The sequence below is a fragment of the Sphingomonas sp. Leaf62 genome, from assembly GCF_001421915.1.
Lineage (GTDB): Bacteria > Pseudomonadota > Alphaproteobacteria > Sphingomonadales > Sphingomonadaceae > Sphingomonas.
This window is the reverse complement of the sequence record NZ_LMLN01000013.1, coordinates 154401-255039: the sequence shown is the minus strand read 5'-3', so window position 1 is coordinate 255039 and position 100639 is coordinate 154401. Positions and strand designations below refer to the sequence as shown.

At 67.1% G+C, this 100639-nt stretch carries 94 protein-coding genes, 1 tRNA gene and 1 pseudogene (1 of these 96 running past the window's edge); 41 read left to right on the top strand and 55 right to left on the bottom strand.

Annotated elements, in window-relative coordinates:
• Window positions 1-70: 70 nt before the first annotated feature.
• Window positions 71-178 (top strand): annotated as a pseudogene (locus tag ASE91_RS20580) (IS110 family transposase); the annotation flags it as partial.
• A gap of 76 nt (window positions 179-254) precedes the next feature.
• On the opposite strand, the gene ASE91_RS19300 reads toward ASE91_RS20580, so the two are convergent.
• From ASE91_RS19300 to rpiB, 7 genes are all read right to left on the bottom strand, one after another.
• Complete coding sequence (locus ASE91_RS19300) at window positions 255-548, bottom strand: hypothetical protein (protein ID WP_156357747.1); 294 nt, start codon at window positions 546-548, stop codon at window positions 255-257.
• Window positions 549-640: 92 nt separating this feature from the next.
• A complete protein-coding gene (locus ASE91_RS09045; protein ID WP_056625180.1) occupies window positions 641-1666 on the bottom strand; it encodes a glycoside hydrolase family 5 protein in 1026 nt (341 codons plus the stop codon).
• 65 nt (window positions 1667-1731) lie between these two features.
• A complete protein-coding gene (locus ASE91_RS09040; protein ID WP_082449835.1) occupies window positions 1732-2775 on the bottom strand; it encodes a TrmH family RNA methyltransferase in 1044 nt (347 codons plus the stop codon).
• Window positions 2776-2950: 175 nt separating this feature from the next.
• Window positions 2951-3412: a transcriptional regulator NrdR gene (nrdR, locus tag ASE91_RS09035; RefSeq protein ID WP_056398484.1), complete on the bottom strand. Its 462-nt coding sequence runs from the start codon at window positions 3410-3412 to the stop codon at window positions 2951-2953.
• Window positions 3413-3466: 54 nt separating this feature from the next.
• Window positions 3467-3622: a hypothetical protein gene (locus ASE91_RS20085; RefSeq protein WP_200909452.1), complete on the bottom strand. Its 156-nt coding sequence runs from the start codon at window positions 3620-3622 to the stop codon at window positions 3467-3469.
• Window positions 3623-3631: 9 nt separating this feature from the next.
• Window positions 3632-4927 (bottom strand): serine hydroxymethyltransferase, encoded by a 1296-nt coding sequence (gene glyA, locus ASE91_RS09030; RefSeq protein ID WP_056625178.1) that lies wholly within the window; start codon window positions 4925-4927, stop codon window positions 3632-3634.
• A gap of 271 nt (window positions 4928-5198) precedes the next feature.
• Window positions 5199-5639, bottom strand: coding sequence for a ribose 5-phosphate isomerase B (gene rpiB / locus ASE91_RS09025; protein ID WP_056625176.1), 441 nt, complete (start codon window positions 5637-5639; stop codon window positions 5199-5201).
• 73 nt (window positions 5640-5712) lie between these two features.
• Here rpiB and ASE91_RS09020 point away from each other — a divergent pair, with 73 nt between their 5' ends.
• Complete coding sequence (locus ASE91_RS09020; RefSeq protein WP_056625173.1) at window positions 5713-6186, top strand: hypothetical protein; 474 nt, start codon at window positions 5713-5715, stop codon at window positions 6184-6186.
• The gene (locus ASE91_RS09015) at window positions 6179-6652 is read left to right on the top strand and encodes a DUF3429 domain-containing protein (protein ID WP_056625170.1); all 474 of its coding nucleotides are present in this window, start codon (window positions 6179-6181) and stop codon (window positions 6650-6652) included. The genes ASE91_RS09020 and ASE91_RS09015 overlap by 8 nt, the downstream gene beginning before the upstream one ends.
• A gap of 69 nt (window positions 6653-6721) precedes the next feature.
• Here the strand turns inward: ASE91_RS09015 and hemA are convergent, their stop codons facing one another.
• Both hemA and murI read right to left on the bottom strand, forming a co-directional pair.
• On the bottom strand, window positions 6722-7966 hold the full coding sequence (gene hemA / locus ASE91_RS09010) for a 5-aminolevulinate synthase (RefSeq protein ID WP_056625167.1): 1245 nt from the start codon (window positions 7964-7966) through the stop codon (window positions 6722-6724).
• Between the two features lie 110 nt (window positions 7967-8076).
• Window positions 8077-8877: a glutamate racemase gene (murI, locus tag ASE91_RS09005; protein ID WP_056625164.1), complete on the bottom strand. Its 801-nt coding sequence runs from the start codon at window positions 8875-8877 to the stop codon at window positions 8077-8079.
• 136 nt (window positions 8878-9013) lie between these two features.
• On the opposite strand from murI, the gene plsY reads away from it, so the two are divergent.
• From plsY to topA, 3 genes are all read left to right on the top strand, one after another.
• Window positions 9014-9580 (top strand): glycerol-3-phosphate 1-O-acyltransferase PlsY, encoded by a 567-nt coding sequence (gene plsY, locus ASE91_RS09000; RefSeq protein WP_327196771.1) that lies wholly within the window; start codon window positions 9014-9016, stop codon window positions 9578-9580.
• Window positions 9573-10664 carry a DNA-processing protein DprA gene (dprA, locus tag ASE91_RS08995; protein WP_056625158.1) on the top strand — a complete coding sequence of 364 codons (1092 nt, stop codon included), beginning with the start codon at window positions 9573-9575 and terminating at the stop codon, window positions 10662-10664. The genes plsY and dprA overlap by 8 nt, the downstream gene beginning before the upstream one ends.
• A gap of 113 nt (window positions 10665-10777) precedes the next feature.
• Window positions 10778-13375 (top strand): type I DNA topoisomerase, encoded by a 2598-nt coding sequence (topA, locus tag ASE91_RS08990; protein ID WP_056625156.1) that lies wholly within the window; start codon window positions 10778-10780, stop codon window positions 13373-13375.
• 115 nt (window positions 13376-13490) lie between these two features.
• Here the strand turns inward: topA and ASE91_RS08985 are convergent, their stop codons facing one another.
• From ASE91_RS08985 to ASE91_RS08960, 6 genes are all read right to left on the bottom strand, one after another.
• Window positions 13491-13784 carry an SEL1-like repeat protein gene (locus tag ASE91_RS08985; protein ID WP_056002208.1) on the bottom strand — a complete coding sequence of 98 codons (294 nt, stop codon included), beginning with the start codon at window positions 13782-13784 and terminating at the stop codon, window positions 13491-13493.
• A gap of 104 nt (window positions 13785-13888) precedes the next feature.
• Window positions 13889-14317 carry a TIGR01244 family sulfur transferase gene (locus ASE91_RS08980; RefSeq protein WP_056002205.1) on the bottom strand — a complete coding sequence of 143 codons (429 nt, stop codon included), beginning with the start codon at window positions 14315-14317 and terminating at the stop codon, window positions 13889-13891.
• 59 nt (window positions 14318-14376) lie between these two features.
• A complete protein-coding gene (gene recQ, locus ASE91_RS08975; protein WP_056625153.1) occupies window positions 14377-16143 on the bottom strand; it encodes a DNA helicase RecQ in 1767 nt (588 codons plus the stop codon).
• Window positions 16144-16182: 39 nt separating this feature from the next.
• A complete protein-coding gene (locus ASE91_RS08970) occupies window positions 16183-16962 on the bottom strand; it encodes a class I SAM-dependent methyltransferase (RefSeq protein ID WP_056625150.1) in 780 nt (259 codons plus the stop codon).
• Window positions 16959-17891 carry an alpha/beta fold hydrolase gene (locus ASE91_RS08965; protein WP_056625146.1) on the bottom strand — a complete coding sequence of 311 codons (933 nt, stop codon included), beginning with the start codon at window positions 17889-17891 and terminating at the stop codon, window positions 16959-16961. Before ASE91_RS08965 ends, ASE91_RS08970 begins: the two co-directional genes overlap by 4 nt.
• Window positions 17892-17966: 75 nt before the next feature.
• Window positions 17967-19784 carry an ABCB family ABC transporter ATP-binding protein/permease gene (locus ASE91_RS08960; RefSeq protein ID WP_056625253.1) on the bottom strand — a complete coding sequence of 606 codons (1818 nt, stop codon included), beginning with the start codon at window positions 19782-19784 and terminating at the stop codon, window positions 17967-17969.
• Between the two features lie 95 nt (window positions 19785-19879).
• On the opposite strand from ASE91_RS08960, the gene ASE91_RS08955 reads away from it, so the two are divergent.
• Both ASE91_RS08955 and ASE91_RS08950 read left to right on the top strand, forming a co-directional pair.
• Window positions 19880-20116 (top strand): hypothetical protein, encoded by a 237-nt coding sequence (locus tag ASE91_RS08955; RefSeq protein ID WP_056625143.1) that lies wholly within the window; start codon window positions 19880-19882, stop codon window positions 20114-20116.
• Window positions 20117-20255: 139 nt separating this feature from the next.
• Window positions 20256-21005 carry a Coq4 family protein gene (locus ASE91_RS08950; RefSeq protein ID WP_056625141.1) on the top strand — a complete coding sequence of 250 codons (750 nt, stop codon included), beginning with the start codon at window positions 20256-20258 and terminating at the stop codon, window positions 21003-21005.
• A 135-nt stretch (window positions 21006-21140) separates the two neighbouring features.
• Here ASE91_RS08950 and ASE91_RS08945 read toward each other — a convergent pair whose 3' ends face one another.
• Window positions 21141-21482, bottom strand: a complete 342-nt coding sequence (locus ASE91_RS08945; protein WP_056625138.1) for a hypothetical protein — start codon at window positions 21480-21482, stop codon at window positions 21141-21143.
• 125 nt (window positions 21483-21607) lie between these two features.
• Here ASE91_RS08945 and recF point away from each other — a divergent pair, with 125 nt between their 5' ends.
• Window positions 21608-22681, top strand: coding sequence for a DNA replication/repair protein RecF (gene recF / locus ASE91_RS08940; protein ID WP_056625136.1), 1074 nt, complete (start codon window positions 21608-21610; stop codon window positions 22679-22681).
• On the opposite strand, the gene ASE91_RS08935 is transcribed toward recF, so the two are convergent.
• The gene (locus ASE91_RS08935; RefSeq protein ID WP_056625132.1) at window positions 22663-23079 is read right to left on the bottom strand and encodes a response regulator; all 417 of its coding nucleotides are present in this window, start codon (window positions 23077-23079) and stop codon (window positions 22663-22665) included. The two genes, recF and ASE91_RS08935, sit on opposite strands and share 19 nt — an antisense overlap.
• Entirely contained in the window at window positions 23069-24190 is a 1122-nt protein-coding gene (locus tag ASE91_RS08930; protein ID WP_056625129.1) for a GAF domain-containing protein, read from the bottom strand. Before ASE91_RS08930 ends, ASE91_RS08935 begins: the two co-directional genes overlap by 11 nt.
• A gap of 259 nt (window positions 24191-24449) precedes the next feature.
• Here ASE91_RS08930 and ASE91_RS08925 point away from each other — a divergent pair, with 259 nt between their 5' ends.
• On the top strand, window positions 24450-25889 hold the full coding sequence (locus ASE91_RS08925; RefSeq protein WP_056002172.1) for a DEAD/DEAH box helicase: 1440 nt from the start codon (window positions 24450-24452) through the stop codon (window positions 25887-25889).
• 74 nt (window positions 25890-25963) lie between these two features.
• Here the strand turns inward: ASE91_RS08925 and ASE91_RS08920 are convergent, their stop codons facing one another.
• Together ASE91_RS08920 and ASE91_RS08915 are read right to left on the bottom strand one after the other, a co-directional pair.
• Window positions 25964-28456 carry an ABC transporter permease gene (locus ASE91_RS08920; protein ID WP_056625126.1) on the bottom strand — a complete coding sequence of 831 codons (2493 nt, stop codon included), beginning with the start codon at window positions 28454-28456 and terminating at the stop codon, window positions 25964-25966.
• A 163-nt stretch (window positions 28457-28619) separates the two neighbouring features.
• Window positions 28620-29294: an ABC transporter ATP-binding protein gene (locus tag ASE91_RS08915; protein ID WP_156357754.1), complete on the bottom strand. Its 675-nt coding sequence runs from the start codon at window positions 29292-29294 to the stop codon at window positions 28620-28622.
• A 37-nt stretch (window positions 29295-29331) separates the two neighbouring features.
• Between ASE91_RS08915 and ASE91_RS08910 the strand changes: the two genes are divergently transcribed.
• The 9 genes from ASE91_RS08910 to ASE91_RS08870 all read left to right on the top strand — a co-directional run bounded on the left by ASE91_RS08910 (window position 29332) and on the right by ASE91_RS08870 (window position 44548).
• A complete protein-coding gene (locus tag ASE91_RS08910) occupies window positions 29332-30084 on the top strand; it encodes an arylesterase (protein ID WP_235530391.1) in 753 nt (250 codons plus the stop codon).
• Between the two features lie 602 nt (window positions 30085-30686).
• Window positions 30687-31592, top strand: coding sequence for a dihydrodipicolinate synthase family protein (locus tag ASE91_RS08905; protein ID WP_235530390.1), 906 nt, complete (start codon window positions 30687-30689; stop codon window positions 31590-31592).
• Entirely contained in the window at window positions 31592-32587 is a 996-nt protein-coding gene (locus ASE91_RS08900; RefSeq protein ID WP_056002398.1) for a 4-hydroxyproline epimerase, read from the top strand. The genes ASE91_RS08905 and ASE91_RS08900 overlap by 1 nt, the downstream gene beginning before the upstream one ends.
• A gap of 34 nt (window positions 32588-32621) precedes the next feature.
• Window positions 32622-34037, top strand: a complete 1416-nt coding sequence (locus tag ASE91_RS08895) for an amino acid permease (RefSeq protein ID WP_056625119.1) — start codon at window positions 32622-32624, stop codon at window positions 34035-34037.
• On the top strand, window positions 34034-35269 hold the full coding sequence (locus tag ASE91_RS08890) for an NAD(P)/FAD-dependent oxidoreductase (RefSeq protein ID WP_056625116.1): 1236 nt from the start codon (window positions 34034-34036) through the stop codon (window positions 35267-35269). Before ASE91_RS08895 ends, ASE91_RS08890 begins: the two co-directional genes overlap by 4 nt.
• Before the next feature lie 76 nt (window positions 35270-35345).
• A complete protein-coding gene (locus ASE91_RS08885; protein ID WP_056625114.1) occupies window positions 35346-36008 on the top strand; it encodes a GntR family transcriptional regulator in 663 nt (220 codons plus the stop codon).
• Between the two features lie 203 nt (window positions 36009-36211).
• Window positions 36212-39151 carry a TonB-dependent receptor domain-containing protein gene (locus ASE91_RS08880; RefSeq protein WP_235530389.1) on the top strand — a complete coding sequence of 980 codons (2940 nt, stop codon included), beginning with the start codon at window positions 36212-36214 and terminating at the stop codon, window positions 39149-39151.
• 61 nt (window positions 39152-39212) lie between these two features.
• On the top strand, window positions 39213-42305 hold the full coding sequence (locus ASE91_RS08875; RefSeq protein WP_056625111.1) for a glycoside hydrolase family 2 TIM barrel-domain containing protein: 3093 nt from the start codon (window positions 39213-39215) through the stop codon (window positions 42303-42305).
• Window positions 42302-44548 carry a S9 family peptidase gene (locus ASE91_RS08870; protein ID WP_056625108.1) on the top strand — a complete coding sequence of 749 codons (2247 nt, stop codon included), beginning with the start codon at window positions 42302-42304 and terminating at the stop codon, window positions 44546-44548. The genes ASE91_RS08875 and ASE91_RS08870 overlap by 4 nt, the downstream gene beginning before the upstream one ends.
• A gap of 115 nt (window positions 44549-44663) precedes the next feature.
• Here ASE91_RS08870 and ASE91_RS08865 read toward each other — a convergent pair whose 3' ends face one another.
• Window positions 44664-47348: a DUF5695 domain-containing protein gene (locus tag ASE91_RS08865; protein WP_056625104.1), complete on the bottom strand. Its 2685-nt coding sequence runs from the start codon at window positions 47346-47348 to the stop codon at window positions 44664-44666.
• A gap of 80 nt (window positions 47349-47428) precedes the next feature.
• Between ASE91_RS08865 and ASE91_RS08860 the strand changes: the two genes are divergently transcribed.
• The 3 genes from ASE91_RS08860 to ASE91_RS08850 are packed head-to-tail and all read left to right on the top strand — an operon-like array spanning window position 47429 to window position 52577.
• Window positions 47429-49795, top strand: a complete 2367-nt coding sequence (locus ASE91_RS08860) for a glycoside hydrolase family 127 protein (RefSeq protein ID WP_056625247.1) — start codon at window positions 47429-47431, stop codon at window positions 49793-49795.
• Window positions 49796-49812: 17 nt separating this feature from the next.
• Window positions 49813-50817: an Ldh family oxidoreductase gene (locus ASE91_RS08855; RefSeq protein ID WP_082453924.1), complete on the top strand. Its 1005-nt coding sequence runs from the start codon at window positions 49813-49815 to the stop codon at window positions 50815-50817.
• Window positions 50814-52577: a DUF885 domain-containing protein gene (locus ASE91_RS08850; RefSeq protein ID WP_056625099.1), complete on the top strand. Its 1764-nt coding sequence runs from the start codon at window positions 50814-50816 to the stop codon at window positions 52575-52577. The genes ASE91_RS08855 and ASE91_RS08850 overlap by 4 nt, the downstream gene beginning before the upstream one ends.
• 21 nt (window positions 52578-52598) lie before the next feature.
• On the opposite strand, the gene ASE91_RS08845 is transcribed toward ASE91_RS08850, so the two are convergent.
• From ASE91_RS08845 to ASE91_RS08800, 11 genes are all read right to left on the bottom strand, one after another.
• Window positions 52599-53486: a glycoside hydrolase gene (locus ASE91_RS08845; RefSeq protein WP_235530388.1), complete on the bottom strand. Its 888-nt coding sequence runs from the start codon at window positions 53484-53486 to the stop codon at window positions 52599-52601.
• Window positions 53483-54661 (bottom strand): M24 family metallopeptidase, encoded by a 1179-nt coding sequence (locus tag ASE91_RS08840; protein ID WP_056625242.1) that lies wholly within the window; start codon window positions 54659-54661, stop codon window positions 53483-53485. Before ASE91_RS08840 ends, ASE91_RS08845 begins: the two co-directional genes overlap by 4 nt.
• 333 nt (window positions 54662-54994) lie before the next feature.
• A tRNA-Phe gene (locus ASE91_RS08835) sits at window positions 54995-55070 on the bottom strand.
• Window positions 55071-55099: 29 nt separating this feature from the next.
• Window positions 55100-55300, bottom strand: coding sequence for a DNA gyrase inhibitor YacG (locus ASE91_RS18750; protein ID WP_082449830.1), 201 nt, complete (start codon window positions 55298-55300; stop codon window positions 55100-55102).
• Complete coding sequence (locus ASE91_RS08830) at window positions 55278-56252, bottom strand: hypothetical protein (RefSeq protein ID WP_056625094.1); 975 nt, start codon at window positions 56250-56252, stop codon at window positions 55278-55280. The genes ASE91_RS18750 and ASE91_RS08830 overlap by 23 nt, the downstream gene beginning before the upstream one ends.
• Window positions 56245-56814: a Maf family protein gene (locus ASE91_RS08825; protein WP_056625091.1), complete on the bottom strand. Its 570-nt coding sequence runs from the start codon at window positions 56812-56814 to the stop codon at window positions 56245-56247. Before ASE91_RS08825 ends, ASE91_RS08830 begins: the two co-directional genes overlap by 8 nt.
• Before the next feature lie 29 nt (window positions 56815-56843).
• A complete protein-coding gene (gene infA, locus ASE91_RS08820; RefSeq protein ID WP_003049127.1) occupies window positions 56844-57062 on the bottom strand; it encodes a translation initiation factor IF-1 in 219 nt (72 codons plus the stop codon).
• A 226-nt stretch (window positions 57063-57288) separates the two neighbouring features.
• Window positions 57289-59244, bottom strand: coding sequence for an alpha/beta hydrolase family protein (locus tag ASE91_RS08815; protein WP_056625088.1), 1956 nt, complete (start codon window positions 59242-59244; stop codon window positions 57289-57291).
• 123 nt (window positions 59245-59367) lie between these two features.
• Complete coding sequence (locus ASE91_RS08810; RefSeq protein WP_056625239.1) at window positions 59368-61542, bottom strand: sodium-translocating pyrophosphatase; 2175 nt, start codon at window positions 61540-61542, stop codon at window positions 59368-59370.
• 123 nt (window positions 61543-61665) lie between these two features.
• The gene (gene thiL / locus ASE91_RS08805) at window positions 61666-62541 is read right to left on the bottom strand and encodes a thiamine-phosphate kinase (RefSeq protein ID WP_056625236.1); all 876 of its coding nucleotides are present in this window, start codon (window positions 62539-62541) and stop codon (window positions 61666-61668) included.
• Window positions 62538-63569 (bottom strand): DUF2332 domain-containing protein, encoded by a 1032-nt coding sequence (locus ASE91_RS08800; protein ID WP_056625087.1) that lies wholly within the window; start codon window positions 63567-63569, stop codon window positions 62538-62540. Before ASE91_RS08800 ends, thiL begins: the two co-directional genes overlap by 4 nt.
• A gap of 50 nt (window positions 63570-63619) precedes the next feature.
• On the opposite strand from ASE91_RS08800, the gene hisG reads away from it, so the two are divergent.
• The 3 genes from hisG (at window position 63620) to nusB (ending at window position 66291) form a co-directional block, all read left to right on the top strand.
• Window positions 63620-64270, top strand: coding sequence for an ATP phosphoribosyltransferase (hisG, locus tag ASE91_RS08795; protein ID WP_056625084.1), 651 nt, complete (start codon window positions 63620-63622; stop codon window positions 64268-64270).
• Complete coding sequence (gene hisD, locus ASE91_RS08790) at window positions 64267-65550, top strand: histidinol dehydrogenase (protein WP_056625082.1); 1284 nt, start codon at window positions 64267-64269, stop codon at window positions 65548-65550. Before hisG ends, hisD begins: the two co-directional genes overlap by 4 nt.
• Window positions 65551-65823: 273 nt before the next feature.
• The gene (gene nusB / locus ASE91_RS08785; protein ID WP_056002116.1) at window positions 65824-66291 is read left to right on the top strand and encodes a transcription antitermination factor NusB; all 468 of its coding nucleotides are present in this window, start codon (window positions 65824-65826) and stop codon (window positions 66289-66291) included.
• 378 nt (window positions 66292-66669) lie between these two features.
• Here the strand turns inward: nusB and ASE91_RS08780 are convergent, their stop codons facing one another.
• From ASE91_RS08780 to ASE91_RS08765, 4 genes are read right to left on the bottom strand one after another with little or no spacing between them, the layout of a single operon-like run.
• The gene (locus ASE91_RS08780; protein ID WP_056625233.1) at window positions 66670-67539 is read right to left on the bottom strand and encodes an alpha/beta fold hydrolase; all 870 of its coding nucleotides are present in this window, start codon (window positions 67537-67539) and stop codon (window positions 66670-66672) included.
• A gap of 5 nt (window positions 67540-67544) precedes the next feature.
• Entirely contained in the window at window positions 67545-68447 is a 903-nt protein-coding gene (locus ASE91_RS08775) for a pirin family protein (protein WP_056625080.1), read from the bottom strand.
• On the bottom strand, window positions 68447-69151 hold the full coding sequence (locus ASE91_RS08770; RefSeq protein WP_056625077.1) for a glutathione S-transferase: 705 nt from the start codon (window positions 69149-69151) through the stop codon (window positions 68447-68449). Before ASE91_RS08770 ends, ASE91_RS08775 begins: the two co-directional genes overlap by 1 nt.
• Window positions 69148-69438 carry a BolA family protein gene (locus ASE91_RS08765; RefSeq protein WP_056625074.1) on the bottom strand — a complete coding sequence of 97 codons (291 nt, stop codon included), beginning with the start codon at window positions 69436-69438 and terminating at the stop codon, window positions 69148-69150. The genes ASE91_RS08770 and ASE91_RS08765 overlap by 4 nt, the downstream gene beginning before the upstream one ends.
• 36 nt (window positions 69439-69474) lie before the next feature.
• Here ASE91_RS08765 and ASE91_RS08760 point away from each other — a divergent pair, with 36 nt between their 5' ends.
• Window positions 69475-70089 carry a J domain-containing protein gene (locus ASE91_RS08760; RefSeq protein ID WP_056625071.1) on the top strand — a complete coding sequence of 205 codons (615 nt, stop codon included), beginning with the start codon at window positions 69475-69477 and terminating at the stop codon, window positions 70087-70089.
• 173 nt (window positions 70090-70262) lie between these two features.
• Here ASE91_RS08760 and ASE91_RS08755 read toward each other — a convergent pair whose 3' ends face one another.
• From ASE91_RS08755 to ASE91_RS08725, 6 genes are read right to left on the bottom strand one after another with little or no spacing between them, the layout of a single operon-like run.
• Window positions 70263-70718: an SRPBCC domain-containing protein gene (locus ASE91_RS08755; protein ID WP_056625068.1), complete on the bottom strand. Its 456-nt coding sequence runs from the start codon at window positions 70716-70718 to the stop codon at window positions 70263-70265.
• On the bottom strand, window positions 70715-71200 hold the full coding sequence (locus tag ASE91_RS08750) for a VOC family protein (protein ID WP_056625065.1): 486 nt from the start codon (window positions 71198-71200) through the stop codon (window positions 70715-70717). The genes ASE91_RS08755 and ASE91_RS08750 overlap by 4 nt, the downstream gene beginning before the upstream one ends.
• Window positions 71197-71964 carry a VOC family protein gene (locus ASE91_RS08745; protein WP_056625063.1) on the bottom strand — a complete coding sequence of 256 codons (768 nt, stop codon included), beginning with the start codon at window positions 71962-71964 and terminating at the stop codon, window positions 71197-71199. The genes ASE91_RS08750 and ASE91_RS08745 overlap by 4 nt, the downstream gene beginning before the upstream one ends.
• The gene (locus ASE91_RS20950) at window positions 71961-72686 is read right to left on the bottom strand and encodes a DUF1428 domain-containing protein (protein WP_082453916.1); all 726 of its coding nucleotides are present in this window, start codon (window positions 72684-72686) and stop codon (window positions 71961-71963) included. The genes ASE91_RS08745 and ASE91_RS20950 overlap by 4 nt, the downstream gene beginning before the upstream one ends.
• Window positions 72683-73372 (bottom strand): glutathione S-transferase family protein, encoded by a 690-nt coding sequence (locus ASE91_RS08730; RefSeq protein WP_056625060.1) that lies wholly within the window; start codon window positions 73370-73372, stop codon window positions 72683-72685. The genes ASE91_RS20950 and ASE91_RS08730 overlap by 4 nt, the downstream gene beginning before the upstream one ends.
• A complete protein-coding gene (locus ASE91_RS08725; RefSeq protein WP_056625057.1) occupies window positions 73369-73794 on the bottom strand; it encodes a VOC family protein in 426 nt (141 codons plus the stop codon). Before ASE91_RS08725 ends, ASE91_RS08730 begins: the two co-directional genes overlap by 4 nt.
• 69 nt (window positions 73795-73863) lie before the next feature.
• On the opposite strand from ASE91_RS08725, the gene ASE91_RS08720 reads away from it, so the two are divergent.
• The 4 genes from ASE91_RS08720 to ASE91_RS08705 all read left to right on the top strand — a co-directional run bounded on the left by ASE91_RS08720 (window position 73864) and on the right by ASE91_RS08705 (window position 76597).
• Window positions 73864-74538, top strand: a complete 675-nt coding sequence (locus tag ASE91_RS08720) for a winged helix-turn-helix transcriptional regulator (protein WP_056625054.1) — start codon at window positions 73864-73866, stop codon at window positions 74536-74538.
• A 67-nt stretch (window positions 74539-74605) separates the two neighbouring features.
• Window positions 74606-75604, top strand: coding sequence for a cobaltochelatase subunit CobS (gene cobS / locus ASE91_RS08715; RefSeq protein ID WP_056002080.1), 999 nt, complete (start codon window positions 74606-74608; stop codon window positions 75602-75604).
• Window positions 75605-75795: 191 nt separating this feature from the next.
• On the top strand, window positions 75796-76179 hold the full coding sequence (locus ASE91_RS08710; RefSeq protein WP_056398615.1) for an acyl-CoA thioesterase: 384 nt from the start codon (window positions 75796-75798) through the stop codon (window positions 76177-76179).
• Window positions 76180-76303: 124 nt separating this feature from the next.
• Window positions 76304-76597: a hypothetical protein gene (locus ASE91_RS08705; protein ID WP_056625053.1), complete on the top strand. Its 294-nt coding sequence runs from the start codon at window positions 76304-76306 to the stop codon at window positions 76595-76597.
• Window positions 76598-76846: 249 nt separating this feature from the next.
• Here ASE91_RS08705 and ASE91_RS08700 read toward each other — a convergent pair whose 3' ends face one another.
• Window positions 76847-78682 (bottom strand): hypothetical protein, encoded by a 1836-nt coding sequence (locus tag ASE91_RS08700; protein ID WP_056625050.1) that lies wholly within the window; start codon window positions 78680-78682, stop codon window positions 76847-76849.
• 94 nt (window positions 78683-78776) lie between these two features.
• Here ASE91_RS08700 and ASE91_RS08695 point away from each other — a divergent pair, with 94 nt between their 5' ends.
• On the top strand, window positions 78777-79208 hold the full coding sequence (locus ASE91_RS08695) for a GtrA family protein (protein WP_235530387.1): 432 nt from the start codon (window positions 78777-78779) through the stop codon (window positions 79206-79208).
• 1 nt (window position 79209) lies between these two features.
• Complete coding sequence (locus ASE91_RS08690; RefSeq protein ID WP_056625048.1) at window positions 79210-79932, top strand: class I SAM-dependent methyltransferase; 723 nt, start codon at window positions 79210-79212, stop codon at window positions 79930-79932.
• A gap of 239 nt (window positions 79933-80171) precedes the next feature.
• On the opposite strand, the gene ASE91_RS08685 is transcribed toward ASE91_RS08690, so the two are convergent.
• Both ASE91_RS08685 and ASE91_RS08680 read right to left on the bottom strand, forming a co-directional pair.
• Window positions 80172-81389, bottom strand: coding sequence for an ABC transporter permease (locus tag ASE91_RS08685; protein WP_056625046.1), 1218 nt, complete (start codon window positions 81387-81389; stop codon window positions 80172-80174).
• The gene (locus ASE91_RS08680) at window positions 81386-82306 is read right to left on the bottom strand and encodes an ABC transporter ATP-binding protein (protein WP_056002059.1); all 921 of its coding nucleotides are present in this window, start codon (window positions 82304-82306) and stop codon (window positions 81386-81388) included. The genes ASE91_RS08685 and ASE91_RS08680 overlap by 4 nt, the downstream gene beginning before the upstream one ends.
• A gap of 59 nt (window positions 82307-82365) precedes the next feature.
• Between ASE91_RS08680 and queG the strand changes: the two genes are divergently transcribed.
• Complete coding sequence (queG, locus tag ASE91_RS08675) at window positions 82366-83424, top strand: tRNA epoxyqueuosine(34) reductase QueG (protein ID WP_056625043.1); 1059 nt, start codon at window positions 82366-82368, stop codon at window positions 83422-83424.
• A gap of 69 nt (window positions 83425-83493) precedes the next feature.
• Here the strand turns inward: queG and ASE91_RS08670 are convergent, their stop codons facing one another.
• The 3 genes from ASE91_RS08670 to ASE91_RS08660 form a co-directional block, all read right to left on the bottom strand.
• The gene (locus tag ASE91_RS08670) at window positions 83494-84894 is read right to left on the bottom strand and encodes a GGDEF domain-containing protein (protein WP_056625041.1); all 1401 of its coding nucleotides are present in this window, start codon (window positions 84892-84894) and stop codon (window positions 83494-83496) included.
• 70 nt (window positions 84895-84964) lie between these two features.
• Complete coding sequence (locus tag ASE91_RS08665; protein WP_056625038.1) at window positions 84965-85627, bottom strand: peptidoglycan-binding protein; 663 nt, start codon at window positions 85625-85627, stop codon at window positions 84965-84967.
• Window positions 85628-85689: 62 nt separating this feature from the next.
• Window positions 85690-86040: a hypothetical protein gene (locus ASE91_RS08660; protein WP_056625036.1), complete on the bottom strand. Its 351-nt coding sequence runs from the start codon at window positions 86038-86040 to the stop codon at window positions 85690-85692.
• A gap of 95 nt (window positions 86041-86135) precedes the next feature.
• Between ASE91_RS08660 and ASE91_RS08655 the strand changes: the two genes are divergently transcribed.
• Window positions 86136-87152: a glycosyltransferase family 2 protein gene (locus ASE91_RS08655; protein WP_056002043.1), complete on the top strand. Its 1017-nt coding sequence runs from the start codon at window positions 86136-86138 to the stop codon at window positions 87150-87152.
• A 217-nt stretch (window positions 87153-87369) separates the two neighbouring features.
• Here the strand turns inward: ASE91_RS08655 and ASE91_RS08650 are convergent, their stop codons facing one another.
• The 4 genes from ASE91_RS08650 to ASE91_RS08635 form a co-directional block, all read right to left on the bottom strand.
• Window positions 87370-87621 (bottom strand): ribbon-helix-helix domain-containing protein, encoded by a 252-nt coding sequence (locus ASE91_RS08650; protein ID WP_056397994.1) that lies wholly within the window; start codon window positions 87619-87621, stop codon window positions 87370-87372.
• On the bottom strand, window positions 87618-89447 hold the full coding sequence (gene cobT, locus ASE91_RS08645) for a cobaltochelatase subunit CobT (RefSeq protein ID WP_056625034.1): 1830 nt from the start codon (window positions 89445-89447) through the stop codon (window positions 87618-87620). The genes ASE91_RS08650 and cobT overlap by 4 nt, the downstream gene beginning before the upstream one ends.
• A 196-nt stretch (window positions 89448-89643) precedes the next feature.
• Window positions 89644-91734: a RelA/SpoT family protein gene (locus tag ASE91_RS08640; protein WP_056625031.1), complete on the bottom strand. Its 2091-nt coding sequence runs from the start codon at window positions 91732-91734 to the stop codon at window positions 89644-89646.
• A gap of 51 nt (window positions 91735-91785) precedes the next feature.
• Complete coding sequence (locus ASE91_RS08635) at window positions 91786-92085, bottom strand: CC_3452 family protein (RefSeq protein WP_443024530.1); 300 nt, start codon at window positions 92083-92085, stop codon at window positions 91786-91788.
• A gap of 146 nt (window positions 92086-92231) precedes the next feature.
• Here ASE91_RS08635 and ASE91_RS08630 point away from each other — a divergent pair, with 146 nt between their 5' ends.
• Entirely contained in the window at window positions 92232-92699 is a 468-nt protein-coding gene (locus ASE91_RS08630) for a winged helix-turn-helix transcriptional regulator (protein WP_443024529.1), read from the top strand.
• Window positions 92700-92715: 16 nt separating this feature from the next.
• Here the strand turns inward: ASE91_RS08630 and ASE91_RS08625 are convergent, their stop codons facing one another.
• From ASE91_RS08625 to ASE91_RS08615, 3 genes are all read right to left on the bottom strand, one after another.
• Window positions 92716-92979, bottom strand: a complete 264-nt coding sequence (locus ASE91_RS08625) for a DUF2061 domain-containing protein (protein WP_056002024.1) — start codon at window positions 92977-92979, stop codon at window positions 92716-92718.
• A 105-nt stretch (window positions 92980-93084) separates the two neighbouring features.
• Complete coding sequence (locus tag ASE91_RS08620) at window positions 93085-93483, bottom strand: MAPEG family protein (RefSeq protein WP_056625021.1); 399 nt, start codon at window positions 93481-93483, stop codon at window positions 93085-93087.
• A 168-nt stretch (window positions 93484-93651) separates the two neighbouring features.
• Window positions 93652-94863, bottom strand: coding sequence for an LL-diaminopimelate aminotransferase (locus ASE91_RS08615; protein WP_056002019.1), 1212 nt, complete (start codon window positions 94861-94863; stop codon window positions 93652-93654).
• Between the two features lie 77 nt (window positions 94864-94940).
• On the opposite strand from ASE91_RS08615, the gene ASE91_RS08610 reads away from it, so the two are divergent.
• The 6 genes from ASE91_RS08610 to ASE91_RS08585 all read left to right on the top strand — a co-directional run.
• Window positions 94941-96686 carry a PHA/PHB synthase family protein gene (locus ASE91_RS08610; protein ID WP_056625018.1) on the top strand — a complete coding sequence of 582 codons (1746 nt, stop codon included), beginning with the start codon at window positions 94941-94943 and terminating at the stop codon, window positions 96684-96686.
• A 118-nt stretch (window positions 96687-96804) separates the two neighbouring features.
• On the top strand, window positions 96805-97602 hold the full coding sequence (locus ASE91_RS08605) for a phasin family protein (protein WP_056625225.1): 798 nt from the start codon (window positions 96805-96807) through the stop codon (window positions 97600-97602).
• A 135-nt stretch (window positions 97603-97737) separates the two neighbouring features.
• Entirely contained in the window at window positions 97738-98088 is a 351-nt protein-coding gene (gene clpS, locus ASE91_RS08600) for an ATP-dependent Clp protease adapter ClpS (protein ID WP_056002365.1), read from the top strand.
• 22 nt (window positions 98089-98110) lie between these two features.
• Window positions 98111-98395, top strand: coding sequence for a GNAT family N-acetyltransferase (locus ASE91_RS08595; RefSeq protein ID WP_056625015.1), 285 nt, complete (start codon window positions 98111-98113; stop codon window positions 98393-98395).
• 215 nt (window positions 98396-98610) lie between these two features.
• Window positions 98611-99894, top strand: coding sequence for a UDP-N-acetylglucosamine 1-carboxyvinyltransferase (murA, locus tag ASE91_RS08590; RefSeq protein WP_056625012.1), 1284 nt, complete (start codon window positions 98611-98613; stop codon window positions 99892-99894).
• Window positions 99895-100001: 107 nt separating this feature from the next.
• Window positions 100002-100639 carry the 5' portion of an aldose epimerase family protein gene (locus ASE91_RS08585; protein WP_056625009.1) on the top strand. 502 nt of this gene lie beyond the right edge of the window, so the window shows 638 of its 1140 coding nt (coding positions 1-638); it begins with the start codon at window positions 100002-100004; its stop codon lies beyond the right edge, outside the window.

Sequence of the window (100639 nt, the reverse complement as noted above, 5' to 3'; positions counted from 1 at the left end):
ATGGACTTCGAGCGGCAAGCGCAGGTAGCTTAACCTCGTGTCTACCAGACCGGCAGCAGCTCACGGCCATGTGCTCGGTCGCAAGCCGCGAATGGTGGCTGCGGTCGCCTTGGCCAACAAGATGGCGCGCATGATCTGGGCGATGATGACGCGAGAAGAGAATTATCGGATGGCGTAAGCCGGTCGTCTTCCTCTGAAGCGAACCGGTAAGCGCCTGGGGGCTTCGCGGCCCTCGCAAGGCGATCGACTGACGATTATGCGGCAAGGACTTCAATGTTCAGGACGTGGAAACCAGTCCCGGGGCGCGAGCATCGTAGCTCTCTGAACCGATGTGGACCGCGTTCTTCGAACTGCATACCGGCCAGTGGCAAACGATGAGCCACGCGAACAGGCCTGACACACAAACGATATAAGCGCCGAGCCGCCAGAACGTCGGAAAATCGCCTTGCAAAACCGGGGGCATCCATACACGACCCTCCCGGCGCTGTCGCGTAGATCTGGAAGCTGCGCTTCGCAAGGTCGATGGCGAGGATGTGGACGTCGGTCATCTGCTCCTCCTTCGCTTGGCACCTCCCGGTGCCGGTCCGGCATCATACGACGCCGCTCGAAGGGGGCATCCATCCCATCAGTTCAGTCCGATTTATTTACCGGTCGGCACCAGCGCCTGCTGGATTGGTTCGACCCAGCGATTCTTGTCGATGTCGTACAAGATGAAGTCGCTGTCGAATTGCCAATAGGCCCAGGGGAAGCCATGGGCCTCCGCCTCGCGGCGGACCGCTGAGGTATAACGGACGCGGGCTTCCATCGGGATGCCGCTTTTGTCGTACGCGCCGAATTCGCCGAGCAGGATCGGGCGGTTATTCGCCTTCGACCACGCCGCAACCTTGTCGTAATCGGCCTTGATCCGGGCTTCGTCGGCGACGGTGAAGGGGATGCCGCTGACCTTCGCCATATCGTCGGCCCACGGCGCGCCCTGATGGGTGAAGCGGAAGGGTTCGTAGTAATGGAACGTCACGATGATGTTCCGGTCGTCCCGCGGCAGGTTCAGCGTCGGCAATTCTTCGAGATTGTTCCAGCGGGTCGGACCGATCACCAGCGTGCGATTGGGGTTGGTCGCGCGCACCACCGGGATCAATTTGGCCAGCATCGCATTCCATCGCGCGGCGTCGAGGGGGGCATGCGGTTCGTTGAGCAGTTCGAAGATCACGCTGTCGGGCACGCCGCGATAACGTTCGCCGATCTGCTGCCAGAACGCGACCAGCTTCGGTTCGCAGGCGTCGGGTGCTGCCGAACAGGGGTTGAAGTCGTGTTCGTCGAGGATGACGGTCAGGCCGGCGGCGGTTGCTTCGTTGACGACCCGGTCGAGCGTCGCCAGCCACTGCGGATCGAGCCGGTTCTGCGCGTCCATGTGCTCGAACGCCTGCAACACCACGCGGACGAAATCGAAGCCGCCCCGTTTGATGATCGCGAAATGCTTCGTTTGGAACCGCGCCTTGGCGGGATCGCGCCATAGCGGGTCATAGCCGATGATGTTGACGCCGCGCTTCAGCTTTGTCGCTGCCTGCCATGCAGGTTCGGCGGTCTTCGCCGTCTGTGGCGCGGTGGCGGCCGACAACGGTGTCACGATCAGCGCGGCAGCGAGGAGTGCGAGGGTTTTGAAGCGCATGGCTGGTCTTTCGGATCGGGCGGACGCGCGAGGCTATCGCGGTCCGCGCTGCCGTTCAACCGGCGTCAGCGTCGCCGCTTCGCCCCGTCGAGCGCCGAGAGCACGCCGCGCATCGTGCGCACCTCCTGCGACGTCCAGCCGGGCTTGGTCAGCAGCGTGCGCAGCGTCCGGCGCGAGGTGACAGCGCGTTCGGGCGGGAAGAAGAAGCGGGCGGCTTCCAGCATGTCGTCCAGCTGGCCGATCATGCCCTCCAGTTCTTCGTGCGGGGCGGGTTCGCCGAGGTCGACGATCGACGGGCTGGCGAGATCCTGCCCCTTCGACCATTCATAGGCGACGAGGATCACCGCCTGCGCGAGATTGAGCGAACCGAATTCGGGATTGATCGGCACGGTCAGGATCGTGCGGGCGAGCGCCACGTCATCGGTTTCGAGACCGGAGCGTTCAGGGCCGAACAGGATCGCCGAGCGACCGGCATCGGCCCGAATCGCCTGTGCGGCGACCTCGGGGGTGACGACCGGTTTGGTGATGCCGCGCTTGCGGACGGTCGTGGCGTAGACATGCGCGCAGTCGGCGACGGCATCGGCGACGCTGTCGTAGACCACGGCATCGCGCAGGACCTGATCGGCCCCGCTGGCGGCCGGGCCGGCTTCGGGATTGGGCCAGCCATCGCGCGGGGCGACGAGCCGCAGGTCGGTGAGGCCGAAGTTCAGCATGGCGCGGGCGGCCTTGCCGATATTCTGGCCGAGTTGCGGGCGGACGAGGACGATGACGGGTTGGGTGGTCGCGCTACCCTCCCGTTCGGTTCGGGCAGCATCGAGCCTGTCGAGATTCGGCTGTCGAGCACTCGCTGCGGTCGAGATCGTCGACCAATCGCCGCGGAACAGGCCTTCCTTTTTCTTCTTCGACCAGTCCTTGACCTGAGCCTCCCGGTCCAGCGCGTCGGTTCGGGTCTGAAACGTCTCGCTCCACATCAGTTCGACCGGGCGACGATCGGCAGTGTAGCCGGGGATCGTGCCGGACTGATGCTCGCCGACGCGGCGGTCGAGGTCGTCGGTGTGGCCGGTGTAATAGGTGCCGTCCGAGCATTTCAGGATGTAGACGTGGAACATGGCGGGCCTTGGGTTCTCGACGGGCGTGTCTCTACCGGCTCGATACTGCTCGAACTTGACCGGGGGAAGGGCGTTACCGGTAACGCGTTCTCGACGGACGCTTCTCGACAAGCTCGAAGCTGCTCGGACCGAACGGTGTGGGTTGGGCAAGGGGCGAGTAGGCGCGGTGAAGGTCTTACCCCTTCGCCGCATCCCCGACCGTGCCGGCAAATTCCTCGAAATCCTTCGCCTCGCGGAAGTCCTTGTAGACGCTGGCGAAGCGGATGTACGCGACCGGGTCGAGGCCTTGCAGTCCCTCCATCACCAACTCGCCGATCCGGCCCGAGGCGACTTCGCTGTCCCCGGTGGTTTCCAGCTGGCGCTGGATACCCGACACGAGGCGCTCGACTTGTGCCGGCGTGATCGGCCGTTTGCGACAGGCGGTGGCGACCGAGCGGAGCAGCTTGTCGCGGTCGAAAGGCTGGCGGCGGTCGCCCGACTTGACCACGGTCAGGTCGCGCAACTGGATGCGTTCGAACGTCGTGAACCGCGCGCCGCAGCCGGAGCATTGCCGCCGTCGCCGGATCGCCGCGCCGTCGTCGCTGGGACGGCTGTCCTTCACCTGGCTGTCGTCATGGGCGCAGAACGGGCAGCGCATCGGTCTTCCTGTCAAACCGCCCGCGCCGCCACATGGCGGCACGGGCGGGGCGCGTCAGTAACGCGTCTGCTTCTTCGCCTTGTAATAGGCATAGCCCGCACCGGCAGCCGCGCCGATCAGCGGGCCGACAAACGGCACCGGAATGGCGATGACCGCGCCCAGCGCGCCCCATTTCGCCATGCTCTTGCCGACCGATTTGTCCTTGACCATGTGACCTCCTTACAGACCCGGATAGATCGGGAACCGTTCGCACAGCGCCCGAACCCGTGCCTTAACGTCCGCTTCGACTTGCGGGTCCCCGGCCTCGCCCTTGGCACGCAGGCCGTCGAGCACGTCGGCGACCATATGGCCGATCTCGGTGAACTCGGCCTTGCCGAAACCGCGGGTGGTGCCGGCGGGCGATCCGACGCGGATGCCACTGGTCTTGACCGGGGGGAGGGGGTCGAACGGGATGCCGTTCTTGTTGCAGGTGATCGCCGCGCGCTCCAGCGCCTCGTCGGCATCGCGGCCGGTGACGCCCAGCGGGGTCAGGTCGATCAGCGCCAGATGCGTGTCGGTGCCGCCGGCGACGACGTTGGCACCCCGATCCTTGAGCGTGGCGGCCAGCGTCTGTGCGTTCTCGACGACGGCGCGGATATAGTCCTTGAACTCGGGACGCAGCGCTTCGCCGAATGCGACCGCCTTGGCCGCGATCACGTGCATCAACGGACCGCCCTGCAGCCCCGGGAACACCGCCGAATTGATCTTCTTGGCGATGGCTTCGTCGTTGGTCAGCACCATGCCGCCGCGCGGGCCCCGCAGCGTCTTGTGGGTGGTGGTGGTGACGACATGCGCTTGGCCGAACGGGGTCGGGTGCAGGCCGGCGGCGACGATGCCGGCGAAATGGGCCATGTCGACCATGAACTTCGCGCCGACTTCATCGGCGATCGCGCGGAACTTGGCGAAATCGATGTGGCGCGGATAGGCCGAGCCGCCGGCGATGATGAGCGTCGGCTTGTGCTCGCGCGCCAGTGCCGCGACCTCGTCATAGTCGATCAGATGGGTTTCGCGATCGACACCATATTGGACCGCGTTGAACCACTTGCCGGACATCGCCGCCTTCGCGCCGTGGGTCAGGTGACCGCCCGCGTCGAGGCTCATGCCCATGATCGTGTCGCCGGGCTTGGTCAGCGCCAGCATCACCGCGCCGTTCGCCTGTGCGCCCGAATGCGGCTGGACGTTGACGAAGCCGCAGCCGAACAGCTGCTTGGCGCGATCGATCGCCAGCAGCTCGACCTCGTCGGAGGGGTGGCACCCCTGATAGTAACGCTTGCCGGGATAACCCTCGGCATATTTGTTGGTGAAGACCGAACCCTGTGCTTCCAGCACCGCCTTCGAAACGATGTTTTCCGATGCGATCAACTCGATCTGATAGCGCTCGCGCTCCAGTTCGTGGGTAACGCCCGCGAACACGGCGGGGTCGGCATCGGCTAGGGTGGTTTCGAAGAAACCGTCGGGGCGGAACTGGTCGGTCATGGGGCGCGGCTCCCGCTGAAAAAGAGGTCGCGCGCGCTTTAGTCCGGGTGTCATCGAAATGCCACCCGGGGAATTGGGTTTCAGGCCGGCGGTAGAAGAAGGTGGTTCACGCAAAGGCGCGGAGACGCGAAAGCGTCGTGCACGCGGACACCTATCACGCAGCGATCCTTTGCAGCCCGGTTGCGAGGTGAACAGAAGGCTCGCCGGCGCGAGCGGGGGCAGCGCACGCCCTCCGCGTCTCCGCGCCTTCGCGTGAACCCAATTCTTCTGCTTACGCCGGAGGAGTACCCAGCTTGTCGACGCGGCGCTGATGGCGGGCGCCGCCGAACGGGGTGGAGAGGAAGGCGGCCAGACACGCCTTCGCCATTTCGCTGCCGACCAGCCGTGCGCCCATTGCGATGACGTTGGCGTCGTTATGTTCGCGCGCCAGTGCCGCCGACAGGGGTTCGGACACCAGCGCACAGCGGCATGCGGCGACGCGATTGACCGCGATCGAAATGCCGATGCCTGATCCGCACAAGGCGACGCCGAAATCGGCATCCTTGCCGCTAACTACTTGTGCCAGCTTGTATCCATAGTCGGGATAGTCGACGCTGGCCGGTTCGTTAGGCCCCAGATCGGCGACTTCGTGCCCCTGGTCGTGCAACCAAGTGACGAGTTCTGCCTTGAGCCCTAGGGCGGCGTGGTCGGATGCGATTGCGATACGGGCCATGGGCCGCTTCTAGCCGTCGGGATGGCCGGGCGCTAGGCTGAGGTCATTGGGAAAGGCGAAAGGGATGGCAAGGATGCGTGGAACGATCATCGTCGCGGCACTTGCATTGGGTGCGTGCGGCGCGTCGGAACGGCGCAGCGAAGGTGCTGCGACACAGGCGGCGATCGAAAACAGCGCCGCCACGCCGCTGCCCGCGCCGAAGGCACCGACTCCGGCACCATCCCCGACTCCCACGCCAACCCCGACCGCCAGCGATACCGCGACACTGGGAGCGACCCGCTATCTCGGCCGCTGGGTCGGCGTCGAAGGCACCTATCTGGTCGTCAGCGATCCGGCGCAGGGCGATGTGAAGCTCGAAATGCAATATGACCTCGACAACAAGGGCGATTTCGTCGGCACGGTTACACCGGAAGGCATCCGGTTCGAACGCGGGGGCGAAACGCTGCTGCTGCGACCGACCGACGGCGATGCGACCGGGCTGAAATGGCTGGCGGGCAAGAAGGACTGTCTGACTGTCAAGCCGGGCGAGGGATATTGCCGTGGCTGACGGGGTCGATGCTGCTCCGGTGGTCCGTCCGCCGATCGCCGCGTTGCTGCTGGGCTATGCCGGGCTCTTGCCGCCGATCGTCGCGGTCGCGGTACGGCTGATCGATCCGGCCAAGGGCGGCATGATGCTGGCGCTGGCTTTATTCTATTCGGCGCTGATCCTGAGCTTTCTGGGCGGGATGTGGTGGGGCGCGGTGTCGGCGCGGGTGGCCGGCGCGGCGCTGACGCTGTGGCTGGGCATCGCGGTGGTGCCGACGCTGGTCGCGCTGGTCGCTGGCGCGGTCCTGTTCGCGTCGGTCCTGTCGGCATCGGCGATCGTGGCGGCAGGGCTGCTCGGATCGCTGCTGGTCGACATGGCGCTGGTGCGTGCAGGGCATGTACCGGCGTGGTGGATGAAGCTGCGCGTGCCGCTGTCGGTCGGACTGGCGGTGCTGACGCTGCTCACCGGACTGTTGGCGCAGCCATAGGTTCGGGGCGAAGTAACACCGGCGCAATGGAACAGCGCCGGCTTGCCGCCGATCCGCCGGGACCGGCGTTCAGGCTGCCTTGCGCAGTTCCAGCCGGCCCCAGATCTCGACCAGTGCGGCGGTCAGTTCCCGCATCATCGCGGTGTCGTGCGCTGGCCCTGGCGTGAAGCGCAGCCGTTCGGTGCCGCGCGGGACGGTCGGATAATTGATCGGCTGAACATAGACGCCGTATTCGCGCAGCAGGATGTCGCTGATCCGCTTGGCCTTTACCGGGTCGCCGACCATCAGCGGCACGATATGCGTGGTCGTGTCCATCACCGGCAGCCCGGCATCGGCGAACAGCGTCTTGAGCGTCGCGGCCGCCGCCTGCTGCCCCTCACGCTCGGCAGTCGAGCCTTTGAGGTGGCGGACGCTGGCCAATGCCCCGGCGACCAGCACCGGCGACAGGCTGGTCGTGAAGATGAAGCCCGGCGCATAGGAGCGGATCACGTCGATCACGGTGCGATCGGCGGCGATATAGCCGCCCATCACCCCGAACGCCTTGCCCAGCGTCCCCTCGACGATCGTCAGTCGCGATGCCGCGTCGTCGCGTTCGGAAATGCCGCCGCCGCGCGCGCCATACATACCGACCGCATGGACTTCGTCGAGATAGGTCAGCGCGTTATATTTGTCGGCAAGGTCGCAGATCGCGTGGATCGGCGCGACGTCGCCATCCATTGAATACACGCTTTCGAACGCGATCAGCTTGGGCACCGACGGGTCTTCGGCGGCCAGCAACTGCTCGAGATGGGCGAGGTCGTTGTGCCGGAACACCCGCTTTTCACAGCCCGAATGCCGGATGCCCGCGATCATCGACGCGTGGTTCAGCTCGTCCGAAAAAATGATGCAGCCCGGCAGGATGCGGGCGATGGTCGACAGCGTCGCCTCGTTCGAGACATAGCCGCTGGTGAACAGCAGCGCCGCTTCCTTGTCGTGCAGGTCGGCGAGCTCGGTTTCGAGGTCGATGTGATAATGGGTGTTGCCGCCGATGTTGCGGGTGCCGCCCGAGCCGGCACCGACGTCATGCAGCGCTTCTTCCATCGCCGCGATGACCGCGGGATGCTGGCCCATCGCCAGATAGTCGTTCGAACACCAGACGGTAATCGGCTTCGGCCCGTTATGCCCGGCGAAGCACCGCGCATTGGGGAACTGCCCCTTGTTGCGCAGGATGTCGATGAAGACGCGGTAGCGCCCTTCCTCGTGCAGGCGGTCGATCGCCTGTGCGAAGACACGGTTGTAATCGACCGAGCGGGCCGGAACTGCGTCGATGCTCATGGGGCGCGGGTGTACCTGTTGCGCGGTCGCGTTTCCAGCGGATAAAAGCGGTTACCCTGATCGACCCCCTTGGACATTTTGTCTCAGCATCGGCGCCCATGACCGAAAGCTCAAAGCGCTTCGACCGACGCGAACCCGCGTGGGGCCAGCGTCGCGGCGATCGCCCGTTCGCGCTCGCCCAGCCGGGTGAAGACAAGTCGTCCGGGGACCGGCGCTTCGGGAAAGGGCTGTCCCGCCGTCAGCGTCGCGATGCGGCGGGCGATGCCGGGGCCGCCGTCGACGAAGCGGACGCCATCGGGCGCGACCGCGATCATGTCGGCCTCAAGTAAGGGGAAATGGGTGCAGGCGTTGACGATGACGTCGATCCGGTCGCCCCGTTCCTGCATAAACAGCCCCGCAAGTTCGGTCGCGATCCGGTCGAGTGACGGTGCGTCGCCGGCCAGCGCCCCCTCGGCCAGTTCGACCAGTGCCGCCGATCCATGGCGCAGCACGGTGCAGTCGCCGGCAAAGCGCGCGGCAAGGTCGTCGACATAGGGCTGGCGGACGGTCGCCTGCGTCCCGAGCACGCCGATGACGCGACTGCGCGACAGTTCCGCCGCGACCTTGATCGCGGGCACCGTGCCGACCACCGGCACGTCGAGCGCGGCACGCACCACCGGCAGCGCGATGGTCGATGCGGTGTTGCACGCGATCACGACGAGGCGCGGGCGATACCGCTCGACCAGCCGCCCGAGCAGCGCCGGCACCCGCGCCGCGATCTCCGCCTCGGTCCGGGTGCCATAGGGAAAACCGGCCGAGTCGGCGGCGTAGACGATCGGCGCGGTCGGCAGCAGCGCCAGCGTCGGCGCGACCACCGACAGGCCGCCGACGCCCGAATCGAAGAACAGGATCGGTTGCGTCGTCTGGCCCATCACCGGGCATACTCCCCTTGGCGTATCCGGCCGCGTTGCATGCCGTCGCCGAACCCCTTACCCTCCATGCGACAGACGGCAAGTTCAGGGGGCTATCCTGCCGAGCGAAATACTCTGGATCCCGCCGGCGGCGGCGTTGCTGATCGGCTATGTGCTGGGATCGATTCCATGGGGCATCCTGCTGACCCGCAGCGCCGGTGCCGGCGACCTGCGCACGATCGGGTCGGGCAATATCGGCGCGACCAACGTGCTGCGTACCGGACGCAAGGGGCTGGCGGCGGCGACGCTGCTGCTCGACCTGTTGAAGGGGGCAGCGGCGGTGTGGATCGTCGCGGCGCTGTTTCCGGGCGAGGAACCGATCGCCGGTGCGGCGGCGTTCATCGGGCATTGCCATCCGCTGTGGCTGCGTTTTCGCGGCGGCAAAGGGGTGGCGACGATGATGGGTGTCGTCGTCGCGCTCTGCCCGATCGCCGGACTGGCCTATGCGATCATGTGGCTGGGGTTGCTGGCGACGGTACGCATTTCGTCGGTCGCGGGCATGGCGGCGGCGGTCGCCGCGCCGATCGCGGCGGCATGGGCCGGGCGGTTCGATCTCGTGATCCTGTTCCTCGGCCTCGCGCTGATCGTGCTGTGGAAGCATCGTGAGAATATCGAACGACTGGTCGCCGGGACCGAGCCGAGGATCGGCCGCAAGCGTGAATGAGCCGCAAGCGGCCCGCTTCGCGGCGCTGCGGCTGATCCGGTCGGCGAATATCGGACCGGTCACGTTCCGGGCGTTGATCGATCGCTATGGCGATGCGGCGGCGGCGATCGATGCGTTGCCGATGCTGGCGGCGCGCGGGGGCGGCAGGGCGCCGGTGCTGGCCGACGAAGGCGCGGTGCGGCGGGAGATCGCGACGGTGCGTGCGCTCGGCGGGCGGTTTCTGCTGCTCGGCGATCCCGACTATCCCGCGTTGCTGGCCGAACTGGACAGTGCGCCGCCCGCGCTGATCGTGCGCGGCGACCTGTCGCTGCTGGCGCGGCCGTGCTTCGCGATGGTGGGTGCCCGCAACGCATCGGCGGCGGCCTGCCGGTTCGCGCGGGGCTTGGCGGAGGAACTGGGCGCGGCGGGATATTGCGTGGTGTCGGGACTGGCACGCGGCATCGACACGGCGGTGCATCAGGGCGCGATCGGCCATGCGACGATCGGAGTCATCGCCAGCGGCATCGACGTGGTGTTCCCGCCCGAAAATGCCGGCTTGCAGGAGGAGGTGGCGACTCGCGGGTTGCTCATCGCCGAACAGCCACCGGGCACGCAGCCGCTCGCCCGCCATTTCCCGTCGCGCAACCGGATCATCGCCGGGCTGGCGCTGGGCACGGTGGTGGTCGAGGCGGCACCACGATCAGGGTCGCTCATCACCGCCCGGCTGGCGGGGGAGGCGGGGCGTGAGGTGATGGCGGTGCCGGGATCGCCGCTCGATCCTCGGGCGCAGGGATGCAATTTGCTGATTCGGGAGGGCGCAACGCTCGTGCAGAACGCGGCCGACGTGGCCGAAATGCTCCGCCCGATCGATGCGCGCGCGGTGCGGGCACCGGGCGGGCGCTATGTCGGCGAACCGGCGGCGACCGACGCCAGCGACGGCGACCGGACGCGGATCACCGGACTGCTCGGCCCGGTGCCGGTGGCGGTCGACGAACTGGTGCGGCAATCGGGATGCCCGACGACGGTGGTGCAGACGGTGCTGCTCGAACTCGAACTGGCCGGGCGGCTCGACCGCCATGCCGGCGGGCGGGTCAACCTGGGGTAACGACCTGCCATCAAAGCGTAACCGCGATCCGTCACCTGCATCCGCCGACTTGACGCCACCCCCCGGCGCTCTCCACTCTCGCGTACGTACGCACAAGGACCGACCGTCACATCATGCAGCTTGTCATCGTCGAATCGCCCGCCAAGGCGAAGACCATCGAAAAATATCTGGGGTCCGACTACCGCGTCCTCGCCTCCTACGGCCATGTCCGCGACCTGCCGCCCAAGGACGGGTCGGTGAACCCGGACGACGGCTTCGCGATGGATTGGGAGACGTATGCCGACAAGACGAAGCAGCTGAAGGCGATCACCGATCTGGCCAAGACCGCCGATCGCCTGATCCTCGCCACCGATCCCGATCGCGAGGGCGAGGCGATCAGCTGGCATGTGCAGGAGGTGCTGAAAAAGCGCCGCGCGCTGCCCAAGGAGGTCGAGCGGGTTACGTTCAACGCGATCACGAAGCCGGCGATCCTCGCCGCGATGAAGGCCCCGCGTCAGCTGGATACCGACCTGATCGATGCGTATCGGGCGCGCCGTGCGCTCGACTATCTGGTCGGGTTCACCCTGTCGCCGGTGCTGTGGCGCAAGCTGCCTGGCGCGAAATCGGCGGGACGCGTCCAGTCGGTCGCGCTGCGCCTGCTGGTCCAGCGCGAGCGCGAGATCGAGACGTTCGTCGCGCAGGAATATTGGTCGGTCGTCGCGAAGATGGAGGCCGACGGCACGCCGTTCGACGCGCGCCTCGTCAAATTGCAGGGCAAGAAGCTCGACAAGCTGTCGCTGGGCGATGCCGGATCGGCCGAGGTCGCGAAGGCGGCGGTGGTCGATGGCCGCTTCACCGTCACCAATGTCGAAACGAAGCCCGCGACGCGCAATCCGCCGCCCCCGTTCACCACCTCGACGCTGCAACAGGAAGCGGCGCGCAAGCTGGGCTTCTCGGCCAGCCATACGATGCGGGTGGCGCAGTCGCTCTATGAGGACGGCGCGATCACGTACATGCGGACCGACGGTGTGCAGATGGACGGATCGGCGATCGATGCCGCGCGCGGTGCCATCGCCAACCGCTATGACGGCAGCTACGTCCCCGACAAGCCGCGTCAGTATCAGACCAAGGCCAAGAATGCGCAGGAAGCGCACGAGGCGATTCGCCCGACCGATTTTTCGAAGGATCGTGCCGGGTCGGGCGATCATGGCCGCCTGTACGACCTGATCTGGAAGCGGGCGCTGGCCAGCCAGATGGCGTCGGCGCGGATGGAGCGGACCGCCGTCGAGCTGGAGGACCAGACCGGTCAGACCGGGCTGCGCGCGACCGGACAGGTCGTGCTCTTCCCGGGATACCTCGCGCTGTACGAGGAAGGGCGCGACGACGCGGCCGACGAGGATTCGCGCCGTTTGCCGCTTCTCCGCTCGGGCGACAGCCCGGCCAAGAAGGACGTCGTCGCCGAACAGCATTTCACCCAGCCGCCGCCGCGTTTCTCCGAAGCGTCGCTGGTCAAGCGGCTGGAGGAACTGGGGATCGGTCGTCCGTCGACCTATGCCTCGATCATTCAGGTGCTGAAGGATCGCGGCTATGTCCGTGTCGAGAAGAACCGGTTCTTCGCCGAGGAGACCGGGCGGTTGCTGACCGCGTTCCTCGAACGCTTCTTCGAGAAATATGTCGGCTACGACTTCACCGCCGAGCTGGAGGAGGAACTGGACGACGTGTCGGGCGGGCGTGCCGAATGGCAGGCGGTGCTCGAAGCGTTCTGGCGCGACTTCAAGCCGCGCACGTCGGAGGTGATGGAGCAGCAGCCGAGCGCGATCACCGCCGAGCTGGACATATTCCTCGGCAGCTATCTGTTCCCCGACAAGGCCGATGGTACCGATCCGCGCCTGTGCCCGAATTGCGGGGAGGGGCGGCTGGCGCTGCGCGGCGGCAAGTTCGGCGCGTTCATCGCCTGCTCCAACTATCCCGAATGCAAATATACCCGCCGCTTCGCGCAACCGGGCGGTGAGGAAGGCGGCGACGCCGGTCCCGAAGGACTGGGCAAGGACCCGGAAACCGGACTGGAAGTCGAACGGAAATCGGGTCGGTTCGGCCCCTATATCCAGCTTGGCGAGGGCAAGGATGCCAAGCGCGCGTCGATCCCGAAGGATATCGGCGAACTGAACCTCGAATGGGCGCTCAAGCTGCTCAGCCTGCCGCGCACCATCGGCAACCATCCGGAAACGGGTGAGCCGATCGAGTCGGCGATCGGGCGCTATGGCCCGTATCTCAAGCATGCCGGCAAATATGCGCGGTTGCAGACGACGGCGGACGTGTTCGAAACCGGCATGAACGCGGCGGTGGTCAAGCTGGCCGAGGCGGCGGCGGGTGGCGGACGTCCGGCGCGCGGCGCGGCGAAGGAGCCGCTGAAGGTGCTGGGCGCGCATCCGCGTACCGAGGCCGAGATCAAGCTGATGGAAGGGCGCTATGGCCCGTATGTCACCGACGGCACGACCAACGCGACGATCCCGAAGTCGATCGAACCGGGTGCGCTGACGCTCGAAGAAGCGGCGCAACTGATCGACGAGCGTGCGGCGGCGGCGCCGGCCAAGGGCAAGAAGAAGCCGGTGGCGAAGAAGGCGGCACCGAAGAAAGCGGCGGCAAAGGACGATGCCAAGCCGGCGGCGAAAAAACCTGCTGCCAAAAAGGCCGCACCGAAAAAAGCCGCACCGAAAAAGGTGGCGGACTGACCCTGATCCGGTCGCGACGAACATCGTCCCGGCACGCCGGGATGGCGTTCGGATCGGACGCGGTGAATAGGGTTCCGATCCGCTTGGCGGCCGGTGCATCCGGCCGCCAAGCGGGTCAGTTCGGGCGGGTTTCGGTCCGCAGGAAGGCGCGGGCGGCTTTCTGCGCATCGGCGATCTGACGCGGCGTCATGTCGCATGCGATTTCCGCGCGCCAATGCTGTGCGTCCTCCAGCCCCGACATCGCGGCAAGGTTGAACCATTTGTGCGCTTCGACCAGATCGATCACCGCGCCGCCGGTTCCGCTCGAATAGCAGATGCCAAGTTCGAACCACGCCGCGCCGGTGCTGCGCTGTGCTTCTTCTGCCCGGCTTTCCTGGAGAAAGCGGGCGCCGTCCAGACCAATGCCCATATCGATAACCCCTGTTGGTACGGACAGAGGGATGGGGCATTGGCCGTTGCGATTTGGTTAAGCACCTGAACCGATGTGGTTACGTACGTTAAGGTACCCGCGACTTAACCTTTGGAAAGCGCGTCCAGCATGGGTCGGATGCCCGACAGGTCATAGCCCGCCGTACCGCCCGCTGCGATCAGTTCGGCCGAGTCGCGGCCGCCCTTGGCACTGGCAAGCGCCCACAGATTGCAGGATCGCGTGCCCGAGCGGCAATAGGCGAGGATCGGACCGTCGGCCTGTTCCAGCACGTCCGCCATGGCGTCGAGTTGCGGGTGGCTGAACCCGGCATGGGTGATCGGGATCGCGTGATAGGCGAGGCCGGCCGCCGCCGCCGCCTTGGCGATGGTATCGCCGCCCGGCTGGTCCGCTTCCTCGGCATCGGGGCGATTGTTGACGATGGTGGTGAAGCCCTGCGCCTTCAGCGTGGCGACGTCGTCGGCGGTGATCTGCGGGCTGACCGAGATGCGGTCGTCGATACGGCGGATTTGCATAGGGAGGGACGATAGCGTCGCCACCGGAACGACGCAAATCCTCCCCGGCACGGAGAGGATCAGTGTTGCTTGACTACCGAGAGAAACGCGTCGCCATACGCCTGCAGCTTCTTCTCACCGATGCCGGTGATGCGCCGCATCCCGCCGATCGTCTGCGGCCGGTCGGTCGCCATGTCGCGCAGGACCGAGTCGTGAAAGATGACATAGGGCGGCACGCCGGCTTGCTGCGCCAGTTCGCGGCGTTTGGCGCGCAACGCCTCGAACAGCGGATCGCCGGTCGGGTTGGGAGTAGCCGTGCCGCTGCCGCGCCGCCGCCGCTCGCGCTTGGGCGGCACGATCAGCGACAGCGTATCGCCGCCCTTCAACAGTCCGCGCGCGGCGGGGCCGAATTCCAGCCCGCCATGGTCGTTGGCGCGCAGCGCATCGCGCAGTTGCAGCGCGCGTCCGACCGGCTTCAGCAGTGCGGTCTCGTCGCCGTCGACGATGTTCCACACCGACAGGTTTTCGTGGCCGTTGGTCATGCTGCGTTCGGTCGACTGGCCGGTCAGCACCTGTTCGATATAGGTCGCGCCGAACATCATGCCGGTGCGAAATACTGCCGACAGATATTTCTGCGCGACCTGCGTCGCGTCGATCGCGTTGGGCGGCGTGAGGCAGTTGTCGCAATTGCCGCAATATTCGGGCGGCGACTCGCCGAAATGGCGCAGCAGGATCGCACGGCGACACCCCGCGGTTTCGACCAATGCGCCCAGCGCGTTCAGCCGCTGCCGCTCGCCGGGTTGGCGCGCCGGTTCGACCTCGCCGATCCGCTGGCGCGCGCGGGCGAAGTCGTCGGCCCCCCAGAACAGATGCGCGACCGCCGGATCGCCGTCGCGCCCGGCTCGGCCGGTCTCCTGATAATAGGCCTCGATCGATTTCGGCAGTCCGGCATGCGCGACGAAGCGTACGTCGGGCTTGTCTATCCCCATCCCGAAGGCGATGGTAGCGACCATCACCATGTCCTCGGATGCGACGAAATCGTGCTGGTTACGCTGACGCACCGCGGAATCGAGCCCGGCATGATAGACGCGGACCGGACGCCCGGTCTTGGCCAGCGCCTCCGCCAACCGTTCGGTCCCGGCGCGCGACTGGACATAGACGATGCCGGGGCCGGGGGTGGCGGCAATGATGTCGGCGATCTGGCGCGTGCCCTGATCGCGCAGGGTGATGTGATAGCGGATGTTGGGCCGGTCGAAGCCGGCGACGATCAACCCGTCGTGCGGTATGCCGAGCTGTTCAAGGATGTCGGCACGAGTATGCGCATCGGCGGTGGCGGTGAGCGCCAGTCGGGGCACGTCGGGAAACTGGTCGAACAGCGGCCGCAGCAGCCGGTAATCGGGGCGGAAGTCGTGGCCCCATTCGCTGACGCAGTGCGCTTCGTCGATCGCGAACAGGGCGAGGTTGCCGCGCGACAGCAGGTCGCGGAAATCGCTGCCCGATGCGCGCTCGGGCGCGACATAGAGCAGGTCGAGCTCGCCATCCAGAAACCGCCCGCGCGTCTCGGCGCGATTGTCGTCGGCGCTGGTCAGCGTTGCGGCGCGGATGCCGACCGCGGTCGCCGCGCGCAACTGGTCGTGCATCAGTGCGATCAGCGGCGAGACGACGACGCAGGTCCCGTTCAGCATCGTGGCGGGCAGCTGATAGGTCAGCGACTTGCCGGCACCGGTCGGCATCACCGCCAGCGTGCGCTGTCCGGCGAGTACGCGGTCGACCACCTGCCGCTGGACACCGCGGAATTCGGGAAAGCCGAAGGTCGATTGCAATACGGGGATCGGGTCGAGCGCCATTGCCCTCCACCTAGGGATGCAGGGCGTGGGCGTCGAGAGTTAAGGCAGACGGACTGCGCGCCAGCCGTCGCCGTTGATCGTCGCTTCGCCGATCGTGCCGGTGTAGCTGCGTCCGGCCGCGGCGAAGCGGATCGCGGTGCCACGCAGGGTGCCAGTGATCTCGGCATTGCCGAGCGTGCCGGTGACGTCCTGAAACCGCTGGTCGAGGTGCAGCGGCACCTCGCGCCCATCGGGCAGGGTCGTCAGCCAATCGCCACCCGCAACGGCAGGGACGATCCACAGGAACACCCGGCGATCGGCGACCAGCCGTTCTTCGTCGGCGCGCCATTCGCCCATGTCGAACGCATGGGTTACGATGCGCGTACCCGGCCGTAATTCGGTCAACAGGCGCGGGCGGAGTGCGAGGTTGATCTTCGGCAACAGGTACATCGTCACGACATTGGCGTCGCGCAGTGGCACGTCGAACAGATTGGCGCGGATGAAACGGGCGCGGTCGGTGAGCGTGTAGAGCGCGGCGTTGCGTCGGGCGCGTTCGACCAGGGCCGCATCGATCTCGATCCCGCTGGCGCGGGCACCCAGCCGGGCGGCGGCAAGGGGAATGCGGCCATCGCCCGACCCGAGGTCGATGACGATGTCGTTCGGCCCGACCTGTGCCATCGCCAGCATCGCGTCGACTACCGGCTCGGGCGTCGGGACATAGGGGACGTCGTACTCGGGCTCGCTCGCGGCGATGCCTTGCCCGCGCAGAATGTCACCCATCCCGTCGCCATAGGGGGTGGTGCAGCCGCCGAGCAGCATCGCCAGCAGCAGCACCTTCACGCAATCGTTGCCGTTCGCAGCCAGTCGGCGGTTTCCCGCGGGTGGGTCACCGGGATCATGTGTCCGCCCGCGATGTTGGTCAGCGTCGCGCCGGGGATCATCGCGGCGGTGCGGGCGCCCTGTTGCTGCGGGTCGAGCAGTTGGTCGTCCCTGCCATACAGGATCGCGACCGGCAGGCCGATCGATGCGTAGCGCGTCGCCATGGCCGACACCGCGCGATTGGCGTCGTCGATTTCGAACGCGCCCGCCTGAAAGCTCGACGGTCGGAGCGCGACGAGGCCGCCGCCACGCGTACCAAAGTCCATCGGCACCGCATCGGGCGCAAAGACATGCCTCGCGACGGCGGGTCCGGTCAGCGTCGTCAACGGCACCCCGACCGTCCATGCGGCCAGCCCGCGCAGCGCGGCGGGTGGTGCCTTGCCCCGGAAGATCGGCGGGATATGGTCCATCGGCTGGGTCAGCGGCGCGATCAGCGCAACGCCACGGATCTTGCCGGAATGGTTCAGCGCAAAGGCAAGCGCGACCGCGCCACCCATCGAGTGACCGACCAGCAACGGTCGATCGAGGCCCAGCGCGTCGATCAGATCGGCGACCATGCGCGCCTGTTCCTCGATCGGCGGCTGGCTGCCATCGACGCTGCTATGGCCCCAGCCGGGCCGGTCGACGAGGATCAGCCGGTGATCGGCCAGTTCGGCGGTCAGTGCATAGGAAAAGTTGCGCAGCTGTCCGTACAGGCCATGCAGCATCACCATCACCGGACCGTCGCCGCCGGTATCGACATAATGGAGCCGCCCGCCGGGCACGTCGACGAAATCCCCGTCCGCCGGCACCAGTGCTTCCGACGCGCTGGCGGCGAGGGCGGTCCATAGCGCAAGGCCGCCCCCGACCAGTGCCGTGGTCGTAACCGCCTTTTTCAGCTTGTCGTTCATCTGTCGCTCTCCCGCTTGGCCCCGGGCGATACGCTTGGGCGCGGGGGAGTGTCCATCGGATACGCCGTGAACCTTTCAGGCCTCGGCCAGCGCCGCCTCCCGTTCGGCCGCTTGCCGTGTCCACATTTCGGCGTAGGTGCCGCCGGCGCGGAGCAACTCGCCATGCGCACCGCTTTCGACCACGCGGCCGCCCTCCAGCACCACGATGCGGTCGGCATGGACCACGGTCGACAGGCGGTGGGCGATGACGATGGTCGTGCGACCGCGTTCGATCGCTTCCAGCGTGGCGAGGATGTCGGCCTCGGTCCGGCTGTCGAGCGCGCTGGTGGCTTCGTCGAGGATCAGCACCGGCGGATTTTTCAGCAGCGTCCGGGCGATCGCGACACGCTGTTTCTCGCCGCCCGACAGTTTCAGGCCGCGCTCGCCGACGCGGGTGTCGAACCCTTGTGGCAGGCTGGCGATGAAGCCCGCGATCGATGCACCCTGTGCCGCCCGCGCGACATCGTCGGCGGTCGCATCGGCACGACCATAAGCGACGTTGTAACCGATCGTGTCGTTGAACAGCACCGTGTCCTGCGGCACGATGCCGATCGCGCTGCGCAGCGACGCCTGCGATACGGCGGCGATATCCTGTCCGTCGATGGTGATGCGCCCGGCGGTCGGATCGTAGAACCGGAACAGCAACCGCGCGAGCGTCGACTTGCCCGCGCCCGATGGCCCGACCACCGCCAGCGTCGTGCCCGGCGGAATGTCGAGGTCGATCCCGTTCAGGATCGTACGGCCGTCGCCATAGCCGAAGCCGACCCCTTCGAACCGGACATGGCCCTTGCTGACGGTCAGCGCCGGTGCGCCGGGAGCATCGACGACTTCGGCCGGCGTATCGATCAGGTCGAACATCGCACCCATGTCGACCACGCCCTGACGGACGGTACGATAGACCATGCCGAGCAAGTCGAGCGGGCGGAACAACTGCGTCAACAGCGTCGATACCAGCACGACGTCGCCCGCCGAAAACTGTCCACGCGCCCAGCCGAAGACGATCAGCGCCATGCCGCCGCCCAGCATCAGCGCGGTAATCAGCGCCTGTCCGATGTTGAGCAGCGCCAGCGAGTTTTCCGACTTCACGGCGGCCTCGGCATAGCCGGCGACGGCGCGATCATAGCGTGCCGCCTCGCGTTCCTCTGCGCCGAAATACTTTACCGTCTCGAAATTCAGCAGCGAATCGACCGCGTGCGCGACCGCGCCGGTGTCGAGATCGTTCATTCGCTCGCGTAATGACGACCGCCAGTCGGTGACCCAACGGGTGAAGGCGATGTAGAACACGACCATCGCCACCGTGCCGATGACCAGCCAGCTGCCGAACCGCGTGCCGAAGATCCACAGGACCAGCCCGAGTTCGAGGATGGTCGGCGCAATGTTGAACAGCAGGAAGTACAGCATCGTGTCGATGCTCTTGGTGCCGCGCTCGACGACCTTGGTTACCGCGCCGGTACGTCGTTCGAGATGGAAGCGCAGCGACAGCGCATGGAGGTGGCGGAACACCGACGCCGCCAGCCGCCGCGTCGCGTCCTGTCCGACGCGTTCGAACACCACGTTGCGCAGATTGTCGAACAGGGTGCCGGCAAAGCGCGCGGCGGCGTAGCCCGCGACCAGCGCTACGACCAGCCACAGCGCGTCGCGTGATCCGGCTCCCATCGTATCGATCGCGCCCTGCAACGCGAACGGCGCGCCGCGAACCTGCACGACCTTCGACGCGACGACCAGCGCCAGCGCCGCGACAATGCGCACCTTCAGGCCCGTGGCCCCGGCAGGCCACAGATAGGGGAGGAATCGGCGGAGCGTCGCCAGCATCGGCCGGGTCGGGCCGGAGGCGGTTGAGGTGTCGGGGGGCATTGCAAGCGCCATTTGGGGAATCGGACGCGCCGGCGCAACGCTTCGTCGGAACAAGCGGCGCGTCGAGGAATTAAATCACATCAGGGAGACGAGCGATGGCACCTCTGGTCTACATCATGGCAATCCTCGGCTGCGGCGACGATGGCGCGACGTGCAACCGCGAACGGATCGCCCCGATAAGTTATCAGTCGGTGGCGGAATGTCAGGCAGCGGTACCGACGATGCTGGCGCGCAACACCGACCTTTCCTATCCGGTCATCAGCGCGTCGTGCGAACGCGGCACCCCGCAGATTGCCGACAGCCGCCAGCGCATGAAGCCGGCCGCGAGTTGATGCCTTGCGCCGCGACGGCGGCGTTGGATGCGTTGCGGAAGCGGTGAAGCCATTCGGTGCGACGTTCCGCGGTCCGTGAGAGGCTTGACCGCGTCGCGGCCTGCAAATACTTACATAGCTGTAAGTAACGGAGGCGGGCATGGCCACGCGGGAAATGGAAACGGTGCAACCGGTGCGCCGCGACTGGGGTACGGCGTGGGCGGCGCTCAGGCGGTTGCTGGCCGATGGTAATGACACGGTGCAGGTGTTTCGTATCATGCGGGCGCTGAATGCGGATACCAGCCACCGCAACTACGTGCGATTGCTGGCCGAACCGGGTGGCGGACGGATCGCGTTCGATCATGTCGAACTGACCAAGCGCTTCTCCGACCGGACATGGATCGATGGCCTGCCCGACGGTAGCGTTGGTGCGCACTATCGCGCATTCCTCGACCGTACCGGCTTCTCCGCGCAGGGATTGGCCGAGATCAGCTATGCCGATGGCGAAGGCTGGCAGGACGCACAGCATCCGGTCGCGTGGTTCGGTCGGCGCGAGCGTGATGTCCATGATATCTGGCACATCCTGACCGGCTACACCGCCGAAGAGCATCTGGGCGAAGCGTGCCTCGTCGCCTTTTCCTATGCGCAGACTGGCGGACTGGGCTGGGCGGCGATCGGGTTGGGCGCAGCGTTGAAGTCGCTCCGCGTCACCGGCGAGCGGGCCTTCGCGAAGGCGGTGTGGGAAGGGTATCGCAACGGCCGCCGCGCACGCTGGCTGCATGCCGAGGCCTATGAGGCGTTACTGGCCGAGCCGCTCGACACCGCCCGGCGCCGACTGAATATCCCGGAACCCATCGCATATCACGCCGCGCAGAAGCGGCTGAAAGAGCAGGGTTTGCAGGGGATTTAGCGTCGGGGGATAGCGACTTTTACGGCGCAAGGGTCCTAACTGAAATTGGCAACGACCGGGTATCGACATAAAATGTCGCGCCCCCTTTACGGGAGCACGATCACGAAGACTGGCGAACTTGCGCCGACGCCATCCTCACTTGGCGAGCGCGGCGCTTGCCCTTGCTTCGCCGGCATCGCGCACGGCCTTCGCACGAGCTTCAGCCTGTTCCTCGACCAGCTTCGCCTCGTCCTTCATCGCGTCGGCGCGGACCTTCAGCCGCTCAGCGTCATAGCCGCCGGCCTGCTGCGCCTGATCGCGAAGGCCTTCGGCCTCTACCTTCATCTGCGCCGTCTGGTTCTCGGCAGCGGCCTCGATCGCGTCGGCTTCGGCATCGGCCTGATCGCGCAGCTGTTCGGCCTGCTGCTGCTCCGGCGTCTGCGATGCGCAGGCGGTGAGAGCGAAGGCGGCGGCTGCCGCGAGAACGAAGCGGGTCATGGCGTATCCCTGTTGTAATTTGACAATCCCAATTCCCGGCGGCGCGGAAAGTTGCGTTCGTATAACCTGGCCGGAACCATGGCGGGTTCCGTTGGGCGAGGCGCGCGGGTAACGGTCGGTCGCAGATGCTGACCCGCCTGACCCTGACCGACTTTCGCAATCATGCGGCGGCAACACTCGAACCGGGACCGGGCTTCGTCGTGTTGAGCGGGCCCAATGGCGCGGGCAAGACCAATGTGCTGGAAGCGGTATCGTTGCTGGCACCCGGACGTGGCCTGCGCCGCGCCGCGCTGTCGGACATGGCGCGGGAGGGCGGGGCGGGCGGTTTCGGCGTCGCCGCCGAACTGGCCGGCGATGTGCGACTGGGCACGGGGACGCAGGCCAATGCCCCCGAACGGCGGATCGTGCGCGTGAACGGGGCGGGTGCATCGGCGACGGTGCTGGCCGAATGGTTGTCGGTACTGTGGATGACCCCGGCGATGGACCGGCTGTTCGTCGAACCGGCGGGCGAGCGACGGCGGTTCCTCGACCGGATGACGCTGGCCCTGTTACCCGGCCACGCCACGCAGGCGACGCGCTACGATGCGGCGATGCGCCAACGTAACCGCCTGCTGGCGGAGGAAGCCATGCCCGATCCAGACTGGTTGTCGGCGTTGGAAGCACGAATGGTCGAACATGGCGTGGCGCTGGGTGCGGCGCGGGCCGAATCTGTGGCGATGCTCGACGCGCGGATCGCACAGACGCCCGCCTCCGATTTCCCGCGTGCCGCACTGGCGGTGGAGGGATGGCACGGCGACGCCGCACTGTTCGCGCGCGAACTGGCGACAGGGCGCGCGCGCGATGCGGCGGCGGGACGGGCGCTGAGCGGGCCACACCGGGCCGACCTGATCGTCACCGATCGTGACCGCGGACAGGCGGCGGCGCGCTGTTCGACCGGCGAGCAGAAGGCGCTGTTGCTGGGACTGGTCCTCGCCCATGCCGAACTGGTCGCCGAACGTGCCGGACGTCCGCCGGTGCTGTTGCTTGACGAGGTGGCGGCGCATCTCGATCCGGAACGCCGCGCGGCGCTGTTCGCGCGCGCGGCGGGGGTGGGACAGGTGTGGCTGACCGGAACCGAGGCCGGGTTGTTCGACGGTATCGCCCGCGACGCGACGCGGTTCCACGTCGCCGATGGGCAGGTTCAGTCGACGGTCGCGTAGAAGCGCAGCTCGTTCGGGATCTTTTCCGGCGCTTGACCCTGCACGCGGGCCATCGCCGCCGCGATCGCATAGCCGAGGCCGGCGGTGTAGAATGGCTTGGCGACGCAGCCGAGGATCAGCGGGTGGTCGGCCACGTCCGGGCAATTGCCGCTGAGGAACAGGCAGGGAATGCCGCGCGCTGCCAAAGCGACCGCGACGGTCCGGCCCGAATCGCCCTGCGCCAGCCGCACGTCGCACAGCGCCAGATCGGGACGGTCGGCGTCGGCCAGCGCCAGCGCGCTCGCCTGCGTATCGGCGATGCCGGTAACGATATGACCGTGCAGCGTCAGTGCATCCTCCACCAGCATCGCGACGATCGCTTCGTCCTCGACCAGCATGATCCGCAGCTTATTCGCCATGGGCGCGTCCCGGGATGGAGAGGGTGAGGCGGTCGGTCCCGTTGCGTGCGACGGTCGCCCGCAACTGCCGCGACAGGCCACGCACCAGACGGCTATCGTCGAGCGTGGGATGGGCGACGCCCATGACCGGACCGTTCAGGGCGATGTGCATGGCATCCTCACCGACCTCGATCATGACCGCCGTCAGCGCTTCGGGATCGGGGTCCAGCATCGTATGGACCAGCAGCGCGACGGCGACGGCCTGTTCGATCGGCAGGCACGCTATACCGTGCGTCGTCACCTCGATCGGTTCGCCATCGCCACGTTCGGTGATCGCATCCAGCAGCGCGGCGATATCGATCTGGGTCGGCGTGTCGGCGGCGTAGAGGGGGCGATGGGCGGCGGCGAGCACTTCCAGCCGGCCGGCGGCGGCCGCCAGCGCGGCCTTTGCCGTGTCGTCGCTGGTATCCGCTGCGCCCAGGCGGACGACGGCGACCGCCGTTTGCAGCGCGTTCCGTACGCGGTGGTTGAGTTCGCCGAGCAGGCGTTCGCGGATCGCGATCCCCTCCCGCAATTCGGCCTCGATCCTCAGCCGGTATTTGGCGAGAGCGACATAGTGGCAGACGGTATGGAGAAACGCGAGTTCGTCGGCATCGAACCGGTCGGTCCAGCGCCGCCCGAAGCCGAGCGTACCGAGCAGCGTCGATCCGTGTACCAGCGGGGTACAGGCATAGGCGTCGATACCGAGATCGCGGACGAAGCCGGTCAGCGGGTCGTCCGAGGCCTGCACGGCAAATGCCTCGATCGGGCGGCGTTCCTGCGCCGCATAACCGCACACGGCCTGTCCCACCTCCAGCCGTTTGCCGGCCGCGGCCTCGGCTTCGGTCAAGCCGGCATGGGCGACCAGCATGAGGCCATCGGCGTCCAGTCGATAATTGAAGAACACGTCGAGCCGCAATTCGTCGGCGATCAGCGCGAACAGGTCCTCGACCATAGCAGCCGGGTCATTGGCGGCCAGCATCTTGTCGGCTGCTTCCCCCAGCAACCGCAACTGGCGGCGCGGCAGGTTATCGACCGGGTCGGCGGCAACAGGACCGCCGGTAGGCGCGCCGAACGGGGAAAGATCGTTCATATCCGGGCTGTACGGCCTTCATCCGTGGGTTGCCATAGCGAAAACGGGCAAAACGGACGGTGGCTTGACCAATGCGGCCATCTCGCGTATCTACCGCAGTGCAGCGACGCTTTTTCAGGCAGCGTGATCGGACCATATGGTCTCGGCTCCGCGTCGCAGCTCCAACCGGCTTCCCTAGTCACGCGGGTCGCAATTTTTTGCCCGCTGCCCGTGCGCCTTCGCTGCGTTTCGGGTGCCGGATCCTATTTCAGGAACTATCATGACCTTCCAGTCACTCGGCTTGTCGAAGTCGATTCTCGACGCGCTCGCCGCCAAGAACTACGAAACCCCCACCCCGATTCAGCGCGACGCGATCCCGCTGGTGCTCGAAGGGCGCGACCTGCTGGGCATCGCCCAGACCGGTACCGGAAAGACCGCCGCTTTCGTGCTGCCGTCGATCGACCTGCTGGTGAAGGCCAATGTCCGTCGCCGCCCGATGCGCTGCCGCATGTTGGTGCTGGCCCCGACGCGCGAACTGGTCAGCCAGATCGCCGACAATGCCCGCGCCTATGCCAAGCACAGCAAGCTGACCGTCGCCACCGTGTTCGGCGGCGTGCCGGTGCCGCGCAACATCCGCGACGTGGCGGCGGGTGTCGACATTCTCGTCGCGACGCCGGGCCGTCTGCTCGACCTGATCGACCAGAAGTGCCTGGGCCTTGGCGAGCTCGAGATCCTCGTGCTCGACGAAGCCGACCAGATGCTCGACCTCGGCTTCATCCACGCGCTGCGCCGCATCGTGTCGATGGTGCCGAAGTCGCGTCAGACGTTGTTCTTTTCGGCGACCATGCCGAAGGATATCCGCGAACTGGCCGACAAGTATCTGACCGATCCGGCGACCGTCGCGGTGACGCCGGTGTCGTCGACCGCCGAGCGTGTCGAGCAATATGTCACCCACGTCCAGCAGACCGAGAAGCAGGCGCTGCTGACGATGTTCTTCCGCAACACGAAGATCGATCGCGCGCTGGTGTTCACCCGTACCAAGCATGGCGCGGACCGCGTCGTGAAGCTGCTGGCCGCCAACGGCATCGCGTCGAACGCGATCCATGGCAACAAGTCGCAGCCGCAGCGTGAGAAGGCGCTGGCCGCGTTCCGCGACGGCACGGTGCCGATCATGGTCGCGACCGACATCGCCGCGCGCGGCATCGACGTGTCGGGGGTCAGCCATGTCGTGAACTTCGAACTGCCCAACGTTTCCGAGCAGTATGTCCACCGCATTGGCCGCACGGCGCGTGCCGGTGCGTCGGGCGTGGCGTTCAGCTTCTGCGCCGATGACGAGCGGCCGTTCCTGAAGGGGATCGAGCGGCTGACCAAGCAGAAGATCGATGTCGTGCCGCTGCCTGCCGACTTCCTCGAACAGAGCGCGCAGATCAAGGCGAGCCGTGCGCCCTATGCTCCCGATCGTCCCGAGCGTTTGCCCAGCGAGCGTGGCCCGGCGCGTCCGCGTGCGACCCATGCCCATGGTGCCAAGCCGGCGCATGGTCGCGGTGGTCCGGCTCGTGGCGGTCAGCCGCAGCGCAGCGAAGGGCAGGGTGGCGGACGCCCGCCGCAGCGTGAAGCCGGTGCCGGTGGCGGCGGTCGTCCGGGTGGCGGCGGTGCCGGCGGTGGTCGCGGCCGGGGCGGTCGCGGTCGCGGCGGCGGGGCTCCTCGCGCAGCGGTTTGATCGAAAAGCCCCGGCAGGCAACTGCCGGGGCTTTTCATTTGGAGCCTGAAACTCCTCCCCGGGCCGGGGAGGATTTATAGCTCCCTGAGCGCCCGCGCCGGCCGTGCACTCAGGATCGGCAACGCGCCGAGCAGGCCGATCCCCAACGTCACTCCGACCCCCGTCGCCAGCGTCAGGCCGATCGCGCGGTAGTCGGGTAGCCAGTCGAATGCGAACAGTTCGACCACGACATACCACCCGCCCGCGATCCCGATCGCGGCCGCAAGGGCGGCGAGGATGACGGCGAGCAACAGATATTCGAGCGCCTGCGCCGCCAATATCTGGCCACGCGTCGCGCCAAGCGTCTTCAGGATCACTGAATCATAGGTCCGGGTTTCGCGCGCGGCGGCGATCGCGCCGATCAGCACCGCGATGCCGGCGAGGATGGCGATCCCTGCTGCGGCCGCGATGGCGGTGGCCATTTGCGACACGATATCGCGGACTTGCCCAATGACGTCGCGCACCTCGACGACCGAGGTCGAGGGGAAGCGGGCCGACAGCGCGCCGATGACGGCGCGTTCGCGGCCAGGCGGCATGGTGATCGTCGCGGCAAGGTTATGCGGGACGTCGGACAGGGCGTTGGGGCTGAACACCATCACGAAATTGAAGCCCATCGTGTCCCATTCGATCTTGCGGAACGAGGCGATGCGGGCGGTGCGTTCCTGCCCGGCGACGCTGATCGTCAGCGGGTCGCCCAGCTTCAGGTCCAGCGCCTGGGCCATGCGTTCGTCGACCGACACCAGCGGTTCGCCGGCATAGTCGGCGGGCCACCATTTCCCCGCGACCAGTTCGCTGCCCGGCGGCAGGTCGCGGGCGAAGGTCAGGCCGCGTTCGCCACGCAGCGCCCATGCGCCCTCCGGAATGGTTTTCAGATCGGCGACGCGGGTGGTGCCATAGGCGGTGATCGTGCCGCGCATCAGCGGCACCGTCTGGATGTCGGCGTCGGGCTGGAAGTTGACGATAGTTGCACGGAACGACGATTCGCGGGCCGGGGGCACGTCGAGGGCGAACAGGGCGGGGGCGCGGGCCGGGACGGTCCTTGCGATGTTGGCGTCGAGGCTGGTGCGGATGGTCGCCAGCAGGACGAACATCGTCAGCCCGAGGCCCAGCGCCACGACCAAAGCGCCGGTGCGCGCGCCGGGTCGGTGGAGCGCGCTGACCGCGAGCCGGAGCAGGGGACGGCGAGGGCGGGGCAGGCGGGCGGCGGCCCAGCGGATCGACCAGCCAAGTGCCGACAATAACAGGAGAAGTCCGGTCGCGGCGGCGAGGAATGCCGCGCCGAACCATGGACGTTCGCTGGTCGTCAGGACCAGCGCGACGATGCCCGCGAACGCTGCACCCATCCATGCCGCCGCCTTCCAGCGCGACGGTCGACGGCCGTCATGGACGCCGCGTAACAGCCCGGCGGCCGGGACCGCGCCCGCCGCCAACAAGGGCGGCGCGGCAAAGGCGAGGGCGATGAGCAGGCCATAGGCGGCTGCCTGTAGCAGCGGCAGGGGATGGATGGCGAACCGGGGCGCGACCGGCAGCACGTCGCCCGCGATCGCGACGATCAGCGGCACGGCGGCGATGCCGATGGCAAGGCCGATAGCGATGCCGATCGCGGAAACTGCCATGATCTGAAGCAGATAGACGCGCGCGATCAGGCCGGACGTGGCCCCTAATACCTTCAGCGTCGCGATGCTCGACCGGCGGGTGGCGAGGTAGGACGACACGCCGTTGCCGACGCCGATCCCGGCGATGACCAGCGCGGTCAGGCCGACCAGCACCAGAAACTCGCCCATCCGCGTCAGGAAGCGTTCGGCCCCCGGCGACGCGCGGTCGCGGGTGCGGCTGTCCCAGCCCTGCGCCGGATACCGGTCGGTAAACGCCTTGATCGCGACCGCCGGGTCATAGCGGCTGGCGATGCGATATTTGCTCTCATACAAGCTGCCCGGCGCGATCAGGCCGGTGCGCCGCAACCCGTCCAGCGATACCAGCGCCACGGCACCGAGGGTAAATCCTTCGCTCAACCGGTCGGGTTCGTCGGCGATGATGCCGGCGACGGTGAAGCGCGCGGTGCCGAACCGGACCGGACCACCGACCCGCAGTTTCAGCCGTTCGACCAGCGCCGGCCCCACATAGGTCTCGGTCGGGGACAGCGGGCGGGCGGTGCCGCGTTGCAGGGTCAGCGTGCCGTAGAGCGGATAGGTCCGGTCGACCGCCTTCAGTTCGATCGGGGCCGTTTCGCCGCCGAAGTTGACACCCATCGACTGCATCCGCAGCGTTTCGGACACCCGGCCCAGCCTTGCCATCGACCGGCGCTCGGCCGGATCGGCGGTGCGCTGCGACACCGACAGTTCGAGGTCGCCGCCCAACAGGCTTTGGCCACGCGCGGACAGTTCGCCGGTGATCGAGCGCGTCAGGCTGCCGATCGCCGCCAGCGCACCGACGCCGAGGATCAGGCAGACCAGCAACAGCCGGAGGCCGCGGAAGCGGGCATCGAGTTCGCGGCGCGCGAACGTCCATGCCAGACGCCACTCGCTCATGCGATGCCTCTGTGGGAGTCAGTGCGGGTTCGTGTCTCTGCCGTACCCCCGCGCAGGCGGGGAGCCAGGGCCAAGCAGAACAGCGGCTTGCGTGTGCCGCTCTGGACCCCGGCCTCCGCCGGGGTACGGTGCGGATTTGGCTGCGACCTTCGCAGCACAACGCTCATCGCGCGCTGTCCCGCGCGATGCGGCCATCGGCCAGTTCGACCACCCGGTCGCAGCGTTCGGCCAGTGCCGGGTCGTGGGTGATGACCAGCAAGGTCGCCTGTGTCGCGGCGCGGCGTTCGAACAGCAGGTCCATGACCGCACGGCCGGTCGCGCGGTCGAGATTGCCGGTCGGTTCGTCGGCAAAGACCAGCGCCGGGCGTCCGGCCAGCGCACGGGCGATGGCGACGCGCTGTTGCTCGCCGCCCGACAATTGCGTCGGGTAATGGTGGAGGCGGTGGGCGAGACCGACCGATGCCAGTTCGGCCTCGGCACGGGCGAAGGCGTCGGCCACCCCGGCCAGTTCCATCGGTACCGCGACGTTTTCGAGCGCGGTCATCGTCGGCAACAGATGGAATGCCTGTAGCACGATGCCGATCCGCCCGCGCCGTGCCCGTGCCAGATCATCCTCGCCCATCGCGCCGAAGTCGGCACCGGCGACATGGACCTGACCGCCGCTGGCGCGTTCGAGGCCGGACAGCACCGCCATCAACGACGACTTGCCCGATCCCGATGCGCCCAACAGCGCGACGCTGGTCCCGGCAGGGACGGCAAGGTCGATACCGTGCAGGATGCGGGTCGCGGCATCGCCTTCGCCCAGCGTCAGGGTGACACCGCGCGCGTCTATGACCATATCGTTCGAAACGGATTGCATGGGAGGTTTGTCGCCAGTGACGAAGCAGGGACCCACATATGCGGGCGCGTTCGCCATTCTCCAAGGCGCGTTGCTGCTGTCGGGATGCAGCCAGCCCGATTTGTCGGAAGGGAACGAGACCATCCAGGTGACGATGAGCCATGCCACGTCCGCCGCAAACTCCACGGCCGCATCGGTGAAGCCGGTGGCCGGACCGGAGCGGCTGGTGCTGGCGTTCGGCGACAGCCTGTATGCCGGCTATGGCCTCGCCCGCGGGGACAGCCTGCCCGACGATCTGCAGGATGCGTTGCGCGCCGACGGCATCAATGCGCGGGTCGTGAATGGCGGGATTTCGGGCGATACCAGCGCGGCGGGGCGGCAGCGGCTGGCCTATACGCTCGATCGGCTCGACCGGAAACCCGACCTCGTGCTGCTGGGGCTGGGCGGCAATGATGTGCTGCGCCAGATTCCGCCGGCCGAGACGCGCGCCAATTTCGTCGCGATGCTGGATGAATTGCAGAAACGCGGCATTCCGGTGGTGCTGACCGGCATGCTGGTGCCGCCCAATCTGGGTCCGGACTATGCCGCGACGTTCAACCGCATCTGGCCGGACATGGTGAAGCGATATGACGCGACGCTCGATCCGTTCATTCTGGCGGGCGTGCTGGGCAACCGGGCGCTGATGTTGCCCGACGGCATCCATCCCAATGCGCAGGGCGTCGACCGGATCGTCGCGCGACTGGGGCCGGTGGTCGCCGGGCGGTTGCGGGCGATCGACCCGGCGGGGTGAGGGGTACGGGCGTTGACGGGCGTTTAGCGCCGACTTTGCGTTGGCCGGATTTCCGCTCGCAGTACGCCGAAAGATCGGGAATCGGCACCGTAGTGCGGAGACCGGGGTGCGTTCGGCACGGCTAAAGCATGATGACGTGAAGTAGAACCGTTTGTGCTGAGTAGGGACTGAGCTTGTCGAAGGCCCGTATCGAAGCACGTGGGTCGGTCCTTCGATACGCCGCTTCGACAGGCTCAGCGGCTACTCAGGACGAACGGTTCCGTCCTATGTCATCCGCTATAGGCTCGCGGGGGAAGCGTCCGCTCGCCAACGGGCCAACCCACCCCCGACCCCTCCCTTTCAGGAAGGGGAGACGCGTACGCGTCTCTCGAATATCGTTAGATGCTGCCTTCGCCGGGATAGAACCGATCCCCAGAGGTATCGAGCATGTCGGAGACAAGGGATAAATCGCGCAAACGCGCGCGTTTTTCCGAAATTGCAGACCTTGCAACGCAAGCAATCCGAGCACGTGCAAAAATCGCCCGATTTCAGTTGGCAGTGCCGACTTAATATCGTATACGAAAATCACGATCATGGAGGATGATGTGGTTTCTGGTTCGAGCATGTGGACGGGCGTTTATCCCGCAGCGACGACGCAGTTCGCGGCGGATGGTTCGGTCGATATCGACGCGACGCAGCGTGGATTGGTAGCGCTGGTCGAGGATGGTGTCGACGGGTTGATCCTGCTCGGCACCTGTGGCGAGAATAATTCCCTCGACGTCGCGGAAAAGCATGCGGTGCTGCGCGCCGGTGTCGAGGCGGTCGGCGGGCGCGTGCCGCTGGTATGCGGCGTGTCCGAATTCACGACGCACCGCGCGGCGGCGTTCGCGCAGGAGGTCGAGGCGATCGGCATCGATGCGCTGATGCTGTTGCCGGCCATGGTCTATGTGCCGACGCCGAACGAACTGGCGACGCATTTCCGCACCGTTGCCGAGGCGACGGGCCTGCCGATCATGTTGTACAATAATCCGCCCGCCTACCGGGTGTCGGTCGACTTCGCGACGCTCGAACTGCTCGATCCGGTCAAGAACATCGTCGCGGTCAAGGAAAGCGCGCCCGATCCGCGCCGCTTCACCGACGTCATCAACCGGTTCGGCGATCGCTATATCGTGATGGCGGGTCTGGACGACGTCGCGCTGGAGGGCATGTTGCTCGGCGCCAGCGGCTGGGTATCGGGCCTGACCAGCGCGTTCCCGCAGGAATCGGTGGCGCTGATCGCGGCGGTCTATCGTGGCGACTGGGAAGAGGCGCGGCGCATCTATCGCTGGTTCATGCCGCTGCTCCACCTCGATGCCGAGCATGATCTGGTCCAGTCGATCAAGCTGGCCGAAGAGATCATGGGTCGCGGGTCGGAACGTGTCCGTCTGCCGCGCCTGCCGCTCGAAGGCGCACGCCGGGCCGAAGTCATTGCGATGGTCGAAAAGTGCGCGGCGACCCGCCCGGTGCTCAAGGCGGCGCTCGCCGCCTGATGCGCCACACCTTCTTCTGCATCGACGGCCACACGGCGGGCAATCCCGTCCGTCTGGTGGCCGGGGGCGCGCCGCTGTTGCGGGGTGCCAGCATGGCGGAGCGGCGGCAGGATTTCCTGGCGCGGTTCGACTGGATCCGCACCGGGCTGTGTTTCGAGCCGCGCGGGCACGACATGATGTCGGGCGGGTTCCTGTACCCGCCGTGCGCCGATGCGGATGCGGCGATCCTGTTCATCGAGACGTCGGGCTGCCTGCCGATGTGCGGGCACGGCACGATCGGGATGATCACCTTCGGGCTGGAGAACGGCCTGATTACCCCGCGCGAGCCGGGCAGGCTGCGCGTCGAGGTGCCTGCGGGCGTGATCGATATCGATTATGTCGCGGAGGGCAACCGGGTGCGATCGGTGAAGATCCGCAACGTGCCCGCCTATCTCGCGACGCAGGGGATCGAGATCGACGTGCCGGGTTTCGGGCCGCTGTCGATCGATGTCGCCTATGGCGGCAACTACTATGCGATCATCGAGCCGCAGGGGGCCTATACCGGCCTCGACGATCTCGGCGCGGCGCGGCTCGTGGAGCTTAGCCGGACCATCCGCGAACGGGTGCAGGCGGTCTATGACCCGGTCCATCCGCTGGAACCGACGATCCGGGGCGTCAGCCATGTGCTGTGGGCCGATGCGCCAAAGGGCGAGGGTGCGGACGGGCGCAACGCGGTATTCTATGGCGAGCGCGCGATCGATCGCAGCCCGTGCGGGACCGGCACCTCGGCGCGGCTGGCGCATCTTGCGGCGACCGGGCGGTTGCAGGTCGGCGACCGTTTCGTGCATGAAAGCTATATCGGCAGCCGCTTCGTCGGGCGGGTCGAGGCGGAGACGATGATCGGCGGGCAGGCCGCGATCGTGCCCTCGATCGAGGGATCGGCGATCGCTACGGGATTCAACACGATCTGGATCGATCGCGAGGACCCGTTCTTCGCCGGATTCACCGTGGTATGATGCGGCACTAGAACACGAACGAGGGGGCAGGGGCTTGGCACGAGGGATATTGGGGCCGCTGAAGCCCCTCGACGCGAACGAGTCCGATCCGGACCGCAAGCTGCGCAAGACGCTGAGCTGGCCGCATCTGATCGCGCTGGGGATCGGTGCGATCGTCGGGACCGGCATCTATACGCTGACCGGGGTCGGCGCGGATCGGGCCGGGCCGGCGGTGATCCTGTCCTTTGCGATTGCGGGCGCAGTGTGCGCCTGCGCGGCGCTGGCCTATGCCGAAATGGCGACGCTGATCCCGACCGCCGGCAGCGCGTACACCTATACCTATTCGGTGATCGGTGAGAGTATCGCATGGATCGTCGGGTGGAGCCTGATCCTCGAATATTCGCTGGCCTGTTCGACGGTGGCGGTCGGATGGTCCGCCTATCTGGTCGGGTGGCTGCAGAGTGCGGGGGTGCATCTGCCGCCGCTGTTGTTGTCGGGGCCGCATGGCGGGGGACTGGTGAACCTGCCCGCCGTGCTGGTGGCGCTCGGCATCGCGGGCATGCTGGTGGCGGGGACCAAGGAGAGCGCGACGTTCAACATCGCGCTGGTCGCGATCAAGATGGTCGCGCTGGCCGTGTTCGTCTTCTTTGCGCTGCCGGCGTTTTCGGGCAGCAATTTCGAACCGTTCATGCCCTATGGCTTTGGCAGTCAGGTGCAGGGCGGGGCGACGCGCGGGGTGATGGCGGCGGCGGCGATCGTGTTCTTCGCCTTTTACGGCTTCGATGCGGTCGCGACCTCGGCCGAAGAGGCCCGCAATCCGGGCCGCGACCTGACCATCGGGATCATCGGGTCGATGGCGGCGTGCACCCTGATCTATATGGGGGTCGCGGTCGCGGCGATCGGGGCGGTCAGCTATGTCGACCTCGGCCGCTCCGCCGAGCCGCTGGCCTATGTGTTGCGGACGTTGCAGCACCCGTTCGCGGCGTGGGCGATCGGGCTGGCGGCGCTGATCGCGCTGCCGTCGGTCATTCTGGTGATGATGTACGGGCAGAGCCGCATCTTCTTCGTGATGTCGCGCGACGGGCTGTTGCCGCGCTCGCTCAGCCGGGTGTCGGCGCGGACCGGGTCGCCGGCGCTGGTGACGATGGTGACCGGCGTGTTCGTGGCGGCGGTGGCGGGCTTCTTCCGACTCGACGAGATCGCCGAACTGGCGAATGCGGGGACGCTGCTGGCGTTCATCGCGGTCGCGACGTGCATGATGGTGCTGCGCAAGCGGGCGCCCGACATGCCGCGCGTGTTCCGCTGCCCCGCGCCGTTCGTGGTGGGGACGCTGGCGATCCTCGGCTGCCTGTACCTGCTGGTCAGCCTGCCGACGCAGACGCTGGTGCGGTTCGGATTGTGGAACGTCGTCGGGGTCCTCTTCTACCTCGGCTATGGCCGGGCACGCAGTCTGGTGCGCGCACGCGGATGATCGACTGCGCGCCAGCGACCGCGATCGTCATCGGCGACGGCGTCGTCGGGCTGAACGTCGCGCTGGCGCTGCAACGGCGCGGCACGGCGGTGACGATCGTCGCCCCCGATGCGCCATGGCGCGGCGCGTCATGGGGCAATGCCGGGCATATCGCGGTCGAACAGGTCGAACCGCTCGCGTCGCTGGCGACGATCCGGAGCGTGCCGGGCCGGCTGTTCTCGAGCGGGGGCGCGCTGGCGCTGCCGGTCCGCGCGATCGGGACATGGTTGCCGTTCAGTCTGCGGATGCTGCTCGCGGCGCGTCCGGCGCGGTTCCGGCGCGGCAAGGCGGCGCTGTCGGCGCTGCTGGCGACCGCTATCCCGGCATGGCGACAGGTGCTGGCGGACGCGGACGCGGCCGATCTGCTGCGCGTCGACGGGCATTTCGTGGTGTGGGAAACGCCGGACAGTGCGGCGCGCGGCCGGCGCGGATGGATGGCGGCCGATACCGGCACGACGACGGTGCGCGACGCGAGCCCTGAGGAACTGGCGCGGCTGCGCGCCCTGACCGACGTCCCGATCGCCGGCGCGATCCGGTTCGTCGGCAGCGGTCAGATCGTCGATACGACCGCCTTGGGCGAGGCGCTGGCCACGCGCTTCGCCGCGCAGGGCGGGACGTTCGTGCGGGGCCGGGTGCGCGCGGTCGGCGACGACGGGCGGGTGACGCTGGACGCTGGTACGACCCACGCCGCCGACGTCGCGGTGGTCGCGGCCGGGGCGGCGTCCGCCGCGCTGGTCGCGCCGGCCGGTCTGTCCGCGCCGCTGATCGCCGAGCGCGGCTATCATATCGAAGGGAATCCGGGCGACTGGCCCGCCGATATGCCGCCGGTGGTGTTCGAGGACCGCTCGATGATCGTCACCCGCTTCGCCACCCGCCTGCGCGCGGCGAGCATCGTCGAATTCGCGCGGATCGACATGGCCCCCGACCCCCGGAAATGGGCGCGGTTGCGCGGGCACGTTGCCAGCCTCGGCCTGTCGATCGGCGCACCGGTCGAACCGTGGATGGGCGCACGGCCGACGCTGCCCGACTATCTGCCCGCGATCGGGCGGCGCGGGGCGATCGCCTATGCCTTTGGCCATCAGCATCTGGGCCTGACGCTGTCGGCGACGACCGGCGAGGCGCTGGCGGCGCTGCTGCACGGCGAGACGCCGGCGGTCGACCTGACGCCGTTCGATCTGGGACGTTTCGGGTGAGGCGCGGTTGCGCGTCGTCCTGCCGCCAAGTTAAGGCAGCAATCCCGGACTACCCCGACCGGGCGAGGCGCTTTTCATGACCGGCATCATCATCCGCAATCTGTCCGACCAGCTCGTCGATCTGGTCCGCGACCGCATTCTTGCCGGCAGGGTCGAGCAGGACCGGGCGATCCGGCAGGACGCGCTGGCCGCCGAACTGGGGGTCAGCAAGATCCCGCTGCGCGAGGCGTTGACCCGGCTGGAGCAGGAAGGGTTGCTGCGGTCGCGCGCCAATCACGGCTATTTCGTGCGCGAGCTGACCATCGACGAAGCCGAGGAAGTCTATGCCCTGCGCCTGCGGCTGGAGCCGGAGATCGCGGCGGCGGCGGCAGTGCGCGCGACCGAGGCGGAGCGCGAGACGGCGACCCGGACCCTCGCGCGACTCGACGCGGCCACCAACGCGCATGGCGGAGGCGTCGGTGCGTTCAACCGCGCCTTCCACCTCGCGCTGCTGCGCCCGTCGCGCCAGCCGATCACCACGACGGTGCTGGAGCGGCTGCATGTGCTGGGCGAACGCTATGTCCGCAAGCATCTGGAGCCGCTCGGTCGCGACCAGCGTGCGAACGACGAACATGCCGAGCTGCTCGATCGCTGGCTGGCCCGCGATGCCGTGGCGGTGCGTGAGGCGATGTACGGCCATATCGAGCAGACGGTGGTCGACCTGCGCCGCGAATTCCAGAGCGACGCGCCCGCCGCCTGACGGGCGGCACCAACCGGTATGCCGATCATCACCGACGGTGCCGATCGTCACACCGTGACGATTTTCAGCCCTGTTCAGCATGGAAACGACGCCAACCGCACCGATCCAATAATTTTACTGCTCGTACATAGTATAATATATTTGATGACTCCGTTTCAATGTGTATGTTCCTCCCAAACAACGGGGGGTTGACGATGCAACGTATGACGAGATTGCTGGCATCCGCGGCGGTGACCGCGCTGGTGCTTGGGAACGCCTTGCCGGCCTTCGCGCAGGCGACGACCGATGGTCAGGTCGCCGGCGAAGCGAGCGAAGGCGATGGCGAGGTCATCACCGTCACCGGCACGCGCCTTGCCCAGCCGGGGGTGATGAGCAACAGCCCGATCACGACCGTCGATGCCGCCGAGATCCGGTTGCAGGGCGCAACCAATATCGAGAGCGTCCTCAATCGCCTGCCGCAGATCACGCCGGACGCGAACGAGAATGTGTCGAACGGATCTGACGGGACCGCGAAGGTGAACCTGCGCAACCTCGGCAGCAATCGTAACCTCGTGCTCGTCAACGGGCAGCGCCTGCTGCCGATCCAGGCGACCGACCTGAACTTCATTCCGTCGTTCATGGTGCAGCGGGTCGATGTTGTGACCGGCGGTGCGTCGGCGGTGTACGGGTCCGACGCGGTATCGGGCGTCATCAACTTCGTGCTGCGCGACAATCTGAACGGCGTGAAGACCGACGTGCAATATGGCTTTTCGGCGCATCAGAACGACAATGCCGCGAACCGTGCGCGGGTCGTCGGCGCGGGCTTCACCCCGGCGTTGCGCAGCCCGGTCGATGGACAGCGGTTCGACGCGAACATCGCGCTGGGTGCCAATTTCGCCGAGGATCGCGGCAACGTGACTGCCTATTTCGGCTATCGCGACGTGAAGCCGATCCTGCAATATAACCGCGACGTATCGGCCTGCGCGCTCGATCCGGTGTTCTCCGGCACGCCATCGGCGGCGACGTCGCTGACCTGTGGTGGATCGTCGAACAATCAGTATGGGCGGTTCGTGCCGCTGCGCTCCGGCATCGCCGCCGGCGGGTATAACAATACCAAGGACGGTCAGAAGACCTGGGTCCAGTATAACCCCGACTTCCGCTACAACTACGCGCCGCTGAATTACTTCCAGCGCAATGACACCCGCTTCATCGCCGGTGCCTTTGCGAAGTATGAAGTCAATCCGGCCGTGGAAGTCTATGGCAGCTTCATGTTCATGGACGATCGCACCAATTCGCAGGTCGCGCCGTCGGCCCTGTTCCAGGGGTATCCGTACTCGATCAACTGCAACAACCCGCTGATGAGCGCACAGCAGGCAGGGTTGCTGTGCGGCAGCGCGGCGGCGGGCACCAACGTCAACCAGGACGTCTATATCGGCTATCGTCCGGTCGCCGCCCCGGCCCAGCCGCGCCGCGACGACCTGCGCCACACCGACTATCGCGTCAGCGGCGGTTTCCGGGGCGAGATCGCGCCGGGTATCCGCTACGATGCCAATGCGCTGTTTTCGACGGTGATCTATAACGAGACGTATCGGAACGACATCGACCCGCAACGCGCCAACCGCGCGCTGAAGGTCGATCTGGTCAATGGCGTGCCGACGTGCCGTTCGGTCGTCGACGGGTCGGACCCGAGCTGCGTTCCGCTCAACGTCTTCCAGTTCGGCGGGCCGACCGCGGCGGCGCTCGCCTATGTCTATGCGCCGACCAGCACCGAAGGGCTGGACAAGGAAACGGTCCTGTCGGGCACGCTGACCGTCGATGGCGGCGAATATGGCGTGAAGCTGCCATGGGCCGATAGCGGGATCGGCGCGGTCTTCGGCGTCGAGCATCGTCGTGAATCGCTCGAATTCCGGGCCGACGCGCTGGCGCTCGCCAAGGGCACGAAGGAGATCGAGGGCGGTTTCAACGTGACCGAAGGGTTCACCGAAGTCCGGGTGCCGATCGTCGAGGACCGGCCGTTCTTCAGGGAATTGTCGCTGACCGGCGGCTATCGCTTCTCGAACTACAGCACCAGCGACAAGGGCATTTCCACCTACAAGGGTGAAATCGCCTGGGCACCGTCGCGCGACCTGCGCCTGCGCGGCGGATATAACCGCGCGATCCGGGCACCCAATATTTCCGAACTGTTCGGGGCGCAAAGCCCGGGCAACGTGACGACGCAGGACCCGTGCTCCGGCACCAGCCCGGCGGCGACGTTGCAGCAGTGCCAGAATACCGGCGTCACCGCCGCGCAATATGGCAACATCATCGAATGCCCGAGCGAGCAGTGCACGGGCTTCTTCGGCGGCAACCAGGCGTTGCGCCCCGAAGAGGCGGACACCTACACCGCCGGGCTGGTGCTGACCCCGCGCTTCGCCAAGCGGTTGATGCTGTCGGTCGATTATTTCAACATCAAGGTGAAGGACTATATCGGCGTGATCCCGGTCACGCTGACGATCAGCCAGTGCATCGCGACCGGCGATCCGTTCTTCTGTTCGCTGTTCAACCGCAATCCGCGCAACGGCGTGCTGTTCGGCGGCGACGCGACGACTGCCGGCTTCGTCACCTCGACGACGCAGAATACCGGTTCGCTCGCCACCAGCGGTCTCGACCTCGGGGTAAACTACGGGGTCGACACCGCCCTCGGCGATTTCAGCGTGAGCATGGTCGGAACGTGGCTGCTCGACCTGACGACCGAACCGCTGCCGGGTCTTGGTTCCTATGACTGCAAGGGCCTGTTCGGCGGCACCTGCGGACAGCCGAGCCCGGAGTGGCGGCACCAGGCGCGCTTCACCTGGACCTCCACCGACGGCAAGGGTTCGATCTCGCTCAACTGGCGCTACATCGGGGCGACGAAGAACTCGTTCAACACCGATGATGAGAACCTGCAGGGATCGACCTATGTCGTGAATTCGCGCCTGCCGGTCGCCAACTATTTTGATCTGGCGGCCAGCGCGACGGTGATGAAGGATGTGGCGCTGCGCATCGGCGTCAACAACCTGCTCGACCGCGATCCGCCGGCGATCGCGCAGGGCGTGCTGGCGTCTTTCGGTAACGGCAACACCTATCCCGGCGTGTACGACGTCGCCGGACGGACCTTCTTCGTCGGTCTTTCGGCCGAATTCTGAGGAAGGATACCGGTGGCCGGTGCCCCTGCGGTATCGGCCACCGGGCAAGGGAGAAAAAGCAATGATCGGTCGTGTCGCGCTTGCCGTGCTGGTGTCCACACTGGCGGTCGCGACCGCCACCGCGCAGACGGCGGCGCCGGCCGAATGGGAGCGGCCGGAGGTTATCCGGATCGGTGCCGAACCGATGCACGCGACGTTCGACGGCTTCGAGACGCGGGCGCAGGCGCTGCGCGACGATCCGGTGCGATCGCGCTATCACCTGTCGCTGGACGGCCAGTGGCGGTTCCACCGATCGGCGACCCCCGAAACGCGGCCGGTCGGCTTCGAACGGCCCGACTATGACGTCGGCGGCTGGGGCACGGTGGCGGTGCCCGGCATCCTGCAGGCGCAGGGGCAGGGGACGCCGGTGTTCGTCGGATCGGGTTATCCGTTTCCGATGGACCAGCCCCGGATCGACCACCGGCTGAACGAAGTCGGATCATATCGCCGCGAGGTGACGGTGCCGGCGCACTTTGCCGGGCGGCGGATGCTGCTGACGATCGGGGCGGCGGGTGCGGCCTATTATCTATGGGTGAACGGGCAGCGGATCGGCTATTCCGAGGACTCGAAGCTGCCCGCCGAGTTCGACGTGACGGCGGCGATGCGGCCGGGGCGCAACACGGTCGCGATCGAACTGTATCGCTATGCCGATGGCAGCTATCTGGAAGATCAGGATTTCTGGCGCGTCAACGGGATCGAGCGCAGCGTGACGCTGTATGCCGCGCCGGCGACGCACCTGCGCGACATCGATGTGCGTGCCGGGCTGGCGAACGGGTTTCGCGACGGCACGCTGGCGCTGAACGTCGCGGTGGCGGGGGCGAACGCAGCGGTGCGGGTGCGGGCGAGCGTCCTCGATGGCGGGCGGGCGGTGCTGACGCGCGAGGGCGTGCCGGATGCGCAGCGCACCGTCCGGCTGACCGGCGACGTGCCGGCGGTGCGGGCATGGAGCGCCGAGACGCCCGATCTCTATACGCTGCTTGTCGAACTGCTCGATGCGAAGGGGCGGGTGATCGAGGCGACGCAACGCCGGATCGGATTCCGCACGGTCGCGATCGAGGATGGCGAGGTGCGCGTCAACGGCCGGCGGATCATGATCCGCGGCGTCAACCGGCACGAACATGACCCGCACACCTTCCGGATCGTGTCCGAAGCGACGCTGCGCCGCGATCTGGAATTGATGAAGGCGGCGAACGTCAACGCGGTCCGCACGTCGCATTACCCCAACGACCCGCGCCTGTACGAACTGGCCGATGCGGTCGGGCTGTACGTGATGGACGAGGCCAATATCGAGAGTCACGGCTATCTGTCGCAGGCGCAGCAGAGCGGTGATTTCGAGGGCACGCTGCTCGGCTACAAGCCCGAATGGAAGGCCGCGCATCTCGACCGGGTCGAACGGATGGTGGAGCGCGACAAGAACCACCCCTCGATCCTTTTCTGGTCGCTGGGCAACGAGACCGGCGTCGGCACCAGTTTCGAGGCGGCGGCGAAGTGGGTGAAGGCGCGCGACGACACCCGGCTGGTCAGCTTTCTGGGGCACAGCATGAGTGGGTGGCGGCACCCGACCAATGCCTATGTCGATATCTTCGCGCCGATGTACGACGATGTCGAAAAGATGGTCGATTATGCCGAACGGCCCGAATTCACCCAGCCGCTGATCCTGTGCGAATATGCCCATGCGATGGGCAACAGCCTCGGCGATTTTCAGGACTATTGGGACGTCATTCGCGCCCACCGGAAATTGCAGGGCGGGTTCGTGTGGGACTGGGTCGATCAGACCATCGTGCGCAAGGACGCGGCGGGGCGCGACTATTGGGCGCAGGGCCGCGACTTCGTTCCTGACGGCGACGACAGCCCGGTCGGCGACGGCGTCATCCGGTCGGACCGGACGCCCGATCCCGAATATTATGAGATGGCGAAGGTCTATGCCCCGATCGCGTTCGCGCGGGCGGGCGACGGCTTCGTCGTGCTGAACCGGCACGACCATATCGACCTGTCGCGCTTCACGCTCGATTATGCGGTGCTGGAGGACGGGCGCGCGGTTGCGACGGGGCGGGTGGCGATGCCGGCCGTCGCGGCGGGGCAGCGCGCGCCGCTCTCACTAACGCTGCCGCCCGCGCGCGATGCCGGGGCAGAACGGATGCTGGTGCTGCGCGCGCGGGCCAAAGCGGGGGCGATCCCGCTGGTCGCGACGGGGCATATCGTCGGATACGAACAATTCGCGCTGTCGCCTACGCGTCCGCTGGCCGCGGCGCGGGGCAGCACGCCACCGGTCGATGGCGGCGACGTCCTGCGGCTGGCGGCGGGCGATGCGGTGCTGGAGATCGACCGGGCGACCGGGCTGGTCCGACGCTATGCGCGCGGGCGGACGACGTTGCTGAGCGGCGGTGCGCCCGATTTCTGGCGCGCGCCGACCGACAACGACGTCGGTACCGGCATGACCAAAAGCCACCGCATGTGGGAGCAGTTCAGCAATAACCGGCGGCTGGACGCGATCGCGATCGAAGGCGACGCGATCGTCGTTCGCCATGACATGGGCGTGGGATCGGTGAAGGTCACGACGCGCTGGACGATGGATGGCGGCGGCGTGGCGCGGGCGGCGGTGCGGTTCGTGCCGCTGCGCGACGACCTGCCCGATCCGCCGCGCATCGGCATGCAGTTCCGGACGCCGCCGTCGCTCGACCGCATCCGTTGGTACGGGCGCGGGCCGTGGGAAAGCTATGCCGATCGCAAGACCGCGGCGTTGGTCGGCGAATATGCCGGCACGCTGGCCGAGCAATATCATGGCTATGCGCGGCCGCAGGAATCGGGGACCAAGCAGGACGTGCGCTGGATCGCGGTGACTGGTGCCGACGGGGCCGGGGTGCGGGTGACCGGTGACCGGCCGCTGGCGGTGAACGCGCTGCCCTTTCCCTATGCCGATCTGATGGAGAAGCCGCCGGCCAAGGCGCATAGCAGCGACATCCGCCCGCACGGCGACGGTACGCTGCTGATCGACGTCGCGCAGAGCGGTGTCGGCGGGGATACCGGATGGAGCACCGATGGGCGGCCGCACATGCGCTATCGCGTGCCGCTCCGCCCGATCGACTGGACGTTCACGCTGGAGGCGGCACGATGAAGCGGTTGTTGCTGGCGCTCGCACTGTTGGCAGGGCCGGTGCAGGCACAGACCGATCCCCGGGTCGCGCAGTCGATCGCGCTGCGCGACCAATGGCAGTGGCTGACGCGCGACATCGCCTTTCCGGCGGACTGGGACGCGGACGGACGGCATTTCCATTATCGCAAGACGGTGGCGGGCGGGTTCGCGTTCGTCGACGTCGATACCGCTACGCGTGCCAAGTCGGCGGCGTTCGACGCAGCGGCGATGGCGAAGAGTCTCGCCAACGCGCAGGGACAGGCGGTCGATCCACTGCGGCTGCCGTTCGAGCATTTCGATTTCGAAGGCGCGCGGCGCGCGATCCGCTTCGCGATCGATGATGCGCCATGGCGCTGCACGCTGACCGACTATGTCTGCGCGCCGGTCGAGGAACCGGGCCGGCGACCGCGTGGGTTCGGGGTGGTGCGCGACCTGAAGGTGCCGGCGCTGAACGTGCCGCAGCGCTCGCCCGACGGCGCGCGCGAGGCGCTGGTGGTCGACGACAATCTGGTCGTGCGCGGCGCGAACGGCGGTGCGGAGGCGTGGCGCAGTCAGGACGGTAGTCCCGGCGATTTCTACGATCCCGAGACGCTCGTCTGGTCCCCCGATGGCAAATGGCTGGCGCTGTACCGGGTGCGGCCCGGCTATCGCCGGATCGTGACGCGGGTGGTGTCGTCGCCGGTGGGGCAGGTGCAGCCCAAATTGGCCGAGCAGCTCTATCCCAAGCCCGGCGATGCGATCGATCAGGAGCGGCCGGTGCTCTTCGAGGCGGCGACCGGGCGACGGATCGACGTGTCCGACGCGTTGTTCCCGAACCCGTGGCAACTGGGCAATATCCAGTGGCGCAAGGACGGCCGCAGCTTCGCGTTCGAGTATCTGCGGCGCGGGTTTCAGCAGGCGAAGGTGATCGCGGTCGATGCCGCGACCGGCACGGCGCGTGCCGTCATCGGCGAGGATGCGAAGACCTTCATCTTCAACGAACGCCGCTTCGTGCACGACGTGAAGGGCGAGGGGCGCGAACTGATCTGGGCATCGGAGCGCGACGGCTGGCGGCATCTGTATTGGGTCGACGGCGCGACCGGGCGGGTGCGGCCGATCACGCGGGGACGCTGGGTCGTGCGCGATATCGCCCGCATCGATGACGATGCGCGGCGCATCTGGTTTTCGGCCGGCGGGGTGACCCCGGGCGAGGACCCGTATCACAAACACTGGTTCCGGATCGATTTCGACGGGCGCAACCTGACGCGGCTGACGACCGGCGACGAGACGCACGAGGCGCGCTTCTCGCCCGACGGCACGCGGTTCGTCGACGTGCATTCGCGCACCGACGTGCCCGAGGTGGCGGAGCTGCGCGATGCCGACAGCGGGGCGGTGATCGCGACGCTGGAGCGCGGCGACGTGCGCGCGCTGACCGCCGCCGGCTACCGCCCGCCCGAACCGTTCGTCGCCAAGGGACGCGACGGCACCACCGACATCTACGGGCTGGTGGTGCGCCCGCGCGACTACGACCCGCGCAAGCGCTATGCGGTGATCGAGAACATCTATGCCGGGCCGCACGACAGCTTCGTGCCGAAGGGCTATTGGCCGTTCGGCGGCTTTTCGGGCGGTGACAAGGCGATGGGGATGCAGCAGATCGCCGATCTGGGCTTCATCGTCGTGATGATCGACGGCATGGGCACGGCCAACCGGTCGAAGGCGTTCCACGACGTCGCGTGGAAGAATCTGGCCGACAGCGGCTTTCCCGACCGGATCGCGTGGATGAAGGCGCTGGCGGCGAAGGACGCGTCGGTCGATCTGTCACGGGTCGGCATCTATGGCGGCTCGGCGGGCGGGCAGAGCACGCTCAACGCGCTGTTGTTCCATCCCGATTTCTACAAGGCCGGGGTCGCGTTCGCGGGATGTTTCGACAACCGCATGGACAAGATCGACTGGAACGAACAATGGCTCGGCTGGCCGGTCGATGCGAGCTATCTGGCGGCGTCGGGCGTGGTCCATGCCGACAAGTTGCAGGGCAAGCTGCTGCTGGTGGTCGGCGAGCAGGATTCGAACGTCGATCCGGCGTCGACGATGCAGGTCGTCGACGCGCTGATCCGTGCGGACAAGGATTTCGAACTGCTGGTCGTCCCCAACGGCGAACATTCCGCCGGCCGGTCGACCGGGCCGGTCGCCTATGGGCAACGGCGCGAATACGACTTCTTCCTGCGCGCGCTGGGTGGGGCGCGGTAGGCATACCCCATCCGTCATCCCCGCGAAGGCGGGGATCCAGACGCGCAGGTCCGGCGATGGAGTCGCAGTCGTCAGAGGTTCTGGATCCCCGCCTCCGCGGGGATGACGGTGGTGGCTAGCGCGGGGACAGGGTCAAGGTCGTGGCGGTCGACGACAGCGCGACGGTCGTGAACCCCCGGTCCTCCACACCCTTGTCGATCGCATAGGCCGCGCCGCCCGCCGGTGCCTCGACCGACAGATGCGCGGTCGGTGTGGTCGCGGTCGCCGGGTCGAGCGTCAGTTCGATGCGGCGCGTTGCCGGCAGCCAGCGGGCACGCGCGATCGTTCCCGCCGCCAGCGTGATCCATTGTCCGGCGGGGGCGATGAACAGCCGGGTCCGCGCCCCGTCGCGCGGTTCGATCGCGATCGCCCCGCCATCCTCGCGCGCGATACCGCCAAAGCCCAGCCAGCCAAAGGTCGGGTCCTTCACCAGATAGGTCGCGGCGGCATAGGCATGGCCGAAATAGCCCATGCCGTAATCGCCGGTATAGGCGTCCCATCGCATCATATCGGGTTCGGAGTGGAACGCCGCCGAGGCGAAGCCCTCGCGGTCGACATTGGTGATCCCGCCCATGAACCCGCCATAAGCGACGCGCAGCAAATGAAGATCGGCCGGATCGCGGCGATAGGCGTCGAACAACGGGACGGCGTTCAGGGCAGAGCCGTAGTGATGAATCTGACGCTCGATCCGCTTCACCTTGCCGCCGTAGAGGAAGTCCCAGTAGCGGCGGGCATTGCCGTTATAGCCCCAGTGCGGGATCGTCGGGTCGTAGCCCAGGATCACCTCGCGCGTGACCGCCGCCTCGCGCGGGTGGTCGAAATAGCGCATCCACGCATAGACCTCGGGCTGGCCGGTCGAATCCCACGCCATCTCGCTGCCGAACGGATAGGCGAGCGTCCGCCAGTGATCGGCGCGCGCCTTCATCAATCCCTCGACCTCGCGCGCGTCGTCGGTCAGCCCCTCACGCTTCAGGTCGGTAAGGATCTCGACGAAGATCTCGCCCTCCATCTGCCCGAATTGCGCATAATGCGGCGCGTCGCGCATCATCGCGACGGTCGTGCGCGCGGCCATGGCGAGATAGAAGCGCCAGTCGTGGCGGGTGACCAGCCCGGCGTGATGGCGTGCGAGCCGATACAGCACCCAATGCCCGATCGCGACATGGGGGTAATTATACGAACGGCCCAGATCGTCGGCCTGTTTCCTGTCCCACGATGCCCAGGTCGACCAGTCGATGCCCTTGTCGTAATAGGACCCGAACGCCTTGGGATCATAATAGAACAGGCTTTTCTTCACCCCGCCGCTCACCATCTGCAACCGGCCGAGCACGGTTTCGTCGACCATTTGCTCCAGCTTGGCGACCTCGCCGGCATCGGGATGGTCGAGCTGCTTCATGGTCGCGGCCACCCATGCGCCGCCGCCGCCCTCGTCGCTCATCCCCGCGATCCAGACGCGCTGATCCTGCGTGACGATGCGGTTCGCCTCGCGATCATAGGTGAGGATCGCGGGCGCGCGGTGAAAGGGGTCGGCGGCGTCGTCGAACCATTGCCGCGTCGTGCTGAAGCGGCCGAGATCGGCGGCGACCTGCGCGAGCGGCTTGGTGACGTAGTAATGGACGCTCTGCACGCTGCCATCGGCATAGGTGATCGCGACCCGCGCCCGGCCCCAGCCGGTGCCGGCGACGCGCCAGCGGTTCCAGCCCGCCGGGCCGGCGACGCGGGTCAGCGTGAGCGCATCGGCGGGGGTGACGGCGACGTCGCGCACCGGCTGCGCGGCACGGACGAACAGGTCGGCGGGGCTGTCGGTCGGGACGACATAGCCGGGAAAGCCGATCGCGACCGGCCGGCGCTCGGCCAGCAGCGTCGGTTCGATCGCGCGGATCGACGGCGCGGCGATCAGCCGCACGCCGAACGTCCGGCGCTCGCCCGGAGCGAGCGTGAAGCCGGTTGCGGGGTTCCATGGCTGCCCCTTGTCGGCTATTCCGGCGCTGGCGACCATCCAGTCGTAAAAGCCCTCGAACGTCTGCTGGCGCGGGGTGCGATCGGTGAAGACGCTGCCCGCGCCCTTCCGCCGCGCATCGTCGAGGATGCGATATTGTTCGAGCGGGGTGCGGCCATCGGGTACGACCAGCAGCGCAGGCCCCTTCCCGTTGAGGCGCGTGACCTGAAGATAGCCGGCGTCGTTGCCGATATACGGGTCGACGAAGCTCGCCTGCGCATGCGCCTGTTCCAGCGAACGATCGGTGATGATGTTGTCGAACACCATCGGCATCCCCAGCGCGCCGACCTCGACCGGCGTGGTGCCGCGATTGACGAGGGTAAAGCGCAGCACCGGCGTGCCGCGCTCACGCAGCCAGGTGCGCTCGACGGTGAGCGGGAACCCCGCGCCCATCGTCGCGGTCATGTCGGCGCGCGCGATCACGGTGCCGGCGGCCGGCAGCGCGCGGACGGGCACGCGGTGCTGCGCCGAGGAGAAGTCGCGCCACGTGCCGCCAGCGCTGCGGACGCGCAGGTGGAGATCGCCGATCTGGTTGAAGCCATCGCCCTTGCGCGTCGCGGCCCGCCCGCTGGGTACGAAATCGAACGCCGGTTCGGCGGCGGGGGAGAGGGTGCGCAGCGTCTGGCTGGCGGGATCGAGGGTGAGCGTCAGCGTGCCGGCGGCATGGCGCACCGGCGCGGGGGCGGCGGTCAGCATCGCGCTGGCCCCCAGCGACAACATCGTGCCCAATGCTACGCTGCCCAGATATACCGTGTATCGCCGCATAACCCTGCCCCTGCCTGCAACCGATCGGTTGACTCCGACCCATCTTGCCCTATCGTATACAATATTCTTGGGAGATGGAAATGCTGGTTGGTCGTCGTGCGTTCCTGATGTCGTCCGCGACATTACCGATGCTCGCGCTGCCGGCGGCGGCGCGCACCATGGCGGCGTTGCCGGCAACGGCCAAGCCGTTTCCGCTGTCGGCGGTGCGGTTGCGCCCGTCCGACTATGCGCGCGCGGTCGAGGTGAACCGCGCCTATCTGTTGCGGTTGTCGCCCGACCGGTTGCTCCACAATTTCCACAAGTTCGCCGGCATGACGCCCAAGGCACCGGTCTATGGTGGGTGGGAAAGCGACACCATCGCCGGCCATACGCTGGGGCATTATCTGTCGGGGCTGGCGCTGACCCATGCCCAGACCGGCTGCACCGACTGCGTGGCGCGCGCGACCTATATCATCGGCGAACTGGCGCGGTGTCAGGCGGCCCATGGCGACGGCTATGTCGCGGGCTTCACCCGCAAGCGCAAGGACGGCACGGTCGTCGACGGGAAGGAGATCTTCCCCGAGATCATGCGCGGCGACATCCGCTCGGCGGGGTTCGACCTCAACGGCTGCTGGGTGCCCTATTACAACTGGCACAAGCTCTACACCGGGCTGTTCGACGTCATCGACCATATCGGCGCGAACGAGCAGGCGATGGCGATCGCGATCGGACTGGGCGGCTATATCGACCGGGTGTTCGCCGCGCTGAGCGACGATCAGGTGCAGGTCATGCTCGCCTGCGAATATGGCGGGCTGAACGAGAGTTTCGCCGAACTGCACGCGCGGACCGGCGACGCGCGCTGGCTGCGGCTGGCCGAGCGGATCTATGACAAGCGCAACCTCGATCCGCTGACGCAGAAGCGTGACCAGCTGGCGAATTTCCATGCCAATACGCAGGTGCCCAAGCTGATCGGACTGGCGCGGCTGCACGAGATCACCGGCAAGCCCGAACAGGCGACCGCCGCGCGCTTTTTCTGGGAGCAGGTGACGCGCCATCACAGCTACGTCATCGGCGGCAATGCCGATCGCGAATATTTCAGCGCGCCGGATACCATCGCGCAACACATCACCGAACAGACCTGCGAACATTGCAACACCTACAACATGCTCAAGCTGACCCGGCATTTGTATGCGTGGCAGCCCGACGGGGCGCTGTTCGACTTCTACGAACGCGCGCATCTGAACCATGTCATGGCGCAGCAGGAGCCGGTGAATGGCGGCTTTACTTACATGACGCCGCTGATGACCGGGGCGAAGCGCGACTATTCGGCGCGCGACGGCGAGGAATTCTGGTGCTGCGTCGGCACCGGCATGGAAAGCCATGCCAAGCACGGCGAGGGCATCTTCTGGACCGGGGATGATACCCTGATCGTCAACCTCTACATCCCCGCCGACGCGACGTGGCAAGCGCGCGACGCGACGCTGGCGCTGGAGACGGGCTATCCGTTCACGGGCGAGGCGACGCTGACCTTTGCATCGCTCGGCAAGGCGGGCACCTTCCCGGTCGCGCTGCGCGTGCCGGGCTGGGCGAAGGGGCGCGAGCTGCTGGTAAACGGCAAACCGGTCGAGGCGGCCTCCGCCGGGGGCTATGCGATCGTCACCCGGCGGTGGCAGGTAGGCGATGCGGTCACGATCCGCCTGCCGCTCGACCTGCGGATCGAGGCGACGCCGGGCGATGCGCAGACGATCGCGGTACTGCGCGGGCCGCTGGTGCTGGCCGGCGACCTCGGGCGTGCCGATGGCGAATGGGACAAGCCCGATCCATCGATGGTCGGCGACGACCTGCTCGCCGGGTTCGTGCCGGTGGCGGGCGAGGATGCGCAATATGCGACGCGCGGGCTGATCCGGCCCGGCGACCTGAGCTTCGTCCCCTTCTATCGCCAATATGATCGCCGCTCGGCCGTCTATTTCAAGCGGTTCACCGATGCGCAGTGGAAGGTCGAGGAAGCCGGCTTCCTTGCCGAACAGGCGCGGCAGAAGGATCTGGCGGCGCGGTCGGTCGACGTGATGCATCTGGGCGAGATGCAGCCCGAGCGCGACCATCAACTGACCTCCGAGATTTCCTACCCGCTGGTCTATCGCGGGCGGAACGGGCGCGATGCGCGCACCGGGGGCTTTTTCGAATTCGCCATGGCGGTGAAGCCCGGGCCGCTGGTCCTGCAGGCGACCTATTGGGGCGATGAGCGCAAGCGCAGCTTCGACATCCTGATCGACAATCAGCGGATCGCGACCCAGACGCTCGACGCCGACCGGCCGGGGGCGTTCTTCGACGTCGATTACCCGGTGCCCGAGCCGCTGACCAAGGGCAAGAAACAGGTGAAGGTGCGCTTCGTGCCGCATGACAAGAACAGTGCGGGGCCGGTGTTCGGCGTCCGGCTGTTCACTGCGAAGGCGGGTGCCACCGCGTGAGCGAGCCGCAGGTCCGCATGACCCTGTCCGAGGTGCGCGACTATGCCCGCGCGACGCTTGCCCGTGTCGGGCTGGCCCCGGCGCATGTCGCGGCGGTCGCCGAGACGATCGTCGCCGGGGAGCGCGACGGCTGCGGCGCGCACGGCCTGTACCGGTTGCTGGTCGCGGCGCATTCGGTCGCAAGCGGCGTGGTGGTGCCCGATGCGGTCCCGGTGCTGGAACGACGGGCGGCGGGCGTGGTGCGGGTGGACGGGAAAGGCGGCTTTGCCCAGCTGGCGTTCGAGACCGGTCGCGATGCGCTGGTCGAGGCGGCGCGCGCGAACGGGATCGCGGCACTGGCGATCAACCACGCCGTCCACTTCGCCGCGCTGTGGCCCGAGGTCGAGGCGCTGGTCGAACATGGGCTGGTCGCGCTGGCGGTGACGTCGAACCACGCGTGGGTCGCGCCGGCCGGTGGCACGCAGCCGGTGTTCGGCACCAATCCGATCGCGTTCGGCTGGCCCCGCGCCGGTGCCGCGCCGTTTGTGTTAGATTTCGCGACCAGTGCGGTGGCGCGCGGCGAGATCGAACTGCATCGCCGCGCGGGCCGGCCGGTGCCGACCGACTGGGGCCATGCGCCCGACGGCGGCGACACGACCGACGCTGCGGCGGTGCTGGCCGGGGCGATGCGGACGTTCGGCGGGCATAAGGGATCGGCGCTGGCGCTGATGGTCGAACTGCTCGCCGGACCGTTGATCGGTGACCTGACCAGTGCGGAGTCGATCGCTTGGGATGCGGGGCGCAAGGGATCGCCATTGGGCGGCGAGTTGATCCTCGCGCTCGATCCCGCCGGGTTTCTGGGCGCGGAGGCCGCAGCGCAGATGGCCCGTGCCGAGGCGGTGTTCGCCGCGATCGAGGCACAGGGTGCGCGCGTGTCGGGGGCGCGTCGCCACGCGCTGCGTCCGGTCAGCGAGCGCGAGGGAGTTTGGGTGTCGCGGGCGCTGCTGCGCGACATCGACGACGTTACGGGGGACAGGGCATGAAGATCACGCTGGCACTGGCGCTCTCGATCGCGGCACCCGTGTCCGCGCGGGCGACGACGACGGTCGCCACCGCACCGGCCGCGTCGGCCGACGCGGCGCTCCGGCAATGGTCCGAGCGCGAATATGCGTGGCGCAAGACGCTGACCGGTCCGGGCGAGGATTCACCGACCAGTCGGAATGCGACGCTGCCCGATGTCGGACCGGCGGCGCAGGCGCGGATGACGCAGCGCTGGACCGAAACGATGGCCGCGCTCGACCGGATCGATCCGGCGACGCTCGGGCCGGCCGCCCGCGACGATTATACCGTCTATCGCGCACAGATCGCTGCGTTGCTCGCCCGGCAGCAGTTTCGCGATTACGAAAAGCCATTGAACGCCGACACCAGCTTCTGGATCGATCTGGCCGGCATGGCGCGCGAGAATTACCGCGATGAGGCGGCGTTGCGGCTCTATCTGTCGCAGCTGGCCAGCGTGCCGCGCTATTTCGATCAGCAGATCGCGAACATGCGCGCCGGACTGAAGCGTGGCTTCACGCCGCCGCGCGTCACCCTGCAAGGACGCGATGCCGGGGTGCGTGCGGTCGTGGAAGCAGGCGCGGGGGAGGCGTCGCCCTTCTACGCGCCGTTCCGGACGCTGCCGGCGACCATCGCGGCGGCGCGGCAGGCAGCGCTGCGGGCCGAGGCGAAGCGGGTGATCGCGCAGGCGGTGGTGCCGGCGCATGCGACGCTGATGGCGTTCCTGCGCGACGAATATATTCCGCGGGCGCAGGAAAAGCTGGCGGCGTACGACCTGCCCGACGGGCGGAATTATTATCGGTCGAAGGTACGCGAGTTCGTGACCCGCGACCTGCCGCCCGAGGAAATCCACGCGACCGGCCTGCGCGAGGTGGGGAAGATCCGCGCACGGATGCAGACGGTGATGACGCAGGTGGGGTGGCAGGGCGATCTGCCGTCGTTCCTGAACCACCTGCGCACCGATCCGCAATTCTATGCAAAGACGCCGCAGGATCTGCTCAACCGCGCCGCATGGATCGCCAAGACGTTCGACGGCAAGGCCGCGACCTATTTCGGCCGGTTGCCGCGGATGCGGTTCGCGATCAAGGCGGTCGATCCCGACATCGCGCCATTCTACACCAGTGGGCGGGGCGGACCGGGCATCTATCTGCTCAACACCTATGACCTGCCGTCGCGCGGGCTGTATTCGCTCCCGGCGCTGACGCTGCACGAAAGCGCGCCGGGCCATGCGTTCCAGATGCCGTTCGCGATGGAGCTGACCGACCTGCCCGAATATCGCCGCAACGAATATATCTCGGCCTATGGCGAGGGCTGGGCGCTGTATTGCGAGGCGCTGGGCGAGGATATGGGGATGTACGAGACCCCCTATGACCTGTTCGGCATGCTCAGCTATCAGATGTGGCGCGCGGCCCGGCTGGTCGTCGATACCGGCATCCATTCCAAGGGCTGGTCGCGCGCGCAGGCGCAGGCGTTCCTGCGCGACAATACCGCGTTGTCGAACCACGAGATCACGACCGAAGTCGATCGCTACATCGCATGGCCGGGGCAGGCGCTGAGCTATTATATGGGCGAGCTGGCGTTCCTCGACGCGCGGGCGAAGGCGCAGGCGGCGCTGGGCGAGGGGTTCGACTATCGCGCGTTCCACGATGCGATGCTCAGCCTGGGATCGGTGCCGCTGCCGATGATCGATGCGCGGGTCGACCGCTTTATCGCCGACAAGGGCAAGGGGCCGTACCCGCTGCCCTGAACGCGCCGACCGGCGGCATCTTCAGCAGATTTCCGCCGTCGCCCTGGGCGGATCGCCGGGCGGTACGCGCGCGGGATGGCGGTAGAAGACGTCGCCGGGCAGGCGGTGGCGGTCGCCATAGACCTGCGCCAACAGCGCGTAGAGCGTCGGGTCATAGCGTTGCAAGTCATCGTCGTTGAGCAGCCGTTGCCCATCGACGACGATCAGGCGGTTGGTATTGAACCAGAGCTGCGTTCCCTCCGCCCAATATTCGTCGACCGTCGTCGCAGCATATTCGCCGCGCCACGCCCCCCGCGCCATGGCAGTGGCATAGGCACGCTCTACCGCAGCATAGAGCGCGGTGTCGCGTTGCCGGATCGCGGCGAGGATGGCGTGCGAGAATTCGTGGACGAAGGTGTTCTCGCCATAATACCAGGTGCCCGGCGTACCGAGCAGGTTTTCGGCCGGGGCGGTGGTCAACGGCCCACCCATGCCGCGGGCACGATTGTTCCAGTAATCGCGGTCGCTCAGCCGTCCGATCCGCTCAACATAGTGTTTGCGCTCGCAAAGCGTCAGGCGGGGATCGTCGGCGGCGGGTTTGGTCCAGTGGCGCTGTTCGGGCAGATCGATCAGCCCCTCGGTCAGGGCGATGATCGCGACGCGATAGCCCGACGCCGCCATCCAGCGGCGCAGGTCGGGGCGATCGGCCAGCATCGCGATGGCGATGTCGCGCGCCAACAGCAGCGCGTCGTCGGGCACTTTCGCCGACGACACGACCGGCACGCCGCCGGCATCGACATATCGTTGGTAGAAGCGGTCGAGCCGGAGGTCGGCGGGTGGCGGTCCGATCGTCGTCCCCGCATAGCGGCCGGGCGCGGCAGCCGATGGCACCGCGACCGTCGCCAGCAGCAGCGCGATCAGCGGCGTCATCCGAACGGGCGGTCGATCGACGGCTGCGGTTCGGTGAACCATGCCGCGCCGGTGTCGGTGACGTGAAAATGATCTTCCAGCCGGATGCCGAAACGGTCGGGAACGACGATCATCGGTTCGTTCGAAAAACACATGCCCGGCGCCAGCAGCGTCGGGTCGCCGCGCACCAGATAGGCGGGTTCGTGGATCGACAGGCCGATGCCGTGCCCGGTGCGATGCGGCAGGCCGGGCAGGCGGTAATCGGGGCCGAGGCCCTTCCGCACCAGCAGCGCACGGGCGGCGGCATCGACGGCTTGCGCCGGCACACCCGGCGCGGCGGCGGCGAAGGCGGCGGCCTGCGCGGCATGTTCGATGTCCCAGATCGCGCGGACGTCGTCACCGACCGGGCCGAAAGCATAGGTGCGGGTGATGTCGCTGTGATAGCCGCCGACGCGACAGCCGGTGTCGATCAGCACCAGTTCGCCTTCGTTCAGTGCGCGGTCGCCGGGCAGGCCGTGGGGAAAGGCGGTGGCGCGGCCGAACTGGACGATGCAGAAATAGGAAGCGCCGCCACCGATCGCGCGATGGGCTTCGTCGACGAAGCGGACGACCTCGCTGGCGAGGATGCCAGGACGCAGGATGCGGGCGGCGGCGGCCTGTACCGCCAGCGTCATGTCCTTGGCACTTTGCAGCAGCGCAAGTTCGGCGGGCGACTTGACCATGCGACAGCCGTCGATCGCGGGCGCGCCGTCGGTCAGCGTCAGGCCGTGACGGGCCAGCTTCTGCCCCCAGGCGAAGGGGAGCACCGGGTCGATGGCAAGGGTGGCCCCGGCGGGCAGCGCGTCCTTGACCAGCGCGGTCGGGTCCTGATCCTCTTCCCACAGCAGCAGGTCGGCGGCGATGGTCAGGTCGGCCTCCAGCGTACCGCGCTCGAAAGCCGGGCAGACGATGCGCGGGGTGCCGGTGACGGGCAGAAGCAAGGCGACCATGCGCTCGCTGGCACCCCATGGAATGCCGGTGAAATAGTCGAGCGAGGCCCCGGTATGGACGAGCAGCGCGTCGGCACCGGCCTCGGCCGTCCGGGCACGCGCGCGCTCGATCCGTTCGGCGCGTTCGGTGGCGGTAATCGCCGGGGCGGGGGCGACCGATCGAATCGCGGCAAGTTCCGTGGCCGGGGTCGATCCGCCGATGGTCATCATGGTCTCCAGTCGAAATGCCGGTATCGGCAGGGGGTAGTCGGTCGCCGCTTGATCTAGCGGGGATCGCGATCACCGTCAGCCCTGGTTACGGATGACGCCGGCATCCTTGTCATTGCACTGGGCAGGACCGGTCACACTGACGGTGCATTCCGGCGGGCACCGACCGGCTCGTCCCAGAGAAGCTGCAGGACCATGCTGCGTCCGTCGTGAAGCGGCGCAAGCGGGTAGTATCGGCGACCGGCCGGCGACGTCGAGGCATTACCTCAACCCGGAATTGGTCACAGGTAATGGTAGCCCGGATTTATCCGGTCAGAACAACGATGTAGGGAGTGGTGCCCAGGGACGGGATCGAACCGCCGACACTGCGATTTTCAATCGCATGCTCTACCAACTGAGCTACCTGGGCCTGTCCGGGTGACCGGAAGAGCCGGCCTGTTAGCCGCGCGAATCGTCGCTGTCCAGCCCGGTTTCCGATTTTTCGTCGGAAGATGCGGCGGGACCTGCGATCCGATACCCTTCGCCCATCCAGTTCAGCATGTCGCGGTCGCGACAGCCGCGACTGCAAAAGGGACGAAAGGCCGGATCGGTCGGAGCCGAACACAGCGGGCAGCGGTTACGGGAAGCGGGCCTGGACATGGCCCGCGGATATGGCGAGGCCGCTCTCCGCCCGCAAGGCGAGCGATGCGCCGAGCGTGCGTTCGACCGCCGCGATCCAGTCCGGCCGGGCGGCGACGGCCGCGACGACGGCGGGATGCGCGGCCAGCGTCCGTTCGCCGCTGCCGCCGGTGCGCTCCGCCTGTCGCAGGAGCGCGCGGGCATGGGCAGGCACATGGGCGAACAGTTCGGGGAGCGATGCACGCGACCGCCGCCGCACGATCTGCAGGAAGCCGAAGCCGTTGACGGCGGTGCGCTCGAACGGTTGCGGCAGGATGGCATCGACCGCTTCGGCAGTCGCCTGCCGGACGGCCTTATCGTTCACCGTCGGCAGGTCGATGCCGATCGACCCGGCGATATCGAGCCGGGCGATCGCCGCTGCCGCCGCCCGCGCACCGGCGTTGGCGAGCGCGGCGGGGGCAAGGTCGCCGTCGATATCGATCAGCGTCATCGCCGGGGTCAGCGCGATCGACAGCGCACCGCCGGGAAAGGCGACGTGCCCGGTGGTCGCTTCCTCGATCAGCAGCGGCCAGCCGGCATCACCCAGAAGATCGCGATCGAACGGTCCGACAAGGCGCGCGCCGGGCAGGTCCGCGATCGAAGGACCGTCGCACGGTTGCGCGTCGGGCGCGGCGGGACGGGCGCGGGCGCGCTTGGGCTTGCCGGGTTCGGACAGGGCCGGGCGGGTGATCTTGACCAGCAAGGTCGCGCCTTCGGTGACCGTACGGGGCAGGGGTTTCAACAGCGCCTCGCCATCGTCCCACGCGACGATTCCCTCGTTACGGACGGGCAGGCGGCGGACCAGCCGGGCGGCGACGATCGTGCCCGCGCGCAATGCGTCATCGGGTTCGATCCGGGCCTCGACAATGTCGCCGTCGACGATGCGCGCGGCGCGGACTTCACCGATGCCGCGCTCGACGATCCAGTCAGCCAAGCGCAACGCCGGCGGTTTCGAGCAGCGCGCGGGTATCGAAGAGCGGCAGGCCAATCACGCCCGAATGGCTGCCGGAAAGGAAGCGCACGAACGCCTCTGCCCGGCCCTGGATCGCATAGCCGCCCGCCTTGCCCAACCCTTCGCCACACGCAACGTACGCGTCGATCTCGCGCGGTTCGAGCCGCTTGAAGGCGACGATCGTATCGGCGATGCGAATGCGCGCCTGTCCGTCGGGCATCAGCACGCATACCGCCGACAGGCAGTGATGGCGACGCCCCGACAGCAGACCGAGCAGCTCGCGCTGCACGTCCTCGCTGGTGGCGGGGGGCAGGATGCGGCGACCGAGCGCGATCGTCGTGTCGCCGGCCAGCACCACCGCACCCTCGACCGGACCGATCGCGCGCGCCTTCGCCTCGGCAAGGCGCAGCGCATAGGGACGCGGCAATTCGCCTTTCAGCGGGGTTTCATCGATATCGGGTGCCTCGACGCGATCGGGCACCGCGCCGATCCGCGCCAGCAGGTCGCGGCGGCGGGGCGAGGTCGAGGCGAGAATCAGGCGCATGGCCGCAGGTCCGGTCACGCGGGGTCCGCTTACTTGAAGCGGTAGGTGATGCGACCCTTGGTCAGGTCATACGGGGTCAGTTCGACCAGCACTTCGTCACCGACCAGCACGCGGATGCGGTTCTTGCGCATCTTGCCGGCAGTGTGTCCGAGGATTTCGTGATCGTTCTCGAGCCGGACGCGGAACATCGCGTTGGGCAGCAATTCGACCACCTGGCCGCGCATTTCGAGAAGTTCTTCCTTCGCCAAACAAATACCTCGTGAATAAGGGCGCACCGGAACCGGGCGGGTCCCCATAGGCGCAAACCATAAAAAAGGAAAGCGCGAACGGCCGGACCCGTGGCTGACACGGCCGGTCGTCGTAGTTTGGACGGAAATAGGCGCGGTGCCGGGCGGGCGCAAGGTGCGGGTGGTCCGCACTCGCACGTTACCCCGGGTCTAGCCTTCGGGTGACGGTAGGTGGGGGATTGCCCAGTCAGGCCGGGTTATGCTCCTTCAGGAACGCGGTCATCTCCTGCAAAAATTGCAGCCGGTCCTCGCCACGGGAGAAGAAATGGTCGCCGAGCGGCTGTTCGACATAGCGATAGGGTTTGCCGGCCCGTTTCAGTTCGGCGGCAAGCATCCGCGACTGTGCGACCGGCACGCGCTTGTCGACCTTGCCATGCATCAGCAGGATCGGCGTCGAGAAGTCGGCGGCGTGGAAGCGGGGCGAGACCGTCTGGAAATCGGGTGCCTGGCTGCGCAGCCAGTCGCCGATGGTGCGGCCGTTCAGGAAGTGGCTGTCATAGCGGCGCAGCGCTGCCAGATCGGACACGCCGGCATAGCTGATCGCGCAGCGGTACAACTTGCCGTCGCGCTGGGCGGCGCGCATCGCCGCATAGCCGCCATAGGACGCACCGACCATGCAGGCGCGCTTGGGATCGGCGATCCCTTCCTTCGCCAGATGGGTGACCGCGTCGTTCAGATCGTCCTGCATCTTCAGGCCCCATTCGCCGGCCCCCTTGCGGGCGAAGGCAGTGCCATAGCCCGACGATCCGCGGTAATTGGGCTGGATCACGACATAGCCGAGCTCGGCCAGATATTGCGTCCACCAGTCCCAGCCCTCGCTGTCGCGGGCCGACGGGCCACCATGCGGCAGGACGATCAGCGGCAGGTTCTTCTGGTTCAGTCGGTGGCGCGGCATGGTCAGTACCGCCTCGATCAAGGTTCCGTCGCGCGCGGCATAGCGGATGGTGCTGACCGGCGAGAGGCGGCGGCTCTGCAACGTCTTGCTGTTCCACGCGATACGCTGCATCCGGCTGAACGCGCTGTCCCAGTAATACAGGCCGCCGGGTTGCGAGGCTGCCGCGACCTCCACCAGGAACTTGTCACGCTTGCGGTCCCACGACACGATCCGCGCGCGACGGTCGCCGATCGAGGCGTTGATGTCGGTTTGCAGTGTCTTCAACTTCTCGTCGAACCATGTGGTCCGTCCGTAGCGTTCGGTCACCGTCACGCCGGCGACGTCGTTTTCGTCGGCATTGTCGATGATGCCGTCGACGTCGTACCCCTCGAGCGAATAAAGTTTCTTCTCCAGCGCGAGGTCGGGCAGCGACACCTGATAGACCGAGGTGAAGCCGCCTTCGTCGTCCAGCGCGATCGCGCTGCCGTCGGTGCGGAAGGTGATCGGGATGGTCAGGCCGTCGTCGTCCTTGCGTTCGCGCCGGGCGATGACACGGAAGCTTTCGGTATTGTTCGCACGGTACAGCAGCGCGGAGCGCCGCGACTGGTCGTTATATTGATAGGCGGCACGGACCTGCCCCTGTCCGTCGGCATACCAGCTATAGACGTTGGGGCGGCCATCGGCGACGCGGCGCGATTTGCCGGTCGATACGTCGACTTCGAACACGGTCGGGTTGAAGTCGGATTCGTTTTCGATCCCCGTCTGACGCGAAAGCAGAATGCGCGGGCTGCCGTCATGCGCGACCCACAGCACGTCGTCGGCGCGCAGGCCCGATTTATCCCAGTCGAGCCGACGGGTCGTCTTGAAATCGGCCTTCACGCTCAGCACGCGGGTGACGTAATATTCGTTGCCGTAGAGCAGTTGCTGCGTACCCAGCCCGACGATCAGCCAGTCGTCATTGACCCAGCGCCACCAGTTGATGTCGGTATCCTCGGGCGTGCCGAGCCCGACGTTGCGGGCATCGCCGCTCAACTGCGACAGCACCAGCACCTGTTTGCCGCCGATCGCGCTCTTGGCGACGACGCGGGTGCCGTCGGGCGACAATTTGGGCGATTCGATCGATGGCAGTTCGGCGAACGCCTCGATCGGGACCGGCGTGGCGGGATCGACCTTGGCCGCATCGACCTTGGCAGATTTGTCCGCAGGCGGCGGCGTCTGTGCCGGAGCGACGGTGGCAAGGACAAGGCCGATGGCCGCAACGAACCGCATGAACCCCCCTGTTCGGGGGCGGCCGGGATGCGCCCCCCGCGCACCTGTTCCGGCAAGACTGGACGCCCCCATCCGCCGTCGATCCTAACGCGGCGGACGGGGGACGCAATCGATCAAAGGAACCTATCCGGCGGTATGTCCGGCAAGGGCCGCCAGCAGCAACAGCGCGACGATGTTGGTGATCTTGATCATCGGATTGACCGCCGGGCCGGCAGTATCCTTGTACGGATCGCCGACGGTATCGCCGGTCACCGCCGCCTTGTGCGCCTCCGATCCCTTGCCGCCGTAATTACCGTCCTCGATATATTTCTTGGCATTGTCCCATGCGCCGCCGCCGCTGGTCATCGAGATGGCGACGAACAGGCCGGAGACGATGACGCCGAGCAGCATCGCGCCGAGGGCCGCGAACCCCTGCGCCTGTCCGGCGACCCACGTCATGATGTAATAGACCGCGACAGGGGACAGGACGGGGAGGAGCGAGGGGATAATCATCTCGCGGATCGCGGCGCGGGTGACGATATCGACGGTGCGGCCGTAATTCGGACGGCTTGTGCCGGCCATGATGCCGGGATCGGCGGCGAACTGCGCGCGGACATCCTCGACCACCGAACCCGCCGCACGGCCGACCGCGGTCATGCCGAACGCCCCGAACAGATAGGGGAGCAGCGCGCCGAGCAGCAGCCCGACGATGACGTACGGGTTGGACAGCGAGAAATCGACGGTCAGGTCGGGGAAGAACAGCTTCAGGTCGGTGGTGTACGCCCCGAACAGGACGAGCGCGGCGAGCGCGGCGGAGCCGATCGCATAGCCCTTCGTCACCGCCTTGGTCGTGTTGCCGACCGCGTCGAGGGCGTCGGTACGACGGCGGACTTCTTCCGGAAGGTTCGCCATCTCGGCAATACCGCCGGCATTGTCGGTCACCGGGCCATAGGCATCGAGGGCGACGACCATGCCGGCGAGCGCCAGCAGGGCCGTGGCGGCGAAGGCGACGCCGATGATGCCGGCCAGCTGGTACGACGCGATCACTGCGATCACGATCACCAGCGTCGGCAATGCAGTCGATTCGAGGCTGATCGCCAGGCCCTGAATGACGTTGGTGCCGTGACCGGTGACGCTGGCCTTTGCGATCGACTTGACCGGGCGATAGGCGGTGCCGGTGTAATATTCGGTGATCCACACCAGTGCGGCGGTTACCGCGAGGCCGATCATCATGCACCAGAACAGGTCCATGCCGGTAAAGCTTTGTCCGGCGACCGGGGCCTGTGCCCCCAGCGCCCCCTCGACGGTCAGCGTATCGCCGCCGGGATCGAGGAAGCCCGCGCCGCCGATCACGGCGTTGAGATCGCCCAGCGCCCAGCTGGCCGCGAACCAGATGGCGGGGACCGCCAGCAGCGCGGTGGTCCAGAACCCCTTGTACAGCGCGCCCATGATCGACTGGCCGCGCCCCAGCCGGACCATGTAGGTGCCGAGGATCGAGGTGACGATGCACACCCCGCCGACGATCAGCGGCAACGCCATCAGCCGCAGCAGTTCGGCGGGCGGTGCCTGAACCAGCAGCGCGATCGACACCATCGTCAGGCCGATCGTGACGACATAAGTCTCGAACAGGTCGGCGGCCATGCCCGCGCAGTCGCCGACATTGTCGCCGACGTTATCGGCGATGACGGCTGGGTTGCGGGGGTCGTCCTCCGGGATGCCGGCCTCGACCTTGCCCACCAGATCGGCGCCGACATCGGCTGCCTTGGTAAAGATGCCGCCGCCCAGCCGTGCGAAGATCGAGATCAGCGATGCGCCGAAGGCGAGCGCGGTCAGCGCCTCGATGACTTCGCGGTCGCCCGGACCGTGGCCGGCGATGGCGACGAGGTACCAGAAGATGCCCGAGATCGCGAGCAGGCCGAGCCCGGCGACTAGCATGCCGGTGATCGCGCCCGAGCGGAACGCCATGGTGAGGCCGCCCTGCAGCGAGCCGCGCGCGGCCTCTGCGGTACGGACATTGGCGCGGACCGAAATCTCCATGCCGACATAGCCCGCGACGCCCGACAGGATCGCGCCGATCAGGAACCCGACCGTCGACAGCGGCCCGAGCGTGGGGAAGAGGATGATGGCGACGATGACGCCGACGATGGCGATGGTGCGATACTGGCGACCCAGATAGGCCTTGGCCCCCTCCTGGATCGCGGCGGCGATATCCTGCATCCGCGCGTCGCCCGGCGAGGCGCGCAGCACCTGCATACTCGTGAACAAACCGTACAACACGGCCAGCGCACCACACGCCATGGCCAGATAGACTATCGTCATCCGCAACCCCTCCTGCATGGGGCCGCCCGGCTGTCTCGTCGGGTCGAACCCCTTGGAAGCGGGGCAGCTTATGCCGATGGGCGGGGGAGGCAACCGTTAATTCCTCCCCGGTTCGGGGAGGATTTAGTGTTGGTAGCCTAGTCGATTGGGGAGAGGGACGGGGTGGCCTGCATCTACGAGTGACAGGCCTGTGCCGACGGCGAATGTCCCGATCCGGGTCGCTGCTACCGGCGGCGTGGTATCGTAGGCGAAGAGCAGTTCGTAATCGTCGCCCGCCGTGGCGGCGGTCAGCGTGTCGTGGCCGAACGCCCGCAAGTCCGACGACAGCGGCACTGCCGCCAGGTCGATCGTCACCGCCAGCCCGCTTGCCGCCGCCATGCGGGCCGCGTCGATCAGCAGGCCGTCGGACACGTCCATCATCGCGTGGACGAGTGGTGCCAGCGCCTGTCCTTCGGCAAGGCGTGGGATCGGGCGGCGGTAGCGGTGTAGCAGCGTGGTCGGCCCCGCCGCGCCCTGCGCGATGGCGAGGCCCGCGCCGGCATCGCCGATCGTGCCGGTCACCCAGAGCGCATCGCCCGCCTTCGCGCCGTCGCGGCGCGGGGCGCGGCCGCTGCGACCGAGCGCTGTCAGCGACAGGAAACGGGGGCTGCCGGCGGGCAATGTCACCGTGTCGCCGCCGAGCAGGGGGCAGTCGAACGCACGTAATACGTCGTCTAAGCCGGCGAGGAACGCGCGGTCCCACACGTCGTCGCCGATCGGAACCCCGAGCATCACGCCCACCGGCACCGCGCCCTTGGCGGCAAGGTCCGACAGGTTGGTCGCGACCAGTTTCCACGCGACGTCGGCCGGCGGATCGTCGCGCAGGAAATGGACGCCCGCGACGATCATGTCCTTGGTCAGGACGAGGTCGCCGAGGTGGGCGGCGTCGTCGGTCAGGCCGTGTGCGCCGGGGTGGAGCGGCAGGGTGCGCAGCGCGGCGAGGAAGTCGGCCTCGGTCAAGTCGCGGCGATCCACGCCCCATGGGCATGGGCGGTGGCGAGCATCTGCGGTTCGCCATGGCCGGGCCAGCTCTGCACGATCAGCTCCTGCCGTTGCAGGACGCGATCGGGCTCCATCCGGACCCAGGCGAGCGGGCGGTCGGTGGTGGCGACGGCGGCGGCATCGGCGATCATCGTCCGGATCGCGGCACGACGGTCGTCGCCGAGATACTGCCAGACGACCGAGTGCATCAGCACGCGGGTGACGCCGGTCGCCTGCGGTTCGGCGAGGCGATCGCGCAGCCAGCCGACGGCATCGCCCGCGACCAGATCGACCGGGTCGGCGCGCAGCATCGCGGTCGCCGCCGCCAGCCGTTCCTGCCGTTCGGGCTGGTCGGCCCAGATATAGCCCGACAGGCGGGTCGCGACCGCGGGGTCGGTGGCGTCGAGCGGCTGGATATCGACGCCGCGCACCCGTTCGATCCGGATCGGCACCTCCGGGGGCGGGGTGCCTCGCCAATCGGGGACGATCGCGACCGGGGCGTCGGCGCGGCCGACCCGCACCCCGCCCAGATCGAAGCGGTAGCGATCGATCAGCAGGTTGAGGCCGGCGCTCGACCCGATTTCGAGAATGTCGAGGACGGGACCGTGCCGCTGCGCGACCGCCAGCAGCCCGGCCATCAGCACGCCCGAGCGCATCGGCTCGTTGGTCTGCGGCGGGCCGTCGAGCCATGGCAGCAGCAGCGCGTCATGCTCGACCAGCGCCTGGCGCAGGATCGCGTTCGGCTCGCCGGCACCAGCGAACAGCGCGGTCAGATCGCGATCGATGCCGCTCCGGGCCAGCGCATGCAGCCCCCCGACCAGCCGCAGCGGCAGCGCGTCGGGGATCGCATCGCCCGGCCAGTCGAGCACCCGCCGCCCGGTCCGGCTGTCACGGGTCAGCGCGGTGGCGAGCGCTTCGCAGACGCGGGCAGTGATCGGTGCCGCCATCGCGGCGCAGAACGCCGCCTGCTGGCGAAAGGCGAGGCGATTCGTCGGTTCATCGGCCATGGGGCGCGTGTTGCGCCCGCCGTGCGCCCCAAGTAAAGCGCCAGTCGCCCATGACCGACCCCATCATCATCGCCGTGCCCAAAGGGCGTATCCTCGAAGAAGCCATGCCGCTGCTCGCGCGCGCCGGCATCGTGCCCGAAGCGGCGTTCCGCGATCCCGACAGCCGCGCGTTGCGCTTCCGCACCGACCGCGCCGATATCGACCTGATCCGGGTGCGTGCGTTCGACGTCGCGACGTTCGTCGCCCATGGCGCGGCGCAGCTGGGCATCGTCGGGTCTGACGTGCTGGCCGAGTTCGACTATTCGGAGCTGTACGCACCGGTCGACCTGAAGATCGGGCATTGTCGCATCTCGGTCGCCGAACCGGCGCGCCTCGCGGCGACCGACGATCCGCGCGGGTGGAGCCATGTCCGCATCGCCACCAAATATCCGCACACCACCCAGCGCCACTTCGCGGCGCGGGGCGTTCAGGCCGAGTGCGTGAAGCTGAACGGCGCGATGGAGCTGGCCCCGGTGCTGGGCCTCGCGCCGCGTATCGTCGATCTGGTGTCGTCGGGACGGACGCTGAAGGAGAATGGGTTGGTCGAGGTCGAAACCATTGCCGAGGTGACGTCGCGGCTGGTCGTCAATCGCGCGGCGTTCAAGACGCGTGGGGCCGTCGTGCCGCTGGTCGATGCGTTCCGCCGGGCGGTGGCGCCATGATCCGGCTGGATACGAGCGCGGCAGGGTTCGCCGCCGACTTCGCGGCGCTGGTCGATGCCCGGCGCGAGGCGGACAGCGACGTGGCGCGCGACGTGACCGCGATCCTGCGCGCGGTGCGCGACGACGGCGATGCGGCGGTGCGGGCATTTACCGAGAAGTTCGACGGCCATGATCCGGATGCGACCGGCTGGCGTATCGAGCGAGCGACTTGCGATGCGGCGTTGGCGGGCCTCGACCCCGACCTGCGCGCGGCGCTGGAACTCGCGCATGACCGGATCGTCGCCTATCACGCGAAGCAGCGGCCCGAGGATCGCGACGAGGTCGATGCCGATGGTGTCCGGCTGGGCGCGCGGTGGAGCGCGGTGGCGGCGGCGGGGGTCTATGTCCCCGGCGGGCGGGCGGCCTATCCGTCGTCGGTGCTGATGAACGTCGTGCCGGCCAAGGTCGCCGGGGTCGATCGGATCGTGATGGTGACGCCGACGCCCAAGGGCGAGGTCAATCCGCTGGTGCTGGCCGCCGCCGCGCTGGCCGGGGTCGACGAAGTGTGGCGGATCGGCGGGGCGCAGGCCGTCGCCGCGCTCGCCTATGGCACCGACCGGATCGCGGCGGTCGATGTCGTGACCGGGCCGGGCAATGCGTGGGTCGCCGAGGCGAAGCGCCAGCTATACGGCGTGGTCGGCATCGACATGGTCGCCGGCCCGTCCGAAATCGTGGTCGTCGCCGACGGGCAGAACGACCCCGAATGGATCGCCGCCGACTTGCTGAGCCAGGCCGAGCATGATCCGACCAGCCAGTCGATCCTGTTCACCGACGATGCCGGCTTTGCCGACCGGGTGGCCAAGGCGGTCGACGGCCAGATCGCCGAGCTCGCGACCGGACAGGTGGCGCGGGCGAGCTGGGATGCGAACGGCGCGATCGTGATCGTGCCGACGCTGGCCGATGCGATCCCGTTGGTCGATCGGCTCGCGCCCGAGCATCTGGAGTTGGCGGTCGGCGATCCCGAACCGCTGTTCCGGGCGGTGCGCCATGCCGGATCGGTGTTCCTCGGGCGGTACACGCCGGAGGCGGTCGGCGATTATGTCGCCGGGCCGAACCACGTGCTGCCGACCGGACGGCGGGCGCGGTTCGCGTCGGGGCTGTCGGTGCTGGACTATATGAAGCGGACGAGCTTTCTGGGGCTGGACGCGGCGGCGCTGGCGAAGATCGGGCCGGCGGCGGTGACGCTTGCCGGGGCCGAAGGGCTGCCGGCGCACGCGAAGTCGGTGGCGATCCGGTTGTAAAGAGACGCGTTTGACGACCCGTCACCCCGGATCAAGTCCGGGGTGACGAACGGTGTGGTCGCGTCGATCGATGCATCGTACCGGGGCTCCGAAACGGCGGAAATCCGCCAAAGGTCACAAAAGTCACACTCGCCACGCATTCGTGCGGCGGTCGGACCATGGGCGGTGGACAGGCGGACGGTTCAAAGAGCGCGGCGACGCTGGCACCATCGGGGGCTGTAGGAAAGCGCCCCCTCGACTTGGGCGGCCGACAGCGGCTATGGGGCGGCGCTTATGACCAGCAAGAATTCCCGCCCGCGCGGTGCCCGTCAGGCACGCGCCGCCGCCCGGTTGGCCGCCGTTCAGGCGCTGTACCAGCATGAGATGGAAGCGACGCCGATCCCGGCGCTGCTCCACGAATTCCACCAGCACCGGTTGGGCGCGACGATCGAAGGCGTCGAATATGCCGAGGCGGACGTCCAGTTCTTCGACGACGTGGTCAAGGGCGTCGATGCCCGCCGCGAAGAGATCGACGCGATGATCGCATCGAAGCTGTCGACCGGGTGGACGCTCGACCGGCTGGACAAGCCGATGCGGCAAATCCTGCGCGCGGGCACGTACGAATTGCTGGCGCGGCCGGACGTGCCGGTGGCGGCGGTCATCAGCGAGTATCTGGACGTCGCCGATGCGTTTTACGACCGGCGCGAAAAGGGGTTCGTGAATGGCTTGCTCGATTCGGTGGCGAAGGTGGTTCGGGGGTAGGTTCTCGCGTTCCCTCGACCCTTCCGCCCTCGTTTGCTTCGAGCTTGTCGGGAACCGTAGTCGAGAAGGGGTGCCCCAAGCAGGCGGGTTCTCGACAGACGCTTCTCGACTTCGCTCGAAGCTGCTCGAACTGAACGGGGTGGATGTGGGGAAGTTTGGCTTTCCTCGCCGTGCTTCCCAGACCGTTCGTCCTGAGTAGCCGCTGAGCTTGTCGAAGCGGCGTATCGAAGGACCGCTGACCAAGTGCTTCGATACGGGCCTTCGACTTCGCTCAGTCCCTACTCAGCACGAACGGTGGGGGTTGCCGACGCCGAGCGTTTCCGGGTGGCCGGCGTCGCCCCCGTCAGCACGAACGGTTGGGGGCAGTTCTGGGGATCGTTAGCGCAACCACCCCCTGATCGCCCGGTTCACCGCCTCCGGTGCCTCCCATGGCACGAAATGGCCGGCATCGACCTTCACCACCGTCAGGTCGGGCACGACCGCCTCCAGCCCCTCGACCTGCACCGGCAACAGCGCCTTGTCGCGCAGGCCCCACACGACCAGCGTCGGCTGCGTGACCGGGGGGAAGGGGGCGTCGATCCATGCCGGGCGCCCGGGGGTTTCGCCGGGCGCGGGGACGATGATCGCCGAGGCGCGGTACCAGTTGAGCATCGCGGTCATCGCGCCGGGTTGCGACCATTCGTCGAGATAGGCGGCCTTTTCCGGCCCGGCGATGGCGCGGGTGACCAATTTGGCGAAACCGGTCGCGAAGAAATGTTCGAGGCCGCTGCCGATCAGCCCGCGATCGATCGACGTGTCGCGGAATTTCGTGATGTACTGGCTGGCGGCGCGCTGTTCGGGATCGTCGAACAGCGAGCGTTGGAAGACCAGCGGATGCGGCGCGTTGAGAATGATGAGGCGTTCGATCCGGTCGGGATGGCGCAGCGCCGCCATCCACGCGATCGCGCCGCCCCAGTCATGGCCGACCAGCGTGAACCGGTCGACGCCCAGCGCATCGGCGAGCGCGATCAGGTCGGCGACGATGCGGTCGGGGGAATAGTCCGCCACCGCCGCCGGCTTGTCGGAACGGACATAGCCGCGCTGATCGGGGGCGATGACGTGATGGTCGCGCGCGAATTCGGCGAACTGGTGCCGCCACGTCCGGTGCGATTCGGGGAAGCCGTGGAGGAAGATCATCGCTGGCGCGCCCGCATCGCCCGCCACCGCGACGTCGAGCGACACGCCGGTCGACAGCGCGATGCGACGCATCGCGGTCACGGATAGCTGACCGTCTTGGGGATTTCGGGGATCGGGATGAATTCCTCGGCATCGTCGGGGACTTTGGGGAAGTTGCCCGCTTTCCAGTCGGCCTTTGCCTGATCGATGCGGTCGCGGCGCGAGGACACGAAGTTCCACCAGACATGGCGCGGGGTGGTGAATGCCTCGCCACCGCACAGCATCACCCGCGCGCCGGACGACGACCGCAGCGTCGCGGCGATGCCGGGGCGCAGCACGTAGAGCGTCATCGGGTCGAGCGTGACGCCGTCCAATGCCGCGTCGCCATGCGTCAGATACAGCGCGCGTTCGTCGGCACCGGCATCGATCGGGATCGCGCCGTTCGATTCGAGGATGATGTCGGCATAGATGGTCGCGGCGTACTGGGTGGTCGGGGCCGACACGCCCCACAGGTCGCCCATCACGACGCGGGCGGTCGCGCCGCTGCCGCTGACGATCGGCAGGCGATCGGCCTCGACATGCTCGAACGCCGGGTCCATTTCCTCGCGGTCCTCGGGCATCGCCAGCCATGTCTGGATGCCCGAGAGCAGCGGGCCGCCGGCGCGTTCGTCGTCCGGCGAGCGTTCCGAATGGACGATGCCGTGGCCGGCGGTCATCAGATTGACCGCGCCGGGTTCGATCCGGGCAAAGGTGCCGAGCGAATCGCGATGGTCGATCGCGCCGCCGAACAGATAGGTCACGGTCGACAGGTTAATATGCGGGTGCGGGCGCACGTCGATACCCTGACCCGGGTCTAGTTCGGCCGGGCCCATCTGATCGAAGAAGATGAACGGGCCGACCATCGTCCGCGTCTTCGTCGGCAGGGTGCGATGGACCTTGAACCCGCCAAGGTCGTGGGTGATCGGCTGGATCGTCTGCAGAAAGAAGCGATCGTTTTCCATCAATCGGCGTCCAGTTCGGGATAGTGGCGGAAAATTCCGTCTTGATTGAAGGGTATACGCCGGTCGCTGGCAAGATAGTCGGCGATGCCGGGCAGGGTGGCGACGGCGTTGCGGATCGCGATTAGCCGGGGCAGGCCGGGTTCGAGCACCTTCATCCGGTTAGGAAAGGCGTAGCGCAACCCTTCGACCAGCTGGAACAGCGAGGTGTCTACATAGGTCCAGCGATGGTCGATCGCCCACGGATCGTTGTTCTCGCCGAGCAGGTCTTCGAAATAGGTCAGGAATTTGGGCAGGCGTTCGGACCGGAACTGCCGGGCGGCGCGCAACGCCTCCGCCTGCTGATCTTCGTAATAGTCGCCGGTCGCCACCGGATGATGGACGGCGTGGATTTCGGTCACGAGGTCGGCGATGGTCAGCTGCCACTGATTGGCCCATTGCCGGTCGCGGATGCTCGACAGGCTCAAGCCATGGCGTTCGCCCAGATATTGCAGGATGTTGGCGACCTGCGCGATGACGAAATTGTCGAGCGAGAGATAGGGCGGGGCGAAGGGCGGGCGCGGGTGCCGTTCCAGCATGGCCAGCATCGCCTCCACGCCATCCTCACGCGCACGGTCGCGATAGGCGATGCCGGCCCCCTCCAGCGCGAGGCGGACGAATTCGCCGCGGCCCTGTATCGTCGGCCAGTACCAGAGGTCGTAACTCAATCGCCGTCTCCCGGAGCGCGGGCGCGAATCGCCAGCGCATGGATGCGGGTGGCCAGCAGGTCGGCAAGCGCCCGGTTGACCATCCGCTGCCGCCCAACGCGCGACTGGCCGACAAAGTCCGCCGCGACGATGTCGACCGAAAAATGGCTCTCGCCGGTGCCATCGTCGCCCATATGGCCGGCATGGTGGTGGCTGTCGTTGGTCACGACCAGCTGGGTCGGGGACAGGGCGTCGTGGAGCCGCCGGGCGATCAGATCGGCGAGCGGCAAGGTGGTGGTGTCGGTCATCGCGCCTATATAGCCCCTTTTGCCAGAGGGAGTCGCGTGGCGCGCGAGAAGATCAGCAAGGATCGCCCCAATGCTCGGTTCCACGGGCGGGTCGAGGCGAATGGCCGGCCGTGCGAGGTGCCCGGATGCACCGACGCGGGCGAATTTCGCGCGCCGCCGGTCGAGGGTGCACCGCAGGGCGGCGAACGGCCGAACGCCTATCGCTGGTTCTGCCTTGAGCATATCCGCGCGTTCAATGCCGGGTATAACTATTTTGCGGGGATGACCGCCGAGGAGATCACCGACGCGCAGCGCCCCTATGCCGGTTGGGACCGCGAGACGCGCGCCTTTGCGCGGGCCGGTGTCGATCCGGGGCCGGCATGGGCCGATTTCGCCGACCCGCTCGATGCGATCGGCGCGAAGTTCCGCGACGCGCGGGTGAACCGGGCCGAGCGCAGGGACGGGCGGTCGCTCAGCCCCGCCGACCGGTCGGCGCTGAAGGTCATGGGGCTCGACATCGATGTCGACCGGACCGGCCTGCGCCAGCGCTATTCGGAACTGGTGCGGCGCTATCACCCCGATCGCAACGGCGGTGACCGGCAGCATGAGGCGGCGTTGCAGAAGGTGATCGCGGCGTATCAGCAGTTGAAGGGGGCGGCGGCGTTTGCGTGAGCGAGGGCCGCTTCCTTAAACCTCTCCCCGTTTGCTTCGAGCACAGGTTCGAGCCTGTCGAGAACCGCAGTCGAGAAGGGGGTGCCCCAGGCGGACGGTTCTCGACAGACGCTTCTCGACTTCGCTCGAAGCTGCTCGAACTAAACGGGTGGGTGAAGGCTACGACAGTGCCGTCACGCGAAATTGACCGCAACCGCCTCCAATTGCTGCGCGACCATGGCCCAGCCGCCTTCGAAGCCCATTTCGGCGTGCATCTTCGCGGTTTCTTCGTCCCAGTGGCGGGCGGCGGCGCGGTAGAGGGTCGCGTCGCCATCGGCTTCGAAGGTGAAAAGGCCGACGAAGGCCAGCCGCTGCGGCTGCGGTATCCAGCCGGGGGCGAAGGCGTTGGTGAAGGCGACGCGTTCGTACGGGACCGCCTCTAGGATGACGCCTTCGCCGGTCATTTCCTCACCCGCCGGCCCCCGCATCGTCGTCGCGAACCGGCCGCCGGGGACGAGGTCGAGGGCGATCAGGTCGGTGGTCCAGGGGCGCGGGGCCCACCATTTGGGGAGATGTTCGGTCCATGCCTGCCACACCGCGTCGACGGGGGCGGCGATGCGGCGTTCGATCGCCAGTTCGTGTTCGGTCATCGGTTCTCTCCGCTGCGAGCGGCATCGATAGCGGCAATGTCGATCTTCTGCATCGTCATCATCGCCTGCATGACGCGCCCGGCCGCTGCCCGATCGGGATCCGCCATCCCGGCCATCAGCGCGCGCGGCGTGATCTGCCACGACAGGCCGAAGCGGTCCTTGCACCAGCCACAGTCGCGCGGCTGTCCGCCATCCGCGACGATCGCGTCCCAGTAGCGGTCGGTCTCCGCCTGATCGTCGGTCAGCACCTGAAACGAGATCGCATCGGAAAAGGGCGTCGGCGGGCCGTGGTTGAGCGCGAAACAGGGCTGGCCGAGCAGGATGAATTCGACGACCAGCGCGTCCCCCGCCTTGCCGCCGGGAAAGTCGGCGGCGGCCGCGTGGATGCGCCCGACCGCGCTGTCGGGGAAGGTCGCGGCGTAGAAGCGTGCGGCTTCCTCCGCCCGGCCGTTGACCACGAGGCACAGTTGCAGTTTGCTCATCGCCGCGGACCGACCAGACCGAAGCGGGCACCCTGCGGATCGGTGGCGACGATCGAATAGCTGCCGCCGGGGATCTGGTCGGGCCCTTGCAGGATGGTGCCGCCGCCGGCCGTGATGCGGTCGGCCGCATGGTCGATATCGGCGACATGGGTCGAATATTGCCAGCCGGGCTGTCCGCCCGGCACCATGCCCATCGCCGCACCGATCGCGACGTCGCCGCACAGCAGGAATTTGTAGTCGCCGAACGACCCCATCGGCATCGACCCTTCCTGTCGCCAGCCGAACCGGTCGACATAGAAGGCGATGGCGCGGTCGGGGTCGGGCGCCATCAACTGGTTCCAGACGAAATGCCCCGGCGTCGCCTGATCGGCGGCCTGGAAGACGGTGCTGGTCGCGTCGCTTGCGCTGCGCATCAGATAGAGCGCGGCGTTTTGCGGGTCGGTGAGCATCGCGATGCGGCCGACGCCGGGGATGGTGGTCGGGGCCATGTGCTGCGTACCGCCGGCCGCGATGAAATCGGCAGCGGCGGCATCGACATCGTCGACAGCGACATAGCCGAGCCAGACCGGTGCCGGCATCTCCGGCGGCATCGCCATCAGCCCGCCGATCATCGCGCCGTCGGGGGCGACGAACAGGCGGTAATCCATGCCGGGCATCCCCGAATCCTGCACCTGCCAGCCCACGACGTCGGCATAGAAGGTGGCCGCCGCGTCGAAGTCGCTGGTCAGCAATTCATACCAGATGAAGTCACCCTGCCGGTTCATGCGCCTGCTCCCATGCGTTGGTCGAAAATGGGCAAGAAGCCGCCGTAGATCATGCGCCGGCCATCGAACGGCATTTCGCGATCGACCATGCGCGGGTCGGCCATCACCGCCTGCCAACCGCGATTGCGGGCGTCCTTCGACGGCCATTCTATCCATGAATAGCAGGCGACTTCGCCATCCTGCAGGTCGACGGCACGGGCATAGTCGGTTTGCTTGCCGGCGGGCACGTCGTCGCCCCAGCCCTCCACCACGCGCAGCGCGCCGTGATCGCGAAACACCTGCGCCGATTCGGCGGCGAACGCGATATAGGCATCACGCTGCGTCGCGGAGACCGGGGTCAGGCAGCCATCGACATAGCCGGGCGCGCCGCCGTCGCCGCTGACCATGACGCCATCGAAGCCGCCATAGATCATGCGCTTGCCGTCGAACGGCATGTCGAGCGCCTCCATGCGCGGATCGGCCATCATCGCCGCCCCGGCCGCATCGCGGGTCGCGCGGTCGGGATATTCGATCCAGCTGAACAGCACGTCTTCGTCTTCGGTCAGCGCGACCGATCGTGCGAAGTCGGTATGCTTGCCAGCGGGCACATCGTCGCCCCAGCATTCGATCAGCCGCACCGCGCCGAGATCGGCGAAGATCGCCGCCGCCGCCGCGACATGCTGTTCGTAGGCGGCGCGACTGGCGCGCGGCACCGGGGTCACGAACCCGTCGATATAGGTCATGCGCAGTCTCCCTTGGCGGCCCATTCGGCATAGCCGGCAGGCGGTTCGCCGGTGAAGCCGGCCAGTTGCGCGGCAAGCGCGCGGTGAAAGGCGGGGCGGGCGGTGCCCCGTTCGACATAGGCGACCAGGGTTGGATGGGCGGCGAGCAGGTCGCTGCCATCCATGATCCGCAGCACCGCGACCATCATCAGGTCGCCGATGCCGAAGTCGCCATCATACCATTCGCGTGTCCCCAGCCGCGTCGCGACCTCGCCGAACCGCTCGGCGATGCGCGCCTCGACCGCGGGCAGGCGCGGTTTCGACCAGGGTTCGTCCCGTTCGAACAAGGTGGCGATGGCATGGTCCATGATCGGGGGTTCGACCGTGTTGAGCGCGGCGAACAGCCATTCGATCGCCCGCGCCTTCGCGGCCGGATCGTTCGGCAGCAGCACGCCATGTCGTTCGGCGACGTGCAGCACGATTGCGCCCGATTCGAACAGGGTCAGATCGCCATTCTGATAGGTCGGCACCTGTCCGAAGGGTTGCCGGGCACGGTGATCGGGGCGCTTCTGCGCACCCTGCGATAGATAATCGACGTCGTAAGGCTGGCCCGCCTCTTCCAATATCCAGCGGACGCGGAGGTCGCGGACCTGCCCCTGCGCGAAATCGGGCACCCAGTCGAAGGCGGTGACGACCGGCCGGGTCACGCCGCACCATCGACATGGGCCGCCTCGGCGGCGGCGAGGTCCATGGTGAACGGACCCCAGCCATGGCCGTCGAGATCCTCGAACGCGCGGCTGTACATGAAGCCTTCGTCCTCGGGATCATGCAGTTCGCGTGCTCCCGCCGCCAGCGCGGCTTCGGTGATCGCATCGACGGCGGCACGATCGTCGAACGACAATGCCAGCAGCACGCCGCTTTCGGTCTTCGCGTCGATGATCCGCTTGGGGGTGAAGGTCGCGTAGAAGTCGCGGTCGAGCAGCATGACGTGGATGGTTTCCGACCACGTCATGCCCGACCCGCGATCGTTCGAGAAACGGTCGTCCTTCACGAATCCGATCGCTTCGTAAAAACGGGTCGCCGCAGGCACATCGGCCACTGCGAGGTTCACGAAAATCATCTTCGGCATGGCACCCTCTCCCCGGACCAGCGAATCACTGTTTGTCTTGGGTGCGCCCGTGGGTTAGAAATTGCAACGATGGAGTTAGAAAAAGTAACAAAGTCCGACAAGCGACGCTACGACGATGCCTGTGGTGCGGCGCTGGGCATGGAATATGTCGGTGAGCGATGGGCGCTACTGCTGATGCGCGAATTGTTGCTGGGGCCGCGCCGCTTCGGCGAGTTGCGCGCCGGGTTGCCGGGGATCAGCGCCAATGTGCTGACGCAGCGGCTGGCGGGGCTGGAGGCGGCGGGGATCGTCCATCGCCACCGGCTGCCGCCGCCTGCCAACGTGCAGGTATATGAACTGACGCGCTGGGGGTATGAGAGTGAGCCGGTGGTGCTGGCGCTGGCGAAATGGGCGCTGCGGTCGCCGACGCACGACCCGACGCTGCCGTTCTCGGCGGTATCGCTGTTGCTGTCGCTGAAAATGCTGCTGGTGGCGGAGCGGGCGGGGGATTGGCGGGCGACGGTCGCGTTCCGGTTCGGCGAGGATGCCTATGTTGCTACCCTGGCCGACGGCGCGCTGCACGTCCGGCGCGGGGCGGCGACGGCGGCGGTGGATGCGACGCTGTCGGGCGCGCCGTCCGCGTTCCTGCCGGTCGTCTATGGCGGACGACCGCTGGCGGCGGCGGACGCAATCGTGGTCGAGGGGAACCGGGCGATTGCCGAACGGTTCACGACCCTGTTCCGCCTGCCGCCAAAGGTTGAGTAGGCGACCCCGATCGTCCTAAAGGACGCCGCGACGCTCCCGCCGGTGCGCCGACCCGCGAAAGGCCCGCATGACCACTACCGATACCCAGCCCGAAGCCGCAACGACGATCCTGAGCGCCCCCGACCGGATGGTGAAGGCGCGCGACCTGTTCGGCATCGACAGCGATCTGGAAGTACCCGCCTTTTCGGTCGCCGACGAACGCGTGCCCGATGCCGATCCCGCCTATGTGTTCGATCCCGACACGACGCTGGCGATTCTCGCGGGTTTTGCGCACAACCGGCGGGTGATGGTGCAGGGCTATCACGGCACCGGCAAGTCGACGCATATCGAACAGGTCGCAGCAAGGCTGAACTGGCCGTGCATCCGCATCAACCTCGACGCGCATATCAGCCGCATCGACCTGATCGGGCGCGACGCGATCGTGCTGAAGGACGGGCAGCAGATCACCGAGTTCCGCGAAGGGTTGCTGCCATGGGCGCTCCAGACACCGACCGCGCTGGTGTTCGACGAATATGACGCCGGTCGCCCCGATGTGATGTTCGTGATCCAGCGCGTGCTGGAGACCGAGGGCAAGCTGACGCTGCTCGACCAGAACCGGGTGATCCGGCCCAACCCCTATTTCCGCCTGTTCGCGACTGCCAATACCGTGGGGCTCGGCGATACGTCGGGGCTGTATCACGGTACGCAGCAGATCAATCAGGGGCAGATGGACCGGTGGAACATCGTCGTCACCCTGAACTACCTGCCCGCCGCCACCGAAGCGCGGATCGTGCTCGCCAAGTCGGGCGAATATGACAAGGTCGGCGGCAAGGACGCGGTCGAAAAGATGGTGCGCGTCGCCGACATGACCCGGCGCGGATTCGTCAATGGCGATATCTCGACCGTCATGAGCCCGCGTACCGTGATTACATGGGCACAGAACGCGCTGATCTTCGGCGATGTCGGTTTTGCGTTCCGGTTGTCGTTCCTGAACAAATGCGACGAGGCGGAGCGGGCGCTGGTCGCCGAATATTATCAGCGGGTGTTCGGCAAGGATCTGCCCGAGAGCGTGGTGGCGAAGGCGTAACCTCGTCGTAGCGCGGTGCGTGAGACGTCTGCGAGCGTCTCACGCACCAACCGGGTACGCTGGCGGGCACTTTCGCAGCGGCCCAGGCGGCGCGGGAGCGTTTCCGGGAACCGTGGCCGATTGTTCATGCCGTCACTCGGTCCGGCGTGAGTCTCATTGACTCGCATGTCAGCAGGGGCCACCGTTTTTCCATGGCACATCAGCATCCGCTTGCCGTCGCGCCGGGCGACATCGATCATATGGGCCACGTCAACAACGCGGTGTACCTGTCCTGGGTGCAGGACGCGGTCGTCGCCTATTGGGAACGGGTCGCGCCGGCCGAGGCGGTGGCGAAGCATCTGTGGGTCGCGCTGCGCCACGAGATCACCTATCGCCGGCCCGCCTTCCTCGACGACACGATCGTCGCGACGGTGGTGGCGGAACGGGTCGAAGGGGTGCGCGCCTATTTCTCGACGCTGATCAAGCGCGGCGAAGAGGTGCTGGTCGAGGTGCAGAGCACGTGGTGCTCGCTCGACGCCGCGACGAAACGCCCGGCGCGGCTGGCGCGTGACGTGGTGAACCGGTTCCTGCCCTAATTCCGATTTCGTTTTCTGCAATTGCGGTAAGAACCTGTGCAGTTGCGATATCGCGCTGCAACATGCACATCTCTGGCAACGAAACGACGCACGAGCGTCCATCCCAACCAGCCGGAGAAACATCATGCGCAGCTTTGCCGCCGCCGCCGCCTTTCGTGTCGCCCTCGTCGCAGCGGGCATGCTGATCCCGACGCTCGCCTCGGCGAACGAGATCGAGCGTGACGGTTACAAGTTCGATTATACCCGCAGCGTTGCCGACAATGGCGCGACCGTTCTGGCCGGCACCGTCCTGAGCAGTGGCGAGCCGTTCCGCCTCGAAGTGCGCGACCGCAACGTGTCGGGCGAAGTCGGTGGCCGTCCGGTCCGCTTCCGCATCGCCAAGCCGCTGTCGCCAGCGCAGCAGGTCGCTGCCCGCTAAGCGATCCGACCTCCACGGTCCGCGACGCCCGTCCCCGCCGAGGGGGCGGGCGTTTAGCGTTTGGGGATCGTGGGCAGCAACGGCAAATCAACGCGATCGTCCCCGACCTTCGCCGGATTTGCGACGGCGGCATTTCTCGTGTCGCCTGGTTAGACGTGCGGGCCATCGTCTTGCTTGGCACGTAGCCGCCGCCCGTGCGGGGGCACCGTAAGGTTTCGTATTGATGCCGACCTTCGCGCTTCGGCGAGCCTACCGCGCCATCCCGCTATAATCGATCCGCCACAGCCGGAGCGGCGACCCCTTGGGCAGGGCGACCGGGATCAGCCAGCCGGGCACCTTGTTATGGGCGAGCAGATCGTAGAAGCCGCCCGGCGACCGCGCGCGATAGACGGTGGTTTCGGCCATGTTGGGGCAGGTGAGCAGATAGGTCGCGCCATGGCGGCGGGCGATGGTGCGGAAATTGTCCGGGTCGCCCTGAAACGCGTGGTGCACGTCGAGGATCGCATCGCCGTTGCGGTGATAGGGGCCGGTGATGCCGTCATGATGGGTCGCGACGATCAGGCGCGGCCCCAGATCGACATGGGTGAACATCACCGCGGGGGGCAGGCGGTTCAGCGCCTGCAACGCGGGCAGGCTGCCGCAACGGGCACCGGCGCGCAGTATCTGTTTCGTGCGGGCGTCCTGCGGCTTGATGCGGACATGGCTGGTCAGGCCGCTGTCGGGCAGCATCGACAGCAGCTTGCTGACCTGATCGACGAACAGGTTGCCGAGCAGGAGCAGCGAGATCACCGCCGCCGTTCCGAGCACCCGCACCGCCGCGTGCTCGCGCGACAGCAGCCACGGCACGACCACCCATGCGAGCGCCACCGTTCCGGGAATCGCCAGCAACTGTGCGGCCGGCCCCGAGCGGATCTGCCAGAACAGCATCGCCACCGCGAAGGTCGTGAACAGCGTCACGACCGCCCAGCCGACGAAATCGGCCGAGCGGCGTGCGCGCCACGTGGCGAAGATCGCACCGAGCAGGCCGATGATCGGTCCGGTCACGATCAGCAGGATGGTGCGGCCGGGCATCGTGTAGAGCGGTTTCGCCTCGCGGACATTGTTCAGCCACGTGCGCGCCAGTTCCTCCGACACGCCTTCGGGCCGCGCGAGGCACTGCGGGAACAGCGTCGCGAACGCACCGGCGAGCGTGCCGCCCGCGATCAGCGTCAGGATCAGGCGCAGCGGCCACGTCTTCGGTCCGATCCGGGCGATCAGCACCAGCAGCGCACCGCCCGCTACCACCGCCGACAGCCAGACCGGTGTCAGCGCGTCGCAGCGCATCGCGTAATTGGCGTTGGAGGCGAAGGCGACGAAACCGATCGCGCTCGCACCCGCCAGCGTCGCACCATAGACGGTCAGCCGCCGTGCCTCCGCCCGGTCCCACACCCAGCGTAAGCCGACGATCGCGCCGGCCATCGCGCAATAGGGCAGGAGTTCGAGGCCGATGGTCAGCGACGCGGCCGAGGACAGGCCGACGACCATGCCGCCGCGGCCCTGTTTGCGATCGGCGATGCCGGCGACGGTCCACGCGAGACAGGCAAGCTGCCAGCCATGATGGTCGATGCGTTCGGGCATGAACATCAGCAGCGTCGACGAACAGCCGAGCAGGAACAGCACCGCCAGCGGCCATGCGACCGGCGCGACCAGCCGCTGCACCGTCACCGACAGGGCGATCAGCGCGACCCCCATCGGCAGCAGCGGCGCGATACCGACCGCCAGCTTTTCGGCCCAGACCGGCCCGGCAAAGGGTTTGAACAACAGGATCAGCCCGGCGATCGGCAGGTCGACCAGCCGCGACCAGTGAATGTCGAGGCCGTTCGGCGGGTTCAGCCGGTATTGGCGCAGATCGTACCAGCCTTGCCCGCCCATCCATGCCCGGACCTGCATCAGCCGCATATTGTCGTCGGTATCGGACAGGGCCAGCCAGTGGACCGCGTTCCACCGTTGCCACAGGAACCATGCCGCCATCACCACCCATGCGAGCAGCAGCCAGCGCAACCAATGCCGGTCGAGGAAATGGCCCGTGGATGGAAGCCTGGTCAAAACTACTTTCCCCCGCGCCCGCCGCGATCTACGGCGGCAGTCCAGCCATGGTGGCAACAGCGGCGCTGTATCGGATGGCGCGCAAAGGACAAGGGTGGGCACGCGGGTGATCGCGCGGATCGAACGACTGATACCGGACGGGGTGCTGGGCCAATTGATCCGGTTCGGCATCGTCGGCGGGCTGTCGACGGTGATCTATGCGATCGTGTATCTGCCGCTCGTCTCTTACATTCTGCGGACCGGCTATGCGTTCGTGGCGGTCGTACCGGCGTTCATCGTTGCTGCCGCCTTTGGCTGGGTCGCGCATGGCCGATGGAGCTTCCGCGATCATGGCACCCGGTCGGGCGGTGCCGAACAGCCGATGAAGTTCCTGGCGGTGCAGGGGTTCGGCATGGTGCTGAACGGCCTGTTCACGTTCGGGCTGGTCGATCTGGCGGGCATGGCGCACTGGGTGCCGTTGGTTCCGGCGGTGCTGGTCACGCCCTTCGCTACCTTCGCGCTCAATCGTTCATGGGTATTCGGATAAGATGGACCGCATCGTTTACGACCGCATGGCGGCGCACGACTCGACGCATTGGTGGTATCGCGCGCGGCGCGAGATCCTCGCCGACTATGTCGAACGCTATGCCGGGCTGCGGCCGGGCGCGCGCATCCTCGAAATCGGGTGCGGCACGGGGCACAACCTGCCGATGCTGGCGGGGTTCGGCACGGTCGACGCGATCGAGATCGACCCGGCGGCGCGCGCAATCGCCAGCGAGCGGCTGGGCAAGCCGGTCGGCACCGCACCGCTGCCGACGCTTGCCGGGGTGAGCGCGCAATACGACATGATCGCAGTGCTCGACGTGGTCGAGCATATCGAGGACGATGTCGCGACGTTTCGCGGCATGGCCGATCGGCTGGCACCGGGCGGTAGGATACTGGTCACGGTGCCCGCGCATCAATGGATGTGGAGCGCGCACGATGTGGTGAACCACCATCATCGCCGCTATTCCAAGCGCACGCTGGCCAAGGCGATCGCCGATGCGGGCCTGAAGCATGAAGGCCTGCGCTATTTCAACTCGCTGCTGTTTCCGGCCGCCGTCGCCGCACGGGTCGCGGGCAAGATTCGCGGCAAGGACGACAGCGACGATTCGCCGCCGCCCAAGGTTCTGAACACGGCGTTCGAGGCGATCTTCCGGCTGGAGCGGCATCTGCTGGGGCGCATTCCGATGCCGCCGGGGCTGTCGATCGTGACGCTGGTGACGAAGTAGCTGGCGGCCGGCGACGACCATCGTCACCCGGACTTGATCGAGACCGCTGCAAAGTACCGATTCCTTCCCTATGGCGTACCCCCGCGCAGGCGGGGGGCCAGGGTTCCAAGCGCCAGGCATTGTTCTGTCTAGCTCTGGACCCCCGCCTGCGCGGAGGTACGGCGAATTTGTGGCCAAGCTCGCGACGTTCGCAGAGGTCCCGTTCGAAGCCGGGGTGACGGTAGTGTACGGGGGTACACCTACCCCCGCCGGAACCACCGGAACTTCGGTCCCGCCGATTGCAGCACGCCGCGCCGGAACAGTCGCGCGCCGATCACGATCGTGATCGCCACCCACAGCAATTGCCACGCCAGCGCGGCGATGTGCGGCCACCATTCGCCGCTGGTCGCGGCGCGGGCGGCCATGGCGAAGGGGCTGCTGAACGGGAAGACTTCGGCGGCGAGCGCGATCCAGCTGCCCGGCCGACTGATCGCGGCGAATGCGAAGCCGAACATCGCCATCTGAAAGATCGTGATGGGCAGCGTCAGCATCTGGATTTCGCGCGGGGTCGATGCCTGCGCGCCGACGGTCAGGAATACCGAGCCGAGCAGCATATACGCCATGGCGAAATACAGGATATAGAGCAGCAGGAACCCCGGAAAACCGATGGCGGGGGCGATGTCGGTCAAGCCGGCGACCAGCTGGGGGGGCAGCAACCTGCCGATATTGGCGCCGACGGCGGCCCAGAAGGCGAGGAACAGCACCGCCACGCCGAACATGCCGAGCAGCTTGCCGAGGAATACCGATTCGAGCGGGACGGCGGCGGCCAGCACCTCGATCACCTTGTTCGATCGCTCCTCTGCCATGGTGCCGACCGCCTGTCCGGCCAGCATCAGCGTGACGACGAACAGCGTCACGACCGCGAAGAATCCGGCGGCTTTCTTGCCGCCGAGCGACGTGCTGTCCCGCTCGATCCGGGTGAACACCGGCGTCGACAGGCGCGCATCGCCAAGGTTGGCGCGTTGGTCGCGCACCGCCTGTTCGGCCAGCCCCGCCAGATAGGGGGCGGTCGTCGAAACCAGGCTGGCATGGATCAGCTGCGGGCGGTCGAGCGGGCCATACAATACGGCCGGCACGTCGACATCGGGATCGGACAGCAGCGCGCGGGCCTGAGCCGCCGGGTTGGCGTCCGGCGCGACGATCGCCAGCGTCGGCGGGCCGCTCTCGCGCGGGATTCCGGGGCGGATCAGCGCGTCGGCGGCGCGCAGTCGCCGGGCGTCGGCGGGCGTGGCGATGGCGTAGATGCGGACCTTCTCCTCCGCGCTCTTGCCCACCGTCGCCGCGCCGATGCCGCCGATCGCGCCGAAACTGCCGAACAGCAGCGGGGCGAGCAGGAAGACGAGGAACATCGGCGTCATCACCGTGGCGATGAAGTCGCGGCGGGCAATGGTCAGCGTCTGACGGATCAGCCGGCTCATGCTGCCCGCTCCGCATCCGCTTCGCCGACGATCCGGACGAAGGCGTCGTGCAGCCCCGGTCGTTCGATCGACAGCCCCGCTATGCCATAGCCCGCGTCGATCAGCCGCACCAATATCCCCTCGATCCCGTCAGCCGGCAGGGTGAAGCGCCACCCGCCGCGTTCTTCGTGCGCATCGTCCGGCAACAGCGCGGCGATGCCGGGCGCGGGGTGATGGGGCACATAATGCGCCTTCATCGGCAACATCGCGCGGGCATCGTCGACCGTCCCTTCGAACCGGCGCTTGCCGCCGGCGATGATGCACAGCCGGTCGCATAGCCGTTCGGCATGCGCCATGACATGGGTCGAGAACAGGATCGTCGCCCCGCGATCGCGCTCGGCGCGGATCAGTGCCTCCAGCCGTTCCTGATTGACCGGATCGAGCCCGGAAAAGGGTTCGTCGAGGACGAGGAATTCGGGTTGATGGACGACCGATCCCAACAGCTGCACGAACTGCGCCATGCCCTTGGACAGCTTGCGAATCTTGCTGTCGATCGCGTGGCCGAGGCCCGCCTGTTCGAGCATCACCGCCGCGCGCTTGCGCCCGACCGACCAGTCGAGCCCGCGCAGTGCGCCCATGAACGCGATCGCCTCGCGCGCCTTCATGCCGGGATACAGGCCGCGTTCCTCGGGTAGATAGCCGACCTGATCGGAGGCATCGCGCGGTGCCGCCCGCCCCAGCAGGGTGCGATGTCCTTCATCGGGTTCGATTATGCCGAGCAGCATCCGCAGCGTCGTCGTCTTGCCCGCGCCATTGGGGCCGAGCACGCCGTACACCGCGCCGTAGGGCACATGCAGATCGATGCCGTCGACGACCCGCCGGTCGCCGAAGCGTTTGACCAGTCCGTCCGCGCTCAGCGCCCAATTTCCGTCCGGCAAACGAGATCCCCCTGAACGTCGCCCTTTAGCGCGCGTCGGATAGAGGGTAGCGGGGGGAGGTGACCGGAGACAAGGGCCAGCCGAGCGATATCGTCGCGCGTATTCGTGCCAAAGCGGCCGAATGCGGTTTCGTCGCGTGCGGCATCGCCCGTGCCGATGCCGCGCCGCGCACCGCCGAACGCCTGCGCCAATGGCTGGACGAGGGGCGGCACGGGTCGATGATCTGGATGGAGGAGCGTAGCCAACAGCGCGGATCGCCCGCCGCGCTGTGGAGCGAGGTACGGTCGGTGATCGCGCTGGGCATGAGCTATGCCCCCGCCATCGATCCGCTGGCGCTGGCCCGGGTCGGCGATCGGGGTCGCATTTCGGTCTATGCGCAGGGCAGCGATTATCATGACGTGGTCAAGAAAGCGCTGAAGGCGCTTGGCCGCTGGCTGGCGCAGGAATCGGGCTGCGACCTGAAGGTTTTCGTCGATACCGCACCGGTGATGGAAAAGCCGCTGTCCGAAGCGGCGGGGCTGGGGTGGCAGGGCAAGCATACCAATCTGGTCAGCCGCGACCATGGCAGCTGGCTGTTCCTCGGCGCGATCTATACCACGCTCGATCTGGCCCCCGATGTCGCGGCGCGCGACCGGTGCGGATCGTGCGATGCGTGCCAGCGGGCCTGCCCGACCGATGCGTTTCCAGCACCCTACCGGTTGGACGCGCGGCGCTGCATCTCGTATCTCACGATCGAACATGCCGGGCCGATCCCGGTCGAGTTTCGCGCGGCCATGGGCAACCGCATCTATGGCTGCGACGATTGTCTGGCGGTGTGTCCGTGGAACAAGTTCGCCGATGCCGCCGCCGCCAACCGGGCCTTTGCCGGACGGGCGGAGTTCGCAGCACCCCGGCTGGCCGACCTGATCGCGCTGGACGATGCCGGGTTTCGCGAGGTGTTTCGCGGATCGCCGATCAAGCGGATCGGGCGCAACCGGATGGTGCGCAATGCACTGATCGCGGCAGGGAATAGTGGCGATGTCGCGCTGGTCGGACCGGTGCGGGCGGCGTGTGCCGATCCCGATGCGGTGGTGCGCGATGCGGCGGAATGGGCGTTGGCGCGGCTCGACTCCGTTTGAAAATGCGTCGAGACGCATTTTGCGGTACCGGCCCGAAGCTAGCTCTCGCGCGAGCTTCCAAACAGATTCTTACGCCGCGTGCGCCAGATCGGGCCCGTCGAGCCATTCGACGCGGTTCCGCCCGCTGCGTTTCGCGCGGTACATCGCTTCGTCGAGACAGCGAAGCAACGGCGCCGCGTCGGTAGGCGTGCGGGTCAGGTAGCAGGCACCGATGCTGGCGGTCGCGTGGATCGCGGTGCCGTGCCAGTCGACGCGCTGCGCGACGATCGCGGAACGCAGTCGTTCGGCGGCATCCTGCGCGGCGGCGCGATCGGGGGCGGACAGGAGGACCGCGAATTCCTCCCCGCCCAGCCGCCCGCACAGATCGTTCACGCCGCAGGCATTGCGCAGGGTAGCGGCGGCAGCGCACAGCACCGCATCGCCCGCCGGATGGCCGTGACGGTCGTTGATGGCCTTGAAATGGTCGAGGTCGAGCCACAGCAGCGCAAGGCCGTGGCCCGGCAGCTGGTTCAGCCTTAGCCGTTGCTGTAATTGCTGTTCGAACGCGCGGCGGTTGAGCAGGCCGGTCAGCCCGTCGTGATCGGCGGCGTCGCGCAGCTGGCGCAGCAGCGCGTCCTGCACCGCCATCGCGCTGCTGATCGTCAGCGGCACGAGGACGAGGAAGGCGACCGCGATCCGCACCGACAGCACCAGCCGGGGGATCGCCATGTCCTGCCCGATCTCGACGATGCCGAGGCCGATGGTGATGAGGCAGCCGGTACCGAGCAGCATCGTCAGCACCGCGGTAATCGCGACCGGATAGGTGAGCGCGCACAGCAGCAGCGCGGGCATCGGGAACATGATGCTGCCCGGCCCGTCAAATTGCACCGCCGCGACGCACGACAATGCCAGCGCGACCGCCGGCCAGATCGGGGGTTCGGCGATTCGCGGTGGCTGGGCATCGGGGTGGCGCAGCGTCAGCAGGACCGGCAGCACGACCAGATAATTGACCAGTTCGCTCGCCGGCCAAGTCATCAGCGTCTGGCTGGCGGAGCCGCCGAATTCGACCACGACCAGCACCGCACCGATCAGCGCCGCGACGAAGCAGGCCGGGATCAGTCCGGCGAGGATGCGCAGCACCGAATGGACGCGCTCCAGTCGCAGGTCGGCGGGATCGAGCCGTCGCAGCGCCACCGTCGCCGCGAAGGTGCCGGCGGTATTGGCGAGCGCGAAAAACGCGGACAGGGCGATATTGCGGTCGAACAACAGGTCGGTGGCGACGAAACCCATGAAGGCTCCGGCCCAGCCCGACGGCCGGAACAGGCGTGGCACCCGCAGCATCAACCCGACCAGGATCGCGTTGGCGGGCCAGAAGGCGACCGAAAAGGCGTGGCGGGTCAGCAGCCCGATCAGCGCCCCACCCGCGACCATGGCCGCGACCAGCAAAAAACAGCGCAGCGCCGTCGCGCCGGGTACGGCACGCGCCGACATCGGCAGGGGCAGGGCGGAGGACGACATGGCCGGGAACGCTACGTCGCAGAGATGAAGAATCGGTAACGCTTTACGTCAGCCCGCTCTCGCGCCGGACGCTCGCCAGTTCGGCATTGCGCCGGCCCTGCAGGTGGGCCCAGTCGCGAAACGTCCAGTCGCCGCCCCAGATCAGCCCCTCCGCCTTGCCCGCCGCGCCCAGCGCGCGGAAGAAGATATGGCATTCGGGTTCGGTCCAGTACCAGCGGTCGTCGACCAGATCGGCGGCCCATGCGGCGGGCAGGCCGTTGGGGGTCTGCGCGTTGTGGAAACTGAAGCCGACCTGCGTCACCCCCTCGCGCAGCAACCGCCGCTGGACGGCGACCGATCGCCAGCCATAGACGATCGTCGGGCGCAGACCGTCGCGCCGCAGCGTGTCGATGACGCGGACGATGCGGCCGCGAAAGCGGGGATGGAGGCTGGCGAGCTTGCGCTCCTGCGGCCAGTTGCGGCTGTCGCCGTCCCATGTCGCGCGCGCGCCGGTCAGGCGGGCGATGGTCCGCCCGCCGGGGTCGATCCGGCCATCGGCTTCGATGTCGAACCGGACCTGCGCGGTGCGGATCGCGGCGATCAGGCGCGGCCCGGCGAGGCCGTCGACCGGCCCGGGATCGATACCGATCCGCAGCAACAGCCACTGGACGGCGCGCACATCGTCCGCGCGGTTGGTGCCGTCCTCGCCTACGCTCGCTTCGATCATCGCTTCCGCTCCGCCATTTGCGCGATCGGGCTCGCAAGCGAAGTCCTACATTGCAACCCGGCTCATTTCGGACGGGCGCGTGCCGCTGCCACCTCGCCGCGCAGCGCCAGCGTACGGTCGGCGAGCGCCGGCGCGTTCATCGCGATCGGTCCGCCCTGTCGATACTGACGATTCAGCCGCTCGATGACAGCGCTCTGGATCATGAGCGCCCGGGCCTCGGCCCGGGTCAGGTCGCCACGCCGCCGCCCGTCGCGGATTGACCGGTTGATATCGCCCAGATCACTCGCGACCAGCGACGTTGCCGACGGCGGTGGCGGTGCTTCGCGCACCGCGGAGCGCCCCCCATCCCAGATTTGCGCCGCGGCCGGCGTGGCGGCGGCGGTGAGCAACAGCAAGGGCAGCAACACGCGCATCGGCGTTCCTCCATCGACGCCTGATCCTAACCGGGATCGGGCCGCATCGCCATCCGGCTTTTCCAACCGCGTCGCATGGAGTAACGCAGCCGTCCATGATCCGTCCCGCGCTCTCCGTCGTCGTCCCCTGCTATAACGAGGCCGCCTGTCTCGACACGCTGCACGCCCGCATTTCGGCGGCGGCGCAAGCGGTTGTCGGCGACGATCACGAGATCGTCCTGGTCAATGACGGGTCGCGCGACCAAAGCTGGCCAGTGATGGAACGGCTGGCGGCGGCCGATCCGCGGCTGGTCGCGATCAACCTGTCGCGCAACCACGGACATCAGCTGGCGCTGACCGCCGGGCTCGACCTGTGCGCGGGCGAACGCATCCTCATCATCGATGCCGATCTGCAGGACCCGCCCGAATTGCTCGGGCCGATGCTGGAAACGATGGCGGCCGAGGGCGCCGACGTGGTCTATGCGGTGCGGCGCAAGCGCGAGGGCGAGACCTTCTTCAAGAAACTGACCGCCGCCGCCTTCTACCGCGTGCTCGACCGGGTGACCGATACGCCGATCCCGCTCGATACCGGCGATTTCCGGTTGATGACGCGGCGGGCGCTCGACGCGTTTCTGAGCCTGCCCGAACAGGCGCGCTTCATCCGCGGCATGGTGGCGTGGGTCGGGTTCCGGCAGGTGCCGTTTCCCTATGACCGCGACGAACGGCTCGCGGGCGAGAGCAAATATCCGCTGGGCAAGATGATCGGGTTCGCGCTGGACGCGGTAACTGGTTTCTCGACCGCGCCGCTGCGCCTCGCCAGCCATTTGGGGCTCGTGTTGACCGCGCTGTCGCTGCTGCTGTTCGCCTATATCGCGATCGGCTGGCTGTCGGGCAGCGCGGTGCAGGGGTGGACGTCGACGATGCTGGTCGTCGTGTTCCTCGGCGCGGTGCAGATGTTCGTGCTGGGGATGATCGGCGAATATCTCGGGCGGCTCTACGTCGAATCGAAGCGGCGGCCGCTCTATCTGGTCGCCGACGTCGCCGGGCCGGTGAAGGGGCGGGCGAGTCTCGGCTATCGTTCGGGTGATCGGGGTGAGGTCACCGTGTCTCCGATTTTGCCGGATCAGCAGTAGAAGGCTGGTTCACGCGAAGGCGCGAAGGCGCGGAGTAGAAGAAGAGATTTGGTTCGCGCGAAGGCGCAAAGAGCGCAAAGGGGTCGCGCTTTGGGCCATCGCCCGCGAGCGGAAGACTCCCTCTCTCGTTGCAACAAGCGATGAGGCCGCTATCGCGGCCGACCTCCCTGGGTCCGCGACCCCTTGGCGTCCTTTGCGCCTTCGCGCGAAAACAACCTTACCCAGCGCCAACCTCCCCCAACAACCAAGACCGGATCGCGCTCGCGAGGTTGGGTGGATCGTCTCCCTCGATTCGCACCGCGTCGATCGCCGCAACCAGCGCCGATAACGGCAGCGACCTTCGGGTCGCCGCCGCCTCCAACGCGGTCCAGAAGCCGGGTTCGAGGCTGATCGAGGTCGCGTGGCCGGCGATAGTGATCGATCGCTTGACCGGCCCGCGAAAGCCGCCGGGCGGGGCGGTCGGCTTCATGGGGTGTCGAAGAGCGACGCCAGCTGCTCGATCATCGTTCCGGCAAGTTGTTCCGCATCCATGATCGTGACGGCGCGGGCATACCAGCGGGTCACGTCATGGCCGATGCCGATCGCGACCAGTTCGACCGGCGACTTGCCCTCGATCCACGCGATCACCTGGCGCAGATGCCGTTCGAGATAGCTGCCCGAATTGACCGACAGCGTCGAATCGTCGACCGGCGCGCCGTCGGAAATGACCATCAGCACCTTGCGGTCCTCTGGCCGCGCCAGCAGGCGGCCATGCGCCCAGAGCAGCGCCTCGCCGTCGATATTTTCCTTCAGCAGCCCCTCGCGCATCATCAGCCCGAGCGACTTCTTGGCACGGCGCCATGGCTCGTCGGCCTGTTTGTAGACGATGTGGCGAATGTCGTTGAGGCGACCGGGCTGGGGCGGGCGTCCGGCGACGAGCCACGATTCGCGTGCCTGGCCGCCCTTCCACGCGCGCGTCGTGAAGCCGAGAATCTCGACCTTCACCCCGACGCGTTCGAGCGTCCGGGCAAGGATGTCGGCGCTGATCGCGGCGATGCCGATCGGGCGGCCGCGCATCGATCCCGAATTGTCGATCAGCAGGGTGACGACGGTATCGCGAAATTCGGTATCGCGTTCGATCTTGTAGCTGAGCGACTGGGCGGGGTTGATGACGACGCGCGCCAGCCGCGCGGCGTCGAGCATCCCTTCCTCCTGATCGAAGTCCCACGACCGCGACTGTTGCGCCATCAACCGGCGTTGCAGCCGGTTGGCGAGTTTGGTCACGACCCCCTGCAACTGCACCAGCTGCTGATCGAGATAGGCGCGCAGCCGTTCGAGTTCGTCGGCCTCGCACAATTCGGTCGCGGCGATCACTTCGTCATATTTGGTGGTGAAGGCACGATATTCGAATTGCGCGTTCAGGTCGGCAAAGGGGCGGTTCGGGCGGACCGGCATCATGCCGCCTTCGTCCTCGCCATCGGCCATGTCGTCGCCTTCGGCGTCGATGTCCTCCGACAGGTCGTCGGACTGACCATCGGACTGTTCGTCGCTGCGATCCTCGCCGCGCGCCTCGACCTGACCTTCGCCGCCCTGCTGTTCGCCCGAATCGTCACCGTCGTTCTCGGGGGTCTGTTCGTCTTCCCCTTCCGAATCGTCGCCGCCGTCATCGGCCTGTTCGGGTTCGATCTCGCCCTCGACCAGTTCGAGGTCCTCTAGCAGGCGGGTGATGCCGCGCGCGAAGGCGGCCTGATCGGCGACCAGTCCGGCGAGGCTGTCGAGCTGCGCACCGGCGCGCTGCTCGATCCAGTCGGTGATGAGCGCCATGCCCGGTGCGGCGGCGGCGGGCGGGGCACGGCCGGTCAGCCGTTCGCGCACCAGCATCTGCACCGCAGTCGACAGCGGCACTTCGGCGCGGGTGCGGGCGCGGGTGATCGGGTCGGAGCGCATGCGCATGGTGAGCGCATGGTCGAGATTGTCGGCGATGCCGTCATACCCGGCCGACCCCAGCGCATCGATCCGCGCCTGTTCGACCGCGTCATAGACGGCACGCGCGACCGCATCGCCGGGTGCGGTACGGGCGTGGAGCGCGGCATTGTGATGGCGCATACGCAGCGCGAAGCCGTCGGCATGGCCGCGCGCCTCGGCCACCTGATCGGCGGGCAGCGCGCGGGCGGGCATCGGCACCTTGATATGCTTGCCCGACGCGGTCGGCGCGTCGGCGGTGAAGGCCAGTTCGACCTCGGGTTCGTCGGCAATCGCGCGCGACGTGCCGCGCAGGACGTCACGAAACCGGTCGAGCGGGGATTCCTGTGCCATGGCTGTGCTTTGGGGATTGGGGGCGGGGGAGGCAAGGGGGACGGTGCAGTTCCTCCCCGATACGGGGAGGGGGGCCGTCCGCGCAGCGGATGGTGGAGGGAGTTGTCGACGAAGCACGACCGTAGTGGAGCAGCCCCCCCCCTCCACCAGCTGCGCTGGTCTCCCTCCCCGTGCCGGGGAGGAATAGGATTTGGGGTTAGCCGCGTTCCGCCTTGTTCACCGCATCGGCCGCGCGCAGGCCGGCGAGCAGCTTCATCAGATGTGCGGCGTCGCGGACCTCGACGTCGATGGTGTTGGTGTGGAAGGTCGTGTCGCGATTATCGAGCCGTAGCCCGAGGATGTTCGCCCGGTGGCCGCCGATGACGGTCGCCACTGCACCCAGCGCGCCGGGTTCGTTCTTCAGCGTCACCGCGATGCGCGCGGTGGCACCTTCGGCATTGTCGCCCCAGGTCAGATCGATCCAGTGATGCGGGTCGATCGCCTCGATCGTCTCGCAGCCGATTTCATGCACCTCGAACCGGCCATCACCGCGGCGGATGCCGATGATGCGGTCGCCTGGCACCGGGTGGCAGCAGGTGGCGAGGTCGTAGCCGACGCCGGCGGTCAATCCCTTGATCTCGATCGGGGCGCGCTGCGCCGGGATCGGTTCGATCTTCGGGTCGGCAATGGCCCCGGGCATGACCGCCTCCATCACCGCTTCGTCGGTCAGCTTGCCATGCGCCAGCCCTTCGAACAGCGTCGCTTCGTCGGCGATCTTCAGCCGCTTCAGCCCTTCCGCCAGCGCGTCGATGCCGGGCGGGACCGGCAGGCGCGCGATCAGTTCCTGATACAGCCGCTTGCCCAGCGCCGCCGTCTCGTCGCGTTCACGCAGGCGGATATAGCGGCGGATCGCGGCGCGGGCCTTGCCGGTGATGGCGAAGTTCAACCAGTTCGCCTGCGGACGCTGCGCCTTCGACCGCAGGATCTGGACCTGATCGCCGTTCTTCAATTCGGTGCGAAGCGGCACGACGCCGCCATTGACCTTCGCGCCCACCGCCTGATCGCCGAGATCGGTATGCACCGCATAGGCGAAGTCGATCGGCGTGGCACCTTTCGGCAACTGATGCAGTTCGCCCTTGGGCGTGAAGGCGAAGATGCGGTCGGCATACATCGCCATGCGGGTATGTTCGAGCAGTTCCTCGGGACTCTCGGCATTGTCGAGGATTTCGACGAGGTCGCGGATCCAGCGGACCTGCGTATCGGGGCGCACCGCGTCCTGCTTGTACGCCCAGTGCGCCGCCAGACCGAATTCGGCCTGCGCATGCATCTCGCGGGTGCGGATCTGCACCTCGATCCGCATGTTTTCGGCATGGATGACGGCGGTGTGCAGCGAACGATAGCCGTTGCGCTTGGGCGTCGAGATATAATCCTTGAACCGTCCCGGCACCATCGGCCACCGCCGATGGATGATGCCGAGCGCCCGGTAGCATTCCTCTTCGCTGTCGACGATCGCGCGGAACGCGACGATGTCCGACAGTTGTTCGAGCGTGACGTGCCGTTCCGACATCTTGCGCCAGATCGAATAGGGATGCTTGCGCCGGCCCGACACTTCGGCGGTGATGCCGTGGCGGTCGAGCATCGTCTTCAGGTCGCCGCCGATCTTGGCGACGCGGTCGCCGCCGCCTTCTTCCAGTTGTTCGAGGCGGCGGGTGATCGATTCATACGCTTCGGGTTCGATCTCGCGAAATGCCAGCGTCTGCATCTCGTTCATGAACTCGTACATGCCGATCCGCTCGGCGAGCGGGGCATAGATGTCCATCGTCTCGCGTGCGATCCGCTTGCGCTTCTCGGGCTTCGCGATGTGATGGAGTGTGCGCATGTTGTGCAGCCGGTCGGCCAGCTTCACCAGCAGCACGCGGATGTCGTCGGACATCGCCAACAGGAACTTGCGCAGATTCTCGGCGGCGCGCTCGTTCTCGGTCTGCGCCTCGATCTTGCTGAGCTTGGTCACGCCCTCGACCAGTCGCGCGACGTTCTCGCCGAACTTGGCCTGGATTTCCTCGTGCGTCGCCACGGTGTCCTCGACCGTGTCGTGCAGGATCGCGGTCGCGATCGTCTCGTCATCGAGGTGCAGGTCGGTCAGGATGCCGGCCACCTCGATCGGGTGGCTGAAATACGGGTCGCCCGAGGCCCGCTTCTGGCTGCCATGCGCGTGCATCGAAAAGACATAGGCGCGGTTCAGCAGCGCCTCGTCCGCATCCGGATCGTAGGTCTTGACCCGCTCCACCAATTCATACTGCCGCAGCATGCGACCTAGATGGAGCGGGCCGGGGCGGCTTTGCAACCGTTTTCGCGTCGATCAGGCACCTTTGGCGCGGATGTTGCACTTTGCGAGTTGTTCGGGGGGAAATGCGGTGCCGTTGGCGGTGAAGGCGGCGATCGGGCCGAGCTGCGCGGCGGCGAGCTGGCACATGGTCAGGTGACTGCCTTCGGCGCGCGGGGTGGCGCAACGCTCGGCAGTGCACTTCCATAACGTGCTGCGGGTCAGGATCGTGTCGACGGCCGGCGCGGTCGCGGGCACGGCGCTGTAGCCGCGGTTCGGCTGTGCTGCGGCGGCGAAGGGCAGGGTCAGCACAGCGGCGGTCAGCAGGGCGAACATCTTCACGGGCAACAGCTCCATCTAGAGATTACGGTGTCCCGCGCCTAATCTACATGAATGTAAGTTGCAAGTTGCGATGTTTGCTGCGGGCGCGAAAGAAGTGCTATTCCTTTGCCCGCCACCATGCGCTAGAATCGAAGCGGATGATGACCGTCCTTCGAGAACCGCTACGCGACCTTGCCGATCAGTGCAGCCTGCCCGCCGCGCTGGAGGCGATGGGCGAACGCTGGTCGTTCCTGATCCTGCGCGCATCGTTCAACGGGCTGTCGCATTTCGAGGAGTTCCAGTCGGAACTCGGCATCGCCCGAAACATCCTTGCCAATCGGCTGTCGCGGCTGGTCGGACACGGCATCCTCGAACGGCGCGCGGTCGAGAGCGATCGTCGCAAGATCGACTATCGCCTGACCGAAAAGGGCTATGCGCTGCAACCGACCATGGTCGCGCTGCGGCAATGGGGCGAGCGGTGGGAAACCGGCGTGGCGGCGACGCCGGTACTGGTCGATGCCCGCGACCGTCGCCCGGTGCAGCCGGTCGCGGTGTGCAGCCATGACGGGCGGGTGCTGGGCAAGGGCGATCTGATCTGGTCGCTTGAGGAAGACGTCGTTCGCGACTGACCGGCCTGGCCGGTCGTCAGCTCGTCGGCAGGGTCGTGGCGTCGGTGGTCGCGGCGGGATCGGCGCGATGGCCCCAGCGGACCAGCGACCATGCGCGTTCGTGGAAATAGAACAGCGTGATCTTGGTCAGCACTTCGGTTCCGGCGATCGCCCCGGCCAGCTTCGCCGAGCCGGAGAATAACAGTCCCAGCAGGAAGGTGTCGATCGATCCGACCGTCCGCCACGACACCGCCTTCACGAAGCTGCGCGGATGGCTTTCGAGACCCTTGAACACGAACATGACGCCGACGCTCCAACCGCGGGTGATCGCGGCACGGCGCGAAGCTGCGGCAATCGATCGCAGCGGCGTAGCGAGATTATGTTCTGACGGAAGAAGTGGCGCTTTTCACAGCAGCCGGATGAGCATCAGCAACAGCCCTAGCATCGACACGATCCACGCCATGCTGCGCAGATAGGGCACGCCGAATAGGTAGAGCGGGTGATAGATGATGCGCGCCACGAACCACAGGATCGCCCCCGTCGCGCCCAACCCGCCGGTACGGCCGCTGACCGCCAGCGCGAGCGCAAGGCCGATGAAGGCGGGATAGCTTTCCTTGAGATTGTCGAGGGCACGCTGCGCGCGGCCCGAAATGACGCCCTTGGGCGCATTGTCACCGTCGCGGGGGCCGGCATTCCATTGGGTGCCACGTTCCTTCGTCGCGAACTGGCCTTGCAGCAGGATCGCGATGGTCAGCAGCACGACCGACCAGCCGAGCAGGGTGAGTTCGATCGGCAGGTCGTTCATTGGTGCGCTCCGGCAGGGGTGGGTGTATAGCGGGGAACGAGCAGCGGGGTTCCGCCGTCTTCCTCGTCATTCCCGCGCAGGCAGGAACCCATATGCGTTGAGGCCAGCGAACGACTTGCCGACGTTGCGTCTATGGATTCCCGCCTGCGCGGAATGACGATGCGGGAGTTACCCAGCGTTGCGTCCAGCCGGCGTATTCACCCCCATCGACTGGAGATACTTCTTCACGTTGCGTGCCGCCTGTCGCAACCGCTGTTCGTTCTCGACCATGGCGATGCGGACATAGCCTTCGCCATTCTCGCCATAGCCGACGCCCGGCGCGACCGCGACCTTGGCCTCGGTCAGCAGCTGCTTGGCGAATTCCAGCGATCCCAGATGCGCCAGCGCCGGCGGTAGCGGTGCCCACGCGAACATCGACGCGCGCGGGGAGGGGATGTCCCAGCCGGCGCGGCCGAAGCTTTCGACCAGTACGTCGCGGCGCTTGTGATACAGCTGGCGGTTCTTCTCGACGATATCCTGCGGACCGTTCAGCGCCGCGCAGGCCGCCGCCTGGATCGGGGTGAAGGCGCCGTAGTCGAGATAGGACTTCACCCGGGTCATCGCCGCGATCAGCTTCTTGTTGCCCACACCGAAGCCCATCCGCCAGCCGGCCATCGAATAGGTCTTGCTGAGCGAGGTGAATTCGATCGCGACGTCCTTCGCACCCTTGACCTGCAGGATCGAGGGGGTCGGGCAGCCGTCATAATAGAGTTCGGAATAGGCGAGGTCGGAGATGATCCACAGGCCATGTTCCTTCGCGAAGGCGACGACGCGTTCGTAGAAGGCGAGGTCGACGACCTCGGCGGTCGGGTTCGACGGGTATCCCATCACCAGCACGCTGGGGCGCGGCACGGTGAATGCCATCGCGCGTTCGAGGCTTTCGAAATAATGTTCGTCGGGCGTGGTCGGCACGGCGCGGATCGTCGCCCCCGCGATGATGAAGCCGAACATATGGATCGGGTAGCTGGGATTGGGCGCGAGGATCACGTCGCCCGGCGCGGTGATCGCGGTGGCGAGGCTGGCGAGACCCTCTTTCGACCCCATCGTCACCACGACTTCGCTGTCGGGATCGACATCGACGCCGAAACGGCGACCGTAATAATTCGCCTGCGCCCGGCGCAGGCCCGGAATGCCGCGCGACTGCGAATAGCCGTGCGCCGATGGCTTGCGCGCGACCTCGACCAGCTTTTCGATGACGTGGTCAGGCGGGGGCAGATCGGGGTTGCCCATGCCGAGGTCGATAATGTCTTCGCCACCGGCACGCGCCGCCGCCCGCATCGCGTTTACTTCCGCAATGACATAGGGGGGCAGGCGTTTCATGCGGTAGAATTCGTCGGACATTCTCGTTCCTTTCGGGTGCGTCCTTACGCTACGAAGCCGCTAACCGGTAGAGCGCCCGGGCCGCCATGGAGAGGAAAATGACCGAATCGACCGAGAAGCCGACCGGAACGGCCGATCCGGCCCTGCCGACCATGTCGCTCGAGGAGTTGCAGCACTGGACGCAGATGCTCGGCCGTGCGCAGCAGATGATGCTCGAACAGGGCATCGACCTGATGGAGCGCGTGCCCGCCTTGCCCGACCCGACCGGGATGCTGAAGGTGCAGACCGATTTCTGGACCGATACGATGAAGCTGTGGCAGCGCTTCCTCGACCCCGCCAACGCGACGCCGGTCGACGAATCGCCCGAACGCGCCCGCGACAAGCGGTTCAAGGCCAAGCAATGGCATGACGACCCGGTGTTCGCGTTCATCCGCCAGAGCTATTTCCTGATCGCCGACCACATGCTGAAAGGTGTCGACGCGATCGACGGCGTCGACGCCAAGCAGAAGGAGCAGCTCCGCTTCGCCACGCGCGGGCTGATCGACGCGATGAGCCCGACCAACTTCCCCACGACCAACCCGCTGGTCGTCGAGAAGATCATCGAGACGCGCGGCGAGAACCTGCTCAAGGGTATGCAGAACATGCTGGCCGACATGGCCAGGGGGCAGATGACGCAGAGCGATACCAGCGCGTTCGAGCTGGGCCGCAACGTCGCGATGACACCGGGCAAGGTCATCAAGCGCACGCCGCTCTACGAACTGATCCACTATGCGCCGACCACCGAAAAGGTCGGAGCGATCCCGCTGCTGATCTTCCCGCCATGGATCAACCGTTTCTACATCCTCGACCTGACGCCGGAAAAAAGCTTCATCCGCTGGGCGGTCGAGCAGGGCTTGAGCGTGTTCGTCGTGTCGTGGAAGTCGGCCGATGCGTCGATGAAGGACGTGACGTGGGACGATTATGTCGTGCGCGGGCAGATCGATGCGATCGATACGGTGCGCGCGGCGCTGGGTGTCGAATCGGTGCATACCATCGGCTATTGCGTGGCCGGCACCACGCTGGCGGCGACGCTGGCGTTGCTGGAGGCGCGCGGCGAGGCGGCGAAGGTCGCCACCGCCACCTTCTTCACCGCGCAAGTCGATTTCAGCCAGGCCGGCGAATTGTCGCTGTTCGTCGATGACGAGCAACTGAAGATGATCCGGCAGGTCGGCAAGGACGGCTATCTCGACGGGCGATACATGGCTGCAACGTTCAACCTGCTGCGCGGGCGCGACCTGATCTGGAACTACGTCACCAACAACTATCTGCTCGGCAACGATTATGCGCCGTTCGACCTGCTGCACTGGAACGCCGACGTCACCAACCTGCCGGCGAACTGGCATCTGGGGTATCTGACCGACCTGTACCGCGACAACCGGCTGGTGCAGGCGGGGTCGATGACGGTCGACGGCACGCCGATCGACCTGACGACGATCAAGACCCCGTCCTATATCCAGGCAGGGCGCGAGGATCATATCGCCCCGCCCGAAAGCGTGTGGAAGGTGACCGAGCATTTTGCCGGGCCGTTGCGGTTCGTGCTGGCGGGATCGGGGCATATCGCCGGTGTCGTGAACCCGCCGTCCGCTGGCAAATATCAATATTGGACCAACGACGAACCGGCCGACTCGCTCGCCGCCTTCGTCGCGGGGGCGAAGGAGACCAAGGGCAGCTGGTGGCCGGACTGGCGGCAATGGATTGCGGCGGCGGACGGCGATGTCGTGCCGGCGACCGGGGCGCGCATTCCCGGTGGCGGCAGTGCAGCAGCATTGGGCGACGCGCCGGGAGAATATGTCCGAACCCGATAAGAACATTTGATTTTTCTATCTGTATATTTATGTTGCGGTGCAACAAAATCGTCTTGAAAGCGTCACGACGATCGATTAGGTGATGCGCCGCAGCAGTAATCAGATGGAGGATGTCCGAGTGGCCATCAGAGGTCCGAAGACCGGCACGCGCAAGCCTGCCATTTCCCGATCCACCCGACCGGCCGCCGTCGCGCCTGTCGAGGCTGCCGCGTCGGAACCGGTCGTGCCGCCCGTCGAACCCGAGCAGGCGGAAATTCCGCCCGTGCCGTTCGTGGCAGCGCCCAAGCCGGCTCCCGTCGAATTGCCTTTCAAGGCCGAAACCGCCGCCGCCGTCATTCCGACGCCGCCGGTCGAGCCGGTCGTGGAAGTCGTCGAAACCGCGGTCGAGACCAGCACGGTCCTGGCCGAGGAAACCACCGCGGCGGTCGAGACCGTAACCGCACAAGTCGAGGAAAAGACCATGGACGTCACCAACGAAGCGACCGCCACCGCCCAGAATGCCGCCAACAAGGCGCAGACCATGATGACCGACATGAACGAGAAGACCAAGGCCGCCATGGAAAAGGGCGCCAAGGGCTTTGAAGAAATGAACGAGATGGCCAAGGGCAACATCGAAGCGATGGTCGAAGCCAGCCGCATCGCCGCCAAGGGCCTCGAAACCCTGGGTCAGGAAATGGCCGACTTCGGTCGCAAGTCGTTCGAACACGCGACCTCGACCGCCAAGACGCTTGCGACCGTGAAGTCGCCGGCCGAGTTCATGAAGCTGCAGTCGGATTTCGTCCGCCAGTCGTTCGACTCGTTCGTTGCCGAAGCGTCGAAGACCACCGAAATGATGATCAAGCTGGCCGGCGACGCCGCGCAGCCGATCAGCAACCGCGTTGCGGTCGCCGCCGACAAGGTGAAGACCACCGCGTAAGCGGTCGGTTACCTTTACGGACTAACGAAGGGGGCGGTCGCGCGAGCGGTCGCCCCTTTTGTCATTTCCAAATCGGCGCATATGACCACGCACCCCCTTGCCCTGTCCGGCCCGCATGCCATATTTTGTGGCGACATGTCTCGACAGCTTTGCATCCAGATGGCCGGCGACGACCGCGACCATGACGACGACCGCTCGACCGGTCTCGGCGTCGCCACCCAAACCCGCGTCAAGAAGCCTACGCCCTACCGCGTGCTGATGCTGAACGACGATTACACGCCGATGGAATTCGTCGTCCTGTGCCTGCAACGCTTCTTCCGCATGAGCATGGAAGAAGCGACGCGGGTGATGCTGCACGTCCACCAGCGCGGCGTGGGCGTGTGCGGTGTCTTCACCTATGAAGTCGCGGAGACGAAGGTGGCGCAGGTGATGGACTTCGCCCGCCAGAACCAGCACCCGCTGCAATGCACGCTGGAAAAGGCCTGAGGCTAACGATCGCGACGTCCGGTTGGCGGAAGGCGGCGATCTCTCTGCACTAATTGCCTTCTATGCCGCGGTAGGGTTCAGCGATGCTGCCGACGTCGACCGGCGCGATGCCCGTTGGGTCGAATTACTGGCATCGAAAGCGACGCATGTCGCAGTGGCGACCGTCGATTCTTCGATCGTGGCATCCGCAACATTGATTACAGCGCCCAATCTGCTGCGCGGCGGCAGGCGGCACGGTTTTCTCGAAAACGTTGCGACCCATCCCGACCGACAGGGCAAGGGCCATGGTCGGGCCGTCGTGCGCTAATCTGGTGCGCTCGGCTTTGGGAAGCCGGCTGCCACCATGTCCTGCTGCAAAGCGGCCTCCCCGATCCGCGAGTGCATCGCTTCTACGAAGAACTGGGTTTCGTCGCTGGTCTGCGCACCGCGTACGTCGCCCATCGTCCGACCTGAAATCCTCCCCGTGCCGGGGAGGATTGCAGGCCTCTTGCTTGTGTGTTGCGACACACTAGAAGCTGCCCCATGGATCGTATCGTCATTCGCGGCGGCAATCGCCTGTCCGGCCGCATCGTCATTTCCGGGGCAAAGAACGCCGCGCTCACCCTGTTGCCGTGCGCGCTGCTGACCGAGGAACCGCTGACGCTGCGCAATCTGCCGCGGCTGGCCGACGTCGACAGCTTCGGCCATCTGCTCAACCAGTTCGGCGTGTCGACCACGATCGAGGGATCGCATCCCAGCGAATTCGGCCGGGTGATGACGCTGCGTGGCCAGCGGTTGACGTCGACGGTCGCGCCCTATGACATCGTCCGCAAGATGCGTGCGTCGATCCTCGTGCTGGGGCCGCTGGTCGCGCGCGCCGGTGAGGCGACGGTGTCGCTGCCCGGCGGCTGCGCGATCGGCAACCGTCCGATCGACCTGCATCTGAAGGCGCTGGAGGCATTGGGTGCCGAGATCGAGCTGGCGGCGGGATATGTGAAGGCGACCGCGCCCGGGGGGCGGTTGCCGGGCGGACGCTATCGTTTCCCGGTGGTGTCGGTCGGCGCGACCGAGAATGCGGTGATGGCGGCGGTACTGGCGAAGGGCACCAGCGTCCTCGAAAACGCGGCGCGCGAGCCGGAGATCGTCGATCTGTGCCGCTGCCTCGTCGCGATGGGGGCGAGCATCGACGGCATTGGCAGCGACACGCTGACCATCGAAGGGCGCGACAAGCTGCATGGCGCGACCTATGCGGTGATGCCCGACCGGATCGAAGCGGGCAGCTATGCCTGTGCCGCCGCGATCACCGGTGGCGCGGTCGAGCTGGCCAATGTCGTCGCCAGCGACATGTGCGCGACGATCGACGCGCTGGTCGAGGCGGGCGTGGCGGTGCGCGAGGAAGCGACCTCGCTGTTCGTCGAGGCGAGCGGCGACATCCGCCCGATCAACCTGTCGACCGCACCCTATCCGGGGTTCGCCACCGACATGCAGGCGCAGTTCATGGCGCTGCTGGCGCGCGCCGACGGTGCCAGCGTGCTGACCGAGACGATCTTCGAAAACCGCTATATGCACGTGCCCGAACTGGCGCGGATGGGCGCGGACATCACCGTCACCGGCCGATCGGCGGTGGTGCGCGGGGTCGCCGGGCTGGTCGGTGCGCCGGTAATGGCGACCGACCTGCGCGCGTCGATGAGCCTCATCATCGCCGGGCTTGCGGCGGAGGGTGAGACGTCGGTCAGCCGCGTCTATCACCTCGATCGCGGCTATGAGCGGCTTGAGGAAAAACTGCAGGCGGTGGGTGCCGATATCGAGCGCCTTGGCGACGGCTGAGCGTTGACCCGCTCCCCGCTTGAACAAGCCGTTATTGTCTGACTATACCCCTCCCGATGAACCGGACGCGGCGCGATAGCCCCGCCGGTGGCTTTGGGAGGGTGACGATGAAAAAGGCGATTTCGGTCAGTGCGTTGGCGGTAGCGACGCTGTGGTGTGCAGGCACCGCCAACGCGGCGACGGCCAAACGGTCGAGCTTCGGCAAGTTGCCCGACGGTACCGCGGTCGAGGTGGTGACGCTGACCGGCAGCAACGGCGTGAGTGCCCGGATCATGACGCTGGGCGCGACGTTGCAGGCGCTCAACGCTCCCGATCGCAAGGGCAAGGTCGCCGACGTCACGCTCGGCTATGACGATGCCGCCAGCTATGTCACCGCGCCCAATTACTGGGGCCAGACCATCGGCCGCTATGCCAACCGCATCGCCGGCGGCAAGTTCACGCTCGACGGCAAGGCGTATCAGCTGACCCAGAATGACAAGGCCAATTCGCTGCACGGCGGCACGGACGGCTTCGACAAGCGGGTGTGGCGGATCGTGGCGGTCAAGGACGGCCCGAGCGCGTCGGTGACGATGACGCTGAACAGCCCGGCGGGGGATCAGGGCTATCCCGGCACACTCGACGTGACGGTGACCTATGCGCTCGACGACAAGGGCGCGCTGACCATCGATTTCGATGCGAAGAGCGATGCGCCGACGATCGTCAACCTGACCAACCACGCGCTGTTCGACATGGGCGGCGAGGGCAG

What these genes read in the sequence shown, in the direction of transcription:
- murA (WP_056625012.1), top strand. Translation starts at nt 98,611, where the DNA reads ATGGATCGTATCGTCATTCGCGGCGGCAATCGCCTGTCCGGCCGCATC.
- ASE91_RS08930 (WP_056625129.1), bottom strand. Translation starts at nt 24,190, where the DNA reads ATGAACGATCTTTCCCCGTTCGGCGCGCCTACCGGCGGTCCTGTTGCC.
- ASE91_RS08955 (WP_056625143.1), top strand. Translation starts at nt 19,880, where the DNA reads ATGGCACCTCTGGTCTACATCATGGCAATCCTCGGCTGCGGCGACGAT.
- hemA (WP_056625167.1), bottom strand. Translation starts at nt 7,966, where the DNA reads ATGAGCATCGACGCAGTTCCGGCCCGCTCGGTCGATTACAACCGTGTC.
- hisD (WP_056625082.1), top strand. Translation starts at nt 64,267, where the DNA reads ATGATCCGGCTGGATACGAGCGCGGCAGGGTTCGCCGCCGACTTCGCG.
- ASE91_RS20085 (WP_200909452.1), bottom strand. Translation starts at nt 3,622, where the DNA reads ATGGTCAAGGACAAATCGGTCGGCAAGAGCATGGCGAAATGGGGCGCG.
- ASE91_RS20950 (WP_082453916.1), bottom strand. Translation starts at nt 72,686, where the DNA reads ATGACCTATATCGACGGGTTCGTGACCCCGGTGCCGCGCGCCAGTCGC.
- ASE91_RS08965 (WP_056625146.1), bottom strand. Translation starts at nt 17,891, where the DNA reads ATGAACGACAAGCTGAAAAAGGCGGTTACGACCACGGCACTGGTCGGG.
- ASE91_RS08925 (WP_056002172.1), top strand. Translation starts at nt 24,450, where the DNA reads ATGACCTTCCAGTCACTCGGCTTGTCGAAGTCGATTCTCGACGCGCTC.
- ASE91_RS08775 (WP_056625080.1), bottom strand. Translation starts at nt 68,447, where the DNA reads ATGGAAAACGATCGCTTCTTTCTGCAGACGATCCAGCCGATCACCCAC.
- ASE91_RS08950 (WP_056625141.1), top strand. Translation starts at nt 20,256, where the DNA reads ATGGCCACGCGGGAAATGGAAACGGTGCAACCGGTGCGCCGCGACTGG.
- ASE91_RS08755 (WP_056625068.1), bottom strand. Translation starts at nt 70,718, where the DNA reads ATGACCGAACACGAACTGGCGATCGAACGCCGCATCGCCGCCCCCGTC.
- ASE91_RS08870 (WP_056625108.1), top strand. Translation starts at nt 42,302, where the DNA reads ATGAAGCGGTTGTTGCTGGCGCTCGCACTGTTGGCAGGGCCGGTGCAG.
- ASE91_RS09045 (WP_056625180.1), bottom strand. Translation starts at nt 1,666, where the DNA reads ATGCGCTTCAAAACCCTCGCACTCCTCGCTGCCGCGCTGATCGTGACA.
- recF (WP_056625136.1), top strand. Translation starts at nt 21,608, where the DNA reads ATGCTGACCCGCCTGACCCTGACCGACTTTCGCAATCATGCGGCGGCA.
- ASE91_RS08800 (WP_056625087.1), bottom strand. Translation starts at nt 63,569, where the DNA reads ATGGCCGATGAACCGACGAATCGCCTCGCCTTTCGCCAGCAGGCGGCG.
- glyA (WP_056625178.1), bottom strand. Translation starts at nt 4,927, where the DNA reads ATGACCGACCAGTTCCGCCCCGACGGTTTCTTCGAAACCACCCTAGCC.
- ASE91_RS08745 (WP_056625063.1), bottom strand. Translation starts at nt 71,964, where the DNA reads ATGAACCGGCAGGGTGACTTCATCTGGTATGAATTGCTGACCAGCGAC.
- ASE91_RS08855 (WP_082453924.1), top strand. Translation starts at nt 49,813, where the DNA reads ATGACCCTGTCCGAGGTGCGCGACTATGCCCGCGCGACGCTTGCCCGT.
- ASE91_RS08920 (WP_056625126.1), bottom strand. Translation starts at nt 28,456, where the DNA reads ATGAGCGAGTGGCGTCTGGCATGGACGTTCGCGCGCCGCGAACTCGAT.
- ASE91_RS08620 (WP_056625021.1), bottom strand. Translation starts at nt 93,483, where the DNA reads ATGAACGACCTGCCGATCGAACTCACCCTGCTCGGCTGGTCGGTCGTG.
- recQ (WP_056625153.1), bottom strand. Translation starts at nt 16,143, where the DNA reads ATGGCGCTCGACCCGATCCCCGTATTGCAATCGACCTTCGGCTTTCCC.
- ASE91_RS08720 (WP_056625054.1), top strand. Translation starts at nt 73,864, where the DNA reads ATGGAGTTAGAAAAAGTAACAAAGTCCGACAAGCGACGCTACGACGAT.
- ASE91_RS08890 (WP_056625116.1), top strand. Translation starts at nt 34,034, where the DNA reads ATGATCGACTGCGCGCCAGCGACCGCGATCGTCATCGGCGACGGCGTC.
- ASE91_RS08815 (WP_056625088.1), bottom strand. Translation starts at nt 59,244, where the DNA reads ATGCGGTTCGTTGCGGCCATCGGCCTTGTCCTTGCCACCGTCGCTCCG.
- ASE91_RS08885 (WP_056625114.1), top strand. Translation starts at nt 35,346, where the DNA reads ATGACCGGCATCATCATCCGCAATCTGTCCGACCAGCTCGTCGATCTG.
- ASE91_RS08780 (WP_056625233.1), bottom strand. Translation starts at nt 67,539, where the DNA reads ATGCGTCGCATCGCGCTGTCGACCGGCGTGTCGCTCGACGTCGCGGTG.
- ASE91_RS08845 (WP_235530388.1), bottom strand. Translation starts at nt 53,486, where the DNA reads ATGACGCCGCTGATCGCGCTGCTGCTGGCGACGGTCGCGGTGCCATCG.
- ASE91_RS08840 (WP_056625242.1), bottom strand. Translation starts at nt 54,661, where the DNA reads ATGACCATCGGCGGATCGACCCCGGCCACGGAACTTGCCGCGATTCGA.
- ASE91_RS08860 (WP_056625247.1), top strand. Translation starts at nt 47,429, where the DNA reads ATGCTGGTTGGTCGTCGTGCGTTCCTGATGTCGTCCGCGACATTACCG.
- clpS (WP_056002365.1), top strand. Translation starts at nt 97,738, where the DNA reads ATGTCTCGACAGCTTTGCATCCAGATGGCCGGCGACGACCGCGACCAT.
- ASE91_RS08905 (WP_235530390.1), top strand. Translation starts at nt 30,687, where the DNA reads ATGTGGACGGGCGTTTATCCCGCAGCGACGACGCAGTTCGCGGCGGAT.
- ASE91_RS08610 (WP_056625018.1), top strand. Translation starts at nt 94,941, where the DNA reads ATGACCGAATCGACCGAGAAGCCGACCGGAACGGCCGATCCGGCCCTG.
- ASE91_RS08640 (WP_056625031.1), bottom strand. Translation starts at nt 91,734, where the DNA reads ATGCTGCGGCAGTATGAATTGGTGGAGCGGGTCAAGACCTACGATCCG.
- ASE91_RS08915 (WP_156357754.1), bottom strand. Translation starts at nt 29,294, where the DNA reads ATGGTCATAGACGCGCGCGGTGTCACCCTGACGCTGGGCGAAGGCGAT.
- ASE91_RS08945 (WP_056625138.1), bottom strand. Translation starts at nt 21,482, where the DNA reads ATGACCCGCTTCGTTCTCGCGGCAGCCGCCGCCTTCGCTCTCACCGCC.
- ASE91_RS08880 (WP_235530389.1), top strand. Translation starts at nt 36,212, where the DNA reads ATGACGAGATTGCTGGCATCCGCGGCGGTGACCGCGCTGGTGCTTGGG.
- ASE91_RS08935 (WP_056625132.1), bottom strand. Translation starts at nt 23,079, where the DNA reads ATGGCGAATAAGCTGCGGATCATGCTGGTCGAGGACGAAGCGATCGTC.
- hisG (WP_056625084.1), top strand. Translation starts at nt 63,620, where the DNA reads ATGACCGACCCCATCATCATCGCCGTGCCCAAAGGGCGTATCCTCGAA.
- cobS (WP_056002080.1), top strand. Translation starts at nt 74,606, where the DNA reads ATGACCACTACCGATACCCAGCCCGAAGCCGCAACGACGATCCTGAGC.
- ASE91_RS08635 (WP_443024530.1), bottom strand. Translation starts at nt 92,085, where the DNA reads ATGTTCGCCCTGCTGACCGCCGCTGTGCTGACCCTGCCCTTCGCCGCC.
- ASE91_RS08865 (WP_056625104.1), bottom strand. Translation starts at nt 47,348, where the DNA reads ATGCGGCGATACACGGTATATCTGGGCAGCGTAGCATTGGGCACGATG.
- ASE91_RS08660 (WP_056625036.1), bottom strand. Translation starts at nt 86,040, where the DNA reads ATGCGCGTGTTGCTGCCCTTGCTGTTGCTCACCGCCGCCGCCACGCCG.
- ASE91_RS09020 (WP_056625173.1), top strand. Translation starts at nt 5,713, where the DNA reads ATGCGTGGAACGATCATCGTCGCGGCACTTGCATTGGGTGCGTGCGGC.
- ASE91_RS08825 (WP_056625091.1), bottom strand. Translation starts at nt 56,814, where the DNA reads ATGCGCCTGATTCTCGCCTCGACCTCGCCCCGCCGCCGCGACCTGCTG.
- nrdR (WP_056398484.1), bottom strand. Translation starts at nt 3,412, where the DNA reads ATGCGCTGCCCGTTCTGCGCCCATGACGACAGCCAGGTGAAGGACAGC.
- ASE91_RS18750 (WP_082449830.1), bottom strand. Translation starts at nt 55,300, where the DNA reads ATGTCCAGGCCCGCTTCCCGTAACCGCTGCCCGCTGTGTTCGGCTCCG.
- ASE91_RS08875 (WP_056625111.1), top strand. Translation starts at nt 39,213, where the DNA reads ATGATCGGTCGTGTCGCGCTTGCCGTGCTGGTGTCCACACTGGCGGTC.
- ASE91_RS08690 (WP_056625048.1), top strand. Translation starts at nt 79,210, where the DNA reads ATGGACCGCATCGTTTACGACCGCATGGCGGCGCACGACTCGACGCAT.
- ASE91_RS08985 (WP_056002208.1), bottom strand. Translation starts at nt 13,784, where the DNA reads ATGGGCATTGGTCTGGACGGCGCCCGCTTTCTCCAGGAAAGCCGGGCA.
- ASE91_RS08615 (WP_056002019.1), bottom strand. Translation starts at nt 94,863, where the DNA reads ATGTCCGACGAATTCTACCGCATGAAACGCCTGCCCCCCTATGTCATT.
- ASE91_RS08705 (WP_056625053.1), top strand. Translation starts at nt 76,304, where the DNA reads ATGCGCAGCTTTGCCGCCGCCGCCGCCTTTCGTGTCGCCCTCGTCGCA.
- ASE91_RS08685 (WP_056625046.1), bottom strand. Translation starts at nt 81,389, where the DNA reads ATGAGCCGGCTGATCCGTCAGACGCTGACCATTGCCCGCCGCGACTTC.
- ASE91_RS09040 (WP_082449835.1), bottom strand. Translation starts at nt 2,775, where the DNA reads ATGTTCCACGTCTACATCCTGAAATGCTCGGACGGCACCTATTACACC.
- ASE91_RS08630 (WP_443024529.1), top strand. Translation starts at nt 92,232, where the DNA reads ATGACCGTCCTTCGAGAACCGCTACGCGACCTTGCCGATCAGTGCAGC.
- murI (WP_056625164.1), bottom strand. Translation starts at nt 8,877, where the DNA reads ATGGGCCAGACGACGCAACCGATCCTGTTCTTCGATTCGGGCGTCGGC.
- ASE91_RS08765 (WP_056625074.1), bottom strand. Translation starts at nt 69,438, where the DNA reads ATGACCGACACCACCACCTTGCCGCTCGCCGATCTGATCGCCCGGCGG.
- ASE91_RS08900 (WP_056002398.1), top strand. Translation starts at nt 31,592, where the DNA reads ATGCGCCACACCTTCTTCTGCATCGACGGCCACACGGCGGGCAATCCC.
- ASE91_RS08625 (WP_056002024.1), bottom strand. Translation starts at nt 92,979, where the DNA reads ATGTTCGTGTTCAAGGGTCTCGAAAGCCATCCGCGCAGCTTCGTGAAG.
- ASE91_RS08960 (WP_056625253.1), bottom strand. Translation starts at nt 19,784, where the DNA reads ATGCCCCCCGACACCTCAACCGCCTCCGGCCCGACCCGGCCGATGCTG.
- ASE91_RS08650 (WP_056397994.1), bottom strand. Translation starts at nt 87,621, where the DNA reads ATGAAGCCGACCGCCCCGCCCGGCGGCTTTCGCGGGCCGGTCAAGCGA.
- cobT (WP_056625034.1), bottom strand. Translation starts at nt 89,447, where the DNA reads ATGGCACAGGAATCCCCGCTCGACCGGTTTCGTGACGTCCTGCGCGGC.
- ASE91_RS19300 (WP_156357747.1), bottom strand. Translation starts at nt 548, where the DNA reads ATGACCGACGTCCACATCCTCGCCATCGACCTTGCGAAGCGCAGCTTC.
- ASE91_RS08670 (WP_056625041.1), bottom strand. Translation starts at nt 84,894, where the DNA reads ATGTCGGCGCGTGCCGTACCCGGCGCGACGGCGCTGCGCTGTTTTTTG.
- ASE91_RS08725 (WP_056625057.1), bottom strand. Translation starts at nt 73,794, where the DNA reads ATGCCGAAGATGATTTTCGTGAACCTCGCAGTGGCCGATGTGCCTGCG.
- ASE91_RS08980 (WP_056002205.1), bottom strand. Translation starts at nt 14,317, where the DNA reads ATGCAAATCCGCCGTATCGACGACCGCATCTCGGTCAGCCCGCAGATC.
- ASE91_RS08655 (WP_056002043.1), top strand. Translation starts at nt 86,136, where the DNA reads ATGATCCGTCCCGCGCTCTCCGTCGTCGTCCCCTGCTATAACGAGGCC.
- topA (WP_056625156.1), top strand. Translation starts at nt 10,778, where the DNA reads ATGCAGCTTGTCATCGTCGAATCGCCCGCCAAGGCGAAGACCATCGAA.
- ASE91_RS08750 (WP_056625065.1), bottom strand. Translation starts at nt 71,200, where the DNA reads ATGAGCAAACTGCAACTGTGCCTCGTGGTCAACGGCCGGGCGGAGGAA.
- nusB (WP_056002116.1), top strand. Translation starts at nt 65,824, where the DNA reads ATGACCAGCAAGAATTCCCGCCCGCGCGGTGCCCGTCAGGCACGCGCC.
- ASE91_RS08665 (WP_056625038.1), bottom strand. Translation starts at nt 85,627, where the DNA reads ATGATCGAAGCGAGCGTAGGCGAGGACGGCACCAACCGCGCGGACGAT.
- ASE91_RS08810 (WP_056625239.1), bottom strand. Translation starts at nt 61,542, where the DNA reads ATGACGATAGTCTATCTGGCCATGGCGTGTGGTGCGCTGGCCGTGTTG.
- ASE91_RS08850 (WP_056625099.1), top strand. Translation starts at nt 50,814, where the DNA reads ATGAAGATCACGCTGGCACTGGCGCTCTCGATCGCGGCACCCGTGTCC.
- ASE91_RS08710 (WP_056398615.1), top strand. Translation starts at nt 75,796, where the DNA reads ATGGCACATCAGCATCCGCTTGCCGTCGCGCCGGGCGACATCGATCAT.
- rpiB (WP_056625176.1), bottom strand. Translation starts at nt 5,639, where the DNA reads ATGGCCCGTATCGCAATCGCATCCGACCACGCCGCCCTAGGGCTCAAG.